This window comes from Caldimonas manganoxidans ATCC BAA-369 (assembly GCF_000381125.1).
GTDB classification, from domain to species: domain Bacteria; phylum Pseudomonadota; class Gammaproteobacteria; order Burkholderiales; family Burkholderiaceae_C; genus Caldimonas; species Caldimonas manganoxidans.
This window is the reverse complement of the sequence record NZ_KB905932.1, coordinates 57,089-169,147: the sequence shown is the minus strand read 5'-3', so window position 1 is coordinate 169,147 and position 112,059 is coordinate 57,089. Positions and strand designations below refer to the sequence as shown.

At 66.8% G+C, this 112,059-nt stretch carries 109 protein-coding genes and 2 tRNA genes (2 of these 111 only partly in view); 80 read left to right on the top strand and 31 right to left on the bottom strand.

The genetic code is table 11. From position 1 onward, the window contains the following. A protein-coding gene (locus F615_RS0103780) for a deoxyguanosinetriphosphate triphosphohydrolase (protein WP_019559842.1) crosses the window boundary here: on the top strand, nt 1-307 show its 3' end. 818 nt of this gene lie to the left of the window's left edge; 307 of the gene's 1,125 nt are visible here — the last part of the coding sequence; its start codon lies beyond the left edge, outside the window; its stop codon occupies nt 305-307. Here the strand turns inward: F615_RS0103780 and F615_RS0103775 are convergent, their stop codons facing one another. Further along, nucleotides 308-1,366 (bottom strand): MBL fold metallo-hydrolase, encoded by a 1,059-nt coding sequence (locus tag F615_RS0103775; RefSeq protein ID WP_019559841.1) that lies wholly within the window; start codon nt 1,364-1,366, stop codon nt 308-310. Between the two features lie 45 nt (nt 1,367-1,411). Here F615_RS0103775 and F615_RS0103770 point away from each other — a divergent pair, with 45 nt between their 5' ends. From F615_RS0103770 to F615_RS0103690, 17 genes are all read left to right on the top strand, one after another. Further along, nucleotides 1,412-1,837, top strand: a complete 426-nt coding sequence (locus F615_RS0103770; RefSeq protein ID WP_019559840.1) for a MerR family transcriptional regulator — start codon at nt 1,412-1,414, stop codon at nt 1,835-1,837. A 100-nt stretch (nt 1,838-1,937) separates the two neighbouring features. After that, nucleotides 1,938-2,402, top strand: coding sequence for a PaaI family thioesterase (locus tag F615_RS0103765; RefSeq protein ID WP_019559839.1), 465 nt, complete (start codon nt 1,938-1,940; stop codon nt 2,400-2,402). Between the two features lie 42 nt (nt 2,403-2,444). Then, nucleotides 2,445-3,623, top strand: a complete 1,179-nt coding sequence (locus F615_RS0103760; RefSeq protein WP_211211780.1) for an isovaleryl-CoA dehydrogenase — start codon at nt 2,445-2,447, stop codon at nt 3,621-3,623. 198 nt (nt 3,624-3,821) lie between these two features. Further along, complete coding sequence (aceK, locus tag F615_RS0103755; protein WP_019559837.1) at nt 3,822-5,627, top strand: bifunctional isocitrate dehydrogenase kinase/phosphatase; 1,806 nt, start codon at nt 3,822-3,824, stop codon at nt 5,625-5,627. Nucleotides 5,628-5,666: 39 nt separating this feature from the next. Beyond that, complete coding sequence (locus F615_RS0103750; RefSeq protein WP_019559836.1) at nt 5,667-6,845, top strand: acetyl-CoA C-acyltransferase; 1,179 nt, start codon at nt 5,667-5,669, stop codon at nt 6,843-6,845. Nucleotides 6,846-6,853: 8 nt separating this feature from the next. Further along, nucleotides 6,854-7,525 (top strand): SDR family oxidoreductase, encoded by a 672-nt coding sequence (locus F615_RS0103745; protein ID WP_019559835.1) that lies wholly within the window; start codon nt 6,854-6,856, stop codon nt 7,523-7,525. 24 nt (nt 7,526-7,549) lie between these two features. After that, complete coding sequence (locus F615_RS0103740) at nt 7,550-8,680, top strand: acyl-CoA dehydrogenase family protein (protein WP_019559834.1); 1,131 nt, start codon at nt 7,550-7,552, stop codon at nt 8,678-8,680. A 61-nt stretch (nt 8,681-8,741) separates the two neighbouring features. Beyond that, nucleotides 8,742-10,184: a Trk system potassium transporter TrkA gene (gene trkA / locus F615_RS0103735; RefSeq protein ID WP_019559833.1), complete on the top strand. Its 1,443-nt coding sequence runs from the start codon at nt 8,742-8,744 to the stop codon at nt 10,182-10,184. A gap of 9 nt (nt 10,185-10,193) precedes the next feature. Continuing rightward, complete coding sequence (locus tag F615_RS0103730) at nt 10,194-11,666, top strand: TrkH family potassium uptake protein (RefSeq protein WP_019559832.1); 1,473 nt, start codon at nt 10,194-10,196, stop codon at nt 11,664-11,666. 172 nt (nt 11,667-11,838) lie between these two features. Further along, nucleotides 11,839-12,969, top strand: a complete 1,131-nt coding sequence (locus F615_RS0103725) for a TRAP transporter substrate-binding protein (RefSeq protein WP_019559831.1) — start codon at nt 11,839-11,841, stop codon at nt 12,967-12,969. A gap of 137 nt (nt 12,970-13,106) precedes the next feature. Beyond that, complete coding sequence (locus F615_RS0103720; protein ID WP_019559830.1) at nt 13,107-13,703, top strand: TRAP transporter small permease subunit; 597 nt, start codon at nt 13,107-13,109, stop codon at nt 13,701-13,703. Next, the gene (locus F615_RS0103715; RefSeq protein ID WP_019559829.1) at nt 13,700-15,652 is read left to right on the top strand and encodes a TRAP transporter large permease; all 1,953 of its coding nucleotides are present in this window, start codon (nt 13,700-13,702) and stop codon (nt 15,650-15,652) included. Before F615_RS0103720 ends, F615_RS0103715 begins: the two co-directional genes overlap by 4 nt. Before the next feature lie 4 nt (nt 15,653-15,656). Further along, entirely contained in the window at nt 15,657-16,262 is a 606-nt protein-coding gene (locus F615_RS0103710; RefSeq protein WP_019559828.1) for a 2-hydroxychromene-2-carboxylate isomerase, read from the top strand. Between the two features lie 7 nt (nt 16,263-16,269). Then, on the top strand, nt 16,270-16,668 hold the full coding sequence (locus tag F615_RS0103705) for a rhodanese-like domain-containing protein (RefSeq protein WP_026329986.1): 399 nt from the start codon (nt 16,270-16,272) through the stop codon (nt 16,666-16,668). Between the two features lie 129 nt (nt 16,669-16,797). Continuing rightward, nucleotides 16,798-18,405 carry a carboxyl transferase domain-containing protein gene (locus tag F615_RS0103700; RefSeq protein WP_019559826.1) on the top strand — a complete coding sequence of 536 codons (1,608 nt, stop codon included), beginning with the start codon at nt 16,798-16,800 and terminating at the stop codon, nt 18,403-18,405. 16 nt (nt 18,406-18,421) lie between these two features. Beyond that, the gene (locus F615_RS0103695) at nt 18,422-19,207 is read left to right on the top strand and encodes an enoyl-CoA hydratase/isomerase family protein (protein ID WP_019559825.1); all 786 of its coding nucleotides are present in this window, start codon (nt 18,422-18,424) and stop codon (nt 19,205-19,207) included. Nucleotides 19,208-19,241: 34 nt separating this feature from the next. Continuing rightward, a complete protein-coding gene (locus F615_RS0103690; RefSeq protein WP_019559824.1) occupies nt 19,242-21,227 on the top strand; it encodes an acetyl/propionyl/methylcrotonyl-CoA carboxylase subunit alpha in 1,986 nt (661 codons plus the stop codon). Nucleotides 21,228-21,248: 21 nt separating this feature from the next. On the opposite strand, the gene F615_RS0103685 is transcribed toward F615_RS0103690, so the two are convergent. After that, nucleotides 21,249-21,560: a hypothetical protein gene (locus F615_RS0103685; RefSeq protein WP_019559823.1), complete on the bottom strand. Its 312-nt coding sequence runs from the start codon at nt 21,558-21,560 to the stop codon at nt 21,249-21,251. A 130-nt stretch (nt 21,561-21,690) separates the two neighbouring features. Between F615_RS0103685 and F615_RS0103680 the strand changes: the two genes are divergently transcribed. The 9 genes from F615_RS0103680 (at nt 21,691) to F615_RS0103640 (ending at nt 30,123) form a co-directional block, all read left to right on the top strand. Continuing rightward, nucleotides 21,691-22,611, top strand: a complete 921-nt coding sequence (locus tag F615_RS0103680) for a hydroxymethylglutaryl-CoA lyase (RefSeq protein WP_019559822.1) — start codon at nt 21,691-21,693, stop codon at nt 22,609-22,611. Beyond that, nucleotides 22,608-23,108: a YbaK/EbsC family protein gene (locus tag F615_RS0103675; protein ID WP_019559821.1), complete on the top strand. Its 501-nt coding sequence runs from the start codon at nt 22,608-22,610 to the stop codon at nt 23,106-23,108. Before F615_RS0103680 ends, F615_RS0103675 begins: the two co-directional genes overlap by 4 nt. Further along, on the top strand, nt 23,105-23,326 hold the full coding sequence (locus F615_RS17715) for a DUF1289 domain-containing protein (RefSeq protein WP_033370907.1): 222 nt from the start codon (nt 23,105-23,107) through the stop codon (nt 23,324-23,326). Before F615_RS0103675 ends, F615_RS17715 begins: the two co-directional genes overlap by 4 nt. Then, nucleotides 23,323-24,009, top strand: a complete 687-nt coding sequence (locus F615_RS0103665) for a 2-hydroxychromene-2-carboxylate isomerase (protein ID WP_019559819.1) — start codon at nt 23,323-23,325, stop codon at nt 24,007-24,009. Before F615_RS17715 ends, F615_RS0103665 begins: the two co-directional genes overlap by 4 nt. 207 nt (nt 24,010-24,216) lie before the next feature. Continuing rightward, nucleotides 24,217-25,194: a S1C family serine protease gene (locus tag F615_RS0103660; RefSeq protein ID WP_019559818.1), complete on the top strand. Its 978-nt coding sequence runs from the start codon at nt 24,217-24,219 to the stop codon at nt 25,192-25,194. A gap of 36 nt (nt 25,195-25,230) precedes the next feature. Continuing rightward, nucleotides 25,231-26,247 carry an AAA family ATPase gene (locus tag F615_RS0103655; RefSeq protein ID WP_019559817.1) on the top strand — a complete coding sequence of 339 codons (1,017 nt, stop codon included), beginning with the start codon at nt 25,231-25,233 and terminating at the stop codon, nt 26,245-26,247. Further along, nucleotides 26,222-27,289, top strand: coding sequence for a DUF58 domain-containing protein (locus F615_RS0103650; protein WP_019559816.1), 1,068 nt, complete (start codon nt 26,222-26,224; stop codon nt 27,287-27,289). Before F615_RS0103655 ends, F615_RS0103650 begins: the two co-directional genes overlap by 26 nt. Before the next feature lie 10 nt (nt 27,290-27,299). Next, nucleotides 27,300-28,349, top strand: a complete 1,050-nt coding sequence (locus F615_RS0103645) for a VWA domain-containing protein (RefSeq protein ID WP_019559815.1) — start codon at nt 27,300-27,302, stop codon at nt 28,347-28,349. A 103-nt stretch (nt 28,350-28,452) separates the two neighbouring features. Next, nucleotides 28,453-30,123 (top strand): MBL fold metallo-hydrolase, encoded by a 1,671-nt coding sequence (locus F615_RS0103640; protein ID WP_019559814.1) that lies wholly within the window; start codon nt 28,453-28,455, stop codon nt 30,121-30,123. A 3-nt stretch (nt 30,124-30,126) separates the two neighbouring features. Here F615_RS0103640 and F615_RS0103635 read toward each other — a convergent pair whose 3' ends face one another. Beyond that, nucleotides 30,127-31,134 carry a metal-dependent hydrolase gene (locus tag F615_RS0103635; protein ID WP_019559813.1) on the bottom strand — a complete coding sequence of 336 codons (1,008 nt, stop codon included), beginning with the start codon at nt 31,132-31,134 and terminating at the stop codon, nt 30,127-30,129. A 238-nt stretch (nt 31,135-31,372) separates the two neighbouring features. On the opposite strand from F615_RS0103635, the gene F615_RS17710 reads away from it, so the two are divergent. After that, a complete protein-coding gene (locus F615_RS17710; protein WP_211211777.1) occupies nt 31,373-32,206 on the top strand; it encodes a transporter substrate-binding domain-containing protein in 834 nt (277 codons plus the stop codon). Between the two features lie 29 nt (nt 32,207-32,235). After that, nucleotides 32,236-34,851, top strand: coding sequence for a PAS domain-containing hybrid sensor histidine kinase/response regulator (locus tag F615_RS17705; RefSeq protein WP_019559811.1), 2,616 nt, complete (start codon nt 32,236-32,238; stop codon nt 34,849-34,851). 38 nt (nt 34,852-34,889) lie between these two features. Here the strand turns inward: F615_RS17705 and F615_RS0103620 are convergent. Together F615_RS0103620 and hrcA are read right to left on the bottom strand one after the other, a co-directional pair. Continuing rightward, a tRNA-Ile gene (locus tag F615_RS0103620) sits at nt 34,890-34,966 on the bottom strand. A 29-nt stretch (nt 34,967-34,995) separates the two neighbouring features. Continuing rightward, nucleotides 34,996-36,024 carry a heat-inducible transcriptional repressor HrcA gene (gene hrcA, locus F615_RS0103615; RefSeq protein ID WP_019559810.1) on the bottom strand — a complete coding sequence of 343 codons (1,029 nt, stop codon included), beginning with the start codon at nt 36,022-36,024 and terminating at the stop codon, nt 34,996-34,998. A 120-nt stretch (nt 36,025-36,144) separates the two neighbouring features. Here hrcA and F615_RS0103610 point away from each other — a divergent pair, with 120 nt between their 5' ends. The 4 genes from F615_RS0103610 to F615_RS0103595 are packed head-to-tail and all read left to right on the top strand — an operon-like array spanning nt 36,145 to nt 40,241. Then, nucleotides 36,145-37,023, top strand: a complete 879-nt coding sequence (locus F615_RS0103610; protein WP_019559809.1) for an NAD kinase — start codon at nt 36,145-36,147, stop codon at nt 37,021-37,023. 4 nt (nt 37,024-37,027) lie between these two features. Continuing rightward, a complete protein-coding gene (gene recN, locus F615_RS0103605) occupies nt 37,028-38,719 on the top strand; it encodes a DNA repair protein RecN (protein ID WP_019559808.1) in 1,692 nt (563 codons plus the stop codon). Continuing rightward, complete coding sequence (gene rapZ, locus F615_RS0103600) at nt 38,716-39,618, top strand: RNase adapter RapZ (protein ID WP_019559807.1); 903 nt, start codon at nt 38,716-38,718, stop codon at nt 39,616-39,618. The genes recN and rapZ overlap by 4 nt, the downstream gene beginning before the upstream one ends. Beyond that, entirely contained in the window at nt 39,615-40,241 is a 627-nt protein-coding gene (locus tag F615_RS0103595; RefSeq protein WP_019559806.1) for an LON peptidase substrate-binding domain-containing protein, read from the top strand. The genes rapZ and F615_RS0103595 overlap by 4 nt, the downstream gene beginning before the upstream one ends. Here the strand turns inward: F615_RS0103595 and mutY are convergent. From mutY to mutM, 3 genes are all read right to left on the bottom strand, one after another. Continuing rightward, entirely contained in the window at nt 40,202-41,305 is a 1,104-nt protein-coding gene (mutY, locus tag F615_RS0103590) for an A/G-specific adenine glycosylase (RefSeq protein ID WP_019559805.1), read from the bottom strand. The genes F615_RS0103595 and mutY overlap by 40 nt on opposite strands. A 48-nt stretch (nt 41,306-41,353) precedes the next feature. Next, on the bottom strand, nt 41,354-43,360 hold the full coding sequence (locus tag F615_RS0103585; protein WP_156824526.1) for a dynamin family protein: 2,007 nt from the start codon (nt 43,358-43,360) through the stop codon (nt 41,354-41,356). Nucleotides 43,361-43,498: 138 nt separating this feature from the next. Then, complete coding sequence (gene mutM, locus F615_RS0103580; protein WP_019559803.1) at nt 43,499-44,317, bottom strand: bifunctional DNA-formamidopyrimidine glycosylase/DNA-(apurinic or apyrimidinic site) lyase; 819 nt, start codon at nt 44,315-44,317, stop codon at nt 43,499-43,501. Nucleotides 44,318-44,372: 55 nt separating this feature from the next. Between mutM and F615_RS0103575 the strand changes: the two genes are divergently transcribed. From F615_RS0103575 to F615_RS0103540, 8 genes are all read left to right on the top strand, one after another. Further along, nucleotides 44,373-46,154, top strand: coding sequence for a tetratricopeptide repeat protein (locus F615_RS0103575; RefSeq protein WP_019559802.1), 1,782 nt, complete (start codon nt 44,373-44,375; stop codon nt 46,152-46,154). Beyond that, the gene (locus F615_RS0103570; protein WP_245558311.1) at nt 46,151-46,690 is read left to right on the top strand and encodes a lipoprotein insertase outer membrane protein LolB; all 540 of its coding nucleotides are present in this window, start codon (nt 46,151-46,153) and stop codon (nt 46,688-46,690) included. Before F615_RS0103575 ends, F615_RS0103570 begins: the two co-directional genes overlap by 4 nt. Then, on the top strand, nt 46,687-47,550 hold the full coding sequence (gene ispE / locus F615_RS0103565; RefSeq protein WP_019559800.1) for a 4-(cytidine 5'-diphospho)-2-C-methyl-D-erythritol kinase: 864 nt from the start codon (nt 46,687-46,689) through the stop codon (nt 47,548-47,550). Before F615_RS0103570 ends, ispE begins: the two co-directional genes overlap by 4 nt. Before the next feature lie 56 nt (nt 47,551-47,606). After that, nucleotides 47,607-47,683: transfer RNA gene (locus tag F615_RS0103560), tRNA-Gln, on the top strand. A 140-nt stretch (nt 47,684-47,823) separates the two neighbouring features. After that, nucleotides 47,824-48,786 (top strand): ribose-phosphate pyrophosphokinase, encoded by a 963-nt coding sequence (locus F615_RS0103555; protein ID WP_019559799.1) that lies wholly within the window; start codon nt 47,824-47,826, stop codon nt 48,784-48,786. A 79-nt stretch (nt 48,787-48,865) separates the two neighbouring features. Further along, on the top strand, nt 48,866-49,495 hold the full coding sequence (locus tag F615_RS0103550) for a 50S ribosomal protein L25/general stress protein Ctc (RefSeq protein WP_019559798.1): 630 nt from the start codon (nt 48,866-48,868) through the stop codon (nt 49,493-49,495). A gap of 79 nt (nt 49,496-49,574) precedes the next feature. Then, a complete protein-coding gene (gene pth, locus F615_RS0103545) occupies nt 49,575-50,204 on the top strand; it encodes an aminoacyl-tRNA hydrolase (RefSeq protein WP_019559797.1) in 630 nt (209 codons plus the stop codon). Then, the gene (locus F615_RS0103540) at nt 50,201-50,599 is read left to right on the top strand and encodes a hypothetical protein (protein ID WP_019559796.1); all 399 of its coding nucleotides are present in this window, start codon (nt 50,201-50,203) and stop codon (nt 50,597-50,599) included. Before pth ends, F615_RS0103540 begins: the two co-directional genes overlap by 4 nt. On the opposite strand, the gene F615_RS0103535 is transcribed toward F615_RS0103540, so the two are convergent. From F615_RS0103535 to rsmD, 3 genes are read right to left on the bottom strand one after another with little or no spacing between them, the layout of a single operon-like run. Next, complete coding sequence (locus tag F615_RS0103535) at nt 50,591-50,893, bottom strand: YfhL family 4Fe-4S dicluster ferredoxin (protein WP_019559795.1); 303 nt, start codon at nt 50,891-50,893, stop codon at nt 50,591-50,593. The genes F615_RS0103540 and F615_RS0103535 overlap by 9 nt on opposite strands. A 17-nt stretch (nt 50,894-50,910) precedes the next feature. Continuing rightward, complete coding sequence (gene coaD / locus F615_RS0103530) at nt 50,911-51,411, bottom strand: pantetheine-phosphate adenylyltransferase (RefSeq protein WP_019559794.1); 501 nt, start codon at nt 51,409-51,411, stop codon at nt 50,911-50,913. Next, on the bottom strand, nt 51,408-52,049 hold the full coding sequence (rsmD, locus tag F615_RS0103525; protein ID WP_051090179.1) for a 16S rRNA (guanine(966)-N(2))-methyltransferase RsmD: 642 nt from the start codon (nt 52,047-52,049) through the stop codon (nt 51,408-51,410). Before rsmD ends, coaD begins: the two co-directional genes overlap by 4 nt. Before the next feature lie 42 nt (nt 52,050-52,091). On the opposite strand from rsmD, the gene ftsY reads away from it, so the two are divergent. Further along, entirely contained in the window at nt 52,092-53,141 is a 1,050-nt protein-coding gene (gene ftsY / locus F615_RS0103520) for a signal recognition particle-docking protein FtsY (protein WP_026329985.1), read from the top strand. On the opposite strand, the gene F615_RS0103515 is transcribed toward ftsY, so the two are convergent. Both F615_RS0103515 and ffh read right to left on the bottom strand, forming a co-directional pair. Then, entirely contained in the window at nt 53,142-53,837 is a 696-nt protein-coding gene (locus F615_RS0103515; RefSeq protein WP_019559791.1) for a DUF2726 domain-containing protein, read from the bottom strand. Between the two features lie 35 nt (nt 53,838-53,872). After that, complete coding sequence (gene ffh, locus F615_RS0103510) at nt 53,873-55,237, bottom strand: signal recognition particle protein (protein ID WP_019559790.1); 1,365 nt, start codon at nt 55,235-55,237, stop codon at nt 53,873-53,875. A gap of 73 nt (nt 55,238-55,310) precedes the next feature. Here ffh and F615_RS0103505 point away from each other — a divergent pair, with 73 nt between their 5' ends. From F615_RS0103505 to F615_RS0103470, 8 genes are all read left to right on the top strand, one after another. After that, nucleotides 55,311-56,135 (top strand): cytochrome C assembly family protein, encoded by an 825-nt coding sequence (locus F615_RS0103505; protein WP_019559789.1) that lies wholly within the window; start codon nt 55,311-55,313, stop codon nt 56,133-56,135. Continuing rightward, complete coding sequence (locus F615_RS0103500) at nt 56,132-56,365, top strand: PP0621 family protein (protein ID WP_019559788.1); 234 nt, start codon at nt 56,132-56,134, stop codon at nt 56,363-56,365. The genes F615_RS0103505 and F615_RS0103500 overlap by 4 nt, the downstream gene beginning before the upstream one ends. Continuing rightward, the gene (locus F615_RS0103495) at nt 56,362-58,236 is read left to right on the top strand and encodes a sensor histidine kinase (RefSeq protein ID WP_019559787.1); all 1,875 of its coding nucleotides are present in this window, start codon (nt 56,362-56,364) and stop codon (nt 58,234-58,236) included. The genes F615_RS0103500 and F615_RS0103495 overlap by 4 nt, the downstream gene beginning before the upstream one ends. Then, nucleotides 58,233-59,747 carry a sigma-54-dependent transcriptional regulator gene (locus F615_RS0103490; RefSeq protein WP_019559786.1) on the top strand — a complete coding sequence of 505 codons (1,515 nt, stop codon included), beginning with the start codon at nt 58,233-58,235 and terminating at the stop codon, nt 59,745-59,747. Before F615_RS0103495 ends, F615_RS0103490 begins: the two co-directional genes overlap by 4 nt. Beyond that, complete coding sequence (ampD, locus tag F615_RS0103485; RefSeq protein ID WP_019559785.1) at nt 59,734-60,342, top strand: 1,6-anhydro-N-acetylmuramyl-L-alanine amidase AmpD; 609 nt, start codon at nt 59,734-59,736, stop codon at nt 60,340-60,342. The genes F615_RS0103490 and ampD overlap by 14 nt, the downstream gene beginning before the upstream one ends. A gap of 444 nt (nt 60,343-60,786) precedes the next feature. Further along, nucleotides 60,787-63,699 carry a ribonucleoside-diphosphate reductase subunit alpha gene (locus F615_RS0103480; protein WP_019559784.1) on the top strand — a complete coding sequence of 971 codons (2,913 nt, stop codon included), beginning with the start codon at nt 60,787-60,789 and terminating at the stop codon, nt 63,697-63,699. Nucleotides 63,700-63,901: 202 nt separating this feature from the next. Then, nucleotides 63,902-65,053, top strand: coding sequence for a ribonucleotide-diphosphate reductase subunit beta (locus tag F615_RS0103475; protein WP_019559783.1), 1,152 nt, complete (start codon nt 63,902-63,904; stop codon nt 65,051-65,053). A gap of 210 nt (nt 65,054-65,263) precedes the next feature. Further along, complete coding sequence (locus F615_RS0103470; RefSeq protein ID WP_019559782.1) at nt 65,264-65,725, top strand: histone H1-like DNA-binding protein; 462 nt, start codon at nt 65,264-65,266, stop codon at nt 65,723-65,725. An 85-nt stretch (nt 65,726-65,810) separates the two neighbouring features. Here the strand turns inward: F615_RS0103470 and F615_RS0103465 are convergent, their stop codons facing one another. The 14 genes from F615_RS0103465 to F615_RS0103400 form a co-directional block, all read right to left on the bottom strand. Next, nucleotides 65,811-66,716: a carbohydrate kinase family protein gene (locus F615_RS0103465; protein WP_019559781.1), complete on the bottom strand. Its 906-nt coding sequence runs from the start codon at nt 66,714-66,716 to the stop codon at nt 65,811-65,813. Nucleotides 66,717-66,749: 33 nt separating this feature from the next. Beyond that, a complete protein-coding gene (locus F615_RS0103460) occupies nt 66,750-67,850 on the bottom strand; it encodes a zinc-ribbon and DUF3426 domain-containing protein (RefSeq protein WP_169452410.1) in 1,101 nt (366 codons plus the stop codon). A gap of 50 nt (nt 67,851-67,900) precedes the next feature. Further along, nucleotides 67,901-68,797, bottom strand: coding sequence for a 50S ribosomal protein L11 methyltransferase (gene prmA, locus F615_RS0103455; protein WP_019559779.1), 897 nt, complete (start codon nt 68,795-68,797; stop codon nt 67,901-67,903). A 4-nt stretch (nt 68,798-68,801) separates the two neighbouring features. After that, complete coding sequence (accC, locus tag F615_RS0103450) at nt 68,802-70,151, bottom strand: acetyl-CoA carboxylase biotin carboxylase subunit (RefSeq protein ID WP_019559778.1); 1,350 nt, start codon at nt 70,149-70,151, stop codon at nt 68,802-68,804. 10 nt (nt 70,152-70,161) lie between these two features. Continuing rightward, nucleotides 70,162-70,626: an acetyl-CoA carboxylase biotin carboxyl carrier protein gene (gene accB, locus F615_RS0103445; protein ID WP_019559777.1), complete on the bottom strand. Its 465-nt coding sequence runs from the start codon at nt 70,624-70,626 to the stop codon at nt 70,162-70,164. 81 nt (nt 70,627-70,707) lie between these two features. Further along, nucleotides 70,708-71,154 (bottom strand): type II 3-dehydroquinate dehydratase, encoded by a 447-nt coding sequence (gene aroQ / locus F615_RS0103440; RefSeq protein ID WP_019559776.1) that lies wholly within the window; start codon nt 71,152-71,154, stop codon nt 70,708-70,710. A gap of 143 nt (nt 71,155-71,297) precedes the next feature. Next, nucleotides 71,298-71,825, bottom strand: a complete 528-nt coding sequence (locus F615_RS17700; RefSeq protein WP_019559775.1) for a TlpA family protein disulfide reductase — start codon at nt 71,823-71,825, stop codon at nt 71,298-71,300. Next, complete coding sequence (locus tag F615_RS0103430) at nt 71,822-72,436, bottom strand: hypothetical protein (RefSeq protein ID WP_019559774.1); 615 nt, start codon at nt 72,434-72,436, stop codon at nt 71,822-71,824. The genes F615_RS17700 and F615_RS0103430 overlap by 4 nt, the downstream gene beginning before the upstream one ends. 31 nt (nt 72,437-72,467) lie before the next feature. Continuing rightward, nucleotides 72,468-73,214 carry a monofunctional biosynthetic peptidoglycan transglycosylase gene (gene mtgA / locus F615_RS0103425; protein WP_019559773.1) on the bottom strand — a complete coding sequence of 249 codons (747 nt, stop codon included), beginning with the start codon at nt 73,212-73,214 and terminating at the stop codon, nt 72,468-72,470. An 18-nt stretch (nt 73,215-73,232) separates the two neighbouring features. After that, nucleotides 73,233-74,081 carry a shikimate dehydrogenase gene (gene aroE, locus F615_RS0103420; protein ID WP_019559772.1) on the bottom strand — a complete coding sequence of 283 codons (849 nt, stop codon included), beginning with the start codon at nt 74,079-74,081 and terminating at the stop codon, nt 73,233-73,235. Then, nucleotides 74,081-74,932, bottom strand: coding sequence for an energy transducer TonB (locus tag F615_RS0103415; RefSeq protein ID WP_019559771.1), 852 nt, complete (start codon nt 74,930-74,932; stop codon nt 74,081-74,083). Before F615_RS0103415 ends, aroE begins: the two co-directional genes overlap by 1 nt. Before the next feature lie 17 nt (nt 74,933-74,949). Then, a complete protein-coding gene (locus F615_RS0103410; protein WP_019559770.1) occupies nt 74,950-76,989 on the bottom strand; it encodes a ribonuclease catalytic domain-containing protein in 2,040 nt (679 codons plus the stop codon). Between the two features lie 31 nt (nt 76,990-77,020). Continuing rightward, nucleotides 77,021-77,761, bottom strand: a complete 741-nt coding sequence (fabG, locus tag F615_RS0103405) for a 3-oxoacyl-ACP reductase FabG (protein WP_019559769.1) — start codon at nt 77,759-77,761, stop codon at nt 77,021-77,023. Next, nucleotides 77,758-78,348 (bottom strand): YqiA/YcfP family alpha/beta fold hydrolase, encoded by a 591-nt coding sequence (locus F615_RS0103400; RefSeq protein ID WP_019559768.1) that lies wholly within the window; start codon nt 78,346-78,348, stop codon nt 77,758-77,760. Before F615_RS0103400 ends, fabG (F615_RS0103405) begins: the two co-directional genes overlap by 4 nt. 139 nt (nt 78,349-78,487) lie before the next feature. Between F615_RS0103400 and F615_RS0103395 the strand changes: the two genes are divergently transcribed. Continuing rightward, nucleotides 78,488-81,157, top strand: a complete 2,670-nt coding sequence (locus F615_RS0103395) for a zinc-dependent metalloprotease (RefSeq protein WP_019559767.1) — start codon at nt 78,488-78,490, stop codon at nt 81,155-81,157. A 14-nt stretch (nt 81,158-81,171) separates the two neighbouring features. Here the strand turns inward: F615_RS0103395 and F615_RS0103390 are convergent, their stop codons facing one another. Continuing rightward, nucleotides 81,172-81,738, bottom strand: a complete 567-nt coding sequence (locus tag F615_RS0103390; RefSeq protein ID WP_019559766.1) for a pyridoxamine 5'-phosphate oxidase family protein — start codon at nt 81,736-81,738, stop codon at nt 81,172-81,174. Between the two features lie 10 nt (nt 81,739-81,748). Then, nucleotides 81,749-83,275, bottom strand: a complete 1,527-nt coding sequence (lysS, locus tag F615_RS0103385) for a lysine--tRNA ligase (protein ID WP_019559765.1) — start codon at nt 83,273-83,275, stop codon at nt 81,749-81,751. Nucleotides 83,276-83,381: 106 nt separating this feature from the next. Between lysS and F615_RS17695 the strand changes: the two genes are divergently transcribed. From F615_RS17695 to F615_RS0103340, 9 genes are read left to right on the top strand one after another with little or no spacing between them, the layout of a single operon-like run. Next, entirely contained in the window at nt 83,382-84,623 is a 1,242-nt protein-coding gene (locus tag F615_RS17695) for an MATE family efflux transporter (RefSeq protein WP_019559764.1), read from the top strand. Nucleotides 84,624-84,646: 23 nt separating this feature from the next. Further along, the gene (locus tag F615_RS0103375; protein ID WP_019559763.1) at nt 84,647-85,225 is read left to right on the top strand and encodes an acyltransferase; all 579 of its coding nucleotides are present in this window, start codon (nt 84,647-84,649) and stop codon (nt 85,223-85,225) included. Beyond that, nucleotides 85,222-86,289: a glycosyltransferase gene (locus tag F615_RS0103370; protein ID WP_019559762.1), complete on the top strand. Its 1,068-nt coding sequence runs from the start codon at nt 85,222-85,224 to the stop codon at nt 86,287-86,289. The genes F615_RS0103375 and F615_RS0103370 overlap by 4 nt, the downstream gene beginning before the upstream one ends. Next, nucleotides 86,289-87,296, top strand: a complete 1,008-nt coding sequence (locus tag F615_RS0103365) for a glycosyltransferase family 2 protein (RefSeq protein WP_019559761.1) — start codon at nt 86,289-86,291, stop codon at nt 87,294-87,296. The genes F615_RS0103370 and F615_RS0103365 overlap by 1 nt, the downstream gene beginning before the upstream one ends. A gap of 7 nt (nt 87,297-87,303) precedes the next feature. Beyond that, nucleotides 87,304-88,002, top strand: coding sequence for a class I SAM-dependent methyltransferase (locus tag F615_RS0103360; RefSeq protein ID WP_019559760.1), 699 nt, complete (start codon nt 87,304-87,306; stop codon nt 88,000-88,002). Continuing rightward, nucleotides 87,999-89,168 (top strand): DegT/DnrJ/EryC1/StrS family aminotransferase, encoded by a 1,170-nt coding sequence (locus F615_RS0103355; protein WP_019559759.1) that lies wholly within the window; start codon nt 87,999-88,001, stop codon nt 89,166-89,168. The genes F615_RS0103360 and F615_RS0103355 overlap by 4 nt, the downstream gene beginning before the upstream one ends. Nucleotides 89,169-89,171: 3 nt before the next feature. Further along, nucleotides 89,172-89,771, top strand: coding sequence for a sugar transferase (locus F615_RS0103350; protein WP_019559758.1), 600 nt, complete (start codon nt 89,172-89,174; stop codon nt 89,769-89,771). Between the two features lie 2 nt (nt 89,772-89,773). Beyond that, nucleotides 89,774-91,714 carry a polysaccharide biosynthesis protein gene (locus tag F615_RS0103345; protein WP_033370916.1) on the top strand — a complete coding sequence of 647 codons (1,941 nt, stop codon included), beginning with the start codon at nt 89,774-89,776 and terminating at the stop codon, nt 91,712-91,714. Between the two features lie 8 nt (nt 91,715-91,722). Further along, a complete protein-coding gene (locus F615_RS0103340) occupies nt 91,723-93,183 on the top strand; it encodes a DEAD/DEAH box helicase (protein WP_019559756.1) in 1,461 nt (486 codons plus the stop codon). Nucleotides 93,184-93,189: 6 nt separating this feature from the next. Here F615_RS0103340 and F615_RS0103335 read toward each other — a convergent pair whose 3' ends face one another. Both F615_RS0103335 and F615_RS0103330 read right to left on the bottom strand, forming a co-directional pair. After that, complete coding sequence (locus F615_RS0103335) at nt 93,190-93,972, bottom strand: SAM-dependent methyltransferase (RefSeq protein ID WP_019559755.1); 783 nt, start codon at nt 93,970-93,972, stop codon at nt 93,190-93,192. Further along, the gene (locus F615_RS0103330) at nt 93,969-94,574 is read right to left on the bottom strand and encodes a Maf family nucleotide pyrophosphatase (RefSeq protein WP_026329982.1); all 606 of its coding nucleotides are present in this window, start codon (nt 94,572-94,574) and stop codon (nt 93,969-93,971) included. The genes F615_RS0103335 and F615_RS0103330 overlap by 4 nt, the downstream gene beginning before the upstream one ends. A gap of 44 nt (nt 94,575-94,618) precedes the next feature. Between F615_RS0103330 and F615_RS0103325 the strand changes: the two genes are divergently transcribed. The 20 genes from F615_RS0103325 to F615_RS0103230 all read left to right on the top strand — a co-directional run. Continuing rightward, complete coding sequence (locus tag F615_RS0103325) at nt 94,619-95,182, top strand: YceD family protein (protein WP_019559753.1); 564 nt, start codon at nt 94,619-94,621, stop codon at nt 95,180-95,182. A gap of 80 nt (nt 95,183-95,262) precedes the next feature. Next, a complete protein-coding gene (gene rpmF, locus F615_RS0103320; protein WP_019559752.1) occupies nt 95,263-95,445 on the top strand; it encodes a 50S ribosomal protein L32 in 183 nt (60 codons plus the stop codon). Between the two features lie 176 nt (nt 95,446-95,621). After that, entirely contained in the window at nt 95,622-96,749 is a 1,128-nt protein-coding gene (gene plsX, locus F615_RS0103315) for a phosphate acyltransferase PlsX (RefSeq protein ID WP_051090178.1), read from the top strand. Beyond that, nucleotides 96,746-97,735, top strand: coding sequence for a beta-ketoacyl-ACP synthase III (locus F615_RS0103310; RefSeq protein WP_019559750.1), 990 nt, complete (start codon nt 96,746-96,748; stop codon nt 97,733-97,735). Before plsX ends, F615_RS0103310 begins: the two co-directional genes overlap by 4 nt. A gap of 66 nt (nt 97,736-97,801) precedes the next feature. Further along, nucleotides 97,802-98,740, top strand: a complete 939-nt coding sequence (gene fabD, locus F615_RS0103305) for an ACP S-malonyltransferase (protein WP_019559749.1) — start codon at nt 97,802-97,804, stop codon at nt 98,738-98,740. Next, nucleotides 98,737-99,486, top strand: a complete 750-nt coding sequence (gene fabG / locus F615_RS0103300; protein WP_019559748.1) for a 3-oxoacyl-ACP reductase FabG — start codon at nt 98,737-98,739, stop codon at nt 99,484-99,486. Before fabD ends, fabG (F615_RS0103300) begins: the two co-directional genes overlap by 4 nt. Before the next feature lie 155 nt (nt 99,487-99,641). Continuing rightward, nucleotides 99,642-99,881 (top strand): acyl carrier protein, encoded by a 240-nt coding sequence (gene acpP / locus F615_RS0103295; protein ID WP_019559747.1) that lies wholly within the window; start codon nt 99,642-99,644, stop codon nt 99,879-99,881. A gap of 43 nt (nt 99,882-99,924) precedes the next feature. Then, nucleotides 99,925-101,169, top strand: a complete 1,245-nt coding sequence (gene fabF / locus F615_RS0103290; RefSeq protein ID WP_019559746.1) for a beta-ketoacyl-ACP synthase II — start codon at nt 99,925-99,927, stop codon at nt 101,167-101,169. A gap of 36 nt (nt 101,170-101,205) precedes the next feature. Next, entirely contained in the window at nt 101,206-101,676 is a 471-nt protein-coding gene (locus F615_RS0103285; RefSeq protein WP_019559745.1) for a hypothetical protein, read from the top strand. Continuing rightward, on the top strand, nt 101,673-102,278 hold the full coding sequence (gene rpoE / locus F615_RS0103280; protein WP_019559744.1) for an RNA polymerase sigma factor RpoE: 606 nt from the start codon (nt 101,673-101,675) through the stop codon (nt 102,276-102,278). Before F615_RS0103285 ends, rpoE begins: the two co-directional genes overlap by 4 nt. Nucleotides 102,279-102,293: 15 nt before the next feature. Further along, entirely contained in the window at nt 102,294-102,989 is a 696-nt protein-coding gene (locus F615_RS17690; protein ID WP_083932379.1) for a sigma-E factor negative regulatory protein, read from the top strand. Nucleotides 102,990-103,003: 14 nt separating this feature from the next. Next, nucleotides 103,004-104,050 carry a MucB/RseB family sigma factor regulatory protein gene (locus F615_RS0103270; RefSeq protein WP_156824524.1) on the top strand — a complete coding sequence of 349 codons (1,047 nt, stop codon included), beginning with the start codon at nt 103,004-103,006 and terminating at the stop codon, nt 104,048-104,050. A gap of 54 nt (nt 104,051-104,104) precedes the next feature. Then, on the top strand, nt 104,105-105,577 hold the full coding sequence (locus tag F615_RS0103265) for a DegQ family serine endoprotease (protein WP_156824523.1): 1,473 nt from the start codon (nt 104,105-104,107) through the stop codon (nt 105,575-105,577). A gap of 530 nt (nt 105,578-106,107) precedes the next feature. After that, complete coding sequence (gene lepA / locus F615_RS0103260; RefSeq protein ID WP_026329980.1) at nt 106,108-107,916, top strand: translation elongation factor 4; 1,809 nt, start codon at nt 106,108-106,110, stop codon at nt 107,914-107,916. Between the two features lie 22 nt (nt 107,917-107,938). Continuing rightward, on the top strand, nt 107,939-108,907 hold the full coding sequence (gene lepB / locus F615_RS0103255; RefSeq protein ID WP_026329979.1) for a signal peptidase I: 969 nt from the start codon (nt 107,939-107,941) through the stop codon (nt 108,905-108,907). A 47-nt stretch (nt 108,908-108,954) separates the two neighbouring features. Then, nucleotides 108,955-109,317, top strand: coding sequence for a DUF4845 domain-containing protein (locus F615_RS0103250; protein ID WP_019559738.1), 363 nt, complete (start codon nt 108,955-108,957; stop codon nt 109,315-109,317). A 28-nt stretch (nt 109,318-109,345) separates the two neighbouring features. Then, nucleotides 109,346-110,029 carry a ribonuclease III gene (gene rnc / locus F615_RS0103245; RefSeq protein WP_019559737.1) on the top strand — a complete coding sequence of 228 codons (684 nt, stop codon included), beginning with the start codon at nt 109,346-109,348 and terminating at the stop codon, nt 110,027-110,029. A gap of 39 nt (nt 110,030-110,068) precedes the next feature. Further along, nucleotides 110,069-110,992: a GTPase Era gene (era, locus tag F615_RS0103240; protein WP_019559736.1), complete on the top strand. Its 924-nt coding sequence runs from the start codon at nt 110,069-110,071 to the stop codon at nt 110,990-110,992. 17 nt (nt 110,993-111,009) lie between these two features. After that, nucleotides 111,010-111,804 carry a DNA repair protein RecO gene (recO, locus tag F615_RS0103235; protein WP_019559735.1) on the top strand — a complete coding sequence of 265 codons (795 nt, stop codon included), beginning with the start codon at nt 111,010-111,012 and terminating at the stop codon, nt 111,802-111,804. Then, nucleotides 111,801-112,059, top strand: partial view of a pyridoxine 5'-phosphate synthase gene (locus tag F615_RS0103230; protein ID WP_019559734.1) — the 5' portion only. It continues 536 nt past the right edge of the window; the window shows 259 of its 795 coding nt (coding positions 1-259); the start codon lies at nt 111,801-111,803; its stop codon lies beyond the right edge, outside the window. The genes recO and F615_RS0103230 overlap by 4 nt, the downstream gene beginning before the upstream one ends.

Genomic DNA, 112,059 nt, shown 5'->3' with positions numbered 1-112,059 from the left:
CGAAGTGCGTGCCTTGCCGGTGTTGGTGAGCTTCAGCGCGGCCATGCGCGCCCAAAGCGATGAACTGAAGCGTTTCTTGCGCGCCAATCTCTATCGCCATCCGCAGGTGGTGGAGACCACCGAACGCGGCAAGCAAGTGGTGCGGGAGTTGTTCGCCGCCTATGAGCAAGATCCGCGGGAGATGCCGGCCGATCACTGGCGCGATGGGCGCAAGGGGCGCCGGGCGATTGCCGACTATATCGCGGGCATGACCGATCGTTTTGCCATCCGCGAGCACGAGCGCTTGACGGGGCGGCGACTGTTTTGATCAGGGGGTGGCGAAACGCCACACCCCGTCGTCTGCGCGTTGGCGCTGCAGGCGGCCCTCGAACCACAAGGCGTGCAAATGGGCCAGGGCCTCGCCCATGGCAAACGTGGTTTGGTGCAGATCGAGCGGGCGCTTGAACATGACGCCCAGCAGGTCGGCCGCGCTGCGCGGAGACTGACGACAGGCCTGCATCACTTCGTGCAGGCGTTCGGCATGGTGCGCCTGCAACTGCCGCACCCGCTCGTGCAGTCCGAGGAAGGGGCGCCCGTGCGAGGGCAGGACCAAGGTGTGTTCGTGCAAGCTGCACAGGCTTTGGATCGAGGCAAGGTACAGCGGCAGGGGGTTGCCTTCCGGTTCGAGGTCGAAGACGCTGACATTGGTGGAGATGCGCGGCAGCAGCATGTCTCCGGCAATCAGCATCGGGCCGCCGTCTTCGGTGTACAGCGAGATGTGCTCCGGGGCATGGCCATGGCCGGCAATGCATCGCCAAGCGCGATCGCCGATGCGCAGGACTTGGCCGTCCATCAGGCGGCGGAACTGCTCGGGGACCTGCGGCACCATCGAGGCGTAGTAATTGCCACGTTGGCGCACCTGTTCGATCGATGCCGGTTCGGTGAGGCCGTGGCTGGCAAAAAAAGCGGCGGCGGCCTCTCCGCCGTGCCCCTCGGCGCGCAGGCTTGCCGCGCGTGCGGCATGGTAGTCCGTCGCGCTGATCCACATTCGGCACTGAAAACGCGCGGTCAGCCAGTGGGCCAGGCCGATGTGGTCGGGGTGCATGTGCGTGACGATCACACGCAGCACGGGCAGCCCGTCGAGCTCCTGGGCGAAGATCCGTTCCCAGGCCTGGCGTGTCGTTTCGTTGGCGATGCCGCAGTCCACCAGCGTCCAGCCTTCTCGGCCGTCGAGCCGGTCGCGCAGCAGCCACAGATTGATGTGGTCCAGCGCAAAGGGCAGGCCCATGCGCACCCAGCGCAAGCCTGGGGCCACCTCCAGGCTGCCAGCCGGCGGCGGCAGGCGTTCCCCCAGCGGGTAGTGCAGACGCTGTTCCTGCGGGTTCATTCGCTACACTTTACGTAAACGTCATTCGTTCCAGTATAGGCAGGCATGGCCAATTCTGCTGTCACCCCCGCGTCGCCCACCTACACCATCAGTGAGTTGGCGCGTGAATTCGATCTGACCACGCGCGCCATCCGCTTTTACGAAGACTGCGGGCTGCTCAGTCCGCAGCGCAGCGGCCCGAACGGGCGCAACCGCATCTACACCGCGCGCGACCGTACGCGGCTGAAGCTGACCTTGCGCGGCAAGCGGCTGGGCTTGAGCCTGGCCGAAATCAAGGAACTGGTGGACATGTACGAGTCGCCCCGCGACACCGTGCCCCAGTTGAAGAAGTTTCTGGTCGTGCTGGCGGCCCATCGGGAGCAGCTCGAACAGCAGCTGGCCGATTTGCAGGTGACACTGGAGGAAGTGAGCAGCCACGAACGCGAGGCGCGGCGTTTGTTGAACGAATTCGAGCGCAAGAAACGCGCCTGACACCCCTGGGCCGGGCGGCGGCGGTGGAGGCCATAATTGACGTTTACGTCAACGTCAATTAGGCTGTGGGTTTTCGCCGTCGAGGCCGAAGGAGTGTGCCATGTCCCGTGCGCATGAGTGGGTGCCGGCCGACCCGGACTTCGCTGCCCGGGTGCGGGCTTCGTTCGCGCGCCAAGCGGTGATGGCTACGCTGGGCATCGGGCTGGAAGAAGTGCAAGCCGGGCGGGTGGTGTTGACGATGCGTCACCGGCAAGACTTGACTCAGCAGCATGGTTTTTTGCATGCCGGTGTGGTGTCCACCGCACTGGACTCGGCCTGCGGCTATGCCGCGTTTTCCCTGATGCCGGCGCAGGCCGGGGTGCTGACCATCGAATTCAAGGTGAACCTGCTGGCGCCTGCGCGCGGGCCGGACTTTCGCATCGAGGCCGAGGTCACCAAGGCCGGCCGCAGCATTTCGGTGGTCGATGGCCGGGCCTTGGAAGTCGGTGCGGCCGGCTCGCGCCTGGTGGCCACGATGACCGCCACGCTGATGACCGTGCTCGGACGCCCCGACGTGCAGCATTGAGCGGCCAGCAGCGAAGTTTTCGTAGACGAAGGAACCATGACCATGCAAGTGCCCGGACTCAACTTTCAGCTTGGCGAAGACATCGACGCGCTGCGCGAGGCGGTGCACACCTTCGCGCAGGCCGAGATCGCCCCGCGCGCGGCCGAGATCGACCGCACGGACCAGTTCCCGATGGACCTGTGGCGCAAGATGGGCGAGCTGGGCGTGCTGGGCATCACGGTGGAAGAAGCCTATGGCGGGGCGGCCATGGGCTATTTGGCCCACATGGTCGCGATGGAGGAGATCAGCCGCGCCAGCGCTTCGGTGGGTCTGTCGTACGGGGCGCACTCCAACCTGTGCGTCAACCAGATCCGGCGCAATGGCACCGAGGCCCAAAAGCGCAAGTACCTGCCCAAGCTGATCAGCGGTGAGCATGTGGGCGCGCTGGCCATGAGCGAGCCCGGCGCCGGCTCGGATGTGGTGAGCATGAAGCTGCGCGCCGAGGACAAGGGCGGCTACTACCTGCTCAATGGCAGCAAGATGTGGATCACCAATGGGCCCGATGCCGATACCTTGGTGGTCTATGCCAAAACCGAGCCCGAGCTGGGCGCCCGCGGCATCACGGCGTTCATCGTCGAGAAGGGCATGAAGGGCTTTTCGGTGGCGCAAAAGCTCGACAAGCTGGGCATGCGTGGCAGCCACACCGGTGAGCTGGTGTTCGACAACGTCGAGGTGCCGGCGGACAATGTCTTGGGCGCGGTCAACGGTGGTGCCAAGGTGCTGATGAGCGGCCTGGACTATGAGCGCGCGGTGCTGGCCGCTGGGCCGGTGGGCATCATGCACGCGGTGATGGACAACGTCATCCCGTACATCCACGATCGCAAGCAGTTTGGCCAGAGCATTGGTGAGTTCCAACTCATCCAAGGCAAGCTGGCCGACATGTACACCACGCTGCAGGCGGCGCGCGCCTTCTTGTACACCGTGGGCAAGAACTTGGATCGATTGGGCAGCGAGCATGTGCGCCAGGTGCGCAAGGACTGCGCCAGCGTGATCCTGTGGTGCGCCGAGAAGGCCACCTGGATGGCCGGAGAAGGCATCCAGATCTTCGGCGGCAATGGGTACATCAATGAGTATCCCTTGGGCCGGCTGTGGCGCGATGCCAAGCTGTACGAAATCGGCGCGGGCACCAGCGAGATCCGGCGCATGCTGATCGGGCGGGAGTTGTTCGCCGAGACGATGTGAGGGCGGCCGCAGACGCTGCGGCTTGCACACGGTCGGGCCGATCCTTTGCACAATACGTTGGCGTCGATCGGGAAGGCGGGCGCCAGCGCAGGCCTTCTGCGTCGAACGTCGATGGCGCGTCGGCCGTGGCGCGGCTGGGCCGTCAGGGAGGGCTCAGCGCGGCAGCCGTCGCAGGGCAGCCCTTTTTCGGAGATCAGGATGTTCCCTCAGAAGCTCACGGATCCGCGCGCGTTTCACATTGCCGCGGCCCTGCTGGAGGGTTTCAATCGGCACTACCGTCTGTTTCGCCAGACCAGCATCGAGGCCAAGCGCCGCTTCGAGTTGGCCGACTGGCATGGCCAGCAGCGCGCGCAGCGCGAGCGCATCGAGTTCTACGACAAGCGTGTGGCCGAGGCGGTGGAGCGCTTGCAGCGGGAGTTCAGCGCCCATGAGCTGCCGATGGACGTGTGGCACCAGGTCAAGCTGCACTACATCGGTTTGCTGACCAATCATTTGCAGCCCGAGCTGGCCGAGACCTTCTTCAACTCGGTGACGACCAAGATCTTGCACCGTAGTTACTTCCACAACGATTTCATCTTCGTGCGTCCGGCGATCTCGACCGAATACCTCGAGAACGACGAGCCGGGCTCGCAGCCGACCTACCGCGCCTATTACCCGACCCGCGAGACCCTGCGCGAGACGCTGCTGCGGGTGGTGACGAATTTTCAGCTGGCCGTGGAGTTCGAGGACCTGGGGCGCGATGTGGACTTCGTGTTGCAGGCCATGCGCAGGGAGTTTGGCGACGTGCGGCTGCGCACGAACTTCCAGCTGCAGGTGTTGTCGTCGCTGTTCTTCCGCAACAAGGGAGCCTATATCGTCGGCAAGATCGTCAACGGGTTTCGCGAGATTCCGTTTGCGCTGCCGATTTTGCACACCTCGCGGCGCCAGTTGGTCATCGATGCAGCCTTGTTCGGCGAGGACGACCTGCAGATGCTCTTCAGCTTCGCGCGGGCCTATTTCATGGTGGACATGGAAATCCCGGCCGCGTATGTGCAATTCTTGCGTTCGCTGATGCCTCGCAAGCCGCGGTCGGAGATCTACAACGCGCTGGGTCTGCACAAGCAGGGCAAGAACCTGTTCTATCGCGATTTTCTCTACCACTTGAGGCATTCCAGCGACCGCTTCCGTATCGCGCCGGGCATCAAGGGCATGGTCATGTTGGTGTTCGACCTGCCTTCGTTTCCTTATGTGTTCAAGGTCATCAAGGATTTCTATCCGCCGCAGAAAGACACCTCGCGCGAGCTGATCCAGCGCAAATACTTGCTGGTCAAGACACACGACCGCGTCGGGCGCATGGCCGACACGTTGGAGTATTCGAACGTGGCGTTTCCGCGTTCGCGTTTCGAAGACGAGCTGGTGGCTGAATTGAAGCATTTTTGCGGCAGCCAGATCGAAGAAGATGGCGACGATCTGGTCATTCGTCATTTGTACATCGAGCGGCGCATGATTCCGCTCAACATCTACTTGCAGGAAGCCTCGCCAGCACAAATCGAGCACGCGGTGATCGAGTATGGCAACGCCATCAAAGACCTGGTGGCGGCCAACATCTTCCCGGGCGACATGCTCTGGAAGAACTTCGGCGTCACGCGGCATGGCAAAGTGGTGTTTTACGACTACGACGAGATCGAATACCTCACCGACTGCAATTTCCGCAAGGTGCCCCAGCCGCGTACCGAGGAAGAAGAGTTGTCGGGCGAGGTGTGGTACAGCGTGGGGCCGAAAGATGTCTTCCCGGAAACCTTTGGGCCCTTTTTGCTGAGCAACCCGACCGTGCGCGAGGTGTTCATGCGTCACCACGCCGAATTGCTCGACCCGGCCTATTGGCAGGCGCACAAGGAGCGCATCCTGGCCGGCCATGTCCACGACGTGTTCCCTTACGAGGCGCACAAGCGCTTCGTCCGGCTGCGTCAGGCGCAGCCGCCCTCATCGCCCCAGGCGGCCGGCCATCCTGCTGCGGTGTCCTGAGGCTTGACCCATTCCCCGTGTTTCCCGAAGGAGAGCATCATGTCCGACCCCATCGTCATCGTTTCTGCGGCCCGCACCCCGATCGGGGGCTTGCTGGGTGATTTCGCTGGTCTGCAAGCCTGGGAACTGGGGGCCGTGGCCATTCGCGCGGCGGTCGAGCGCGCCGGCATCGAGCCGGCGGCCGTGGACGAGGTGCTCATGGGCAACTGCCTGATGGCCGGTCAGGGCCAGGCCCCGGCGCGTCAGGCTGCGCGTCGCGCCGGCCTGCCCGATACGGCCGGTGCGGTCACGCTGTCGAAGATGTGCGGCTCGGGCATGCGCGCGATGATGTTCGCGCACGACATGCTGGCCGCCGGCAGCGCCGATGTGATGGTGGCCGGCGGCATGGAAAGCATGACCAATGCGCCGCACTTGGCGTTCATCCGCAAAGGGCAGAAGTATGGCGCGACGGCGTTCTACGACCACATGGCGCTGGACGGCCTGGAGGACGCCTACGAGCGTGGCAAGGCCATGGGCGTGTTCGCCGAAAGCTGTGTGGCCAAGTACGGTTTCAGCCGGCAGGCGCAGGATCAATACGCCATCACCTCCACCGAGCGGGCTCGTCGCGCCAATGAGGACGGCAGCTTCGCCTGGGAGATCGTGCCGGTGTCGGTGCCGGGCAAGGGCGGCGAGGTGAGCATCACCCAGGACGAGCAGCCCGCCAAGGCCAAGCTGGACAAGATTCCGAGCCTCAAGCCGGCCTTCAAGAAAGACGGCAGCATCACGGCGGCCACTTCGTCGAGCATCTCCGATGGTGCGGCGGCGTTGGTGATGATGCGCCAGTCCACCGCGGCCAAGTTGGGCGTCAGGCCGCTGGCACGCATCGTGGCCCACAGTCTGCATGCCCAGGCGCCCGAATGGTTCACCACGGCTCCGGTGGGCGCCATCGACAAGGTGCTGAAGAAAGCCGGCTGGGTGGCCAAAGACGTGGATCTGTGGGAGATCAACGAAGCGTTTGCCGCGGTGACCATGGCGGCGATGACCGAGCACAAGCTGCCGCACGAGAAGGTCAATGTCAACGGCGGGGCCGTGGCGCTGGGCCATCCCATCGGCGCCAGCGGTGCGCGCATCGTCGTGACGCTGCTTGGGGCCTTGCGTCAACGTGGCTTGAAGAAGGGCGTGGCCTCGCTGTGCATCGGCGGCGGGGAAGCCACGGCCATCGCGGTGGAAATGCTTTGACGGGGTGAATGATGCGGGTCCTGGTCATTGGTGCGTCGCGCGGGCTGGGGCTGGAGTTCGCCCGCCAATATCGCCAAGCAGGCGACCATGTGGTGGCCACGGCGCGTAGCGACGATGCTTTGGCGCGGTTGCGGGGCCTGGGCTGCGAGGCTTGGCCGCTGGACTTGCTGGATGCGGCCAGCGTGGCCGCATTGGGCTGGCGGCTGGATGGACAGCGCTTCGATGCCGTGATCTTCAATGCTGGGGTTTATGGTCCGCGCACGCAGGGTCTCGAGACGCCCACGCAGGACGATTTCGATGCGGTGATGCGCACCAACGTGCTGGGGCCCATGCGTGTGCTGCCGCAGCTCGAGCCGGTCTTGGCTCAGGACGCCAAGCTCATGGTGCTGTCGTCGATGATGGGCTCGATCGGCCAGCGCAGCACGAGCACGGGCTGGCTGTATCGGGCGTCCAAAGCCGCGCTGAATTCGGTGCTGCGCGATGTCGCCCTCGCGCTTGGGCCGCGGGGCATCACCTGTGTGGCCGTGCATCCGGGCTGGGTACGCACCGACATGGGCGGGGCCCATGCCAGCCTGGCTCCCGAAGACAGTGTGGCCCGCTTGCGCCAGTTGCTCGCGCGTCTGCGACCCGAGGACAACGGGCATTTCCTTCACTACGACGGCACACCGATTGCCTGGTGAGCCGCGCATCCGAGCCAAGACATCATGCTGTTGAGCGAAGATCATCGTGCGGTGCAAGACGCCGTGCGCGCTTATGTGCAGGACCGCATCGCGCCGCATGCGGCCCGCTGGGACAAGGAGCACCATTTTCCGGCCGAGGAGCTCAAAGGCTTGGCCGCGCTGGGCTGCTTTGGCGTGGCCGTGCCGTCCGAGTACGACGGCGCGGGCCTGGACTACCTGGCCCTGGCCGTGATCTTGGAGGAGATCGCCGCTGGCGACGGCGGGACCAGCACCGTGGTGAGCGTGAACAACTGCCCGGTGTGTTCGATCTTGATGGCCTATGCCAACGAGGAGCAAAAACAGCGCTTCCTCAAGCCGCTGGCGCGAGGCGATATGTTGGGCGCGTTTTGTCTGACCGAACCGCATGTGGGCAGCGAAGCCGGGGGCCTGAAGACCACGGCGGTGCGTGATGGTGATCACTACGTGCTCGATGGCGTCAAGCAGTTCATCACCAGTGGACGGCACGCGGACGTGGCCATCGTGATGGCCGTCACCGACAAGGCCGCGGGCAAGAAGGGCATCAGCGCGTTCGTGGTGCCGACCGACACGCCCGGCTACACCGTGGCGCGCTTGGAAGACAAGCTGGGGCAGCACAGCAGCGATACTGCGCAGATCGTCTTCGAGAACTGCCGGGTGCCCGTCGAGAACCGTTTGGGCGAGGAGGGCATGGGCTTGAAAATCGCGCTGTCGGGTCTGGAAGGCGGGCGCATCGGGATTGCGGCGCAGAGTGTGGGCATGGCGCGCGCGGCCTTCGAGGCGGCGCTGGCCTACAGCAAAGAGCGCGTGGCCTTCGGGCAGCCCATCTTCAACCATCAGGCGGTGCAGTTCCGCCTGGCCGACATGGCCACGCAGATCGAGGTGGCGCGCCAGATGATCCATCATGCGGCCAGCCTGAAGGATGCAGGCGTGCCTTGTTTGAAAGAGGCAGCCATGGCCAAGCTGTTTGCCAGCGAGATGGCCGAGCGGGTCTGCTCCGACGCCATCCAGATCCATGGGGGCTATGGTTACGTCCGCGATTTTCCGGTCGAGCGAATTTATCGCGACGTGCGGGTTTGCCAAATCTATGAAGGCACATCCGACGTGCAGCGCATTCTGATCGGCCGGGCTTTGGGCTGAATCGGCGGCGCGCCTCGCCGCGATCTTGCGGTGCCTTGGTCTGGGCGCATAATCGCGGCCCATGAACATCATCATCCTCGGCGCCGGGCGGGTGGGTGAGAGCGTGGCCGAAAGCCTGGTGTCGGAGCGCAACGACATCACGGTGATCGACACCAACCCGCAGCGCCTGCGGGCCTTGCAGGACCGCCTGGATTTGCGCGGGGTGGTGGGCAATGGCATCCAACCTTCGGTGCTGCAAGAGGCCGGCGCCCAGGATGCGGACATGATGATTGCCTGTGCACCACTGGACGAGACCAACCTGGTGGCCTGCAAGATCGCCCACGATGTGTTCAACATCCCGACCACGATCGCGCGGCTGCGCTCGCCGGAGTTTCCCGACGGATCGCCGCTGATGGACAAGAGCGGTTTCGCGGTGGACCGGGTGATTTGTCCGGAGGCCTCGGTGACGCGCTATGTGCGCCAGCTCATCGCCTACCCCGAGGCCTTGCAAGTGCTGGAATTCGCGCAGGGGCTGGTCAGCCTGATCGCCGTGCGTGCCGTGGCCGGGGCACCGCTGGTGCGCCACACCATCTCCGAATTGCCCAGCCTGGTGCCCGAGGCGGACATGCGCATCGTCTCCATCTACCGGCCCGACCCCGAGGGGCCCGACCAGGCCATCGTCTGCGATGGCGTCACCCGCATCGAACCCGGCGACGAGGTGTTCGTGCTGGCCGCCACCAAGCACATCCGCACCGTGCTGGAGGCGCTGCGGCGGCGTGACCGCCCGGTCAAGCGCGTGATGATCGCCGGCGGAGGGCGTGTCGGCCTGCGCTTGGCGCGCGAGCTCAAGGGCGAGTACCGGGTCAAGATCATCGAGCACGATGCCAAGCGCTGCGAGTACTTGGCCTCGCAATTGCCGGCCGATACCCTCATCCTCCATGGCGATTCCACCGACGAGGAGCTGCTCGAAGGCGAGAACGTCCACGACATGGACCTCTTCCTCGGGCTGACCAGTGATGACGAGGACAACATCATGGCCTGCTTGCTGGCCAAGCGCATGGGCGCCAAGCGGGTGTTGGCCTTGATCAACCGCAAGGCCTATGCCGATTTGATGCAGGGCTCGCAGATCGACATCGCACTGTCGCCGGCCCAGACGGTCATCGGTGAGCTGCTGGCCTATGTGCGGCGTGGCGACGTGGAAGCGGTGCATTCGCTGCGGCGCGGCGCGGCCGAGGCCTTGGAAGCCGTGGTGCGCGGCGATGCCAAGACCTCGAAGGTGGTGGGGCGGCCCATTGGCGAGCTCAAGCTGCCGCCGGGGGCGCAGATCGGCGCCATCGTGCGCGGATTGCCCGAAGGCGAGATGGACGATGAAGCGCGCGAGCGCGCCTTGCGTCAGGCGCAGGTCATCATCGCCCATCACGACACGGTGATCCAGGCCAATGACCACGTGATCGTGTTCTTGCCGCGCAAGCGCATGGTGCGCGAAGTGGAAAAGCTCTTGCAGGTCAGCGCGACGTTTTTCTGAGCCAGGCCCATGCCGTCTTCGTTTTTGCCGGCTTTGTCGATCCTGGGCACCATCGTGATGGCCTTTGCCCTGACCATGGGCGTGCCGCTGGCCGTGGCCTGGTTCGGCCACGATGAGGCGCTGGCCTCATGGCATGTGGGCATGGCGCTGACCTTCGGGGCAGGGGTGGTGATGCGCTTGCTGGCCCGCCGACATCGGCGCGAGTTGCAGCCGCGCGATGGGGTGATGCTGGTGTCGCTGGTGTGGACGGTGCTGCCGCTGTTTGCCAGCGTGCCGCTGATGGTCTATTTCCGGCAGGCGGGCACGCCCTTGTCGTTCACCGACGCCTATTTCGAGGCCATGTCGGGTCTGACGACCACCGGCGCCACGGTGCTCAGCGGCTTGGATGCGCTGCCGCGGTCGATCAATCTGTGGCGCTGCTTCATGCAATGGATGGGCGGCATGGGCATTCTGGTGCTGGCGGTGGCCATCCTGCCGATGCTGGGCGTCGGTGGCAGTCAGCTCTTTCGGGCCGAGGTGGCCGGCCCGATGAAGGACACCAAGCTGACGCCGCGCATCACCGAGACGGCCAAGGGTTTGTGGAGCATTTACTGCGTCTTGTCGCTGTTGTGTGTGCTGGCGTATCGGGCCGCCGGCATGAGTTGGTATGACGCTTGGGTGCACATGTTCACCACCGTGAGCTTGGGGGGCTTGTCGTCCTACGATGCCAGCTTCGGGCATTTCGACTCGCCCCTGATCGAGGCCGTCTGCGTGGTCTTCATGCTGGTGGCTTCGTGCAACTTCGCGATGTATTTCGTGGCGGTGCGCAAGCGCAGCCTGCAGCGGCTGTGGGCCGACCCGGAGACCCGAGGCACGCTGGGCTTGCTGCTGGGGTCCTCGGTGATCGTCGCCGGGCTGTTGTGGAGCAAAGGGGTGTATGACGAGCCGTGGCAGGCGGTGCGCATGGCCTTTTTCAATGTGATCTCGATTGCCACCACCACCGGCTATGCCAACACCGACTATGCCCAGTGGCCGATCTTTGCGCCGGTGCTGATGTTGATGCTCTCCGGACTGAGCACCAGTGCGGGCTCCACGGGAGCTGGCATCAAGATGGTGCGGGTATTGATTCTGCTGAAGCAGGCGGCCCGAGAGATGACGCGCATCGTGCATCCCCGGGCGGTCCAGCCGGTGACCTTGGGCAGCAGCACCGTGGACAACCACACCATCTTCGCGGTGCTGGGCTTCATGCTCGTTTACGGCGCCACGATCATCGGCCTGACCATGCTGCTGCTGCTGACGGACTTGGACGTGATCACCGCCTTTACGGCCGTGGTGGCCAGCGTCAACAACATGGGGCCGGGCCTGGGCAGCGTCGGTCCGGCGGGCAACTTCTCGGTGCTGAGCGATTTCCAGACGTGGGTGTGCACGTTGGCCATGCTGCTGGGGCGCTTGGAGATGCTGTCTTTCATGGTGCTGCTGACCCCGTCGTTTTGGCGCAAGTGAGCGCCGATGCCTCGGTTGGGGCGAGTTGCGCACACATCGGCTCGACTGCCGCCTGGAACGCGGGTTTGTGCTATCCCACCGGCGGGGAGGGCTGCCTAGCATGCCTTTACCCGAAAACCCGCGTCGAGACGGGCGAGGGGGTGTATCGATGTCAGCACATCAGGAGACGAACGTGAGCAAGCCCCAAACTCCCAAGCCGGCCCAGCGCCGCCGCTTCTTGAAGTCGGCAGCAGCGGGGGCCGTGGGCGCCGGCGCAGCGGCATTCCCGATGGTATCGACCGCGCAAACCGTGTCGATGCGCTTTCAAAGCACTTGGCCGGCCAAGGACATCTTCCACGAATACGCCAACGACTTTGCCAAGAAGGTCAACGACATGGCGGGCAACCGCCTGAAGATCGAGGTGCTGCCGGCCGGCTCGGTCGTGCCGGCCTTCCAGCTGCTCGATGCAGTGTCCAAGGGCACCTTGGACGGCGGCCACGGCGTGGTGGCTTACTGGTACGGCAAGAACCAGGCCGTCGCGCTGTGGGGCTCGGGCCCCGCTTTCGGGATGGATGCCAACATGGTGCTGGCTTGGCACTACTACGGCGGCGGTAAGGAGTTGCTCGACGAGATCTACAAGAGCCTGAACCTGGACGTGCAGTCCTTCCTGTACGGCCCCATGCCCACCCAGCCGCTGGGCTGGTTCAAGAAGCCGGTGGCCAAGGCGCAGGATCTCCAGGGCCTGAAATTCCGCACCGTGGGCCTGGCGGTGGATGTGTTCACCGAGCTGGGGGCGGCGGTCAACCCGCTGCCCGGCGGCGAAATCGTGCCGGCCTTGGACCGCGGCCTGCTGGACGCCGCCGAGTTCAACAATGCCTCCAGCGACCGCGTGCTGGGCTTTCCGGACGTGACCAAGGTCTGCATGCTGCAAAGCTTCCACCAAAGCAGTGAGCAGTTCGAGATCTTGTTCAACAAGACCAAATACAACGCGCTGCCGGCCGAGCTCAAGTCGGTGATCGACTATGCGGTGCAGGCGGCCTCGGCCGACATGAGCTGGAAGGCTGCGCACCGCTATTCCACTGACTACCTGGAGATGCAAAGCAAGCAGGGCGTGAAGTTCTACAAGACGCCCGATGCCATCTTGCGAGCCCAGTTGCAAGCCTGGGACAAGGTCACGGCCAAGAAAGCGGCTGAAAACCCGATGTTCAAGAAGGTCATGGATTCCATGCGGGCCTTCGCGCAGCGGGCCGCCCGATGGCAGTTCGACACCATGGTCGACTACCGTATGGCTTACAACCACTACTTCGGGCCCAAGAAGAGCTGATCTGGCTCATTCCTTTTGCGTCCTTTACGCGTGCACCGCGGTGTGGTCGTGGCGCCCGCATCGCGGTGCACGGTCTGGACTCTGGTTTCAAGACTCTGGCTTCGAGGCGGCTGCACGAGGCCGCAGGCGACCTGTTCATGCAAAAGCTGTTGTTGGCCATCGATGCGGTGTCCACCTGGATCGGCAAGACGGCGGCCTGGGCGGCCGTGGGCCTGACCCTGCTGATCAGTTGGGAGGTCTTTTCACGCTACGTGCTCAACGAGCCCCATGCCTGGGTGCTGGATGCCCAAATCATGCTTTACGGCACCATGTTCATGTTGGCCGGTGCCTACACGCTGTCGAAGAACGGCCATGTGCGCGGCGACGTGCTCTACGGCTTTTTCAGCCCGAGGGCGCAGGCGGCAGTGGACCTGGTGCTGTACTTCCTGTTCTTCCTGCCCGGGGTGGTGGCGCTGACCTGGGCGGGCTGGGCCTATGCCCGGGAGTCGCTGGCCATTCGGGAGCAGACCTTCTCGGCCACGCCGCTGCCGCTGTATCCCTTCAAATTCGTCATTCCGCTGGCCGGGGCGGCGCTGTTGCTGCAAGGCCTGGCCGAGATCGCGCGCTGCGTGCTGTGTTTGCGCGATGGTCAGTGGCCTTCGCGCGAGCATGATGTCGAGGAGGTCGACGTCGAGAAACTCAAGGAGATGGTGCACGTGAACGATGGCGATGCGGCCGCGGGAGGCCGCCCGTGAAGATTCGTCCCGAATTGCGTTTCGGCCTTGGCATCATGGCCCTGGTGGTCGGGGTCATCGTCTGGCTGATGCTGGGCGTGGAGACCCTCACCAAAGGCCACCTGGGCCTGCTGATGCTCTCACTCGTGGTGGTGGCCATCATGTTGGGCTTTCCCACGGCTTTTACGCTGATGGGCATGGGCATGATCTTCACCTGGCTGGCCTACGACCGCGACATCACGCGCACGCTCGATCTGATGGTGCAAGCCGCCTACAAGAGCATGACCAACGACGTGCTCATCGCCGTGCCGCTGTTCGTCTTCATGGGCTATCTGGTCGAGCGTGCCAACCTGATCGAAAAACTCTTCAAGAGCCTGCACTTGGCGATGGCGCGCGTGCCCGGCTCGCTGGCCGTGGCCACGTTGGTCACCTGCGCCGTGTTTGCCACGGCCACGGGCATCGTCGGGGCCGTGGTCACGCTGATGGGGTTGTTGGCGCTGCCGGCGATGTTGCGCGCAGGCTATAGCACGCCCATGGCTGCAGGGTCCATCACGGCCGGCGGCTGCTTGGGCATCCTGATCCCGCCGTCGGTGCTGCTCATCCTGTACGGTGCCACGGCGGGTGTGTCGGTCGTGCAGCTGTATGCCGGGGCTTTCTTCCCCGGGCTGATGTTGGCCGGGCTGTATGTGGTCTACGTGATCATCATGGCCAAGCTCAAGCCGCAGTGGGCGCCGCCGCTGTCCGAGGCCGACCGGCGCGTGGACCTGGCGCCGGCCAACCAGCGCCTGGCCGACACGGGCAGCCATCATGCGTTGCTGCGTCTGCTGTCGGCCCTGAAGGGCCGGCGCAATGCGGACGTGCCGCTGTCGCACGTGCTCAAGCAACTGGGCATCGTGCTGCTGCCGGGGCTGCTGTTCGTGCTGCTGGCCACGAGCAGCCATCGCGCGGTCACCGCTGTGTCGGCCGAGCCGGAGTACGACATCGAGCCCATCAGCTTCTCGTCCGATGGTCCGTCGTCCAAACAAGGCTTGCAGGAACCCCCGGTGGCCGGCGGTCTGGCCGAGCCTGCCGCGGACGAGGAGGAGGCGGCCGGCGAACCCGAGGCCCTGGGCGAGCCCCCGGGGGCGCAGGCGCAGGAGGCCGCCGAGCCGGTCCCGCCTGCCCTGGCCGAGCCCGGTGCGCAGGCCCAGGAGCCCATCGCCGACGATGGCCGCCGGCCGGCACCCACTTGGTGGTGGGTGGTGTTCTCGATCCTTGGGGCCATCGTCGCTGCGTTTTATCTGTTTTTGAGCTTTGCGCGGCTGGAGATCTTCAAGATGCTCCTGGCCTCCTTCTTCCCGTTGGTGATCCTGATCCTGGCCGTGCTGGGGTCGATCGTGTTTGGTTTGGCCACACCGACGGAGGCCGCAGCCATGGGGGCGCTGGGAGGCTTTTTGTTGGCAGCGGCCTATCGGCAGCTCAACTTCACGGTGCTCAAGGAGTCGGTCTTTCTGACGGCCAAGACTTCGGCGATGGTGTGCTGGCTGTTCGTCGGCTCGGCGATCTTTTCGGCAGCCTTTGCGTTGTTGGGCGGACAAGAACTGGTCGAGCAATGGGTGCTGGGGCTGGATCTGACGCCCACGCAGTTCCTCATCTTGTCCCAAGTGTTGATCTTCCTGTTGGGCTGGCCACTGGAGTGGACGGAGATCATCGTCATCTTCATGCCGATCTTCATCCCCTTGCTGGACAACTTCGGCATCGACCCGCTGTTCTTCGGCCTGCTGGTGGCGCTGAACCTGCAAACCGCTTTCCTGAGCCCCCCGGTGGCGATGTCGGCCTTCTACCTCAAGGGGGTGGCTCCGCCGCACGTGACGCTCAATCAGATCTTCCTGGGCATGTTGCCCTTCATGGGCATCCAGATCATCGCGATCGTGCTGCTCTACGTGTTCCCGGGCATTGGCCTGTGGTTGCCGCAACTGTTGTACCGTTGAGGCCATGAACAAGCCGCCGATCGACTTCTATTTCGACTTCTCGTCGCCGTATTCCTACATCGCCTCCGAATGGATCGAGGCGCTGGCCGCGCGGCATGGGCGCACCGTGCGCTGGCATGCGGTGCTGCTGGGGGTGACCTTCCAGGCCGCCGAATTGAAGCCGCCAGTGGCCCATCCGCTCAAGCGCGAGTATGTGCTGCGCGACTTCGCGCGCTCGGCCCGCTTCGAGGGGGTGCCCTACACCCAGCCGGAGGTTTTCCCCATCCCCACGCAGAACGCCGCGCGCGTGTTCTGGTGGCTGCACGATGGCGATGCCGCGCGCGCCGTGGCTTGGGCACGGGCGTGTCTGCGGGCTTATTTCGCGCGCGGAGTCAATTTGTCGGAGGTGCAGGCGCTCAAGGGCTTGGCCCGCGAGTTTGGGCTCGATGCGGACCAGGCCGAGGCGGTCTGGAACGACCCGGTGTGGAAAGAACGCCTCAAACAGGCCAACGAAGCCGCGGTGGCCGCCGGCATGTTCGGTGCGCCCTACATCGTGATCGATGGGGAACCCTTCTGGGGCAATGACCGCAAGGCGCAGATCGAACGCTGGCTCGCGCAAGGGCCGTTCTGATCCGGAGGTGCGCATGAAGAAGGGCTACAAGGCCTTGGTGGACGAGGCCATGGCGCAAATCAAAACCTATAGCGTCGAGCAGGCGCGCGCCAGACTCGGCGACCCCGGCGTGTGCTTCGTGGACGTGCGCGATGTGCGCGAGCTCGAGCGCGATGGCGTCATCCCCGGCGCCATCCATGCGCCGCGCGGCATGTTGGAGTTCTGGGTCGATCCCGAGTCGCCCTACCATCGGCCGGTATTCGCCGAGGACAAGGAGTTCATCCTGTTTTGTGCCGCTGGCTGGCGCTCGGCCTTGGCCACCAAGACCTTGCAAGACATGGGCTTGCCGCGCGTGGCGCACATCGAAGGGGGCTTCACGGCTTGGAAGCAAGCCGGTGCGCCCGTGGCCGACAAGCCCAAGAAATAGGGTTGGACAATCGGGCTGGACCGCTGGTCAAGCGGGCGTTTGTCGCCCTAGAATTGACGTTTACGTAAACGTCAAAATGTGCGTCAATGATTTGCCGACCGCTTACCCTTTGGTTGGCTGGGAGCCTGCATGAGCGTCCTCGAGTCTCGACTCCATCCCCGTTCCGACGAATTCAAGCGCAATGCGGCTGCGATGCAAGCCCTGGTGGACGACCTGAACCGGCAGCTCGCCGCCGTGGCCGAGGGTGGGGGCGAGGCGGCGCGGGCCAAGCACGTGGCCCGAGGCAAGTTGCTGCCGCGTGAGCGGGTGGAGATGCTGCTCGATCCGGGCACGCCTTTTCTGGAGCTGGCCCCGCTGGCCGCACTGAACATGTATGGCAACGAGGCGCCGGGGGCGGGCATCATCACCGGCATTGGCCGGGTGTCGGGCGTGGAGTGCGTGATCGTCTGCAATGACGCCACCGTCAAAGGCGGCACGTACTATCCCATGACGGTGAAGAAGCACTTGCGCGCGCAGGAAGTGGCGCAGCAAAACCATCTGCCTTGCATCTATCTCGTCGACAGCGGTGGGGCCAATCTGCCCAATCAGGACGAGGTGTTTCCCGATCGTGACCACTTCGGGCGCATTTTCTACAACCAGGCCACGATGAGCGCTGCCGGCATTCCGCAGTTGGCAGTGGTCATGGGCTCGTGCACGGCCGGTGGCGCCTATGTGCCGGCCATGAGCGACGAGGCCATCATCGTGAAGAACCAGGGCACCATTTTTTTGGGCGGGCCGCCGTTGGTGAAGGCCGCCACTGGCGAGGTGGTCAGCGCCGAGGACCTGGGTGGTGGCGACGTGCACACGCGCCTGTCGGGCGTGGCCGACCACCTGGCCGACAATGACCTGCATGCCTTGGCGCTGGCGCGTGCCGCCGTGGCCCGCTTCAACCGGCGCAAACCCCAGCCGCTGGCCTGCGTGCGGCCGCGGCCTCCGAAGTACGCGCCCGAAGAGCTGCATGGCGTGATTCCGGTCGACGTGCGCAAGCCCTTCGACGTGCGCGAGGTCATCGCCCGCATCGTCGATGGCAGCGAGTTCGACGAGTTCAAGGCCCGCTACGGCAGCACCCTGGTGTGCGGCTTCGCCCACATCGAGGGCATGCCCGTGGGCATCGTGGCCAACAACGGCATTCTGTTCAGCGAAAGCGCCAACAAAGGGGCGCATTTCATCGAGCTGTGCTGCCAGCGCCAGGTGCCGCTGGTGTTCCTGCAGAACATCACCGGCTTCATGGTGGGCCGCAAATACGAGAACGAAGGCATTGCGCGTGCCGGCGCGAAGATGGTCACGGCCGTGGCCTGCGCCCAGGTGCCGAAGTTCACCGTGATCATTGGCGGCAGCTTCGGTGCCGGCAATTACGGCATGTGCGGCCGGGCCTACTCGCCCCGTTTCTTGTGGATGTGGCCGAATGCGCGCATCAGCGTGATGGGGGGTGAACAGGCCGCCAGTGTGCTGGCCACGGTCAAGCGCGATGGCATCGAGGCCCGGGGAGGCACCTGGAGCGCCGAGGACGAGGAAGCCTTCAAAGCGCCGATCCGCCGGCAGTACGAGGAGCAGGGACATCCATACTATGCCTCGGCCCGGCTGTGGGACGATGGCGTGATCGATCCGGCCGACACGCGCCGGGTGTTGGCCTTGGGGCTGAGCGCCAGTCTCAACGCCCCCATTGCGCAGACGCGCTTTGGCGTCTTCCGTATCTGAGCGCCGGAGGCTGCCCATGCCCACCACTCTCGACATCCGCATCGACGGCCCCGTGGCCCGGGTCTGGCTCAACCGGCCGCAGGTGCGCAATGCCTTCAACGATGCCACCATCGCCGAGCTGACCGACACCTTCGAAGCCCTGGGCCGCGACGCTTCGTTGCGCGCCGTGGTGCTGGGCGCGCATGGCCAGGCTTTCAGCGCCGGCGCCGACTTGCACTGGATGCGTGCGATGGCCGATTACACCTGGGAGCAAAACCGCGATGACGCGGCGCGCCTGGCGCAGATGCTGTGGACGCTGTACAGCTGCCCGCTGCCGGTGGTGGCTCGCATCCACGGTGATTGCTATGCCGGCGGGGTGGGCCTGGCGGCCGTGTGCGATGTGTTGGTGGCCGCCGAAGGCGTGCATTTTTGTCTGTCCGAGGCCAAGCTCGGGTTGCTGCCGGCCACCATCAGCCCCTACGTGATCCGTGCCATGGGCCCACAGGCGGCGCGGCGCTATTTCCTCACGGCCGAACGCTTCGATGCGGCCGAGGCCCATCGCCTGGGCTTCGTGCATGAGGTGTGTGCGGCCGAGGCGCTGGACGAGCGTGTCGAGGCGATCGTCGCGGCCCTGGTGGCCAATGGTCCGCAGGCGGTGAAGGCCTGCAAGCGCTTGGTGCAAGACGTTGCGGGCCAGCCGATCGATGCAGCGCTGCGTGAAGACACCGCGCGACGCATTGCCGACATCCGCGCCAGTGAAGAAGGCCGCGCCGGGGTGCGTGCTTTCCTGGACAAACGCAGCCCGCCGTGGGCGAAGGCCTGAACCACGAGCCGTTCAACGACAAGAAAGCCTGTGCATGTTCAAGAAGATCCTCATTGCCAACCGTGGCGAGATCGCTTGCCGTGTGGCAGCCACCGCGCGGCGCCTGGGCATCCGTACCGTGGCGGTGTATTCCGATGCCGACGCGACGGCCAAGCACGTGCAGGTGTGCGACGAGGCCGTGCACATCGGCGCTGCGGCGCCGCGCGACAGCTACCTGCGTCAGGAGCGCATCCTGGAGGCCGCGCGAGCCACCGGCGCGCAGGCCATCCATCCGGGCTATGGCTTTCTCAGCGAGAACGAGTCTTTCGCCGAGGCCTGTGCGCAGGCGGGCATCGTCTTCATCGGGCCGCCGCCTGCGGCGATTGCCGCGATGGGCAGCAAGGCCGCTGCCAAGGCTTTGATGGAGAAGGCCGGCGTGCCGCTGGTGCCGGGCTACCACGGCGATCGGCAGGACTGCGATTTCCTGCTCGCGCAGGCCCAGGCCATGGGCTTTCCGGTGTTGATCAAGGCCAGCGCCGGCGGCGGGGGCAAGGGCATGCGGGCGGTGCAGGTGGCCGAGGAGTTCGAAGCCGCGCTGGCGGCCTGCAAACGCGAGGCTCGTTCCAGCTTTGGCGATGACCATGTGTTGATCGAGCGTTACGTGAGCCGGCCGCGCCACATCGAGATCCAGGTGTTCTGCGACACCCATGGCAACGGCGTGTACCTGTTCGAGCGCGACTGCTCGGTGCAGCGGCGCCACCAGAAGGTGCTGGAAGAAGCCCCGGCGCCGGGCATGACCCCGCATCGTCGGCGTGAGATGGGTGAGGCGGCCGTGGCCGCGGCTCGCGCCGTGGGCTATGTGGGGGCGGGCACGGTGGAGTTCATTGCCGAGCAGGACGGCCGCTTCTACTTCATGGAGATGAACACCCGGCTGCAGGTGGAGCACCCGGTCACCGAAGCGATCACGGGGCACGACCTGGTGGAATGGCAGCTGCGTGTGGCCGCCGGCGAGCCCTTGCCGGTGCGGCAAGAGGATTTGCGCATCCAGGGCCATGCGATCGAGGCGCGCATCTGCGCCGAAAACCCCGAGGCCCATTTCCTGCCGGCCACCGGGCCCTTGCGGGTGTTTCGTTTGCCACCGCAGGCCAGTGAGTTCACGGTGGCGCCGGTGCGGGTGGACGCCGGGGTGCGCGAGGGCGACGAGATCTCGCCGTATTACGACTCGATGATCGCCAAGCTCATCGTGCATGCTCCCACGCGCGAGCAGGCCCTGGCGCAGCTCGATGCCGCGTTGGCGCAGACCCATATCGTGGGGCTGCACACCAATGTGAACTTTCTGCGCCGTGTGGTGACCAGTGCCTCGTTCGCTGGGGCCGACCTCGACACGGCCTTGATCGAGCGCGAGCGTGCCCATCTGTTCGGCCTGCCGGGTCTGCCCTTGGACTGTGCCGTGGCCGGTGTGGCCGCGCGGGTGCTGGCCGATGAAGCGGCCCTGCAGGATGCCGATCCTTGGAGCCGACGCGACGGCTGGCGCTTGCATGGCATGGCGCGTCGGCGCATGGAAATCGACGTCGGCGGGCAGCGCCATGTGGCTTTTCTCGAGTACCTGCACGACGGCCGACACCGCCTCGATCTGGGGGGGCAGCGGCAGCTCTTGCAGGTGCATGCCCATTCGGCCGAAGTGCACGACGTGATGCTGGGGGCCTCACGGTGGCGCCTGACGGTGTACCGCCAAGGCGAGCAGTTCCACGTGTTCGCCCCCGAGGGGGTGGCGGTGCTGCAGTGGATCGATCCCATCGCCCATGCGGGCGACAGCGGTCACGAGGCCGGCCGCTTGACCGCACCGATGCCGGGCAAGCTGCTGGCTGTGCATGTGAGCGTCGGACAGTCCGTGAAGAAAGGTCAGGCGCTGGCCGTGATGGAGGCGATGAAGATGGAGCACACGATCGCGGCGCCGACCGATGGCGTGATCGAGGCCTTGTTGTATGGCGTGGGCGATCAGGTGCCCGAGGGGGCCGAATTGCTGCGCCTGAAGGCGTGAGGCCGTCGTGTGCGGCCAGGCTCAGTGGGCGGCGGCGGTTGTGGGGCGCAACACCGAGCCCAGCGCGCGCCACCAAGGGCGGTGCCCGCGGCGGGTCGATGCCGTGCGAGCGGGATGGGCGGCCTGCGCGGCATGCTGGCGGCTGATCTGGGCGAATTCCTCGGCCAAGCGCTCGAGTTCTTCGTTCTCGCTGGCGCGACAGACATGGAGCACATCCAGCGCGTACCGCTCGCGGCTGAGCATCAGGCCCACGTCGATACCGCTGCCCAACTCGCGCAGCAAGGTGAAGTGGATGCGGGTGGCGATTTGTAGGCGACGGCTCTGAGCGTCCATGGCAATGATCCTCGTCTTGGACGGGAATTTTTCTTCCCCTGGCGCGGGTTGGCCATCCCCATTAAGGTGGAATCCCCCTCCCACTTTTTGGGGGGGGGCACAATCCGAGGGCATCGGTTGGAGAGGCAGAATGTTTCCTGAACGTGTCACCCTGGTCGACGTCGGCCCGCGCGATGGGCTGCAAAACGAAAAGCAGCCGGTGTCGGCGGCGCACAAGATCGAGTTGGTCCACCGCCTGCAGGCCGCGGGTCTGCGCGAGATCGAGGTCACCAGTTTCGTCTCCCCCAAATGGGTGCCGCAGATGGCCGACAACGCCGAGGTGATGGCCGGCATCCAGCGTCGGCCGGGCGTGCGCTATTCGGTGTTGGTGCCCAACATGAAGGGCTTGGAGGCCGCGTTGCCCACGCGGCCGGACGAGATCGTCGTCTTTGGCGCGGCCAGCGAGGCGTTCAGCCAGCGCAACATCAACTGCTCGATCGAGGAGTCGATCGAGCGTTTCCGCCCGGTGGTGCGCCTGGCGCGTGAACAGGGCTTGAAGGTGCGCGGGGCGATTTCCTGTGCCGTGGGCTGCCCCTACCAAGGCGAGGTCTCTGCCGACGAGGTCGAGCGGGTCGTGCGCCTGATGAAAGACATCGGCGTGCAACACGTGGGGGTGGCCGACACCATCGGCGTGGGCACGCCGCGTCAGGTGCGCGCCGCGATGGAGCGGGCCTTGCGTCACTATCCCTTGCACGAAGTGAGCGGTCATTTTCACGACACCTACGGCCAGGCCATCGGCAACATCTACGCCTGCCTGGAGATGGGCATCCACCATTTCGATGCCAGTGTGGCGGGCTTGGGGGGATGTCCCTATGCCCAAGGGGCCACGGGCAATGTGGCCACCGAGGATGTGGTCTTTTTGCTCCAGGGCCTGGGCATCGACTGCGGCATCGATTTGCAAGCGCTGGTCGATGCCGGCGAGTTCATCTCGCGCGTGCTGGGCCGCAAGCCCGTGTCGCGAGTGGCCAATGCGCTGCTGGCCCGACGTGCACGCATGGAGGCTGCGGCATGAATGCGGTGTGGCCTGCCGATCTGAGCCAACGCCCAGAGGGCTTCCAGCGCGTGGCCCGGGCGCTGGCCCAAGCCGGTCATCCGCAGCCGCCGGTGTTCCTGGAGGTGGCTGCACGCACGGCCCAGGAGGCGGCCGAGGCCCTGGGGGTGGCCGTCGGTCAGATCGCCAAGAGCATCGTGTTCCGGCGCCTGGCCGATGACGCCGCGGTGCTGGTCGTGACCTCGGGCGACAAGCGCGTGGACGAGCACAAAGTGGCCGCGCGGGTGGGGCCGCTTGCGCGGGCGGATGCGCAGTTCGTCAAGGAGCGCACGGGCTTTTCCATTGGCGGGGTGGCACCGGTGGCGCATCGGCAGGCGCCGGTGGTGCTGATCGACCGTGAACTCTTCCGCTTCGAGGTGGTCTGGGCCGCCGCCGGGCATCCCAACGGGGTCTTCCCGGTGACACCGTCGCAGCTGGTGGCGCTCACCGGCGCGCCGGTCGAGGACGTGGTGCTGTGAGCGCTCGCGCCCCATCGCTGCGGCCCGGGCAGGTGGCTAGCCCCTGCATCGGGGTGTGCCGCATGAATGCCTCGACCGGGTGGTGCGAGGGCTGCCACCGCACCCTGGAGGAGATCGCCGCCTGGTCGACGATGAGCGATGCCGACAAACGTGCGGTCTGGAAGCAATTGCCTGCGCGTCGTCAGGCCGCCGCGCACCGCAGCCCGGAGGGATCATGAAATCCTTGCAGTTCTGGTTCGACCCGGTGTCTCCCTATGCCTACCTGGCCTTCGAGCGGCTGCCCGAGGTGCTGGCCGGTTCGTCTTGTGCGGTGAGCTACCGGCCGGTGCTCTTGGCGGGTTTGTTGCAGCATTGGGGGCAACTGGGGCCGGCCGAGATCGCGCCCAAGCGGGACTGGACCTACCGCCAAGTGGCCTGGCTGGCGCAGCGTTTGGACATCCCTTTGGTGATGCCCGCGCAGCACCCCTTCAATCCCTTGGCCTTGTCGCGCCTGCTGCTGGCCCATGGCCGGACCACGGGCATGGCCGGCTCGGCCAATCGGTTTGCCTGTGAGACCGTCTTGCGCCGTGTGTGGCGCACGGGCGAGGCCGCCGGCGAAGCCGCGCAGCTGCAGGCCTTGGCCGAGGCGCTGGCCCCCGGGCAGGCCCAGAGCCTGCTGGCGGCCTTGCGGGAGCAGGAGGTCAAAGCCTTGCTGCGGGCCAACACGGAGCAGGCCGTGTCTGCGGGCATCTTCGGGGTGCCCACAGTGGTGGTCGAGGACAAAGCGTTCTGGGGCTTGGACGGGCTGGACATGCTCGTGGCCTACCTGCGGGGCGATGCGTGGTTCGACGGGCCGGCCTGGGAGGCGGCGGCCCGTGTGCCGCTGGGCCTGCCGCGCCGGGCAGGCGCGCTGCGGTCTTGAGCTCGGCCGGCGCCGCAGGGGTGCGCATCCCGGCTTGCGCTGGGGGGTTGTCGGCGGCAAGATGCAAGTCGGCCTTTGACGTGTTAGCGTCAGAGTGAAGGCGGGCACGGGCGCCCGCCAGCGATGCCATGCAGTCGGCGCCACCACTGCATGCAGCGTCTCTGCGCAGGCATTCGCGCACGAGGTGGCGGTCGGGGCGGCTCACCGATGGGCAAGCGCGCGCTGTACAGCAGTTCCAAGTCGGCGATTTCGGCGCAGCCGGTTCGCGCCGGGCCCCCACTCGGCGGGCCTTCGGCCGGCGGGGCCGCGGCGGGCCCGGTGGCCTCGCCGCAGGCGGCCGCAGCCCACCCCCCTGATGCGCCGGCCCCCGTGTCTCGTGCCGCCCGCTGGCGCGCTTGGGCGCGGCGGCACGAGCGTTGGGGATTGGTGCTGGCCGGTGGCCTGTTGGGGCTGGCGCTGACCGTGCTGCACGAGGCCTGGCGCGCTCCCCTGGGGCCCCTGACGCAGGACGACATCGACAAAGCGGTGCTGCACACCCTGGTGAACAAGCCCCTGCCGTCGATGGCGGCCAAGGCCTATGAAAAGATCCGCCCCTCGGTGGTGCGCGTGCGGGGGCTGAGCCCCCCCAATGCGCAAGGCCAGCAACGCGAAATCGGCACGGGCACTGGCGTGGTCATCGTCGATGAAGGCTTGATCCTGACCAACTTGCACGTGGTGATGGGCGCGCCGAGGTTGCAGGTGGTCTTTCACGATGGGCACGAGGCCGAGGCCGACGTGGTGGCGGTGCAGCCGGAAAACGACTTGGCGGTGATCAAGCCGCGCAGCCTGCCCGATGATCTGCAGCCGGCCACCCTGCGTTCCACCAGTGACCTGGCCGTGGGCGATGCGGTGGTGGCCGTGGGGTTCCCCTTCGGCATCGGCCCCACGGTCACCGCCGGCGTGGTCTCGGGCTTGGGGCGCGAGTTCCGCTCGCCCGAAGGCGAGCGCCTTCTGACCAACCTGATCCAGTTCGATGCGGCGGCCAACCCCGGCAGCTCGGGCGGCCCGTTGGTGACGGCCGACGGTGAGGTCGTGGGCATCGTCACGGCCATCCTCAACCCCACCGAGCACCGCGTCTTCGTCGGCATCGGATTCGCCGTCCCCATCGAAAACGCCGCCGCGGCGGTGGGCCTGTCGCCCTTCTGATGTTTGTCCCTCGACCCGTGATGAAAGGACGCCCGCATGAACAACACCGTCTCCTCTGCCCAAGCGGTGGCCGAGCAGATGCAGCGAGTGCTGTACGAGGTCAAGCGCGTGGTCGTCGGGCAAGACCACTTCCTCGAGCGCGTGCTGGTGGCCATGCTGGCCCAGGGGCATTTGTTGGTCGAGGGTGTGCCGGGGCTGGCCAAGACACTGACGGTCAAGACCCTGGCACGGGTGATGCGCGGCAGCTTCAAACGGGTGCAATTCACGCCCGATCTGGTGCCGGCCGACTTGGTGGGCACGCGCATCTACAACCAGAAGACCGGGGAGTTCCATACCTCATTGGGACCGGTGTTCACCCATTTGCTGCTGGCTGACGAGATCAACCGGGCCCCGGCCAAGGTGCAAAGCGCTTTGCTCGAGGTGATGCAGGAATACCAAGTCACCATTGCCGGGCAGACGCACCCGGTGCCGCGACCCTTCCTGGTGATGGCCACGCAAAACCCCATCGAGACCGAAGGCACCTATCCGCTGCCCGAGGCCCAGGTGGACCGCTTCATGATGAAGGTGCTGGTGGGCTATCCGAGCGAGGAGGAAGAATTCGTCATCGTGCAGCGCGTCACTGGCAGCCCTGAGGACGTGGCCGCGGTGGTCAGCACCGAGGAGCTCGCGCGGCTGCAGCAGGAATGCCGCAAGTGCTATGTGGACCCCTCGCTCATTCAGTACGCGGTCAAGCTGGTGGCCGCCACGCGCGCGCCGGAGCGTGTCGGGCTGCCCGAGCTGTCGCGCTATCTGAGCTTTGGCGCCAGTCCACGGGCCACGATCCACCTGATCGAAGGCGCACGTGCGCTGGCGCTGCTGCGTGGGCGGTCTTATGTGCTGCCCGAGGATGTGACCGACCTCGTGCCCGACGTGCTGCGGCACCGGCTGGTGCTGTCTTACGAGGCGCTGGCCGAGGCATTGTCGGCGGACCATCTGGTGCGGCGCATCATGGACAAGCTGCCCGTGCCTGACAAACCCCTGGACCCCCATGCGCGCCCCGAAGCCGTCGCCTGAGGTCCGGCGCCGGGCCGATGCCCGAGCCGCGTCGGATGGCCAGACCGCACCTTTCGATGCCGAGCAAACGCATGCCGCCCTCGGCGAGGCCGATCGCCTGCTGCGCCGGTTGGAGTGGACGGTGCTGCGACGCCTGGACGGCTGGCTCGAAGGCGACTACCGCACGCTGTGGCGTGGCCAAGGGCTCGATCTGGCCGACCTGCGGGAATACCAGCTCCACGACGACGTGCGCTACATCGACTGGAACGTGACCGCCCGCATCCAGGTGCCTCATGTACGCGAGTTCCAGCAAGACCGCGACATCAACGTGTGGTTCTTGCTCGACCTCAGCGGCTCGGTTCATTTCGGGGCTGGCGAGTTCAGCAAGCGCGACGTCTTGGTCGCCTTCGTGGCTTTGATGGCCCGCCTGCTCACACGCCACGGCAACCGCGTGGGCGCCCTCGTCTGCGGCGAGACGGTCGATACCGTGATGGCGGCGCGCGGCGGACGCAGCCAGGTGTTGCAACTGGTGCACCGGCTGCTGATGCGGCCCGCCCCGGCGGCGTCTGCGGCCACGCAAGGCACCGATCTGGCGCGCCTGTTCCACCGCGCCGGCAGTTTGATGCGCCGGCGCTCGCTGGTGTTCGTCGTGTCCGACTTCATCGCAGCCCCCGGCTGGACCGAGGCGCTGGGCCACTTGGCGCAGCGCCACGAGGTCCTGGCCGTCCGTTTGACCGATCCTCTGGAGGTGGCGCTGCCCGACCTGGGCTTGGTGATGTTCGAAGATGCCGAGACCGGCGAGCAGCTGTGGGTGGACACCCATGATGCGGGATTTCGCCGGCGCTTCGAGCAGGCCGCGCAGGACCGCGAGGCCGGTTTGCGCCTGGCCTTCGCCGATGCCAGGGTGGATGTGCTGGAGCTGGCCACCGACGAAGACCTGGTGGCGGCGGTGCGCCGTTTCGTGGAGCTGCGCCGGCTGCGTGTGCGCTTGGCCGCCGGCGGCGGGGCCGCGTCGATGCGTCCGGCGGCGGCCCTGGCCACACCCCCCCCGCTGGGTCCTTAGGGAGACGGACATGTCATTCCTCTGGCCGGAGATGTTGTGGTTGCTGGGGCTCGTCCCTGCGAGCGTGGTGGCCTACCTGTGGCTGCTGCGCCGTCGCCGACGCCTGGCGCTGCGTTATTCCGGGCTGTCCCTGGTGCGCGAGGCGCTGGGTCGCGGTGCGGGTTGGCGTCGCCACCTGCCGCCGGCGCTGATGCTGCTGGCCTTGGCCGGCCTGCTCGTGGCCGTGGCCCGGCCCACGGCCCGCGTGATCCTGCCCTCGCAACAGCGCATGGTGATCTTGGCGATGGACGTCTCGGGCAGCATGCGCGCCACCGATGTGGAGCCCAACCGCATGGCTGCCGCGCAGGCCGCGGCGCGGGAGTTCGTGGCCTTGCAAGACAGCAGCACCCGCATCGGCGTGGTCACCTTTGCCGGCACGGCGTTGCTGACCCAGCCGCCCACCTACAACAAAGAAGACGTGTTGGCCGCCATCGACCGCTTCAACTTCCAGCGCGCCACGGCCGTGGGCAGCGGCATCCTGGTGTCGCTGCAGGCCATCTTTCCAGACATCGAGTTCGACCTGCGCGGCAGCAATCCGCGTCCGGGTGGCGAGGACAACCGCCTGGGCCGCTCGCTCGACCAGCGCAACTCGGCTCGCAAGCCCCCGCCGCCGGTGGAGCCGGGCTCTTATGGCTCGGCAGCCATCATCTTGCTCACCGATGGCCAAACCACCACCGGCCCCAACCCGTTGGAGGCGGCCCGCATGGCGGCCGAACGCGGCGTGAAGGTCTACACCGTCGGGGTGGGCACCGAGCATGGCGAAATCTTGGTCGGCGACGGCTGGTCGATGCGCGTGCGCCTGGACGAAGACGCCTTGCGCAGCATTGCCCAGATCACCGGCGGCGAATATTTCTACGCCGGCTCGGCCCCGGACCTGAAGAAAATCTACCAGGGCCTGCATTCCAAGCTGGCCCTGGAGACCCGCGAGATCGAGGTCACGGCCCTGTTTGCCGCTGCAGCGGCCGCGCTGATGCTGCTGGCCGCCGGCCTGTCGGTGTTCTGGTTCCACCGGGTGGTGTAGCGAGGGCGCCGTGCGCGGTTCGGGCCTCATCGGTCGCCCAGGTGACGGCCGGCGATCCTGCGGCCGTGCATGATCCAGCCCCATGGCTCACACCACATCCACGATGAATGACATTGCTGTCCATGCCGAGGCCCCGGCCTCCTCGTCCGAGCCTGCGCCCCGTGCGGCTGCCACCTTGGTCGTCGTGCGCGACGGACCTTGCGGACTGGAGGTGCTGCTGCTGCGCCGAGCCGAACGCGGCGACCACAACAGCGGCGCTTGGGTGTTCCCGGGGGGGTTGGTCGACCCCGGCGACCGGTTGGCCAGCGCTTGCGCCCGCGGGTTGGAGGCACGCACGGCCAACGAGCGGCTGGGCCTGGACGATGGCGCGCTCGACTACTACATGTGTGCGATCCGCGAATGCTTCGAGGAATGCGGTCTGCTCTTTGCCGACGGGCCGCGCCCGGACGCGCCCACGCTGCAGACCTGGCGAGGCCAGATCCACCGCGGCGAACTGGCCTGGGCCGACCTGTGCCGCCGGGCCGGCTGGGTGCTGCGTCCAGACCGGCTGGCCTATCTCAGCCACTGGCTCACGCCCAAAGGGCGGGCCAAGCGCTTCGACACCCGCTTCTTCGTGGCCGTGGCCCCGGCGGGGCAGGACACGGCCCATGACGATCTCGAAACCGTCGAACATGGCTGGTTCCGCCCCCAGGACGTCTTGGCCCGCGATCCCGCCCAGTTCAAGCTGATGACCCCCACGCGCGTCACGCTGGATGTGCTGTCGCGTTTTGCCCAAGCCCGCGCCCTCATGGCCTGGGCCCACGCGCCGCGCGAGGTGGCCTTGGTGATGCCACGCATTGGCCGCGGGCCGCAGGGCGAGCGCCCGGTGATGCCCGATGAACCCGCCTGGGCCGAGATCGGCCGCCTGGACCCGCAAGGCCATGGGCATGCGTCCTACGCACTCGAGCCCGGCGTGCCGGTGCGTTTGTCCGAGCGGGTGATCCGCATCACCGCGCCCAATGGCAGCGTGATGACCGGGCCGGGCACCAACACCTACCTCGTCGGTGGCGGCGCAGCCCAACGCTGGACCGTGATCGACCCCGGTCCGCCGGACGAGGCGCATGTCCAAGCCGTTCTGGCTGCCGCCCCGGGGCCGATCGAGGCCATCGTCCTCACCCATAGCCACAAAGACCATTCCCCGGCCGCGTGGCGATTGCGCGAGCTCACCGGTGCGCCGGTGGCCGGCCGCTGGCCGGCCCATCCGCAGGGGCACGATGCCCATTTGGCACTGGATGTCGAGCTCCAACACGGGCAGCGCCTGAGCTGCGCGGAACATGCCCATCTGCGCGTGTGGCACACCCCCGGGCATGCGTCCAACCATCTGTGCTTCCTGCTCGAAGAGGAAAAGCTGCTGTTCACCGGCGATCACGTGATGCAGTCGTCCACCGTGGTGATCAACCCCCCGGACGGCGACATGACGGCCTACCTCGACTCGCTGCGCGCCTTGCTCGACCTGGACCTGGACTGGCTGGCCCCTGGCCACGGCTTTTTGATGGCCGAGCCGCGGCGCGTGCTCGAAGGCCTCATCGCCCACCGCCTGCACCGTGAGGCCCTGGTGCTGCAGGCCGTCGCCCGCCTGGGGCCGGCGTCGGTGCCGGTGTTGCGCGAGCAGGTCTACGCCGACTTGAGGCCGGCCCTGCATGCCATGGCCGAACGCTCCTTGCTGGCCCACTTGCTCAAGCTGCAATCCGAAGGCCGGGTGCGCGAGAGCGAGGCTGGCTGGATCGTGGCCTGAGCCTCAGCGCGGCGGCCGCAGCGGCTCGCCCCAAGCGCGCCGCCACAACCAAGGCAGGGCCTCGGCCAGGTCGGGGCGCGAGCCGACCTGCTCGGGGCGTGCCAGCGGCACCGGGTCGCTGCGCAGCTGCGCCATGCGGAACGTGAAGACGTAAAACGGTTCCTGGCCCATGCGCAGGTCGCTCATCAGCACCTGCCCATCACGCACCTGCATCTTGAAATAACCCTTGCTGAACCAGGCGATGCGCTGCACGGGTCCGTGATCGCGCAGGGCTTCGTAAAGCGCCTGTCCGCGATCGAAGCGGTCGAACGGGATCTGGCGGCCCTCGTCCAGCAAGGAGTAGAAGCCCTCCCAGTGCGCCTCGGGCGAGACCGCCACGATGCGCCACAACACGGTGTTGAAGGCCGTGGGCGTGGCCATCAGCTGCTGCACCGCCACGCCCTGGGCCGCCAGCGACTCGCGCGCGACGGCCAGGGCTTGTTGCTGGGCCACGACACTCCAGCCAAGATAGACGGTGCTCAGCACGAGCCCGGCCGCATTCCAGTGCAGACGGTCGACCCGGCGCGACCCCAAAGCCGCCGCGATGCCCACCAGCAAAGGCAAGGTGTACAGCGGGTCGATGATGAAGATGCTGCCCATGCCGAAGGGGTGGTCGGTGAAGGGCAAGGCCAGCTGGGTGCCATACACCGTCATCGCATCCAGCAGCGGGTGGGTCACCAGCGCCAGCCACAGGGCCAGCCACCAACGCCGAAACAGGCCCGTCTCCCCATGCACCCGAGTTACGATCGCGGCCAGCAGCGGTGCAGCCAGGCTCAGATAGAGCAAGGCATGGCTGGCGCTGCGGTGATACGTCATGTTGCGCACCGCATCACCGAAGTCGATCAGCACATCCAAATCCGGCAGGGTGCCTGCGATGCCGCCCCACAGGGCGGCCTTCCACCGTGCCGTGCGCCGCCCCATCACCGCCAGGCCGACGGCCGCGCCCAACGCCAATTGAGAAACGGAGTCCATCCTCCGATTGTCGCGGCGCACACGATCGCGCCAGTTTGGAACACCCCATCCCGCCCGTGCGTTGATCGCGCAACACCCCCCATTTTGGGGGTATGGGACCTTGGGCCGAGCCCTTCTAGCATGAGGGTATGGACGCTCGGTGTGGAAGCGCGCATGCGGGCCGTGTTGGCCTCAGCGACGCAGCCGGGCACAGGAGGGCGCGGTGACGCGGCGGTGGATGTGGGCGGCGGCAGCCGTCATGGGTCTGATCACGATGTGGGGTGTCTTGCCAGGCAGGCACGCCACGCATGACCGGGCCGATACCTTGCAGCGCCTGCGTGCCGGTGAGCCTTTGCGCGTGGGGTATGCCGTGGAGCCGCCTTATGCCGTGGTGCGCGCCGACGGACGGGTCGAGGGGCTGGCTCCCGAAGTGGCGCGGATGGTGGGCGAGCGTCTGGGGGTTGCCCATTACGAGTGGATCCAGACCCGCTTCGATGCCTTGATCCCCGAGCTGCGGGCGCATCGCTTCGACGTGGTGGCCGCAGGCATGTTCATCACCGCGCAGCGGGAGGCTTGGGTGGCGCATTCTCGGCCGATGATGCAAGTGCGCAGCGGCGTGTTGTGGCGGCGTGCCGCCGAAGACACCTCACCTGCGGCCGCCTGGCACGGGTGGGAGACGGTGCAGCGCGTGGCCGTGATCGAAGGTTCGGTGGAGCACCAGCGCTGGTTGGCCGGTGGTGGCCTGCAAGACCGCTTGATGCTCGTGCCCGATGCGGCCAGCGGACAGGCGGCCGTGCTCGAAGGCTGGGCCGATGCGTTCGCTTTGTCATGGCCGTCGGTGCAGTGGATGGCCGCGCACAGCCAAGGCCGCTTGCAGGCGCAGCCCTTGGCCCCTGGGGAGCTCTTGGGCGCGGACCTGGACCACCCCGCTTTCCAGTTCCGACATGAAGACCAGGCCTTGCGCCAAGCTTGGGATGCAGCCTTGCGCGATGTGCTCGTCAGCCCGCAGTACGCGGCCTTGCTGGCACGCTGGCAGGTGGGAGAGGACGCGCGCCCCACGTTGGAACAACCGCCGAGGGAGGGCGGCCCATGACGAAGTACCGCAAAAGATATCGATCACGCATGCGGGGGGTTTGGGATTGGCCCGTGTGGGCTTGGGCTGCCATCGTGGGCTCGGGGCTGATCTGCCTGACCATCGTGTGGCTGCAGCGCAGCCATTTGAACCAGTTGGAGCAGACGGTCGAGACCCTGCGCTACATGCGGGTGGCCCGCAGCGACGTGGCCCAAGGGATGTTGCATCTGGCGTTCGGCTCGGACGATGCGCTCGGGCCTTGGAATGCGGCCCAGGGGCAGGCCTTGATCGACCAGGCCCTGGACCAGCTCCACAAGATGGCCACTGCCGCGGGCGATCTCGATGCGCCCGCGCAAGAGCTGGCCGCTGCGATCACGCAGCTGCGTCAGGAATGGGCGAGCGCCGGCCAAGAGCGGCAGGCCTGGTTGCGCTCCAGCGCGGCACGTTTGATGCTCAGCCGCATCGACGCGGCGGCCGCGCGCATGGTGCAGGCGCTGGCGCAGCGCTTGGACGACAGCATCGCGATGCAGCGTCGTCGCCATGGGCTGGCTTGGGGCGGCGCCATTGTCCTGTTGGCCATGCTGGCTTGGGCGGTGCGTCGCGCCCTGCGCCGACAGCAGCGCATCGAAGCCGCTTTGCAAGACAGCCAGCAGCGTTACCGGGCGCTGGCCGACCAGCGCAAAACCCATCTGGACCAGGCTTTGGCCGAGCAGCGACGGGCCGATGCCTTCTGGCGCACGGTGGTCGATCACCAACCGACCCTGGTGGCCTATTGGGACAAAGAGCTGAGATTGCGCTTTGCCAACAAAGCCTACCTCGAATGGCTGGGCAAGAGCGCCGAGGAGGCGATGGGTCGCACCATTCCCGAGGTCGTGGGCGAAGACCTCTTTCAGCGCGAATGGCCCAAGATCCGGCGCATCTTGGAAGGCGAAAGCTTCGAGGGCGAGTACACCTGGGCCGTGGGCGAGCACACTCCGCGGCAGTTCTGGGCCTATCGCATGCCGGACCGGCGAGACGGCCAAGTCCACGGTTACTACTTCTTCGCCACCGATGTGACCGACCTGAAAGTGGCGCAAGACCACCTGGAAGCGCTCAACGTCGAGCTCACCCGCGCGCGCGACCGCGCCGAGGCGGCCAACCGGGCCAAAAGCGCGTTCCTGGCCAACATGAGCCACGAAATCCGCACGCCGATGAATGCCATCATCGGATTGACCCATTTGCTGCGCCAACAGATCGGCACGGGTGAACATGCCGACAAGCTGGACAAGATCGATGCGGCAGCCCAGCATTTGTTGTCCATCATCAACGACGTGCTGGACCTGGCCAAGATCGAGGCCGGCAAGCTGCAGCTCGAGCCGGCAGACTTCCGCATCGACACGATGTTGTCGCGCGCCTGCGACCTGGTGGGCCCGAAGGTGCGCGACAAAGGCCTGGAGCTCGTGCTCGATGCCGACCATCTGCCCGTGTCGGTGCACGGAGACGCCACCCGACTGTCACAAGCCCTGCTCAATTTGCTGAGCAATGCCGTGAAATTCACGGACCAAGGCATCATCGTGCTCAGCGGAGAGGTGCTCGCCGAAGATGCCCAGTACATTGAGCTGCGGTTCGCGGTGCGGGACACCGGCCCGGGCCTCACCCCCGAGCAGATCGAACGCATCTTCCACCCTTTCGAGCAACTCGACGGCAGCCGCACCCGCCGCCACGGCGGCACAGGCCTGGGCTTGACCATCACGCGCCATTTGGTGCAACTGATGGGCGGCCACATCGGCGTGGACAGCCAGCCCGGCCGGGGCAGCACTTTCTGGTTCACCGTGACTTTGCGTCGTGCGGCCACCCAGGCGGCACGCTCGGACGTGCGTCTGCGGGGCTTGCGGGTCTTGCTCATCGACGACCTCATCGAGGCTCGCCAGGCGCTGGGCGAGATGCTCCACATCATGGGGCTGCAGGTGCAGTCTTGCGACAGCGGCGTGCAGGCCGTGCACGACATGAGTCGGGGCGACGCATACCGGCCCGATGTCATCGTGACCGACTGGCTCATGCCCGAGCTGGACGGCTTGCAAACCGTGCGACGCTTGCGCGAACTGTGGGGGCCGCAGGCCATGCCTCCTTGTCTGATGGTCACCGCGCGTGATGATGCGGCCTTGCGCCAAGCCGCGCGCGACGAAGGGGTGGGGGTCGTGCTGCTCAAACCGGTGACGCCTTCGGCGCTGCACGATGCCTTGATTGCCTTGTTGGGCCAGCGTGTGCTGCATGCGCCATTGCCCAGTCCGGCCCCAGCGCAGCCGCAAGTGCCCTCAACGCAAGGACGTTTGCTGCTGGTCGAAGACAACCCCGTCAATCAAGAGGTTGCGCGCGAACTGCTGCGTGCGGTGGGTTTGCAGGTGGACGTGGCCGGCACCGGGGTGGATGCCGTGCGCATGGCTTCGGCCTATCCGTACCGTCTGATCTTGATGGACATGCACATGCCCGAGATGGATGGTTTGCAAGCCACTCGGGCGATACGGGCCTTGCCCGGGTATGCGCAAACCCCCATCGTGGCGATGACGGCCAATGCCTTCGGCGAAGACCGCGAAGCCTGCCTGGCGGCCGGGATGAACGACCACATCGCCAAGCCGGTCGAGCCGGCCTTGTTGTATGCCCGGCTGCGGCACTGGCTGCAACAGTAGATGCATGCCGCAATGGCGGCGACGCACCGTGATAGGCGTGGTAGGCCGTGCAGGACTCGAACCTGCGACCCAAGGATTATGAGTCCTCTGCTCTAACCGACTGAGCTAACGGCCCGAAGGGCAAGCCCCCGATTGTAGGCCGTGCTACTTTTGACTCAGCGCGTTGGACACCAGGCGCGAGGTGATGTCCACGATCTGGATCATGCGATCGTAGGCCATGCGGGTCGGACCGATCACGCCCAGGGTGCCCACGACCTGACCGTCCACCTCGTAAGGGGCCGACACGACGGACAGCTCCTCATAGGGCACCACTTGACTTTCGCCACCGATGTAGATGCGCACGCCCTCGGCGCGGCTGGAGACATCGAGCAGGCGCATGAGCTGGGTTTTTTGTTCGAACAGATCGAAGAGCTTGCGCAGCGATTCCAGATCGCTGGAAAAGTCTTGCACCGTCAGCAAGTTGCGCTCGCCCGAGACGACCACCTGCTCCTGGCTGCTGGCCATGGCCTCCGAGCCGGCCTGCACGGCCGCCTGCATCAGACTGGCGATTTCGCTGCGCAGGGCCTCCACCTCGGTTTGCAAGCGATTGCGCACTTCCTCCAGGGTCAAGCCAGCAAAGTGAGTGTTGACATAGTTCGTGGCCTCGACGAGCTGCGCCTGGGTGTAGTTGTGATCGGTGAACAGCACGCGGTTTTGGACATCGCCGTCGGGGGCGACCAAGATCACCAGCACGCGCCGCTCGGACAGGCGCAGAAACTCGATGTGATGAAACACCGAGGGCTTGCGCGGCGCGGTGATCACGCCCACGAAGTGCGACAGATTCGACAGCAATTGCGCGGCCGTGGCGATCACCCGCTGCGGCTGGTCGGGCTGCAGCTGGTCCCGCACGCTGGCCACCTCGGGCGGCGGCTGGTTCAAATCCAGCGGCCGGGCGGTGAGCATCGTGTCGACGAACAGGCGATAGCCGCGCGCAGTGGGCACCCGCCCGGCCGAGGTGTGAGGGCTGGCGATCAGCCCCATGTCTTCCAAATCGGCCATCACGTTGCGGATGGTGGCCGGGGACAACTCGAGCCCCGAGGCTTTGGACAGGGTGCGAGAACCCACCGGCTGGCCGTCGGCAATGTAGCGCTCGACCAGGGTCTTCAGCAGGGTTTTGGCGCGGTCGTCCAGCATGCCATGGATTTTAGGGCGCGCCGCCGCGCTACAAGGGGGGGTGGGCTGGGCGTATTCCCGGGTCGGGCGGGGGGGGCGATCGATCCTGGGCGGCGCCGGCGCTGTGGTGTAATCGCGCCCATGAAATCCCGCTTCCGTCACGTGGCACTGATCGGCAAATACCAGGCCCAGGGCATGCGCGGGGTGCTGGAGGACATTGCCCAGTTCATCTGCCGCCAGGGGGCGGAGGTCTCGCTCGAGCATGACACCGCGATGAACACCGGCTTGAGCGGCTATCCGATGCTCGATGCAGACGGCATGGGCCGCGAATGCGACCTGGCCGTCGTGGTGGGCGGCGACGGCACCATGCTGCACATTGCACGCGAGGTCGCGCGCCATGGGTTGCCGCTGGTGGGCATCAACCAAGGCCGCCTGGGCTTCATCACCGACATTCCGGTGGGCGAGGTGCGCGAAGTGCTGGGGCCCGTGATGGGCGGCGACTTCGAGGAGGAGCGCCGCAGCATGCTCGAAGGCCAGGTCGTGCGCGATGGCCAAGTGATTTTCGAAGCTTTCGCCCTCAATGACGTGGTGGTCAACCGCGGGGCCACCGCCGGCATGGTGGAGCTGCGCATCGAGGTGGCCGGCGACTTCATGGCCAACATCCGTTGCGACGGCCTCATCGTGGCCTCGCCCACCGGCTCGACGGCCTATGCCCTGTCCGCCGGCGGACCCATCCTGCATCCGGACATCGCCGGCTGGGTGCTGGTGCCCATTGCGCCGCACACCCTGTCCAACCGCCCCATCGTGCTGCCCGACGACAGCGAGGTGGCCGTGGAGATCGTCGGCGGGCGCGACACGAGCGTGAATTTCGACATGCAAAGCCTGGCCAGCCTGTTGCACGGCGACGTCGTGCGCGTGCGACGTTCGGCGCACCGGGTACGCTTTCTCCATCCGCGTGGCTGGAGCTATTACGCCACGCTGCGCAAAAAACTCCATTGGAACGAAGGTTTGGGGGCTTGAGCCGATGCTGCGCCGCATCGCCCTGAAGGATTTCGTCATCGTTCAAGAACTCGAGGTCGAGTTCGGGCCTGGCTTTTCCGTGCTGACCGGTGAAACCGGGGCCGGCAAATCCATCCTGATCGATGCCTTGCAGCTGGCACTCGGCGCGCGCGGCGATGCCGGCGTGGTGCGCGAGGGCGCGTCGCGCACCGAGATCAGCGCCGAATTCGACAGCCCCGCCACTTTGGCTGCCTGGTTGGACGAAGCCGGGTTCCAGACCGATGAGCTGCTGTTGTTGCGGCGCAGCATCGATGCCCAGGGCAAGAGCCGTGCCTGGATCAATGGCAGTCCGGCCACCGTGGCCCAGCTCAAGGCCGTGGGCGAGCACCTGGTGGACATCCACGGCCAGCATGCCTGGCAAAGCCTGACGCGGCCCGACGCGGTGCGGGGGTTGCTCGACGCTTATGCGGGCTGCGACCTGGCGCCGCTGGCGCGCGCCTGGTCGGACTGGCGAGCGGCGGCCCAGGCGCTGCAAGACGCCCGCGCCGGCCAGGATCACTTGCAGCGTGAGCGCGAGCGCCTGGCCTGGCAGATCGGCGAGGTGGACAAGCTTGCGCCGGGCCCGGACGAATGGGCCGAGCTCGATGCCGAGCATCGGCGGCTGAGCCACGCCCAGGCCCTGCTCGATGCGGTGCAGGCCGCCTTGCAGGCGGTGTCGGAGTCCGAGGGCAGCGCCGACGAGTTGACCGCCCGTGCCATCGACGGCCTGGAGGCCGTGGTCGGCTACGACGGCTCGCTGGCCGACGTGATCGAGGTCTTGCGCAGCGCCCAGGCGCAGCTCGAGGATGCCGCCTACAGCCTGAATGCCTACTTGCGCCGTGGCGAGCTCGACCCAGCGCGCCTGCAAGAGCTGGACGAGCGTTTGTCGAGCTGGATGGGCCTGGCGCGTCGCTACCGCTGTGCCCCGCCGGATTTGCCGGGGCTGTGGGCCCGGTGGAAGGACGAACTGGCCCGGCTCGAGGCGGCCAGCGACCTGCAAGGGCTGGAGCGAGCCGAGGCTCAGGCCCGCAAAGCCTACGACCAGGCCGCACGCGAGGTGTCCTGGGCCCGCCGCGAGGCCGCGCCTCGCCTGGCGCAAGCCGTCACCGAGGCGATGCAACGGCTGGGCATGGCCGGGGGCCGCTTCGAGGTGGTGCTGGTGCCCAACGAGGCCCCTCAGGCTTATGGCCTGGAGACCGTGGAATTCCTCGTGGCCGGTCATGCCGGCAGCTCACCGCGGCCGCTGGCCAAAGTGGCCTCCGGAGGCGAGCTGTCTCGCATCGCGCTGGCCATTGCCGTGACGACCAGCCAGCTGGGCGAGGCCGGCACGCTGATCTTCGATGAGATCGACGCTGGCGTGGGCGGCGCGGTGGCCGACACGGTGGGGCGTTTGATGAAGCAGCTCGGGCGCGACCGCCAGGTCTTGGCCGTCACGCATCTGCCCCAGGTGGCCGCATGTGCCGATCATCACTGGGTGGTCAGCAAGACCACCCAGGAAGGCCACACCACCAGCGGCTTGCGCGCGGTCTTCGGTGAGGACCGGGTGGCCGAGATCGCCCGCATGCTGGGGGGGCAGCAGCGGTCGGGCACCAGCTTCGCGCATGCCCAGGAAATGCTGGCCACGGCGGCCACCTCGCTGGAGCCGGCCGAGCCGCCGCGGGCACGGAGGCGCGGATGAGCCCGGCGGCGACGAACGCGTGGCGCGAGCTGGTGCTCATCACCGGCATTTCCGGCTCGGGCAAGTCGGTGGCGCTGCACGCGCTGGAAGACGCCGGCTATTTTTGCGTGGACAACCTGCCGGCGGAGCTGCTGGAGCCCTGCGTGCGACTCGTGCATGAGAAAGGCTCGGCCCGTGTGGCGATTGCGGCCGATGTGCGGGCCGTGCAGTCGCTGCCCTTGCTCAAGCCTGCCCTGGCGCGGCTGCGTGAGCAGGGTGTGGCGGTGCGGCCGGTCTTTCTCGATGCCTCCACCGACACCTTGGTGCGGCGCTTTTCGGAAACCCGCCGCCGCCATCCGCTGTCGGACCCCTCGGCGGCCGACCCCACTGCCCAGCGCGCGCTGATCGAGGCCATCGAGCTGGAGCGCGAGCTGCTGGCCGAGTTGCGCGAGCTGTCCACCATCATCGACACCAGCGAGCTGCGCCCGACCCAACTGCGCCAGTGGATACGCCAGATCGTGCAGGCCCCGGCGGCTTCGCTGACGCTGGTGTTCGAATCCTTCGCCTTCAAACATGGCGTGCCGCTCGATGCGGACTACGTCTTCGACGTGCGCATGCTGCCCAACCCCTATTACGACCGCGACTTGCGCCCTTACACCGGGCGCGACGCGCCGGTGATCGCGTACTTTCAACAACAGCCGGAGGTGGCCGAGATGGTGGCCCAGATCGAGGCCTTCTTGCGCCGCTGGCTGCCCGCGTTCGAGCAGGACCAGCGCGCCTACCTCACCGTGGCGGTGGGCTGCACCGGCGGGCAGCACCGCTCTGTCTACCTCGTCGAACAACTGGCCCAGCGCTTCCGGGCGCGCGGCTCCACCCTCATTCGTCACCGCGAACTCGATGCGCGTGACGCTGCTTCATGACTGCTCTGCCTGACCCTTCCGCGCTGCCGCTGTTCCCTTTGCAAACCGTGCTGTTCCCCGAGGGCTTGCTGAGCCTGAAGGTGTTCGAGGCGCGCTATCTCGACCTCGTCAGCCGCAGCTTGCGCACCCAGCATCCCTTTGGCGTGGTGGCTTTGCGCCAAGGGCATGAGGTTCGCCGCCCGGGCGAGGCGGTGGCCTTCGAGGCCGTGGGCTGCCTGGCCGAGCTGATCGAGGTCGACAGCGAGCAGGCCGGCATCCTGCAGGTGCGCTGCCGAGGCTCGCAGCGTTTCCGCATCCTGTCCACGCGTCAAGGCGAGGACGGGCTGTGGTGGGCCGAGGTGCAATGGCTGGCGCCCGATGCGGCCGTGCTGCCGCAGAAAGAGCATCTGGCCAGCGCACAGGCCCTGGCCAATGCCATCCAGATGTTGCGCCAGCGCGGCCCTTTGCCCTTCCTGGAGCCCTTCCACTTCGACGATGCCGGCTGGATCGCCAACCGCTGGTGCGAGATCTTGCCGATCCCGCTGATTGCGCGCCAACGCCTGATGGAACTGGACGACCCGCAGGTGCGCCTGAAGTTGGTCGATCAATTCTTGCGCAGCAAGGGCATCATCGGCGGCCCCTGAGGGCGCGTCGCGCCCGACGGCGCGTTGCGCAAGGCCAGCAGCTTGCGCAGCGGCGCTGGCAGGCCCCAGTCCTCCAAGGCTTCATAGGCGACCCATTGCCCCGGACCGCGAGGCTGCGGCTGCGGACCGTGCAGCACGCACTGGCGGGGGTGCAGCAGCCAGTCGAAATGTGTCAGCGCATGCGAGATGCTGGGCCAGGCGATCAGCGGCCCCGGCCAGTCCGCTCGCAAGGCGGCCTCGCTGTCGTATTCCGGCAGGCTGTGCAGGCCGGCCCACACGCCGCCGGCGGGCCGTGGTTGCAGCCATACCCGGCCTTCGTGCTCCAACCACAACCACCAATGCTCACGACGCCCACGCCGCAGCCTGCGGCTGCGCACGGGGTAGGCCTCGGGGCGGCCTTGGGCATGTGCGGCACACCAAGTCCGCACCGGACATTGCGCGCAGCGCGGCGAGCGTGCCGTGCACACCGTCGCACCCAGATCCATCAGGCCTTGGGTATAGGTGGCCATGTCGTGGGCTGGCAGCAATGCGGTGGCCTCGTCCCACAAAGCGCGCTCGTGACGGGCCTGAGCCAGGTCCTCGCCGAAGCCCAGCACGCGCGTGAGCACCCGCTTGACATTGCCATCCAGAATGGCTGCACGCTCGCCGAAGCAGAAGGCCGCAATGGCCGCCGCCGTCGAGCGACCGATGCCCGGCAACTCGGCCAGCGCCTGGGCCGTGCGCGGGAACTGCCCGCCGTGTTCGGCCACCACCACTTGGGCGCAGCGATGCAGATGGCGCGCACGGCTGTAGTAGCCCAGCCCGCTCCAGGCGGCCATCACCTCGTCATGGCTGGCGCGGGCCAGCGCATGCACGTCGGGGAAGCGCTGCAAAAAGCGCTCGTAATAGGCCAGCACCGTGCTCACCTGCGTTTGCTGCAGCATGATTTCCGACAGCCAGACACGGTAGGGCTCTCGGCTGCGCTGCCAGGGCAGATCGTGGCGGCCGTGCTCGCGCTGCCAAGCGATCACGGCCGGCGCGAAAGCTCGACGCAGCAAGGCGATGGACGAAGCTGGGCGCGACATGTACCGAGGCTGCGGGCGGTGTACGGGAGCACGCTCGAGCGACCGAACTCAGGCCTGCAAGGGCGCCGACTGTGTGCTGAGATCCAGATCGAGCGTCAATGGCTCGAAGTCTGCCGCGGGCAAGGGGGCGGCAGCCAGCTGCTGCAGGCGGCTGACCAGGCGGTGCAGGCGCTCCTGAAGTTCGCGGATGCGCACTTCTTGGGCTTCCATCTCATGCACGCGGGCTTCCAATTCGGCGGCGGCACTGCGCACGCGCTCCAGGGTTTCGCGGCGGCGTTTGAAGTTGCGGCGGCGGTCGCGCAATTGCGTGTCGATCTGCGCCGAGGCGGTCTTGTTCCACAGCTCCAGCTCGGCGCTGGCGCCTTCGAACACCACGCGCAGCTTGGAGACGAGCATGCGGCGGAACTGCGACATGAAGCGCTCGTTGGACAAGCGCAGCGCATGCGACAGCCCCAAGTATTGCGTGTAGTTGCGCTCGATCAGTTCCAGGTCGCGCATGAAACGCGAGAGGTCGGGGGCGGCCGGCATGGCCAGGCCGAACCCGAACTCGGCATTCAGTTTCTGGAACGACGCGCCCAGCATGGCATGGATCTCGTGGCCCTTGGCCTGGGCCTCGTCGAGCTTGGCACGCAACGTGTGTGCCATCTCGGCGAAAGCTTTGCGCGCGCCGAAATTGAGAATGGCCGAACGCAGCCGCTCCTGCAGCACCTCGGTGTGCCGGCGCACCACATCGCTGGAGATGCCCACCAGCGCGTCCTTGAGCATGCGCGAGTGCACCGAGCGCATGGCCTGTACATGGGCGATGCACTGTTCGAACTCCCTGCTTTCGGCCTCCACGCGACGGATCATCACCTCGACCATGCTCGCGTTTTTGCCGCGCAGCCCGCGCAGTTCGAGCAACTGCTCGGCGCACTGCCGCCGACGGTCGGCCAGGCGGCGGCCGATCTGCGCCTCCAGCCGGCCGGCACTGTCGATCACCAGTTGCGCCAGCACCTCCTTGCGATGCGGCAGCAACTGCCGGCCCAGCGCGTCCTCCAGCTCCAGCAGGCGGCTGGCGCGCAGGTCGTCGGCGTCGCCGGTCACACGGCCGGCCAGCGCGAGCTTGGCCGAAATCGGAAACACCCGCTCCTCGGGGATGCCCAGCGTCTGCGCCGTTTGGGCGCGCTGTCGGCCAATGTGCGCCTCCACTTCGGCCGGCGAGCTCAGCGGATCGGTCAGCGCATCGATCTTGTTCAGCGCCACGTAGCGCTCCAGCGGCTGGCCGCAGAGATGATCCCGCCAAATCGCCAGGTCGGATTTCGTCACGCCGGTGTCGGCCGCCAGAATGAACACGGTGGCATGCGCCGAAGGCAACAGGCTGACGGTCAGCTCGGGCTCGGCACCGATGGCATTCAAGCCCGGCGTGTCCAGGATCACCAGGCCGCGCTTGAGGAGCGGATGCGGGTAGTTGATGATGGCATGTCGCCAGGCCGGCACCTCGACCAGCCCGTCTTCGCCCAGCGGCGGATTGTCCTGGGTTCGCTCCTCATCCCAGAAGCCCAGTGCACGGGCTTGTTCTGGCGAGACACGCTGCGTGGCCATCACGCGGGTCAGCGCCTCGGCCAGTTCGTCGGGCCGCTTCACGTCGAGTGGAACCTGGACCCAGGCGTCGTCTTGCAGGCGCAACTCGGCCAGCGACGCCGTCCCCAATCGCGTCTCGATGGGCAGCAGGCGCAGCGATGGCGCCTCGTCGGGGTCGTAGCTCAGCTCCACCGGACACATCGTGGTGCGCCCAGGCGTGGCCGGCAGGATCCGTCGGCCGGTGTCGGCAAAGAAGATCGCGTTGATCAGCTCGGACTTGCCGCGGGAAAACTCCGCGACGAAGGCCACCACCAGGCGATCGCGGGCCAGCCGGGCCTGCAAAGACTCCAGCAAGTCCGCTGCCGGCTCGTCCAGCAAATCATGGTCGAAGAGAAAGCGCGACAACTCCTGCAGCTGGATCTCGAGATCGGCGCGCCACAAACTCAAGGCATCGAACTTCAGCGCGAACGAGGGTGACGTAGCGGCAGAGGACATGGCGGCCATACCGGGCATGCGAGATGGAAGCAAGCATGGTAGCGCATGGCTTGCCAGCGGCGTTGCCTCGGGTCGCCACCGGACGGACCTTCGTCACGACCGCAGCGGCGACCACACCTTGTGAGGTGGGGCACCGGGTCAGCCGCGGGTTTGGCACTGCGGGCAGAAGTAGGTGGATCGCTGGCCTTGCACGATGCGACGGATCGGTGTGCCGCAGTTCAGACACGGCAGCCCTTGGCGGCCGTAGACGCGCGCTTGGTCCTGGTAGGCGCCGCCATGGCCTTGAGCATTGCGAAAGTCTCTCAGCGTGGAGCCGCCGGCCGCCAGTGCGCGCCTCAACGTCTCGCGGATGGCTTGCGCCAGGCGCTCGCAGCGCGGCCGACTCAGCCGAGCGGCCGGGGTGCGCGGGTCGATGCCCGCGGTGAACAGGGCCTCGCTGGCGTAGATGTTGCCGACGCCCACCACCACGTCCCCAGCCAGCAAGGCCTGTTTGATGGCCAAGCGGCGTCCGCGCAGGCCGGCGTGCAGCACGGCTCCATCGAAACCGGGCTCCAGCGGCTCCGCACCCAAGGCGGCCAACAGCTTGCGCGCCGGGTCGGTCTCCAGCGACTGCGACCACACCACGGCGCCGAAGCGTCGCGGATCATGCAGCCGCAGCAGGCCGTGGGTCGTCCACAGATCGAAATGGTCGTGCGGCCCCGGCGGCTGAGGCATGCGTTCGTAGCGCAGCGAGCCAGACATGCCCAAGTGCATCAGCAGTCCACCGCGGTCCAGCGGCAGCCACAGGTACTTGCCGCGGCGACAGGCTTCGCCCACCGTCTGGCCCTGCAAAGACTCGGGGGCGCATCCCAAGGGCCAGCGCAATGGCTTGCCCAGGCGCACGTCCAGCACGCGGGCGCCGAGCAGCTGAGCGGCAAAACTTTGCCGGGTGACTTCGACTTCGGGCAGTTCGGGCATGCAGGGAATTATCCGGGCGTCCTTAGAATCCAATCGACGTCGAGGAGAGTTGCTCATGCCCATGCGTGCCCTGAATGTGCGAGTGCTGGTCGCGGCCCTGGCCGCGCAGGCCATGCTTTGGGGCGCCCCGGCGCGGGCGCAGGCCGCCTCGGCCGCCCCGACGCCCAGCGCGGCCGAGTCGGCCGTCGTGAACTCGAGCCTGGACGCGGCCTTGTTCTACCAGCTCCTCGTTGCCGAGATGGAGCTGCGCGCTGGCGCGGCCGGTACGGCCTACGAACTGTTGCTCGATGCCGCACGCAAGACCGGCGACGAGCGCCTGTTTCAGCGGGCCACCGACATTGCGTTGCAAGCCCGTGCTGGCGAGCAAGCCCTGGCGGCGGCGCAGGCCTGGCGTGCTGTCGTGCCCCAGTCGCTCGATGCCTTGCGCTACCTGGCCCAAATCCAGGTGGGCCTGGGTCGAGTGGCGCAGGCGCAAGAACCCTTGCAGACCATGCTGGAGCGCACCGCGCCGGCCGAGCGGGCGCACGCGATCGCACTGCTGCCGCGTCAATTTGCCCGCGCGGCGCAATTGCCGCAGGTGGTGGCCATGCTCGATGCGGTGCTGCGGCCCTATCTGGCGCAGCCGGACACCCGTCTTGCGGCCTTGGTGGCCCAGGCGCGCATGCGCCTGCTGCTGCGGGAGCCGCTGCAGGCGCTGGAACTGGCCCGGCAGGCCCAGCAGATCGACCCGGCTGCCGAGGGGCCGGCGCTCATTGCGCTGGAGTTGGTGGGCCAACAGCCGCAAGCCGATGCCGTGGTGGCGGCCTATTTGCAGGCGCGACCGCAAGGGCATGCCCTGCGCCTGGGCTATGTGCGCCAACTCGTCAGCCAGCAGCGCTATGTCGAGGCCGCAGCCCAACTGGACGAAGCGCTGCGGCACGACCCCGCGTTGGCGCCGGCCTGGCTCAGCCTGGGCGCCTTGCGGCTGGAGCTCAAGGAGCTCGAGGCTGCCGAACAGGCGCTGCGTCGCTATGTCGAGCTTGGGGCTGCGGCGCCGAGTTCGGACGATGCGTCCACGGCCGTCACCACCGAGGGTCTGACGCAGGCCTATCTGATGCTGGCCCAGGCCGCCGAGTCGCGTGGCCTGATGCAGCAGGCCGAACAGTGGCTGGCACGGGTGGACGACCCGGCCGCGGCGCTGAGCGTGCAGCAGCGTCGCGCCTCCTTGCTGGCTCGGCAAGGCCGGCTCGACGAAGGCATTGCGCTGATCCGCCGCCTGCCCGAAGACGAGCCCCAGATGGCGCGCGCCAAGCTGCTGGCCGAGGCCCAGTTGTTGCGTGACCAGCAGCAGTGGCCGCGGGCCTATCAGGTGTTGGGGCAGGCCAATGAACGCTTTCCCGATGACGTGGACCTGCTGTACGAGCAGGCCATGATGGCCGAAAAGACCAACCGCATCGACCGCATGGAGGAACTGCTGCGGCGGGTCATCGAGCTCAAGCCCGACCACTACCACGCCTACAACGCCCTGGGCTACACGCTGGCCGACCGCAACCTGCGCTTGGACGAAGCGCGCGCCCTCATCGAAAAAGCGTTGTTCTTGGCGCCCGATGAGCCCTTCATCGTCGACAGCCTGGGCTGGGTGAAATACCGCCTGGGCCAGCGCGAAGAAGCGCTGCAACACCTTCAACGCGCCTATCGAGCGCGTCCGGACACCGAGATCGCGGCGCACTTGGGCGAAGTGCTGTGGGTGCTGGGGCGGCACGAGGAGGCGCGGCGCATCTGGCGCGAAGGGCAGGCGCGTGATGCGTCCAACGAGGTGCTGCGCGAGACCTTGCGCCGATTTGGGGTGGATCTGTGAGGCGCGGGGCCGCAGCGGTGCGGCGCGCCGGCTGGGCTGGCGTGGTGCTGGCCGTGTTGGCCGGCTGCGCCAGCCTGCCCAGCGCCGATGAGGCCTTGGCCTTGGCGGCCTCGGGGCGCCTGGCCGTGCGGGTGGATGCCCCCGAAGGTGTGCGCTCGACCACGGCCGTCTTCGAGCTGCTGGGCCACCCCGACCGGGGCGAATTGCGCCTGGCCAGTCCGTTGGGCACGGTGATGGCCGTGGCCGCCTGGCAACCCGGGGCGGCTTGGGTGCTGATGCGCGGGCAGCGCTACGACTATGCCGGCTTGGAGGACCTCACCCGCGAGCTCGTGGGGGCATCCTTGCCGGTGGCCGCCCTGTTCGATTGGTTGCGTGCCCGTCCCTGGCCGGGGGCCTCGAGCCGGCCGCGCGAAGGCGGCGCGGGCTTCGAGCAACTGGGCTGGACGGTGGAGCTCGACGGCGCCGACCAAGGGCTGATCGTGGCGCGGCGCGCTGCTCCGGTGCCGGTGATCGTGCGCGCCCGTTTGGACTCATGAAAGCCTGTTACGACCTGCCGGCGCCGGCCAAGCTGAATCTGTTTTTGCATCTGGTGGGCCGGCGGGCCGACGGGTATCACTTGCTGCAATCGGTCTTCGTGCCGATCGATTGGGGCGATGTCCTGCACATCGAGCGTCGCGACGACGGCCGGCTGCGGCGGCACGACCTGGGCGCACGCCTGCCCGACGACGATTTGTGCCTGCGCGCGGCCCGCGCCTTGCAAGGGGCCAGCGGCACCCGCTACGGCGCGGACATCCACCTCGACAAACGCGTGCCCTGGGGCGCCGGTCTGGGCGGCGGCAGCTCGGATGCGGCCACCACGTTGATCGCGCTGAACCGCCTGTGGGGCTTGCACTGGCCCCGTGCTCGGCTCATCGAGTTGGGCTCGACGGTCGGCGCGGATGTGCCCTTCTTCCTGGGGCCGGGACCGGCCTGGGTCGAGGGCATCGGCGAGCGCTTGACCCCGTTGGACCTGCCGGCGGCCGAGCTGGAAGTGCTCAAACCCCCGCAAGGCTTGGCCACCCGCGAGCTTTTTGCCAGCCCCCTCTTGGTACGCGACACAAAACCTGCTATAGTTGCGGACTTTCTTGCAGACCCCCGGGGATTTGGCAGGAACGACATGCAAGCGGCAGCGGTTGCGCTTTGTGCGTCGGTTGGTCAAGCCCTGGAATGCTTGAAGCAGCGGTGCGGCAATAGCCGCATGACGGGTTCGGGCAGTGCGGTGTTCGCATGGGTTGGCGAGAAAATTGGCGCCGCAACCGGTGTCAGCCTGCAGGGTCCTGATGTGCCCGAGGGGTGGCAGTGGCGCAGGTGCCGCAGTCTGGAGCGACATCCCCTTGCGGGTTGGGTTTCGGATTGAGCGCGACGAGTTGTCGGCCGGCGTCAGGGCTTGGAGGCCCAGGCGATGGCCGGTGTAGGGGAGTCGCCAAGTTGGTCAAGGCATCGGATTTTGATTCCGACATTCGAGGGTTCGAATCCTTCCTCCCCTGCCACCTTCTTCTAGAACCTCTGGACGAGCCCTGCGGGGATCATCCAGAGGTTCTGTGGTTTTTGCACGGGCCCCCGAGCCACGGACCGCGGGGGCCGCACTGAAGCGCCGGTTCTTGCCGGTGCCGGTCCGACGGAGCCCACGATGCTGTCCGACACCCTGCTGTTCACCGGCAACGCCAATCCGGCACTGTCCCTCGAGATCGCCAATCACCTGGGCCTGACGCTGGGTCGGGCCTCGGTCGGCCGTTTCTCCGACGGCGAGGTCGCGGTCGAGATCCAGCAAAACGTGCGTGGGCGCGACATCTTCGTCATCCAGCCCACCTGCGCGCCGACCAACGAGCACCTGATGGAGCTGTTCATCATGGTCGATGCGCTCAAGCGTGCCTCGGCCCGGCGCATCACCGCGGTGATTCCGTACTTCGGCTACGCCCGCCAGGACCGCCGCCCACGCTCCACCCGCGTGCCCATTTCCGCCAAGGTCGTGGCCAACATGCTCGAAGCCGTGGGCGTCAACCGCGTGCTGACCATGGACCTGCACGCCGACCAGATCCAGGGCTTCTTCGACATCCCGGTGGACAACATCTATGCCTCGCCGGTGCTGCTGTCGGACCTCAAGAGCAAGAACTACCACGACCTCGTGGTGGTGTCGCCCGACGTGGGCGGCGTGGTGCGCGCGCGTGCGCTGGCCAAGCAACTCGGTTGTGATCTGGCCATCATCGACAAGCGTCGGCCCAAGGCCAATGTGTCCGAGGTGATGCACGTCATCGGCGAGATCGAGAACCGCAATTGCGTCATCATGGACGACATGATCGACACCGCCGGCACGCTGGTGAAGGCTGCCGAGGTGCTCAAAGAGCGCAACGCCAAGTCGGTGTATGCCTATTGCACGCATCCGGTGTTCTCGGGCCCGGCGCTGGAGCGCATTCGCAATTCCGAACTCGACGAGGTGGTGATCACCAACACCATCCCGCTGGCCGAGGAGGCGCGCTCCATTCCCAAGATCCGCCAGCTCTCGGTGGCTTTCCTGTTTGCCGAGACCATTCGCCGCATTTCCGACGGCGAGTCGGTCACGTCGCTGTTCTCGGAGCAGAACAACAACTTCTGATCCGGTTCATGGGTGGGGCGGCCTTCGAGCCCCCCGTTTCTTGCGTCTGGTCGCGGACGCTGACTCATTGGAGAGTTGCATGAAATTCGTCGCTTACGAGCGCACTGTGCAGGGGACCGGAGCGAGCCGCCGCCTGCGTCGTGCCGGCAAGGTGCCCGGCATCGTCTATGGGGCCGGTTCGCCCCAGCCGATCGAGCTCGATCACAACGCGCTGTTCTTTGCGCTGAAGAAAGAAGCCTTCCATTCTTCGATTCTGGACATGGAGCTGGCCGGCAAGGTCGAGAAGGTCTTGCTGCGCGACTATCAGATGCACCCGTACAAGCCCCAGGTGCTGCATGTCGACTTCCAGCGCGTCGATCCCAAGACCAAGATCCAGAAGAAGGTGCCGCTGCATTTCGTCAACGAAGAAAACTCGCCAGCGGTCAAGACCGACAAGTGCCTGGTCAACAAAATCTTGAACGAACTCGAAATCCAGTGCCTGGCGCAAGCCTTGCCGGAGTTCCTGGAGGTCGATCTGGGTGAACTGGTCAAAGGCCAGACCCTGCATGTCAATGACCTGAAGCTGCCCAAGGGCATCAAGGTGGTCACCCATGGCAAGCCCAATCCGGCCGTGGTGTCGGTGGTCGAGCCCGTGGAGGAGGTCGTGGCCGCTCCCGCCCCCGCACCGGCGGCTCCGGCCAAAGGCAAAGACGCGAAAAAGAAGAAGTGAGCCACTCTCGGCGAGCGCTTGGCCACACCCCGCTTCGGCGGGGTTTTTCGTTGCTGCAGCCGCGGCAATAATGGCGTCCATGATTCGACTGCTGGTGGGCCTGGGCAACCCTGGGCCGCAATACGAGGCCACACGGCACAACGCCGGCTTTTGGTGGATCGACGAGCTGGCCCGTGAGCTGGGCGTGCGTCTGCTGCCCGAACGCGCCCATCAAGGGCTGGTGGCGCGGGTGAACCGTCCCCTGGCCGGGGTGGACACTGCGGTGTGGCTGCTGCAGCCCCAGACCTACATGAATTTGTCAGGCCGCTCGGTGGCCTCGTTGGCACGCTTTTTCAAGATCGAGCCGCAGGAAATCTTGGTCGTGCACGACGAGCTCGACCTGCTGCCGGGCCAGATGAAGCTCAAGCGCGGCGGAGGGCATGCGGGCCACAACGGCCTGAAAGACATCCAGGCCCAGCTGGGCAGCCCGGAGTTTTGGCGCCTGCGTCTGGGCATCGGCCACCCAGGGGTGAAGGCCGAGGTGGCCGACTACGTGCTGCGCAAGCCGCCGGCAGCCGAGCGCGAAGCCATCGAAGCCTGCATCGCGCGATCCAAGCAGGCCTTGGCGCCGATGCTGCGCGGTGAGATGGAGCTGGCCTCGCGTCTCATCCATGCCCGGCCGGCGGCCCCCCGTGCCCCGCAGGACAGCCCTGCGGCCCCCCACCCATGAGCCGCGCCGTGCCGGGGTGGGTCGGGGTCGTCTGGGCCTTGGTGGCCCCGTGGCTTGCGGCCCAGCCGGTGTATCAATGCGGCACGCAGTACAGCGACCGGCCGTGCGCCGACGCCAAGCTGCGCACGGACCTGGCCGACCCCCGCACCGACGAACAGCGATGGCAAGCGCGGGAGCACGGCTTGCGCCAGGGCTGGATGGCCGACGAGCTGGAGCAGCAGCGGCTGCGGCGCGAGGAGGCGTTGCGGGCGGCACAGCGCTTGCCCGAGGAGCCGCCGCAGGCGGCTGCGCCTGCGGCGCCGTCGGAGACGCGCCGCTCGCGCCGGCCCAAGGATTTCAAGGTGAGGCTGCCCAAGCCGCCCAAGCGCCCCAAGACCCGGCCCGCCTCAGGCTGAGCGCGGCGCCGATTCGCCCGGGGCGCTGGCTGGCGCCATGGCCCGTCCTTGGGCTTGCAGGCGCTGGTATTTGGCCCACAGGGTGTCTCGATCCTCTTGGTAGTCGGGATGGATCGGGATGCATTCCACCGGGCAGACTTGCACACACTGGGGCGCATCGAAATGCCCGACGCACTCGGTGCAGCGTTGCGGGTCGATCTGATAGTACTCCGGCCCCATCGAGATCGCCTGGTTCGGGCACTCGGGCTCGCAGACGTCGCAATTGATGCATTGATCGGTGATCATCAGGGCCATGGGCCACCCCGTCGTCGTCAGTGAGCCTGAGTCACCTTGTGGCGCAGGCGCTCCAGCACCGAGGGTGCCACGAATTTGGAAACATCACCACCGAGCATGGCAATTTCGCGCACGAACGTGCCCGAGACGAACTGGTACTGATCCGAGGGGGTGAGGAAGACCGTTTCCACCTCCGGCATCAGCTGACGGTTCATGCCGGCCATTTGGAACTCGTATTCGAAGTCACTGACGGCCCTCAGGCCCCGCACCACGACCTTGGCTTGCTGGGAGAGGACGAAGTCGCGCAGCAAGCCGGCGAAAGACATCACCTGCACGTTGGGATGGGCGGCCGCGGCCTCGCGGGCGATTTCCAGACGCTCGTCCAAGGAGAACAGCGTGCGCTTGTGGTGTCCGGCGGCCACGGCCACGATGAGGGCATCGAACAAGGTGCTGGCACGGCGCATCAGGTCTTCGTGTCCCAAGGTCATGGGGTCGAAGGTGCCTGGATAGACGGCCGTGATGCGGTCGGAGCGGGTCATGATGTCTTGGGCGCAGGGTCGCAGCTTGCCAGTGTAGGCGGGGCCAGGCGCAGCAGGTGATAGTGCACCGCGCCAGCGCGGCCTTGGCGCCACAGGCTCAAGCCCAGGGCGGCGGCCTGCGCCTCGCACCAGGCCCGATCGGCTTCGAGGTAGATGAGCCCGCCGCTGGCAAGCAAGGGCCGCGCCGCCATCAACGCGGTGGTGAACACCTCGGACTGGAAGGGCGGATCCAACAGGATCAAATCCCACTCGGGGCGGACATGCTGGCGCATCCAGGCCAGGGCGTCGGCGCATTGTATGTCGACGCCGCCGGCCCCCAGTCTTTGCACCGTCTCGCGCAGGCTGCGCACCAAGGTCGCATCGCGTTCGAGCAGCAACACGTGCGCAGCCCCCCGGGAGGCGGCCTCCAGTCCCAGGGCCCCGCTGCCGGCGAAGGCATCCAGGCAGCGCCAGCCGCTCAAGTCCTGTCCCAACCAATTGAACAGGGTTTCACGCACGCGGTCGGGGGTGGGGCGCAGCCCAGGGCGGTCGGCCACCGGCAGCTTGCTGCGCTTCCATCGGCCGCCAATGATGCGCACCTCGTGGGCCGCTGCGCGGCGGTCGGGCCGGGGGGGGACGGGAGGGCGGGAGGCAGGCACGGCCTGGATTCTAGAATCGAGCCCGAAAACCTCGATCTTTCCATGTTCAGCTTTTTCCGTAAGAAGACTCCTACGCCTCCTGCACCCACGCCTGCGGCGGCCGAGCCGGCACCGGCGACGGGTGCCACGGCGGTGGCGCCGCCAGTCTCGCCCGCGGACATGACGCCAACGCCGCCAGCGGCCGAACCCGGTGTGCGCCGCTCATGGATGGAGCGCCTGCGCAACGGCCTGCGCAAGACCGGCAGCAGCCTCTCGCAGGTCTTCACCGGCACGCGCATCGACGAGGCTCTCTACGAAGAGCTGGAGTCGGCCTTGCTGATGGCCGACGCAGGGGTGAAGGCCACCGAGTTCCTGTTGAGCGACTTGCGACGGCGCGTGAAGGAGCACAAGGCCACCGATCCGGCCGCGGTCAAAGCCCTGCTGGTCGATGCGCTGGCCGAACTGCTCGCGCCGCTGGAAAAGCCATTGATGCTGGGCGAACACCAGCCCACGGTGATCATGGTGGTCGGCGTCAACGGGGCCGGCAAAACCACGAGCATCGGCAAGCTCACGCACCATTTGGCCGCTGCCGGGCAAAAGGTGTTGCTGGCCGCCGCCGATACGTTTCGCGCCGCCGCGCGCGAGCAGCTGTCGGTGTGGGCCGATCGCAACCAGGTGGAAATCGTCAGCCAGGAAGGCGGCGATCCGGCGGCGGTCAGCTTCGATGCGGTCACCGCCGGCCGCTCACGTGCTTGCGATGTGGTGATTGCCGACACCGCTGGACGCTTGCCCACCCAATTGCACCTGATGGAGGAGCTCAAGAAGATCCGTCGCGTGATCGCCAAGGCCGATCCCAGCGCACCGCACGAGGTGCTGTTGGTGGTGGACGGCAATACCGGCCAAAACGCCTTGGCGCAGGTCAAGGCCTTTGACGACGCTCTGCAACTCACCGGGCTCATCGTCACCAAGCTGGATGGCACGGCCAAAGGCGGGGTGCTGGCCGCATTGGCTCGTGAGCGGCCCCTCCCGGTCTATTTCATCGGCGTGGGCGAGAAGCTGGAAGACTTGCAGACCTTCCAGGCGCGCGAGTTCGCACAGGCGCTGCTGAGCTGATCAGGGCCGCCGCGCCGAGTGGGGCGGCGACAGTGGCGTCGGCGCGGAATCCAGGTCGTCGAACCAGGTCGATGAAGGCGGCTCGGTCGTCTCGGGCGTGGCCATCGGTCGGCGCGCGCCGGCGGGATGTTCCGCCCCGCGCGTGCTCACGTGGGCGGCGCCTTCCTCGGTGGTGAGCAAGCCCAGGGACTGCAGGATCGAGGCGCGAGCTTGCTCGACATCGGGAATCTGCCCTTCATGCCAGACATGCAGCGGCAATCCGGCCGCGCGCACGACCCGCTCCATGCGGGCCTGTCGTTTGCGGGCGCGCGGGCTGTCCCGACCTTCGGGAGGGCGCACCTCGACCACGGCCACGGCCAAGGTGTTGGCTTCGCAGATCACGAAGTCGGCGCAGACCTGACCGACCCGCCGCAGCCATTCGGTGTAGGAATGCCGTGTGGGCACTTTGAGGAAGCGCGCCAGCGGCACCTGGGCGAACACCAGGTGCTCGGGCAGGGCGCGGCGCAGCACCGCATGGGCTTCGCGCTCGGGGCCGGTCAGTAGGCGCGTGGGGCTGGGCTGCCAGGCCATCAGGGTGTCCAGCGCTTCGACCGCACGCGGCCGTGTGCTGCTGGCCGAGGCGGGGCGGCGCGTGAGCCAGAACACCAGGCCCAGCAGCACGACGGCGGCCAGCCCCAGAAGCAGAATCATCTCCATGGCCAGTTCGATCTCGGCAAGGCAGGGCGGAGGACTCAGCGTCCCAGCCCGGGCAGGCCTTTCATCCCGCCCATGCGTTTCATCAGCTTCATCAGGCCGCCTCCTTTCATCTTCTTCATCATGCCCTGCATTTGCTCGAACTGCTTGAGCAGGCGATTGACCTCTTGCACCTGCACGCCCGCGCCGGCGGCGATGCGGCGCTTGCGGCTGGCCTTGATCAGCTCGGGCTTGCGGCGCTCCAAGGGCGTCATGGCGTTGATGATGCCTTCCATGCGGCGCACCTCGCGTTCGGCACGCGCCATATCGGCCTGGCCGGCCTTGGCGGCAATCTGCGTGGGCAGCTTGTCCAGCAGGCCAGCCAATCCGCCCATCTTCTTCATCTGACTGATCTGCGCCAGGAAGTCGTTGAGGTCGAAGCCGTCGCCGGACTTCACCTTTTCGGCCAGCTTGCGGGCGGCCTCCATGTCGACGCCTTTTTGCACCTCCTCGACCAGGGCGACGATGTCGCCCATGCCCAGCACCCGTCCGGCGTGGCGTTGAGCGTCGAAGATCTCCAAGCCGTCGATTTTTTCGGACACACCGGCGAACTTGATCGGCGCGCCGGTGACTGCGCGCACCGACAGCGCGGCCCCGCCGCGCGAGTCGCCGTCGAGCTTGGTGAGCACGATGCCCGTCAGTGGCAACGCCTCCTTGAACGCGCGCGCGGTGTTGATCGCGTCTTGGCCTTGCATCGCATCGACGACGAACAGCGTCTCCACCGGCTTGAGCGCTGCGTGCAGCTCACGGATTTCCGCCATCAGCACCTCGTCGATGGCCAGACGGCCGGCGGTATCGACGATCAGCACATCGAAATAATGGCGCCGGGCATGATCCAGCGCCGCGCGGGCGATGTCCAAGGGCTTGTCGCTCGGCTGCGAGGGGAACCACTCGGCGCCGGCGGCCCGGGTGACCGTCTTGAGCTGTTCGATGGCCGCGGGCCGGTAGACGTCGGCGGAGACCGTGAGCACCTTTTTCTTGCGCGACTGAATCAGGTGGCGGGCCAGTTTCGCGGCGGTGGTGGTCTTGCCGGCGCCTTGCAGGCCGGCCATCAGAATCACGGCCGGCGGCTGGGTGGCGAGATTGAGGTCGCTGACGCCTTCGCCCATCGTGGCGGCGAGCTCCTTGTGCACCACGCCGACCAGCGCTTGTCCGGGCGTCAGCGATCCAACCACCTCCTGCCCGAGCGCGCGCTCCTTCACGCGCGCAATGAAGTCGCGTACCACGGGCAACGCGACGTCGGCTTCGAGCAATGCCATGCGCACTTCGCGCAGCATGTCCTGGACGTTGCTTTCGGTGATGCGGGCTTGGCCGCGCATCTGCTTGACCAGCCGAGACAGGCGTTCGGAAAGTGTGGAGGCCATGGAAGAGGCGGCCGGGCCAGCGCAGCCGGCCGCGAAAGTACACTGTGCGGATGATTCTAGATCCTCGTCTCGCATGCTGAGCGCCGACCTTGGTCTGCCCTTCCTGACGCTGGCCGCCGGCGGCATCGCGCTGCTGGCCTATGCCCTGGCGGCCCTGCGCAGCCCACGGACGGTGCACGCTTTGCGCTGGGCCTTGGCAGTGGGCTGGGTGGCCCATGCACTGGCTCTGGTGCTGGACACCGCAGGCTCGGGCTTGCACGGGGCCCGCTTCGGCTTTGCACCGGCGCTGTCGGCCACGTTGTGGCTGGTGCTGGCGGTTTATGCGATCGAGAGCCGCTTCGTGCCGCTGCCGGGCGTGCAGCGGTGGCTGGCCGCACTGGGCGCCGCGGCGGTGTTGCTGATGCTGGCGTTTCCGGGCGAGGTGCGGGCGCATGCCGACTCGCCCTGGATGCCCCTGCATTGGGTGCTGGGCATTGCCTCCTATGGCTTGTTCGGCGCGGCCGTGCTGCATGCGGGCCTGCTGTCGCATGCAGAGCGTCAAATGCGCATCCGCCGCGGTGTGCTGCCGCCCGCGCCGCTGGGCATGCCCTTGCTGCGGGTGGAAAAGCTGACCTTTCGATTCGTTGCGGCGGGCTTCGTGGTGTTGTCGGCGGCGCTCGTGCTGGGCTGGTGGTTTGCCGACCCGTGGCGCTGGGATCACAAGACGGTGTTCTCCATCTTGGCCTGGGCGGTGTTCGCCGGTTTGCTGGCGGGGCGTCGTGCCTTCGGCTGGCGTGGGCGCATGGCCACGCGCTGGCTGTATACCGGTGCGGGCCTGTTGTTGCTGGCCTATGTCGGCTCCCGCTTCGTGATGGAAGTCTTGCTGCATCGGACTGTGTCCGTGGGGGCGGCATCGTGAAATATCTCGTCGTCTTGGTGGTGGTGATGGCGCTGGTGTGGGTGCTGCGCAGCGGACGCCGGCGCGATGCCGGGGCGGCGGCGTCCCGGGCGGCCGGCCCTCGAGCGCGGACGCAGACCATGGTCGACTGCGCGCACTGTGGGCTGCACCTGCCACGGGACGAGGCCATCACGGGCGACGACGGGCGCCACTATTGCAGCGCGGCCCACCGCCTGGCCGGTCCGCGATGAACCGCAGGCTCGCCCCACGACGCGCCACGCAGCGCCGCCCTGTGGCGGACGAACGTCCCGCGCCCGAGTCTTGGTTCGCGGCGATTGGCGTCGAGCAAGACACGCAGATCGACGAGGAATCGCGCTACAACGACGGCAACACCTTGCCCAGCGAAGACTCGCGCTTCCTGACCCGTCACGCGCGGCGCCTGCTGGGTTCGGGTATCCCCTCGTTCCAGCGCATCTTCCGGGCCTTCCTCGGCGCGCGGGTGGTGGTGGGGCTGTTGCTGCTGAGCACCCAGCTGGCCTCCGCAGGGTTGGGGACGGCCGGTGTGCCCTGGCCGGTGCTGGCCGGATGCGCGGCCTACGCGGTCTTGACCCTGGTCACTTGGTTTGCCTATCGCCGAGCTGGCGGCTTGGGACGCCTTCCGGTGCGTCTGAACCGCACCCAGTGGCTGGGCACCATCGTGGTGGACGTGGTGGCCTTTGGAAGTTTGCACCTGCTTGCGCCGCGCGGTGGGCTCAATTTCGTGCCGCTGCTGGTGCTGCCGGTGCTGATGGCCGGGGTGTTGACCCGGCGCCGAACCGCGCTGGCCGTGGCCGCCACCGTCACGCTCATGCTCTTGGGCGAAGCCTGGCGCGAAGCCGCTCGCGGGGCCGACCTGGGCGTGCTCATGACACAGGCCGGCTTGGTGGCCAGCGGCTTCTTCGTGATTGCGATCTTGGCCGGCGAGATGGCCGGCCGGCTGGCTCGCGAGGAGCTGGCCGCCCGCGGCAGCCTCGAACTGGCCCGGCAGCAAGCGCAGCTCAATCGGCTGGTGATCGACGAGTTGCACCATGGTGTTTTGGTGGTCGATCGCCGCGGCAAGGTGCGCGCGGCCAATCCGGCGGCGCGGCGCATCATTTCGGACTCAGGGCTGGCGCGGCCGGCGCCGTTTCCGCTGCAGTCTCATCCGGCGTGGGAGCCGTTGGCCCAGGCGGTGCGCCGCGCCTTCGCCGAAGGCCAATGGCCCGCGGCGGGGCGCGAAATCCATTTGAAGTTCGACTCCGGCGTGGAGCGTGTGCTGCGGGTGCGCATGCGTTTCACGCGTCGGCGCGATCCGGACAGCAGCGAGGAGCTGTGTGTGTTGTTTCTGGAAGACGAGCGCGACGTGCAGGCGCGCGTGCGCCAAGAAAAACTGGCCGCGATGGGACGCATCTCCGCCGGCATCGCGCACGAGATTCGCAATCCCTTGGCGGCCATTGCCCAGGCCAATGCGCTCTTGGCCGAGGATGCCGACACCCCGGCTCAACGCCGGCTCACGCAGATGGTCAGTGACAATGTCGAGCGGCTCAAGCGCATCGTTGATGACGTGATGGAGGTCGCCCCGGGGGGGCCGGCGGCGGCCGCCGCGGTGGTGGATCTGACCGCCTTGGTGGCCACCATTTGCCACGACTGGGCGCGCACGGCAGGCCTGCCCTCGGACGAGCACAGCGCATTGCGTCTGAACCTGCCCTCGCAGCCTGTGGGTTCGCGCTTCGATCCGGACCACCTGCGCCGTGTGCTCGTGAACCTGCTGGACAATGCCTACCGCCATGCCTCCGGCCGGCCCGGCAGCGTGGAGGTGCACTTGTACCCCGATGGCGAGCAGGTCGTCACCTTGAGCGTGGCCAGCGACGGGGCGCCGATTCCTCCCGAGGTCGAGCGTTATCTTTTCGAGCCCTTCTTCTCGACGCGCAGCCGTGGCACCGGTTTGGGCTTGTATATTTGCAAAGAGTTGTGTGAGCGCTATGGCGCGACCATCGACTACCGGCTGCGCGGTGCTCACCATGTCGCGCGCAATGAGTTCTACCTGGTCATGCGGCGCGAAGCCCTCGATGCCAGCGCGCCCACTCTGCACCTCGACACATGACGCTCGCCTCCCATTACAGCCTGTTGGTCGTCGATGACGAGCCCGACTTGCGTACCCTGTACGAGCTGACGCTGCTGCGCGAGGGCTACGACGTAGAGACCGCCTCCAGCGTCGAAGATGCCTGGGCGCGTCTGCGCGACCGCACCTACAGCGCCGTCATCACCGACATGCGCCTGCCCGATGGCACCGGCTTGGACTTGCTGCGCCGCCTCGAACAGGCCGGTCGGCGTGAGAAGATCATCGTGATCACCGCCTTCGGCTCGCCGGAGAACGCCGTCGAGGCGCTCAAAGCGGGGGCCTATGACTATCTCACCAAGCCTGTGGATTTGCGGCAATTCCGCTCGGTGATTGCCTCGGCGCTGGGGCGCCAAAGCGCGGCCAGCCCGTCGGCGCCCGCCACGGCGGCATCCACCCCCCCGCGGTCGACCGCGCGCGCAGGCGCTGCCGGCAGCGGCAGCACGGCACGTCGGGCCCTGGAGCGCATGGCCGGCCAATCCCCGGCCATGCAGCAAGTGCGCAGCCTCATCGACAAAGTGGCCCGCAGCATGGCACCGGTGTTGGTGGCCGGCGAATCGGGCACCGGCAAGGAGCTGGTCGCGCGCGCCGTGCACGAAGTCAGTCCACGCCAGGATCAGCCCTTCATCGCCGTCAACTGCGGAGCCATTCCCGAGCAATTGCTGGAGGCCGAGTTCTTCGGGTACCGCAAAGGGGCCTTCACCGGCGCCAACGAAGATCGTGAAGGCTTTTTCCAGGCAGCGCGTGGTGGCACGTTGTTCCTCGACGAGATTGGCGATCTGCCCTTGTCGATGCAGTCCAAGCTGCTGCGCGTCATCCAGGAGCGTGCCGTGCGCCCGGTGGGCGCGGTCAGCGAGACGCCAGTGGACGTGCGCATCATCAGCGCCACCCACAAAGATCTGGCTGCCGAAGTGCAGGCCGGGCGCTTCCGTCAGGATCTGTATTACCGCCTCAACGTCATTCAGATCCGTGTGCCGCCGCTGCGCGAGCGCCTGGAGGATTTGCCGGCCATTTGCGAGCGGGTGCTCGAACGCATCGCCCAGGACGCCGGCGTGTGGCCGCCGCCCCGCCTGGCGCCGCAGGCGCTGGAACAATTGCGCCGCTATACCTTCCCGGGCAATGTGCGCGAATTGGAGAACCTCTTGCACCGAGCCGTTGCTCTGTCTGGCGGCGATTGGGTCGACGAGGGGGCGCTGTTTTTGCCCGACGAGCCCGAGGGCGATACCCTGAGCCAAGATCTCGAGGCGCCCGCCCCGCAGGCGGGGGCCCCGAGCACGGTGGCTGGCGAGCCACCGCTGCCGTCCAACTTGGAAGCCTATCTCGATGCGGTCGAACGCGACATCCTCATCCGCGCGTTGGAGCGGCACCGCTACAACCGCACGGCCGCCGGTGCGAGCCTGGGCCTGTCTTTGCGACAGATGCGCTATCGCATGGCACGGCTGGGCGTGACCGTGGCCGAGCATGGCGTGACCACCGACGGCGATGCATCCGAATGATGTGGGGCCGACGCCGGCGCAGCGCTGGCGCGAGGGCTGGTGGGCCGGGGCACGCGCGGTGCCCAGTCCCAATGAGGGGCCGCGACCGCCGGGGGTCGTGCCGGAGTTGGTCGTGATCCACTCGATCAGCCTGCCGCCGGGCCGCTACGGCGGAGCCGAGATCGAGGACTTCTTCACCAACCGGCTCGACTGCTCGCAGCATCCCTATTTCGAGAGGCTGCGCGGGCTGGAGGTGTCGGCCCATTTCGTCGTGCGGCGCGATGGCGAGCTGTTGCAGTTCGTCTCCTGCGACCGGCGGGCTTGGCATGCGGGCCGCTCCGTGTTCCGCGGACGCGAGAACTGCAATGACTTCAGCGTGGGCATCGAGCTCGAGGGCTTGGAGGGCGAAGCCTTCGCTCCGGTGCAGTACCGTGCGCTGGTCCTCCTGCTGCGCGAATTGCGCGCGGTGTATCCGATTGCCCACGTCGCCGGCCACGAGCACGTGGCCCCGGGCCGCAAGGCCGACCCTGGAGCGGCCTTCGACTGGCAGGGCTTGCAGCGTGCCCTGGACTGGCCGGTGGCTTGCTTCGCTCCCTTGGCCGCTGCGTCGGCCTGATCGTCCTTGACCAAGCCTGGCGCGGTCTTGCGCCCGACCTTGGGCCGCCAGCCCGCATGGTGCTTGGCCATGCCGTGGCCCAGGCCGTCGTGAAGCGGCCGGGCGGCCGATCCGGGGTGTTTCGCGTGGTGTTGCGCGGGCCAGGCAAGCACCAAACGGGGCGTTCGTCAATCCTGCATTGCGTGCCCTCAGGACACTATCGGTAGCGCTTGAAAGGGGTTGGTACACTAGATATAGTGTTTTCGACTGCGATGCCCTGCGCGCGTTCCGAGACACGGTGACACACGTCAGCCAGGCCGGCCGCCGAGCCGCCGGAGCCGCAGGCAGCGCAGCGGTCCAGACGATGTGTGCATGGCCGCGGCCCGTCATGGTGAGGGCTCGCTCCGAGCTCGCGCCACCGGCACCGCTGGACATGCACCGCCACACGCAGATTTAGGGGAACCCATGCAAACCACCATTGCCAGCTCCGAGCCGCACACTGGCTCCGCCCTCAGTGCCTCTACCGCCCGTCCGGCCGGCGCCACGTCCTCGGCCTATGCCGGCTACCAGATCATCCGTCGCAACGGCGCGGTGGTGGCTTTCGAGCCGCACAAGATCGCAGTGGCCTTGATGAAGGCTTTTCTGGCGGTGCACGGGGCGCAAGGCGCGGCCTCGGCCAGCGTGCGCGAGACGGTGGACAACCTGACCGAGACGGTGGTGCGTGCCTTGCTGCGCTCACGTCCGGGCGGTGGCACCTTCCACATCGAGGACGTGCAGGACCAGGTCGAGCTGTGTCTGATGCGTGGCGGCCACCATGAAGTGGCGCGAGCCTATGTGCTCTATCGGGAACGCCGCGCCCAAGAGCGCGCCCGTCAAGCCGAGCAGGCGGCCGCCCAGCAGGCCGAGCCCACGCTGATGGTGGTCGATGGAGGCCACCGCGTGCCCCTGGACATGACGCGCCTGCAGGCCCTGATCCAGTCGGCCTGTGAGGGTTTGGGTGAGGACGTCAAACCCGAGCCCATCTTGGCCGAGACCCGCCGCAATCTCTACGACGGGGTGCCGATGGAGGAGGTGCACAAGGCTGCCATCCTGGCTGCGCGCACCCTGATCGAAAAAGACCCGGCTTACACCCGCGCCACGGCGCGGCTGCTGCTGCACACCATCCGCAAGGAAGTGCTCGGCGAGGAGGTCACCCATGCCGAGATGCACCAGCGCTATGCCGAGTATTTCCCCGGCTTCATCAAGAAGGGGGTGGAGGCCGAGCTGCTCGACGAGCGGCTGCTGCAGTTCGATCTGACCCGTTTGGGCCAAGCGCTCAAAGCCGATCGCGACCTGCAGTTCGACTATCTGGGCCTGCAAACCCTGTACGACCGCTACTTCCTGCACATCCGCAAGCAACGCATCGAGCTGCCTCAGGCCTTCTTCATGCGCGTGGCCATGGGTCTGGCGCTCAATGAAATCGACCGCGAAGCACGAGCCATCGAGTTTTACGAGGTGTTGTCCAGCTTCGACTTCATGTCGAGCACGCCCACGCTGTTCAATTCCGGCACGCGCCGCTCGCAGCTGTCGAGCTGCTATCTCACCACCGTGCCCGACGATCTGGAAGGCATCTACGAGGCCATCAAGGAAAACGCGCTGTTGTCCAAGTTCGCCGGCGGCTTGGGCAACGACTGGACCCGCGTGCGCGCCCTGGGCAGCCATATCAAAGGCACCAATGGCGAGAGCCAAGGGGTCGTGCCCTTCCTGAAGGTGGTCAACGACACGGCCGTGGCCGTCAACCAAGGCGGCAAGCGCAAGGGCGCCGTGTGCGCCTATCTGGAGACCTGGCACCTGGATGTCGAGGAGTTCCTGGAGCTGCGCAAGAACACCGGCGACGATCGCCGCCGCACCCACGACATGAACACGGCCAACTGGATTCCCGACCTGTTCATGAAGCGGGTGATGGAAAACGGGGAGTGGACGCTGTTTTCGCCGTCCACCTGCCCGGACCTGCATGACAAATTCGGCAAGGACTTCGAGGCGGCCTACACCCGCTACGAGGAGATGGTCGCCCGCGGCGAGATCAAGCTGTACAAGAAGGTGCGGGCCGTCGATCTGTGGCGCAAGATGCTGACCATGCTGTTCGAGACCGGGCATCCTTGGATCACCTTCAAGGACGCTTGCAACGTGCGCTCGCCCCAGCAGCACGTCGGCGTGGTGCACAGCAGCAACCTGTGCACCGAGATCACGCTGAACACCAACGACCAGGAAATCGCCGTGTGCAACCTGGGCTCGGTGAACCTGGCGCGGCACCTCAAGGACGGCGGCATCGACCACGAGAAGCTCAGGAAGACGGTGGCCACGGCCATGCGCATGCTGGACAACGTCATCGACATCAACTACTACGCCGTCAAGAAGGCCCGCGACTCCAACCTGCGTCACCGCCCGGTCGGCCTGGGCATCATGGCCTTCCAGGACGCGCTGTATCAGCTGCGCATCCCCTATGCCAGCCAGGCGGCCGTGGAGTTCGCCGATCGCTCGATGGAGGCGGTGTGCTACTACGCCTACTGGGCGTCCACCGAGTTGGCCGAGGAGCGTGGCCGCTACTCCAGCTATCGCGGCTCGCTGTGGGACCGCGGCATCCTGCCGTTGGACACGCTGAAGATGCTGGCCGAGGAGCGCGGCGGCTACGTCGAGGTCGACACGTCCTCGACGATGGACTGGGAGGCGCTGCGCGCTCGCATCGCCCAGTACGGCATGCGCAACTCCAACTGTGTGGCCATCGCGCCGACGGCCACCATCTCCAACATCGTTGGGGTGGATGCTTCGATCGAACCCTGCTTTGGCAACCTGTCGGTCAAGTCCAACCTCTCGGGCGAGTTCACCGTGGTCAATGAGTACCTGGTGCGCGACCTGAAAAAGCTGGGCTTGTGGGACGACGTGATGGTCATGGACCTCAAGCACTTCGACGGCTCGCTGCGTCGCATCGATCGGGTGCCCGAGGATCTCAAGCAGCTGTATGCCACGGCCTTCGAAATCGAGCCGGTGTGGCTGGTGGAGGCTGCCGCGCGCCGTCAGAAGTGGATCGACCAGGCGCAAAGTCTGAACATCTACATGGCCGGCGCATCGGGCAAGAAGCTCGACGAGACCTACAAGCTCGCCTGGCGGCGTGGTCTGAAGACCACCTACTACCTGCGCACCATCGGCGCGACCCATGCCGAGAAGTCCACGGTCCGGCCTGGTCAGCTCAATGCCGTGCCTGCGCAAGGCGGTGTGAGCAGCGGGTCTGCGGCGCTGGAGGCCGCGGCCGCGCAGGCGCGTGCGCAGATGGCCGCCGTGCCGGCCACCGACGTGAAGTTCTGCTCCATCGACGATCCGACCTGCGAGGCCTGTCAGTAAGCAGACCGGTGTGATGCGAGGCGCGGTGTTCGGCCGCGTGCTCGCATCGATGCCATCGTGTGTTCGCACCAGACGGTGATGAGGTGCTGCAACGAGCGCCGATTTCGATGCAGCACAGCAACAAGTTCATCGCGTCCTTGTCAAGAAGTGCTTGGTGTTTGGACACAACACTCTCATAATTCGCACCCATAGGAAGTCCACCATGTTGGCCTGGGAAGAAGACCTCCAAGCTTCGAACTCTCTTGCGTTGCAGACCGTGCCCACGACGCCTGGTGCCGCGCGGTCCGCGGCATCGTCACCCCAAGGGGCACCGTTGTCCGCCGCTGCGGTCTCCACGCGCCGCGTCAATGTCGCCGACAAGCGCATCATCAACGGGCAGACCGACGTCAACCAGCTCGTCCCGTTCAAGTACAAGTGGGCCTGGGAGAAGTACCTCGCCACATGCGCCAACCACTGGATGCCGCAGGAGATCAACATGTCCCGCGACATCGCGCTGTGGAAAGACCCCAACGGCCTGACCGAAGACGAGCGCCGCATCGTCAAGCGCAATCTCGGCTTCTTCGTCACGGCCGACTCGCTGGCGGCCAACAACATCGTGCTGGGCACCTACCGTCACATCACGGCGCCCGAGTGCCGCCAATTTCTGTTGCGCCAGGCCTTCGAGGAGGCGATCCATACCCATGCCTACCAGTACATCGTCGAGTCGCTGGGTTTGGATGAGGGCGAGATCTTCAATGCCTATCACGAGATTCCGTCGATCCGGGACAAGGACGAGTTCCTGATTCCGTTCATCGACGTGATCATGGATCCGGCCTTCAAGACGGGCACGCCCGAGAACGATCAGAAGCTGCTCAAGAGCCTGATCGTCTTCGCCTGCTTGATGGAAGGGCTGTTCTTCTATGTCGGCTTCACCCAGATCCTGGCGCTGGGCCGCCAGAACAAGATGACCGGGGCGGCCGAGCAATATCAGTACATCCTGCGCGACGAGTCGATGCACTGCAACTTCGGCATCGACCTGATCAACCAGATCAAGCTCGAGAACCCGCATCTGTGGACGCCGGAGTTCCGGGCCGAAATCAAGGCCCTGTTCCTCAAGGCCGTCGAGCTGGAATACCGCTATGCCGAAGACACCATGCCGCGCGGGGTGTTGGGGCTGAATGCTTCGATGTTCAAGGGCTATCTGCGCTACATCGCGAATCGGCGCGCCACGCAGATTGGCTTGGAGGAGCTCTTCCCGCATGAGGAGAACCCTTTCCCGTGGATGAGCGAAATGATCGACCTGAAGAAAGAGCGCAATTTCTTCGAGACCCGCGTCATCGAATACCAGTCCGGTGGCGCGCTGTCGTGGGATTGAAGCGCCGCGGCCGCAGGCCGGGCTTCGGGACATGAACGAAGAACAACAGACTTTGCAGGCCCAATGCAGCGGACGTAGAAGCCGCGCCGACGGCCTGCCAACGCATTCACCGTACCGGGGCGTCCCGCAAGGACAGAACCCCGGGCTGTGAATCCCCGTGCTGTATCGAGCAGCGCGGTGCTCTTTGCCACTTGATCAAGGAGATTCGTCATGGCAACTGCGAAGAAACCGGCCGCCAAGAAGGCGGCAGCGAAGAAGCCGGCCGCCAAGAAGGCCGCTGCGAAGAAGGCTCCGGCCAAGAAGGTCGCGGTGAAGAAGGTCGCCGCCAAGAAGGCCGCGCCGGCCAAGAAGGCGGCGGTGAAGAAGGCCCCGGCCAAGAAGGCCGCGGTGAAGAAGGTCGCCGCCAAGAAGGCCGCGCCGGCCAAGAAGGCGGCGGCGAAGAAGGCTCCGGCCAAGAAGGCCGCGGTGAAGAAGGCTCCGGCCAAGAAGGCGGCGGCCAAGAAGGCCCCAGCGAAGAAGGCTCCGGCCAAGAAGGCTGCAGCGAAGAAGCCTGCGGCCAAAGCGGCCCCTGCCGCCCCGGCTGCCCCTGCGGCGACTCCGGCGGCCCCCGCGGCCAAGACGGCGCTCAGCCCTCAAGCGGCCTGGCCCTTCCCGACGGGCAACAAGCCCTGAGCCTGCCCGCAAGGGCGCTGCGGCAAGTGCCTGCAGTGCCCTGCGGACCGAGAACCCGGCTGCGGCCGGGTTTTTTATTGGCGGGTCACAAACCGAGGGCGGCGCGGTCGATGCGGTGGTTTTGCGGACCGCTGCAGGCGATCTTCAAGGCGCCCAGCCGATTGCCCAGTTCGGCGCAGCGGGCCAAAGGCCAGCCCCGCTCCAGACCATAGAGCAGCGCGGCGCGGAAGGCGTCTCCGCAGCCGGTGGGATCGACCACGGCCTGGGCTTTCACGCCGGCAATGTGCTGGCGTTCGCCCTGGATCCAGACTTCACAGCCATGCTCCCCGAGCGTGACCACCACGCCGCGCAGGTGTGAACGCGACAGGGTGGCCAGATCTTGGCCAGTGCGTTCGCACAGCATGCGGGCTTCATAGTCGTTCAGCGCGACCCAGGTGGCCTGAGCGATGAAGTGCCGCAGTTCCTCGCCAGTGAACATCGGCAGCCCCTGACCCGGATCGAAGATGAAGGGGATACCGGCCGCGGCCAGCTGTTCGGCATGGCTGAGCATGGCCTCGCGCCCGTCCGGAGCGATGATGGCCAGTGCGATGTCCGGCCGCGCCTGGATGCGAATGCGGTGGGCCTGTGCCATCGCGCCAGGGTGGAAGGCGGTGATCTGGTTGTTGTCCAGGTCGGTCATGATGATGGCCTGGGCGGTGTAGTGATCTTCGAGCACCTGCACGAACTCGGTGGACACGCCCCAGTCACGCAAGCGCTGAAGATAGGTGTGTCCGTCGCTGCCCAGCGTGGCCATCACCAGCGGCGTGCCGCCCAGCTGGTGCAAGGAGTAGGCGATGTTGCCGGCACAGCCACCGAATTCCCGACGCAAGGTGGGCACGAGGAACGAGACGTTCAGGATGTGGATTTGCTCTGGCAGGATCTGATCGCGGAAGCGCCCGTGGAAGTTGGTGATGGTGTCGAAGGCGAGGGAACCGCAGATCAGCGCTGGCATGGACAAGCTCCGAGCAGAGAGAGGGGGGGATCGTCAAGGATAAAAGGCTTCGACCGTGTAGCCGGCCACACGGTGTCCGGGGGTGCGGAATTCGAGCCGCAGGCTGAGGTCGCCGTGCGGCGCGAGGGTGTCGCCCACACGAAAGTCCGAAGGCAGCAGGGCGCGGCGCGCCACGAGCTGACCTTGCGTATCGGTCAGCACCAATTCGATGGCGGGTATGGCCAGCGCCACCGGGGCCCGGTTGCGCAGTTGCACGGAGAGGCGATAACTCTCCGGTGTGCTGCCGGGGCTCAAGCTGCTGCTGTCCACGACCACATGGTCGATGGACTGCCAAGGACCGATGCGGCAGCCGGTCCAGGTGCACAGTCGTTCCAGCCAGGGGCGCGTGCTGGGGTGATGGGCGGCAAGCCATTGGCGTTCGTGGTAGGCCCACTGCAGGGCCAGTCCGCTCAGCAGACACAAGGCAAGCAAGCCCAGCGCGGCGCGCATCGCCGGGTGGCGCCAGCGGGCCTCGCGCTCGGCCCGGCGCAAAAAGCCCGGGGTGGCGGCGGACGCCTCTGGGCGTGTGTCACGGGCACGGGCGCTGCGGTGTCGAGCGCCGCGTGCGGCGCTGGAGGTCGCGCGAGGCGTCCAGGCCGAAGGACGCGGGGGCTGGCTGTCGTCGGGGCCGTGCAGGCGGCTGTCCAGGCGTGCATCGGGGAACCCATGTTCCCCGTCTGCATCGTGCTGTGCGCCGTAGGTGCTGCGGTCAAGAAAGCGCGAATCCAGCACTTCGGAAGTGGCGATGGCTTCGTGCTCTTGGGGATCGTTCGGCACGCTGGGCGGCTCGGGCGCGCGGGAGGGGGGCGAGACCGCAGGAGGGGCTGGCGGTGGGGCCATGTCGCTGGAGGCGCGGGACAACAAGGCGCCCAAGCCGGCCTGCACGGCCGCGCTGGGGCTGTCTTGCGGCAGCCCACTGGCCGAGGCCGTGCCACGGGTGGGGGCGGGCTCGCGTTCGAGGTCGAACAGCCCGTCCAAGGCATTGAAGACTTCGTTGCAACGGCCGCAGCGCACCCAGCCTTCAGAGACCTTGAGCTGGTCTTGCACCACGCGGAAGGCGGTATGACAGGCGGGGCAACGGGTAGCCAGGCTCATGGCGCGAATGATGCCACGATGCACCATCCGCCCCGAAGGGCGGCAGGGGTTCAGTCACGGCGGGCGGTCATCAGGATCCAGCCCTCTTCCTGGTCGCTCACGTGCAGAGCCAGCCAAGGGGCGTAGGCGGCGCGCAATTCCTCGGCCTGCCGCTCCAGGATGCCGGCCAGCACCAAGTGGCCACCGGGTTGCACATGAGCGCAAAGCAGCGGGGCGAGCAGCTTCAGGGGGGTGGCCAGGATGTTGGCCAGCACCAGGGGGTAGGCGCCCCGGGCCAGTTCGGGCGGCCCGGCTTGCAGCGTGATGCCATTGGCCTGGGCGTTGCGGCAGGTGGCTTCCACGGCGGCTGGGTCGATGTCGACGGCGTCGATCTGTCCGGCGCCATGCAGGGCCGCGCCGATGGCCAGGATGCCCGAGCCGCAGCCGTAGTCGAGCACGCGCGTCCAGGTGCTGCCCAGCGATGGCGCTTGTTGGGCGATCCAGCGCAGGCACATGCGCGTGGTCGGATGGGTGCCCGTGCCGAAGGCCAGGCCCGGGTCGAGACGGACCACGCGTTGGGCTTGCGCAGGGGGCTCATGCCAGCTGGGCACGATCCAGAACTCGGGCGTGATTTCCACCGGCGCGAACTGCGATTGCGTCAGGCGCACCCAGTCCTCGTCGGGCACGTCTTGAATCGCGACCACGTGCACGTTGCCGGCCCACGACTGCGCCAGCAGCAGTGTGGCAGCGTCCAGGGCGGCGGCTTCGTCTGGGTAGAGGGCCTTGACCGCGGAGCGCTGCCAGCCCGCGCGGGGCGGCGGCAGGCCCGGCTCGGCGAACAAGGCATGCTCGGAGGCGGTGTCGGCATCGGCATCTTCGACCGAGACCGACAGCGCATCGAGTTCCATCAAGGCATCGGACACCGTTTCGACGTCGTCCTCGGCGGCCAGCAGAATGAGTTCGACCATGACCTCAACGCTGGTGCTGCGCCATCCAGCTTTCCAGGTAATGGATGCTGGTGCCGCCTTCCATGAATTTGGAGTCGACCATCAATTCCCGGTGCAGCGGGATGTTGGTTTGGATGCCCTCGACCAGCGTCTCGGACAGCGCGATGCGCATGCGGGCCAGCGCTTGTTCGCGGGTGTCCCCGTGCACGATGATCTTGCCGATCATGGAGTCGTAGTGCGGGGGCACGAAGTAGTTGGTGTAGATGTGCGAGTCCACGCGCACGCCGGGGCCGCCAGGGGCATGCCACATGGTGATGCGCCCCGGCGACGGGGTGAACTTGTACGGGTCTTCGGCATTGATGCGGCACTCGATCGCATGGCCGCGCATCTGGATGTGACGCTGCGAGAACGGCAGCTTCTCGCCAGCGGCCACGCGGATTTGCATCTGCACGATGTCGATGCCGGTGACCAGCTCGGTGACCGGGTGCTCGACCTGCACCCGGGTGTTCATCTCGATGAAGTAGAACTCGCCGTTTTCGTAGAGGAACTCGAAGGTGCCCGCGCCGCGGTAGCCGATCTTTTTGCAGGCATCGGCGCAGCGCGCGCCGATGCGCTCGATGATGCGCCGCGGAATGCCTGGCGCGGGGGCTTCCTCGATGATCTTTTGGTGGCGGCGTTGCATCGAGCAGTCGCGCTCGCCCAGGTAGACGGCATTGCGGTGTTGGTCGGCCAGCACCTGGATCTCGATGTGGCGCGGGTTCTCGAGGAACTTCTCCATGTAGACCGCCGAGTTGCCAAAGGCGGCGCCTGCTTCGGCCCGGGTGGTCTGCACGGCATGGATCAGCGCGGCTTCGGTGTGCACCACACGCATGCCGCGCCCACCACCGCCGCCGGCAGCCTTGATGATGACCGGGTAGCCGATCGAGCGGGCGATGCGGATGATTTCCTTCGGGTCCTCGGGCAAGGCACCGTCGGAGCCGGGCACGCAAGGCACGCCAGCCTTGATCATCGCGGCTTTGGCCGAGACCTTGTCGCCCATGAGGCGGATCGATTCGGGCGTGGGGCCGATGAAGGTGAAGCCGCTTTGCTCGACGCGTTCGGCGAAGTCGGCGTTCTCGGACAGGAAGCCATAGCCGGGGTGGATGGCTTCGGCATCGGTCACTTCGGCGGCCGAGATGATGGCCGGCATGTGCAAATAGCTCTGCGAGGACGGCGCCGGGCCGATGCAGACGGCTTCGTCGGCCAGCTTGACGTATTTGGCATCGCGGTCGGCCTCGGAATAGACCACCACCGATTGGATGCCCATTTCACGGCAAGCGCGCTGGATCCGCAGGGCGATCTCCCCGCGGTTGGCGATCAGGATCTTCTTGAACATCGAGTGCGCCTCACTCGATGATCATCAGCGGCTGGCCGTATTCGACGGCTTGCCCGTTTTCGCACAGGATCTGGGTGATCGTGCCGGACTTGTCGGCTTCGATCTCGTTCATGATTTTCATCGCCTCGATGATGCAGATCGGATCGCCTTCCTTGACCTGCTGGCCCACTTCCACGAAGGGCTTGGCACCGGGGCTGGAGGCCCGGTAGAAGGTGCCGACCATCGGGGACTTGACCGCATGGCCGGTCGGGGCGGCCGGGGTCGGGGCCGGGGCGGCAGGCGCCGGGGCGGGCACGGCCGCCGCCGTCACGGGCGTGGGCGCCAGCATGGGCGCGGCCACCATGGCGGGCAGGGCTGCAGCCTGACCATCGGACTTCACGATGCGGACCTTGCCGTCAGCTTCGGTGATCTCCAGTTCCGAGATGTTCGACTCGGACACCAGGTCGATCAGGGTTTTGAGCTTGCGTAGATCCATGGTGGCTCTCCAACAGACTTCGAGGTGGATTGTTGAGATCGGCGCGCATTGTGCACCGATCATTTTTTGTGTTGTGAAATGTCAGGCTGGGGCCCGGCTCAGGCGCTCCAGCGCATAGGCCAGCGCAAGCCGATAGCCGCTGGCGCCCAGGCCGCAGATCACGCCTTCGGCCAGGTCCGACAGGTAGGAGTGGTGGCGGAAGGGTTCGCGGCGGTGGATGTTGGACAGGTGCACTTCCACGAAGGGCAGGGCCACGGCGGCCAAGGCATCGCGCAGGGCCACGCTGGTGTGGGTGTAGGCCGCCGGGTTGATCAGGATGAAGCGGGTGCCATCCAGCCGGGCGGCATGGATGCGGTCGACCAGGGCTCCTTCATGGTTGCTTTGAAAGGCCACCAGGGTCTGGCCGTGATCTTGCGCCATCTTGACGAGATCAGCGTTGATCTGCTCCAAAGTGGTCGACCCATAGACCTGCGGCTCACGGGTGCCAAGCAAATTGAGATTGGGGCCATGAAGGACGAGGATCGACATGGGGTGGAAAGCGCGAACGCGCAAGTTGTGAGACGAAGGCGCAACTTTAAGCGCAAATCACGCCAAAAGTCGAGAAATTGTTTCAATTGACCTCGTCATGGGCATGGGGCCGGACGATGGGGCCGCGACCTCCGGCCAGTGCCTCAGGCCAGCGGCTGCACCCAACCGAGCAATTCATCGTAACTGGTTTCGCCCAGCTTTCGGTGCGTGATTTCACCGGAGGCATTCAGCGCCACGGTGAAAGGGAGGGCCCCCGAAGTGTTCCCGAGGGCCTTGGCCAGTTCGGTGCCGGCGAAGCCGGCGATGGCGATCGGAAAGCTCACCGGCACCTTGAGCAAGAACTCGCGCACGGCTTGCGGCTGGTCGATGGCCACGCCGAGCACCTGCCAGCCCTGGGCCCGATGGCCGCGGTAGAAGCGGTCGAGCTCGGGCATTTCTCTCACACACGGCGGGCACCAGGTGGCCCAGAAATTGACCACCAGCGGCCGGCCGGCGAACTGGCGCAGCGCCAGGGGGCTGCCCTCGGGGCTGTCGAAGGTCTGGGAAAACAAGGTGGTTGCGGCATGGGCGGCCGCCTCGGTGGGGCGCCATCGCCACCAGGCCAGTCCGGCTCCGGCCAGGGCGGCGGCCAGGGCCGCGCCGGCATATGAAAGGGCGTGTCGTCGGTTCATTCGCGTGCAGGCGTGTCGGGGTCGATCAGGGCGCGCAGGGCTGCCAGCGAGCCGCGCTCGCTGCGCCCGCGAGCGTCCCGGCGCAGGGCGCCGCGCAGGTCGTCGCGGTCGTAGATCCCCAAGTGCACGAGCACCGGCTGCGCGAGCGCGGCATGCCGGTCGGTGACGGTCAGCACGTCCACCGGCTCGCCGCGCCAGCCCTGGGCCCGCCCGACATCGTAGGGGATGCCCAGGTTGAGCAGGCTGATTTCGGCGGACTTGGGGTCGTCGCAATAGAGCTGGATCCAGATGTCGCTGTGGCGCGTGGCCGTGCCATTCCAGACGGCGCCGCTCAGGTGCGGGTCGAATTGGACCAGGCGTTCCATCCAGCGCAATGCCACGCTGCGCAGTGCGGCCAGCTCGGCCGGCTGGGTGTCGGCGCAAAAGAGCTCGATGTAGGCACGCACTTCCTCTTCGACCAGGTCGTTGTCGGGCAGCTCGACCGGAGCACTGCAGCGCGCCGCGACGAGTTTGGCGGCACGGCGCTTGGCCGGCCCGTATTCCATGCCGTCTTCGACGATGAGTCGGGCGGCGGTGGCGGCGATTTCGGCGGTGAGGGCGGAGGGAGGCATGGCAGTCAGACCCGTGGGACGGTGTGGAGGTTCACGGCAGGGTCACGGCGCTCATGCGCGCCAGGATGGTTTGCGCACGGCGCTGCAAGTAGGCCGAGTGTGGGCGCTGCTCGTAGCGGCGCGGCGCTGGCAGCATGACGGCCAGGCGGGCGGCCTGCCAGGGGGTGAGTCGATCGGCAGGGACGCCGAAGTAGTGCTGCGCGGCGGCCTCGGCGCCGAAGACGCCTTCGCCCCATTCCACGCTGTTGAGGTAGATCTCCAGGATGCGGCGTTTGCCGAGGAGGTGTTCGAGCATGTAGGTGATGACGATTTCCTGGCCCTTGCGCAGCAAGCTGCGCTCGCCGGAGAGGAAAAGGTTCTTGGCCAATTGCTGCGTGATGGTGGAGCCCCCGACGATGCGCACCGGCGGCTTGGCCGCTTCGGGACGGCGCCGGGCCAGGCGCTCGGCCCGCTCCAGGGCTTGCTGGTTGCGTTCCCAGGCACGCTCGATGGCGTCCCAATCCACGCCGTCGTGTTCGGCGAAGCTGGCATCTTCGGCCGCGATGACAGCCCGTTTGAGGTGGTCGGAGATGTCGTCGTAGGCGCGCCAAGCCTGCCGCCAGGGCAGACGACCTGTCTCCAGGGTGATGCGCCAAGCCTGGCTGCGTTGGAAGGTGGTGGACTGCGGATCGATGACGCGCATGAGGGCCACCCGCGCCAAGAAATACAACTGGAGCGACAGGGTGCAGACGAGCAAGAGGGCGATCAGACGCCAAGCCCAGTCGAGCATGCGACGCATGGCATGGGCTCCTCGGGTTCAGGCGGTCAGCCCGGTGCGCAATTCGCGCAGGACCTCGGCCGTGGGAGGGCGCACGCCGCGCCACACCTGAAAGGCTTCGGCGGCTTGTTCGACCAGCATGCCCAGGCCGTCGCGGGCGGTGGCACCATGCTCGCGCGCCCATTGCAGGAAGGCTTGGGCGGCCGGGCCGTACATCAGGTCCACGGCGACGGCGCCTGGGCCCAGCACGGCGGCCGAGACTGGGCTGCCTGCGCCTTGCAGGCTGGCGGCCGTGGCATTGAGCACGAGGCCGTAGCCGCTGCCGCAGTCGTCCAAGCCGCAAGCCCACAGCTCCACCTCATGGGCCTGGGCCCACGGGGCATGGCGCTGGACCAGGGCGCGGGCCTTGTCCGGGCTGCGGTTGGCCACCACCACCCGGCGCGGTCGCGCCGCCAGCAGCGGGCCCAGCACGCCGGCAGCGGCGCCGCCGGCGCCCAGCAGGAGCAGGTCGCGGCCGGCCAAATCGATGCCGGCGTTGTGTTGCAGGTCGTGCACCAGGCCGGCGCCATCGGTGTTGTCGCCGAACCAGCCGTCGGCATCGAAGCGCAGGGTGTTGACCGCTTGGGCCAGCATGGCGCGTGGGCTGCACCGTTGCGCCAGGTCGTGGGCCTCGAACTTGAAGGGCACGGTGACGTTGCAGCCGCGGCCGCCGGCGGCGGCGAAGTCGCTCACGGTGGCGGCCAAGCCGTCCAGCGGAGCGAGCACGCGCTCGTAGACGAGGCTTTGCCCGGTCAAAGCGGCAAAGCGTGCATGGATGTCGGGCGATTTGCTGTGGGCCACGGGGTGGCCGATGACCGCATAGCGGTCGGGGCGTTCGGCGGTGTCCATCAGTTGCCGGTCAAGGTGGTTTCCAGGGACTGCTCGCGCGTGAAACGAAAGCGCGAGACGACGACGATTTGGTCGGCCTTGGCGCGCATTTCGCGGGTGAAGGGGCCAAACGGGCTGGCTGCGTGCACGATGGCCACGGCCTGTCGATCCAGCACGGGTTGGCCGGAGCCTTGCACGATTTCGGTGTCCACCACACGCCCCTGGGCGTCGACGGTGACGATCATGGTGAGCTCGCCGTAGAGCTTTTTGCCTTGATGCTCCGGGAAGTTGCGTGTGCCACGGTCTTCGATTTTGCGGCGCAGCTGGTCGTAGTACAGCGCGTAGGCTTCTTCGCGGGTGCTGGGGCTGACGTAGCGGCGCTTGGGGCGTGAGTTTTCTTCGTTGATGCGCTTTTCGATCTCGGCCAGCATGCGCAGCAACTGGCGACGCTTGTCTTCGAGCGATCGGGCCTCCGGGCTGCCTTGGGCGTGGCGCGGGTCGGGCGCTGGCAGCTGGGCCAGCTCGCGTCGCAGGCTGGCCAGCAGGCGCTCTTGTTGCTCCATCAAGGATTCGATCTGGCGTTGCGCATCCTCCAGGGCGTTGCCCGTCTCCAGCATGGCCGACGGCGGCAGGGGCGAGCTGGCACGGCCGCGTTCGGCTTGGCCGCCGCCGGCGAGGTTGGCCTGGGCGATGGCTTGGGCATGTTCCGGGCGTTCGGCAGAGCGCGCATTGACGAGGATGACCTCCAGCGGGGTGTCCTCGAAGACGCGGTTGAAGGCTTCGGGATCGACGAAGCGCACGGTCAGCAACGCGGCATGCACGGCCAAGGAGATGGCCAGAGCGATCTGCAGGGTGCTGAGCTTCTTGAGCATGGCGGCGCGGTGTCGGGTCAGGCGGCCGCGTCGGCAGGGCCCGGGGGCGCTGCCGCAGGGTCGCCATCGTCGAGCTCGATGGCCAAGGCGATCGGGCCGGCAGCGGCCGTGTCGTCCTCGCTGTCATCGTCCACGGCCTCGGGAGGGATTTCATCGAGGCGCTCGATGAGATTGGCATGCACGTCCAGCGTGAGTTCATCCACCCCGGTGATGCGTACCCGCACATGGGCCCCGCGCGGCAGGTTCTCGGTGCCGGTGGCGCGCAAGACCAGCGGCAGGCTGTCGGCACGCACCAGCGCGTCCTTCAGCACGGTGGCGGTGAGCTCCTGAACATCGTTTTGCACGAGGTAGCGCAGCGTCCAGTAGCGCTCGATGCTGTGCTGGAAGTCGTTGTAGGCGGTGTAGGCGGCATCGAAGCCGGAGATCACCGAGAACAGCTCGGCATCCTTGGGCTTGAAAGGTGCAGCCAGCGCGGCGGTGCGGCCATGGCGAGCGCAGGCGATGATTTGCCACTGGTTGACGAGATCGACATAGCGGCGCAGCGGGGAGGTGGCCCAGGTGTATTGCTTGACTCCCATGCCCGCGTGCGGCAGCGGCTTGGTGCTCATGCGCACTTTCACACCAGGCAGCAGGCTGGCCTGGCTGCGGTAGATGCCGGGCACGCCGAGTTCGGCCAGCCAGCCGCCCCAGGTGGCGTTGGCCAGGATCATGGCCTCGGCCACGATCAGATCGAGCGGTTCGCCACGCTTGCGTGGGGTGATCCGCACGGTTTCCTGGCCGGTGGGTTCGCCGCCGTCATGGCCTTCGAGCTTGAAGCTGTAGTCGGGCCGGGTGAAGGTCTCGGGTTTGCCGCGCAGCACTTCCCGCTGGGTCTTGAGGTGGCGGGCCAGGCGCCAGCAGAACGCCAATTCGTCCGGGAACGGGTAGGTCGCCGGGGCGGTGCCGCTGAGGGTGTCGGCGGTGATCATGCCGTCGAGCCGGTCGTGGCGCAGGTTGGCGGCCATGGGCACGCGCTCCAAGCGCGTTTCGTGGCCACGGACTTCGAGCGTGGCTTCGTCGATCGTGAAATAGATCGACACGGCCGGGCAGTCGCGCCCTTCTTGCAAGGTGTAGGCCTGCACCACTGCGTCGGGCAGCATGGTGATCTTGTAGCCTGGCATGTACACCGTGGAGTAGCGGCTGCGCGCGATTTGATCCAGCGCATCGCCGGGCGTGATGGCCAGGCCGGGCGCGGCAATGTGCACGCCGAACACCACGGTGCCACTGCCCAGGCCTTGCACCGACAGCGCATCGTCGATTTCGGTGGTGGTCGAGTCGTCGATGCTGAAGGCCCGCACCGCGGCCACGGGCAGCGTCTCGGTGATGGCTGGGGCGCTGACGGCCGGAAAGCCATAGCCCTTGGGAAAGTGCTCGAACAGAAAGCGCCGCCAGTGAAACTGGTAGGGGCTGTCGATGGCGCCGGCGGCTTTGAGCAAGTCCAGCGGGCTGCGGTGGGTGCGTTTGCTGGCTTCGACGACGGCTTTGTATTCCGGGGCGTTTTTGTCGGGCTTGAACAGGATTTTGTAGAGCTGCTCGCGCACCGGCGCGGGGCACTGGCCTGCGACCAGTTCGGTGGCCCAGGCCTCGATTTGCGCCTGTTGTTGCCGCTTGCGCTCGATGGCCAGCAAGGCGGCCTTGACGGTGTCTTGGGGGGCCTTTTTGAAGCGGCCTTTTCCGACACGGCGGAAGTAGTGCGGTGCCTCGAACAGGCGCAGCAGTGCGGCGGCTTGCTGGACCGCGTCGGCGTGGGGGTCGAAATAGTCCTTCGCCAAATCGGCGAAGCCGAATTCGTCTTCGGGGGCGAACTCCCAGGCCAGATCGAGGTCGATCTCCTGAGACAAGGCTTGCGCCTGGGCGAGCAATTGGGCCGGGGCGGGCTGGTCGAATTGCAGCAGCACGTGGGCCGATTTGACTTTCACGCGCTTGCCGGACTCGAGCTCGATCTGCACCGAGGCCTCGGTCTGGGACATCACACGGCCGGCCAGGAATTTGCCGGCTTCTTCAAACAGGGCGAACATGCCCCGATTGTCGCCTGTCCGGGCCCCGATCTCAGATCGTGAGGCCGCCGCTGACTTCCAGCACCGCCCCGTTGACGTAGGAGGCCTCGTCGCTGGCCAGGAAGGCGTAGACGTTGGCGACTTCTTCGGGGCGCCCCAGGCGTTTGAGCGGCACGTCCTCGCGCATGGCGCTGAGCACCTTGTCCGGGATGGTGGCGAGGATGGGGGTTTCGATGAAGCCCGGCGCGACCGCATTGACGCGGATGCCCTTGGGGCCGAGTTCGCGCGACCAGGTTTTGGTGAAGCCGATCACACCGAACTTGCTGGCCGCGTAGTTGGTCTGGCCGTAGTTGCCATACAGGCCGACCACCGAGGAGGCATTGAGGATCACGCCGGCGCCTTGCTCGAGCATGGCCGGCAGCACGGCCTGCGTGCAGTGGAAGACGCCACGCAGGTTCACATCGATGACGCGGTCGAATTGTTCCAGCGTCATCTTCTGCAGCCGTGCGTCCTGCGTGATGCCGGCATTGTTGACCAGCACGTCGATGCGCCCCAGCCGCGCCAGCGCGACTTGGGCCATCGCCTGCACTTGTTCGCGCGAGGTCACGTCCACGACCAGGCCTTCGGCCTGGGCGCCCAGGGCGCGGCACTGCGCCACAGCGGCATCCACGGCCTCGCGGCGCATGTCGCACACCATCACGCGCGCACCTTCGCGGGCGAACTTCAGCGCCGTGGCCAGGCCGATGCCTTGGGCCGCGCCGGTGACGATGGCCGCTTTGTCTTGCAGTCTCATGCGTGCTCCAAGAAAGAAAAGATGTCGTCGATGTGGTCGGGAAAGCTGCTGAGGGCGTGGTCGCCGCCCTCCAGCACGGTCAGCCGGGTGCCGGCATAGCGCGCGGCCATCTCGCGCCAGTCCAGCACCTCGTCGCCTTGGGCCACCAGCACGAAATAGCGCTCGCCCCGGGTGATCGCCCCGGGAGTGAGGGCGCGCAGCTCCTCGATGTACTCGGCGCGGAACCAGAAGCGTTCCTCGCTGTGCCAGGCGGTGATCTCGCCGATGTAGCGAGCCAGATCACGCGCCGGGTCGACCGCAGGGTTGATGAGCACGGCCGGGCAGCCGAAGCGTTCGGCCGCCACCGTCGCGTAAAAGCCGCCGAGCGAGGATCCGATCACGGCGCGTCGATCGTGGGGCAGCCGCAGCAGCACGGATTCGATCAAGGACCATGCTTGCGCCGGCGATGGGGGCAATTGCGGGCAGTGCCAGCTCCAGTCTTCCCCTTGGGCTTGTCGCCGTGCGACGCACGCACCCATGTGCTGCGCTTTGGTCGAGCGTGGGGAGGAACGGAAGCCGTGGAGGTACAACAGGTCGCGGCGGGGCATCGGGACGACAAGGCCGGCGGCAAAGCGTCGCAGTCTAAGCCGGCCCAGCCCGCCCGGAACCATTCCTGGGGTTTGTTCTAGGGCCGAGTGTGAAAGGTTTTGCACCTGCTGCGGCCCGCAGTCGCGGCATGATGGGCGCATGTCTGCGAATGTCTCGTCAGTGCGCTGGGCCGTGATGTGGCTTGCCGCCAGTGTGGCCGGCTGTGCCGGCATCGGTGTGACCTCGCCGCAGGCCCCCGCACCGCCACCTGCGGCGGCCGCTTCGTCCCCCAGGCCGCCGGCTGGCGCCCTGCCGGCCTTCGAGGAGGTGGTCCGCGGCGCCACGCGCGAGGACGGCCACCTGCCGGTGTGGCGGCGCGAGGACAAGGTGTGGTTCGAGCTGGCGCCTGCGCAGCTGGGCCAGCCCTTGATGTTCAGCATCAACGTGGCCGGCGCGGTGGGCCAACGCGGCCTGTATGCCAGCCAGATGGGCCGCAGCTGGCTGGTGCAGTGGCGCCGGCAGGGTGACCGCATGCAGCTGGTGGCCTTGAACACGGCGGTTCGGGCCCCCGGGGATCCCGCGTTGAGCCGGGCCGTGGGCGAGGGCTATTCCGAGAGCTTGCTGGCGGCCATGCCGTTGGCCAGCGCGCCACATCCGCAGCGCCAGTCGGTGTTGGTCGATGCGAGTTTCTTGTTGGGCGATATCGGGGCCTACGGCAGCGCGATCGAGTCGGCATTCCGTCTGAGCTATACCTTGGATCGCGCCAATTCGCAGATCGAGCGCGTGCACCAGTCCGCGCAGTTGACCGCGGTGCGCGTGCGTCAGCACCACATGGTGGCGCGCATCCCGGTGCTGCCGGCGCCAGCGGCGGGCGCTGCCGCGGCGGCCGTGCCGACGCCGCCGACCGTGCTGCCCGATGCGCGCAGTTTCTTCATCGACTTGGTCTACAACTTCCTGGCCTTGCCCGCCGAGCCGATGCGTCCGCGCCTGGCCGATCCTCGGCTGGGTCATTTCACCCATGCGCACACCGACCTCAGCCGCGACCTGCCGGTGCCGCCCCGCGTGCATTACATCGCGCGCTGGCGGCTGGACAAGGCCGATCCCCAGGCCGAGCGCTCAGCGCCGCGCCAGCCCATCGTCTTTTGGCTGGACCGCAACATCCCCGAGCGCTACCGCGAGGCGGTGCGTGCAGGCGTGTTGGAATGGAACCGGGCGTTCGAGCGCATCGGCTTCATCGGCGCCATCGAGGTGCGTCAGCAAAGCGATGAGGCCGACTGGGAGGCCCTGGATGCGCGTCATGCCTCGATTCGTTGGTATGTGGGGGCGGATGCGGCCACGGCGCGCGGGCCGCACCATGCCGACCCGCGCACCGGCGAGATCCTGGATGCGGACATTGCGATCGCCGACCTGTTCGCCCGTGGAGCGCGGCGTTTCATCGTCGAGACGCCGCGCGCCAGCAGCGACGATCGGCTGGCCGAACTCACGGCGGCCTGGCGCGGGGAAGCCGCCCAGGGGGCCTGCCACTATGCCCGCGAGGTGGCGGCCGAAGCGCAGTTCGTCTGGGACTTGCTGGCAGCCCGTGGCCAGCTCGCGCCCGATGGCCCGCAAGCCGAGGCCTTCGTGCAGGCGGTGCTCAAAGACGTGGTCATGCACGAGGTGGGGCATGCGCTGGGCCTGAAGCACAACTTCAAGGCGTCCACCACGGTGTCTTGGGCGCGGCTGGGGGATGCCGCCTACACGGCCGAGCGCGGCATCTCGGGCTCGGTGATGGATTACAACGCCTACAACCTGGCGCCGGCCGGCCAGCCTCAGGGGGCCATCGTCAACACCACGCTCGGCCCCTACGACTATTGGGCCATCGAGTACGCTTACCGGCCCTTCGCGCCCGAGGACGAGGCACAGGGCTTGGCCCGCATCGCTGCTCGCAGTGGCGAGCCCGAATTGGCCTATGCCGATGACTTCGACGCCGGAGGCGTGGGTGGCTTCGAGGGTTTCGATCCGCTGGCCAACCGCTTCGACCTCGGGAACGACCCGCTGCGCTATTACGAGCGCCGCCTGGTGTTGTCGCAGGAGTTGTGGCAGCGTCTGCAAACGCGCCAACCCCAGCCGGGCGAGGATCCGCTGCGGGCGCGTCGCGCGATGATCAGCGGCTTTGGGCCGCTGCGCGTGGTGGCCGAGCTGGCCGCCAAGTACGTGGGGGGCATGGTGCAGGTGCGCGACTTGCCGGGGCCGCAAGCGCGGGCCACCTACACGCCGGTGGCCGCGCATGAGCAGCGCCGCGCGCTCACTTTCCTGACGCGGCATTTGTTCAGTGCCGACAATTTTCGGTTTCGCCCCGAGTTTTTGCGCCGTCTGCCCACCGATTACCTCGACCGCCATGTGGCCGGTCCGGTGTCGGTGCCCGAGCTGGTGCGTGGTGTGCAGTCGGCGGTGCTCGACCGTTTGCTGGGCGCGGGCACGGCCACACGGGTGCTGGAGGCGCCGCTGTATGCCAAGCCGGGCGAGCCGGTGCTGGGCTTGGACGAGGTTTACCGCACCGTGCAGCAGGCGGTGTGGAGCGAGCTGCGCACCGGGGGCGAGATTTCCTTGCTGCGGCGGCAGTTGCAGCGTGAGCATTTGCGGCGTGTGTCGGGCCTGCTCACGCGCGGCGGCACAGGCTGGCCTGCCGATGCCTTGAGTCTGCAGCGCCGCCTGGCGCGGCAGTTGTTGGGGGAGCTCGACCGGGCGCTGCGCCGCCCGGGGGGCTCGGAGAGCCTGCGGGCCCATTTGGAGGACAGCCGAGCGTTGTTGGCGCGTTCGCTGCAGGCGTCTTTGCTGCGGCAGCCTTGAGGCCAGGGCGCTCCTCAGGGCTGCAACCAGCGTGCGCCTTGGGCATCGAAACGGGCGCGGCGATGCCCGTCGGGGCGCAGCTCCAGCCAGTCCAGGCTGTCGATGCCTGCATAGATCACGCCGAAGTGTCCACGCTCCTCGCGGGACCAGGTCGCCAGCGTCGGGGCGTCGATCACGCTGCCCGGCGGCAAGGGCGACAGATAGTCCTGCGCCGAGGGCGAGAGCTTCATGCGGGCCCAGCGCGAGGACACGCTCACCCCCTGGGTGTCCAGGCTGAGCTGGACGCGGCAGCGCAGCTGCCAGCCCAGCGCGGCCGACCACATCACCACCGTGCCGGTGGGCCGCTGGCGCAGCTGGTCCACCTTGCCTGAGCGGGTGTCGGTATAGAACACCAGGGTGCGGGTCGGCACATCGACTTCGCGTAACACCACGACTCGGGCATCGGCCCCGTCGGACAGCCCGGTGGCCAAGACCGGCGTGCGCCAGGGGTGTTGGCGGTCGCGGGCCGCCTGCGCCAGTTCCTGCCACACCGCGGCCTCGATGGCGCCCAGTGCGCCGTCAGCTTCCGCGTGCCGACTCATGGGCGGTGCCTCAATGCTCGCGCCGCAGGGCCGGGAAGAGGATCACGTCGCGGATGCTGGGGCTGTCGGTCAGCAACATGACCAGCCGGTCGATGCCGATGCCGCAGCCGCCGGTGGGCGGCATGCCGTATTCGAGCGCCCGGATGAAGTCCGCGTCGTAATACATGGCCTCCTCGTCGCCGGCGGCCTTCTGGGCGGCTTGCGCCTGGAACCGTGCGGCCTGGTCCTCCGCATCATTGAGCTCCGAAAAGCCGTTGGCGATTTCTCGGCCGGTGATGTAGAGCTCGAAGCGCTCGGTCTTGGACGGGTCGGTGTCGGAGGCGCGCGCCAACGGCGAGACCTCCACCGGGTGGTCGATGATGAAAGTGGGCTCCCACAGCTGGTCTTCCACCAGCGCCTCGAAGACGGCGAACTGCAGTTGCGCCAGTCCCCAATGAGACGGTGCGTCTTGGCCCAGCCGTTTGAGCTCTTCGCGCAAGAAGGCAGGGTCGTCCAATTGGGCGGGGCTCAGACGGGGCGCGTATTGGAGCAGGGCATCGCGAATGCTCAGGCGCGCAAAAGGCGGCTCCAGGTCCACCACGCGGCCCTGGTAGGTCAGAGTGGCCGAGCCGGTGGCGTCTCGCGCGGCCTGGCGGATCAGCGTCTCGGTGTAGTCCATCAGATCATGGTAGTTCCAATACGCGGCATAGAACTCCATCATCGTGAACTCGGGGTTGTGGCGCACCGAGATGCCTTCGTTGCGGAAGTTGCGGTTGATCTCGAACACCCGCTCGAAGCCGCCGACGATCAGCCGCTTGAGATACAGCTCTGGCGCGATGCGCAGGTACATGTCCTGGTCCAGCGCGTTGTGGTGCGTCACGAAGGGCTTGGCGTTGGCGCCTCCCGGAATGGGATGCAGCATGGGCGTCTCCACTTCCAGGAAGCCGTGGCCGGTCATGAAGTCGCGGATGGCGCTCACGGTCTTGCTGCGCGCGATGAAACGGCGTCGCGCCTGCTCATCGGTCATCAGGTCCACGTAGCGCTGCCGATACTTCTGTTCCTGATCGGTCATGCCGTGGAACTTGTCCGGCAGCGGACGCAGGCTCTTGGTGAGCAAGCGCAGCCGCCGCACGTGCACCGACAGCTCGCCCGTCTTGGTCTTGAAGAGCTGGCCTTCGGCGCCGAGGATGTCGCCCAGATCCCAGTGCTTGAAGGCGGTATAGACCTCCTCTCCCACGCCATCTCGGGTGACGTACAGCTGCAGGCGGCCGGTGGCATCTTGCAGCGTGCAAAAGCTCGCTTTGCCCATCACGCGCTTGAGCATCATGCGTCCGGCCACGCTCACGTTCAGCGCCAACGGCTCGAGCTCTTCGTTGGATTTGTCGCCATACTGCTGGAGCAGGCCGGCCGCCCGGTGCTGGGGCTTGAAGTCGTTCGGGAAGGCCACGCCCTGCCGGCGAATCGCAGCGAGCTTCTCGCGACGCTCGGCAATCAGCTGGTGGGTGTCGGTGGCCGGGGCGGCAGCCTCGGCGGCAGCAGGCGTCGCACGGTCGGTCATGGTGGGCAGCGTAACGGCGGGAAACCGGCGATTTTACCGGGCCAGCGCACGTATCATCCGGGCGGTTCCCGCCGCTCGTCGCCCCTGCACTGTGCCTGCTCGCCCAATGCCTGCTTCCCTGACCCGCTCGGCCCTCAGCCATTTCCTGTGCCGACTGGCGGCCGTGGGGCTGGGCTTGGTCTTGTTGGGCCTGGTGGCTCGCCAGGGTCCGCAAGAGCAAGGGGTGTTCTCGTTGCTGGTGGCCACCGAGGCCGTGTATGCGGCCATGTTTTCCGGCTTCGGTCTGGTGGTGGCCCGCCAGGTGTCGCACCACCGCGAAGCCGCCGCCCGCTGGCTGGGGGGGGCGCTGGGGCTGGCGGTGGTCGCCGGCGGCGTCGCGGCGCTGGTGTTCGCGGTGGCCGGCTGGGCATGGTCGCAGGCGCCCGCCTACCGCTATCTGCCGGCTTTGGCCTGGGCCGCGTCGGCACTGCTGCTGACGCCCACCGTCTCGGGGCTGTACCTGGGGCTGGGGCGCATGGGTCCGATCAACGTCCTCACGGTGGCGCCGCCGGCGCTGGCGCTGCTGGTGCTGGCGGTCTGGGCCTGGGCCGATCAAGCGCTCAGTCTGTGGGCGGTCATGATCGCCTGGTTGGGCGCGCGCGTGTTCGTGGGTCTGGTCGGTGCGGCCTGGGCCTGGCGCGAGCAGCGCGTCCAGGCGCTGCACTGGTCGGCATGGCGCACCCAGGCGGGTTTTTGTGCCGTGCTGGGCCTGACCAATCTGATCAGCTGGCTCAATTACCGTGTCGATCTGTTCATCGTCGAAGCCTACGGCGGCCTGTCTTCCACCGGCGTGTACGCGGTGGCCGTGACGGTGACGGAGTTGCTGTGGTTCATCTCCTCCTCGGTGAGCGCTGCGGCCTATGGTCGCATCGGGCAACCCGAGCCGGCGGCCGCCGCCGCGCTGACCCTGCGGCTGGTGCACCTCAATCTGGCGGTGCTGTCGATCGCTGCGCCCGTGCTGTTGGCCCTGGCGGCCTGGGTCTTGCCACGGGTGCTGGGCGCCCCCTACGCCGAGGCCGTGCCTCTGATGCTGTGGCTGCTGCCCGGCGTGTGGGCCTATGGGTGCGCCTCCACGCTGTCGGCCTACTACACCAATTTCCTGGGCAAGCCGCGCTTGTCGGCTGCGGTGGCGGGCTTGTCGTTGCTGATCAATCTGGCGGCCTGCCTGTGGCTGGTGCCGCGTTGGGGTGCCACGGGCGCGGCCGTGGCCACCTCGCTGTCCTATGGGCTGGCCATGGTCTGGGGGGTGGCGCTGTTTCGTCGGCATGCCGGCCTGCGCTGGCGCGATCTGCTGCGGCCGTGCCGGTAGACTGTTGCGCCTGTTGCTCGCCCATGATGCCGATCAAGTCCTGGATCCTGCGAACCCTGCGCGCGCTGCTGCGGCCGCGCATGCTCTACGGCCATCGCCACCCCAGCGGGGCGTGGTTGGCCCACACCCGCATTGGCAGCAGCACCGAACTGGAAAGCCCCGAACTCCTGGACCTGGGCGATCATGTGTTCATCGGACATCACAATTTCATCGATGCATCGGGCGGTCTGAAAATCGGCGAAGGCACCCAGATCACCAATCACGTCTCGGTGCTCACGCATTCGAGCCACCGCGCCTTGCGCTTGATGGGGCGGGATTACTTCGGTCATCCGCAGCCCCTGGGATTCGTGCGTCGATCGACGGAGATTGGTCCGTACTGCTTCATCGGGCCCCACAGCGTCATCATGCCCGGCACTCGCCTGGGCCGCGGGGTGCTGGTGCGCGCCTTCAGCTATGTGGACGGTGAGTTTCCGGACTACGCCATCGTGGCCGGTCAGCCGGCCCGCGTGGTGGGCGATGTGCGGCAGGGCGATGCGGCCTGGGTCGAGCCTCACCCGCAGATCCGGTCGACCTATTGCGGACAAGGCTGGCCAGGCCGATGAGCGCGCCCCACTTGTTGTTCGTCGCCGATGCCACCAGCGTGCACACCCGCCGCTGGGTGGGTGCGATCGCACAGCGCGGCTTTCGCTGCAGCGTGATTTCCCGCCTGGATGGCGAAGTGCCGGGGGCGCAGGTCCATGCCTTGAACACCCCGCCGGGGCGCTGGCCCTGGTTTGCCGCCTTGCCGAGGGTGCGTGCGCTGGCCGGCCAGCTGCAGCCCGACCTGGTGCATGGCCACTATCTCACTTCTTACGGATTCTGGGCGGCCAGCCTGGGGCGGCATCCCTTGGTCCTGTCGGCCTGGGGCTCGGACGTGTTGGTCAGTCCGCGCCACAGCCGCCTGGTGCGCGCGCTCACCGGCTGGACCCTGCGCCGTGCCGACCTCGTCACGGCCGACAGCCGCGACATGCTCGAGGCCATCGCCGCGTACCGCCCCCGTGCAGCCTTGCACCAGGTGCTATGGGGCGTGGACACGACCAAGTTCGTCGCCGTGCACAAGACCGCCACTCCTTTGCGTCTGGTGAGCCTGCGCAACTGGGAACCCAACTACCGCATCGATCTCGTCTTGCACGCAGCGGCTCAATTGCGCGAGCGCCGTCCGGGGCTGTCCTTCGAATTGCATTTGTGCGGTGGCGGCCCGCTGGAGGCCGAGCTGCGCGCCCAGGCCCAGGCCCTGGGTGTGGACGGTGTGGTGCGCTGGCATGGCCGTGTCGATGAAGACCGCCTGGCCGAGATCGTGCGCAACGCCCATTTGGCCGTGTCCGTGCCAGAAAGCGATGCCACCTCGGTGGCGTTGCTGGAAGCCATGGCCGCTGGGCTGGCCGTGATCGTCAGCGACTTGCCGGCCAACCGGCAGTGGGTCGATGGCCGGGGCGGCCGGCTGGTGCCGGCGGGCGATGGGCAGGCGCTGGCGCAGGCCCTGGTCGAGCTGGCCGCCGACGTCCAGACCCTGGAGGCCATGGGCCGCCACAACCGCCGTCGGGTCGTGCCCGAAGTGTCGCGCGACGAACAAATGGACCGCATGGCCGCGCTGTACCGTGAGCTGCTGACCCAGGGAGGCCGTTGATGCCCACCGTCTCGGTCATCGTGCCTTGCCGCAACGAGCGCGCCCACTTGGAGGCGTTCTGCACCTCGCTGCGGGCCCAGCAGTTGCCCGAGGGCTGGACGATGGAAGTGCTGGTGGCCGATGGCCACAGCGACGACGGCAGCCGGGCCTGGCTGGAAGACCATGCCCAACGCTTCGGGCTGCGCGTCATCGACAATCCCCAACGCATCGTCTCCAGCGGCTTGAACCGCGCGCTGGCGGTCAGTCGGGGGGAAGTGATCGTGCGCATGGACGTGCACACCACGTATGCCACAGACTACATCGCGCAATGCCTGGCGGCCTTGCAGGCCAGCGGCGCGGACAACGTCGGGGGCCCATGGCGGGCGCAGGGCGAAGGCGATCTGTCCTCGGCCATTGCGGCGGCCTTTCAGTCGCGTTGGCTGGCCGGCGGCGCCCGCTCACGCCAGCTGGATTACACCGGCTGGGTCGATACCGTCTATTTGGGGTGCTGGCCGCGAGCCACTTTCGAGCGCTTTGGCGACTTCGACGAGACCCTGGTGCGCAACCAAGATGACGAACACAATCTGCGCATCACCCGTGGCGGGGGGCGCATCTGGCAATCGGCAGCCATCCGCTGCGCCTACCGTCCGCGCAACAGCCTGGGGGCCTTGTGGCGGCAGTATCAGCAGTATGGCTATTGGAAGCCCTTCGTGATCCGCAAACATCGGGGGGCCGCGTCCTGGCGACATTGGGTGCCGGCGGCTCTGGTGTGGGGCCTGGTCGGCAGCCTGCCAGCGGCCTGGTTGGGGGCGGCATGGGTGGGCGCGCTGGTGCCCGGGCTGTACCTGGCCGCGGTGTGGGTCGCTGCGCTGTGCATTGCGGCGCGCAGTCGCTGGGCTCACCTGCCTTGGCTGTTGCTGGTGATACCGACATACCACCTGAGCTATGGCCTGGGCTTCCTGCTGGGCGCCTTCGATGCCTGGGGCCGAGGCCGGCCCCGCGCAAGCATGGGGCGGCTGAGCCGTTGAGGATGCGATGACTGCCCCTGCCGAACTGGAGGCCGTGCGCGTGCGCTATGCCCGCCGCATGCCTGACGATCCCCGCTACAGCCTGCTCGACCCGGCGGCCTTGGCGGCATGGCAGGAGCGCCAGCGTGCCATCGCGGCCTTGTTTCGGCGCCTGGGGTGGCACGACCTCTCACGGCGCTGCCTGGTCGAAGTCGGCTGTGGCACCGGCGGTCTGTTGCTCGACGCCTTGCTGCTGGGCTTCGACCCTGCGCATCTCATCGGCCTGGAATTGTTGGCCGAGCGGGCTGAACGCGCACGTCGGCGCCTGCCGGCGGCGCTGCGGGTGCTCATCGGCGATGCCAGCCAAGCCCCGGTGGCGCCAGCCAGCCAGGACGTGGTGATGCAATCCACCGTGTTTTCATCGTTGCTGGACGACGCCGCGCAGCAGGCCTTGGCCGAGGCCATGTGGCGCTGGGTGCGCCCCGGCGGCGGCGTGCTGTGGTATGACTTTACCGTGGACAACCCGCGCAACCCGGACGTGCGCGGGGTGCCCTTGCGGCGGGTGCGCGCGCTGTTTCCCTGCGGGCACGTCCACGCCCGCCGGCTCACCCTGGCCCCGCCGCTGGCCCGCGCCCTCGTGCGTCTTCATCCGTCTGCCTACACTGTGGCCAATGCGCTGCCCTGGCTGCGCACCCATGTCCTGGCCTGGATTGCCAAACCCGCATGAACACCGCTGCCCCGCCTTTTCTGCCCTTCGCGCTGCCGGAGATCGGCGAAGACGAGATTGCCGAGGTTGTTGATACCCTGCGCTCGGGTTGGATCACCACCGGTCCCAAGGCGCGCCGCTTCGAGGACGCTTTTGCCGCCTATCTGGGCGATGCCGGCTTGCACTGCATTGCGGTGAACTCCGCCACGGCCGGCTTGCATCTGGCCCTCGAAGCGCTGGGCATCGGTCCTGGCGATGAGGTCATCACCACCACGCACACCTTCACCGCCACGGCCGAGGTGGTGCGCTACCTCGGGGCCGACGTGGTCTTGGTGGACATCGACCCGGCCACGCTCAATCTCGATCCGGCGGCGGTGCAGGCGGCCATCACCCCCCGCACCAAGGCCATCATTCCGGTGCACTACGCGGGGCTGGCAGCGGACATGCCGGCGCTGACGGCCCTCGCGCGCCGGCATGGCTTGAGCATCGTCGAGGACGCCGCCCACGCGCTGCCGGCCACCTGTGGCGGCCGACTCGTGGGCACGCTCGACAGTGATGCGACGGTGTTCAGTTTTTACGCCAACAAAACCATCACCACGGGGGAGGGCGGCATGCTGGTCACGCGCCACGAAGCGCTGGCTCGCCGCGCCCGTGTGATGCGCTTGCATGGCATCGACCGCGATGCCTTCGACCGCTTCACGGCCCCGCGTCCGAGTTGGTATTACGAAATCGTCGCACCGGGCTTCAAGTACAACCTGAGCGACATCGCCGCTGCGCTGGGCCTGCACCAACTCAAGCGCGCCGATGCCTTTCAACGGCGCCGTCAGGCGCTGGCCGAGCGCTACGACGCCGCGTTGGCCGACCTGCCGGTGATGCTGCCGCCGCGGCCCGCGCAGGGCGAGCGCCATGCCTGGCATCTCTACGCGCTGCGCCTGCGCGAGGACGCCCCCCTGGGGCGCGATGCGCTGATCGACCGGCTCTACGCCAAGGGCATCGGTTGCAGCGTGCATTACATCCCCTTGCATCTGCATCCCTATTGGCGCGATCGCTACGGGCTGCGTCCCGAGCAGTTCCCGCACAGCCAGCGGGCCTTCGAGACCTTGCTGAGCCTGCCGCTGTATACCCGCATGCGCGAGTCCGACGTCGACCGTGTGACCGAGGCTGTGCGCGAAGCCTTGCGAGACTGAGCCATGCTCAAGCGTGCCTTCGACTTCAGCGCGGCCCTGGTGGGGCTGGTTTTGCTTGCGCCGCTGCTGCTGGCCCTGGCGCTGTGGATCAAGCTCGATTCGCCCGGGCCGGTCTTGTTCCGTCAAGAGCGTGTCGGGCGTGGGGGGCGGCTGTTTCGCATCCACAAGTTCCGCACCATGGTGCACGACCCGGCCGGCAGCGGCCTGTCCTTGACCGTCGGACAAGATGCGCGCATCACGCGCGCCGGTCGCTTCTTGCGCCGCTACCGTCTCGACGAGCTGCCGCAGTTGATCGATGTGCTGCGCGGCCAGATGAGCCTGGTGGGCCCACGGCCCGAGGTGCCGCGTTACGTGGCGCTGTATCCCGAGCATCTGCGTGACAAGCTCCTGTCGGTGCGTCCCGGCCTCACCGACCCGGCCTCGCTTGCGCATCTGGACGAAAGCGAGCGCCTGGGCCGCGCAAGCGATCCGGAGCGCACCTATGTCGAGGAGATCTTGCCCGCCAAGCTGCGGTTGTCGGCCCAGTACGTGGACCATGCCCGCTTGGCCACGGATGTGCGGGTGTTGTGGCGCACCTTGTGCCGCGTCTGGGCGGGGCGTTGAACATGGAGACGCGCTTCTGGCTGGCCATCGAACGGGTTCTGGCCCGGGTGCGTCCGCACCGGCAGGGCCTGTCCTTGTGCATCGATGCGGCCGTGATCGCTGCGGCCTGGAACCTGACCTACCTCTTTCGGCTGGGCTTCGAGCGCTGGATCAGCGCCCGTGCCGACTATGACCCGTGGGTGATGGCCGGTGTGATCGCTCTGTACCTGCTGGGCTTGGTGCTCTTGCGTGTGCCGCAGGCGATGTGGCGTTTTGCCGGTTTCTCCGAGGTGCGTCGCCTGGCCTGGGTTTGTGCGGGCGCAGGACTGGTGGCGGCGGTGGTCGTGCTGATGGCGGGCTGGAGCAAGATCCCGCGCTCGGTCCTGGCGCTGCATCCCCTGGTCACGCTGATGGGGTTGATCGCCGTGCGCATCGCCTACCGCATGTTCTACGAGCATTTGCGCGAGCGCTTGTCGCCGGGGGGGCATGCCCCACGCCGCGCCTTGGTGCTGGGCGCTGGCCAGGCTGCGCGCATGCTGCTGGCGGGCATCCAGCACCAGGGGTATGTGGTGCTGGGTCTGCTCGACGACGATCCGGCCAAGCAAGGCGCCCGTCTGGGCGGCGTGCCCGTGTTGGGGCCTTTGGCCAGCCTGAACGAGCAGGCCAAGCGCCTGGGCGCCACCCATCTCATCGTGGCCATGCCCTCGCTGCGCCTGCCGCAGCGTCGCCGGGTGATCGAGCTGGCCAGCCGCAGCGGACTGCCGGTGCTCACCGTGCCGACGATGCAAGAGCTCATCGAAGGCTCACAGGTCGGCCGGGTGCGACAGATCGAGCCCGAAGACCTGCTGGGCCGCGAGCCGGTGCAGCTCGACGAGGCAGGCATCGCCGAATGCCTGTCGGGGGCCACCGTGCTGGTCACAGGCGCCGGCGGCAGCATCGGCTCGGAGCTGTGCCGGCGTCTGGCCCAATACGGTCCGGCGCGCCTGGTGCTGTTCGAGCACAGCGAATACGCGCTTTACACCATCGAGCAGGAACTGGGTCGGCGTTTCCCGCACATCCCGCTGGTGCGCTTGCTGGGCGATGTGCGCGATGCCGCCCAGCTGCGCCGTTGCTGCCTGGCCTGGCGGCCGCACATCGTCTTCCATGCGGCAGCCTACAAGCACGTGCCGCTGACCGAGGAGCACAATGCCTGGGCGGCACTGCGCAACAACACCCTGGGCACGCTGTATGCCGCCCGTGCTGCTGCCGAAGCGGGTGCGGCGCGCTTCGTGCTCATTTCCACCGACAAGGCCGTCAACCCCACCAACGTGATGGGCGCCACCAAGCGCGCTGCCGAGATGGTGCTGTCCCACCTGGCCGCCCAGGGCCATGCCACGCGCTTCATGGCCGTGCGCTTCGGCAATGTGCTGGGCTCCAGCGGCTCGGTGGTGCCCAAGTTCCAGGCGCAAATCGCGCAGGGCGGTCCGGTCACCGTCACCCATCCCGACATCACCCGTTACTTCATGACCATTGCCGAAGCGGCGCGCCTGGTCATCCAAGCGGCGGTGATCGGCGAGTCGGGGCAAGTCTTCGTGCTGGACATGGGCGAGCCGGTGCGCATTGCCCAGCTCGCGCAGGACCTGATCCGTTTGTCGGGTCACAGCCTGGACGAGATTCCCATCGTCTACACCGGGCTGCGTCCCGGAGAAAAACTCTACGAAGAGCTGCTGGCCGATGCCGACACCACCCTGCCCACGCGGTTTGCGCGCCTGCGCATCGCTCGGCTGGGCGTGCAAGGTGACGAGACCTGGGTGGCCGAACTGGCCCGCTCGGTCGAACTGCTGGCCGACGGCGACGACCGCGAAGTGCGCGCCTGGTTGCGCCGTCACGTGCCGGAATACCGGCCCGCCGGCGAGGCGCTCGCCGCGGCCGATGCCGGAGGGCGGGCGGTCTGGGCCGATGATGCGCCGCCCGGTGGCGGATAATTGGGGGCATGACCGATCCTTCCATCGGAACCGCCGAGCCTGGCGAGTTCTCGCTCCTGCCCCTGGACCCCGTGCTCCAGAAGGCCATCGCGGACCAGGGCTACACCCGCATGACGCCCATCCAAGCCAAGGCGATCCCCATCGTCCTGGCTGGCCGCGATGTGATGGGCGCGGCCCAGACCGGCACGGGCAAGACGGCCGCGTTCTCGCTGCCGCTGTTGCAGAAAATGCTGCGCCACCAAAACGCCAGCATGTCGCCGGCGCGCCATCCGGTGCGCGCTTTGGTGCTGGCCCCCACGCGCGAGCTGGCCGACCAAGTGGCCCAGAACGTCAAGGCCTATGCCCGTTACACCCTCTTGCGGGTGGCCTGCGTGTTCGGTGGGGTCGACATGAAACCCCAAGAGGCCGAGCTCAAGGCGGGCGTCGAGGTGCTCATCGCCACTCCGGGCCGCTTGCTCGACCACATCCAGGCCAAGAACTGCCACCTCGGCCAGGTGGAATACGTGGTGCTCGACGAAGCCGATCGCATGCTCGACATCGGCTTCCTGCCCGATTTGCAGCGCATCCTGAGCTACTTGCCCCAGCAGCGCCAGACCCTGCTGTTCTCGGCCACCTTCTCGCCCGAGATCAAAAAGCTCGCGCAAAGTTACCTGCACGACCCGGTGCTCGTCGAGGTGGCACGGCCCAACACCACCGCTGCCACGGTGGAGCAACACTTCTACAGCGTCGAAGACGAGGACAAGCGTCGCGCCGTGCGCCAGTTGCTGCGCGAACGCGCCATCACCCAGGCCATCGTTTTCGTGAACTCCAAGCTGGGTGCGGCACGCCTGGCCCGAGCGCTGGAGCGCGATGGCTTGAAGACCACTGCGCTGCACGGCGACAAGTCGCAGGACGAGCGTCTCAAAGCACTGGACGCCTTCAAGCGTGGCGAGGTCGAACTGCTGGTGGCCACCGATGTGGCCGCCCGCGGCCTGGACATCGCCGACTTGCCGGCCGTCTTCAATTTCGACATTCCCTTCAACGCCGAAGACTACGTGCACCGCATCGGCCGCACCGGCCGCGCCGGGGCCTCGGGCTTGGCGATTTCCTTCGTGTCGCGCAACGATCAGCGCCTGGTGGCCGAGATCGAAAAGCTCTTGAAGAAGAAAATCGACATCGAGCCCCTGGAGCTGGACGACGAGCGCCCGCGCCGGCCGCGACGCCGCCCAGACGACGAGCTCCCGACGGCGGCCGGCCCGGTCGCAGACGGCGCGGCGCCCCGTGCGGCGCCGCCGCGCGCACAACCCAGCGATCCCATCTTCAGCCAGCCCTACGAGCCCCCCATCGAGCGCACCGAGCCTCCGGCCTGGGAGCGTGAACGCAGCGCCGTGCCCGTGCCGGGGCCGAAATCGCTGTCGGCCTACATCCGGCCCAAGCGCAAAGTGGCGGTCTTGCTGGGCGGCAGTGGTGGCAAGAAGCCGGCGGCGTGAAGGCGCTCAGCGCGCCCACAAGGCAAACACTGCGGGGCGGTCTGCCGGCACGTGCCGGGCGGCCGCGCCGCGGCCCTCGCGCCACTGCGCCACCGGCGCGCTGTGGTTCCAGCCGTCCTCCAAGGTCAGGCCGCAGGCCACCGCCAGCTGGGTGCTGGGATGCAAGTGCTGCAACAGCGCTCGAAAGAGCGCGGCGTTGCGGTACGGCGTTTCGATCATCAGCTGCGTTTGTCCCAGCCGCCGCGACACCCCTTCCAGTTCACGAATGCGTGTCGCGCGCGCCGTCTCGTCCACCGGCAGATAGCCCACGAAGGCGAAGCTTTGCCCATTCATGCCGCTGGCGGCCAGGGCCAGCAGCAAGGCCGACGGGCCGACCAGCGGAGTGACGGTCAGGCCCAGCGCCTGCGCGCGGCGCACCAGCTCGGCGCCCGGATCGGCCACCGCCGGCATGCCTGCTTCGGACATGAGTCCCATCTCCAGCCCCGACAGCGCCGGCTGCAGCAAGTGCTCGGGCACCGCGGGGGGCGTTCCGTGGGGGCCCTTCGACCCGCGCGGCAACTCCTGGATCTGCAAGGACTGCAGCGGTTGGGCCAGAGGCACCACCGCATGCACGCGCTTGAGGAACGCGCGCGCGGTCTTGGCGTTTTCCACCACCCAATGCGACAGACGGGCCGCCGTGCGCAGCGTGCCCATGGGCAAGACCTCGCGCAGGTCGGGCGCCTGCCCGCCGGCATCCAGCGTGCCGAAGTCCAACGGGGTGGGCACCAACCACAGCCTGCCGGTGCTCATCGAACCCCCGAACCCAGCAGCGGCACCCCGGCGGCACGCAGCAACTCGCAGGTGCGGATCAAGGGCAGGCCGATCAGCGCGGTCGGGTCGTCGCTTTCCACGGCGCGCAGCAAGGCAATGCCCAAGCCCTCGACCTTGGCGCTGCCGGCGCAGTCATAAGGCTGCTCGGCATCGAGATAGGCCTCGATCTCGGGCTGCGACAAGGCTCGGAACTTCACCGTCACCGGCACCAGCGCGGCCTGCTCGAAGCCGGTGGCCTGACAAACCACGGCCACGGCGGTCTGAAAGATCACCGTGCGCCCACTCATCTCTTGCAACTGCGCCAAGGCTCGAGCCCGATGACCTGGCTTGCCCACGGGCCGGCCGTCCAGGTCGGCCACCTGGTCCGAGCCGATCACCACCGCTTCGGGATGGCGGGAGGCGACCTCATGGGCCTTGGCCAAGGCCAGGCGCAGCGCCAACAACGCCGGCGTCTCATCCGGGCGAGGGGTTTCATCGACATGGGGCGGCTCCACGTCGAACGGCAGCCGCAAACGCTGCAGCAGCTCACGGCGATACGGGGACGTGGAGCCCAGGATCAGGGCTCGGGGCATGGATGGCATGGACATGCCGCCATTGTCGCTCGCCATCGGGCTACACTGCTGGCATGAAGTCCGCCAAGCCCTTCGACGCGCAACGCCTGGACATGGAACGCTTCGCCCGCGACGCCGGGCAACTGCAAGGCCGCTGGCTGCTTGCAGCGTTGCCGCGGCTGGCGGAAAGCCAGGTCGACGGGGTCGCCCCGGCAGGACGGGAGGTGCTCTGGGAGGCGCACGGGCAGCGTGTCGATCGCCTCGGCGCGCCGGCCGAGGTGTGGCTGCACCTGGGGGCGCGGGCGACCGTGCGGCTGCAGTGCCAGCGTTGTCTGAATCCGGTCGACGTGGTGCTCGAAGTCGACCGCAGTTTCCGCTTCGTGCGCGATGAGCGCGAGGCGGCCGAACTCGATGCCCAGGTCGAAGAGGACATCCTCGTGCTCGACCGCAGCCTGGACCTGCAGGCACTGGTCGAAGACGAACTCATTCTGGCGCTGCCCTTGGTGCCTCGGCATGCCGATTGCCGTTATCCCGCTGCGGTGGAGGGGGAGCCAGCCCCGACGGATGCGGATCCGGTCGTGGCCGAACGCCCCCATCCCTTTGCGGCCTTGGCCGCGCTCAAACGCAGGCTCACCTGAGGCCATGCGCAGGCGTGCGGGTCAGCCAGACCGGCCCATGACGGCCATGCTAAAATGACAGGTTTTCCAAGGAGCGAGCCATGGCCGTTCAACAGAACAAGAAGTCGCCTTCCAAGCGTGGGATGCACCGTTCGCACAATGCCTTGACCCCTCCGGGCACGGCGATCGAGCCCACCACCGGCGAAGTTCACCTGCGTCATCACATCAGCCCCAGCGGTTTCTACCGCGGCCGCAAGGTCCTCAAGACCAAGGCCGACGCCTGATCCTGCAGCGTCATGGGAGTGCAGTCGCATCGGTTGCCGATGCCCAAGCGGGGCGCCGGCGGCTTGTGCCTGCCCGGCTCTGTGGCCTGCTTGGTCTCTTGGGCGGCCCGGTGTGGGCTTGATCGTGCCGCAGCGGCCCGGGCGAGTGATCTGATGTCGGTCTGCCCACGCCTGCCATGAATTCCACGACCCAGAGGGTGGCGTCTGCGTCGGCGACGCCTGCTGCGACGCGCGTCGTGCGCTTGGCCGTCGACTGCATGGGCGGCGACCACGGCCCGTCCGTGACCTTGCCGGCCTGTCAAGCGTTTCTGGCTTCGCATCCCGAGGCCGAGCTCATTCTCGTTGGGCGTGCCGAAGCGCTGGCGCCGGCGCGCGCTTGGCCGCGTTGTACCGTGGTCGAGGCCAGCGAAGTGGTCGAGATGGACGATCCGGTGGAGGTGGCCTTGCGGCGCAAAAAGGATTCCTCCATGCGCGTGGCCATCAGCCAGGTCAAGCCCGGCGAGGACGGTCGCGCGGCGGCCGATGCCTGTGTCTCGGCTGGCAACACCGGGGCCTTGATGGCCGTCTCGCGCTACGTGCTCAAAACCCTGCAAGGCATCGATCGCCCTGCCATTGCCACCGTGATGCCCAACCAGAACGATGGCTTCACCACCGTTTTGGACCTGGGCGCCAATGTCGATTGCGAGCCCGAGCACCTGCTGCAGTTTGCGCTGATGGGCAGTGCGCTGGTCAGCGCGGTGGAGGGCAAGGCCCAGCCCAGCGTGGGTTTGCTCAACATCGGGGAAGAAGCGATCAAGGGCAGCGAAACCATCAAAAAGGCCGCCGAGCTGCTGCGATCGGCCGCCCAGGCTGGGCATCTGAACTTCTACGGCAATGTCGAGGGCAACGACATCTTCACCGGCCGCACCGACATCGTCGTGTGTGATGGCTTCGTGGGCAATGTCGCGCTCAAGACGGCCGAAGGCCTGGCCTCGATGCTCACCCGCTTCATCAAGCAAGAGTTCACACGCAACATCTTCACCAAACTTGCGGCGATCGTGGCACTTCCGGTGCTCAACCACTTCAAAAAGCGCGTCGATCACCGGCGCTACAACGGCGCGGCCTTGCTCGGGTTGCGCGGCCTGGTCTTCAAGAGCCATGGCTCGGCCGATGCTTTCGCATTCGAGCAGGCGCTGAATCGGGCGTATGATGCGGCCCGGAACCGGTTGCTCGACCGGGTGCACGATCGGATCGTCGAAACCCTGCAGGCCTTGCCGGCCAACGGTGAGGCAGCGGCGCCCGCGCCGGTCGCCCAGACGGCATGACCCTTTTTTCTGATCGCTATTCCCGCATCACCGGCACCGGCAGCTACCTGCCGCCGCGCCGTGTGACCAATGCCGAGTTCGCGGCCGAATTGGCGGCCCAGGGCATCGAAACTTCCGATGCCTGGATCGTCGAGCGCACGGGCATCCGGGCGCGTCATTTCGCCGCGCCCGACGTCGCCTCGAGCGACTTGGCCCTGCACGCGGCTCGGCATGCGTTGGAGGCCGCCGGACGCTCGGCGGCCGACATCGACCTCATCATCGTGGCCACCTCCACCCCGGACATGGTGTTCCCGTCCACGGCTTGCTTGTTGCAACACAAGCTGGGGGTGGCCGGTTGCCCGGCGTTCGATGTGCAGGCCGTGTGCTCGGGCTTCGTCTACGCGCTCAGCGTGGCCGATGCGATGATCAAGTCCGGCGCGGCGCATTGCGCCCTGGTGGTGGGCGCCGAGGTCTTTTCGCGCATCCTCGACTTCAAAGACCGCACCACCTGCGTCTTGTTCGGCGACGGTGCCGGCGCCGTCGTGCTCGAAGCCAGCGACCGCCCGGGCATCCTGGCCACCGAGCTGCATGCCGATGGCAGCCATTCCGGGGTGCTGTGTACCCCAGGCACGGTCAGCGGCGGCCAGGTGCTGGGCGAGCCCTTCCTCAAGATGGACGGTCAGGCGGTGTTCAAGCTGGCCGTCAAGGTGCTCGACGAAGTGGCCCGCGCCGTGCTCGACAAGGCCGGCCGTCAAGACAGCGACATCGACTGGCTGATCCCGCACCAAGCCAACATCCGCATCATGCAGGGGACGGCCAAGAAGCTGAAGCTGCCACAGGACAAGCTCATCGTCACCGTGGACGAGCATGGCAATACCTCGGCGGCCTCCATCCCGCTGGCGCTGGACCATGCCGTGCGGCAAGGCCGCATCCAGCGGGGAGACACCTTGCTGCTCGAAGGCGTCGGCGGCGGCTTCACCTGGGGTGCGGTGTTGCTCGATTACTGAACGAACGCGGCGGCATGGCCGCCGCCGCATGGGTGCATTCCTGAGTTTTCCTTGACTTCGAACGTCATGAGCACTTTCGCCTTCGTGTTTCCCGGCCAGGGCTCCCAGGCCGTGGGCATGCTCAACGCCTGGGGCGACCATGCCGCCGTGCGCCAAACGCTGGACGAAGCCAGCGCGGCCCTGGGCGAGGATGTCGCCCGCTTGATTGCGCAGGGCCCCAAGGAGGCTTTGGATCTCACCACCAACACCCAGCCCGTGATGTTGGTGGCCGGCATCGCCTGCTATCGCGCCTGGCGCGCCGAAGGCGGCCGCGAGCCTGCCGTGGTGGCGGGCCACTCGCTGGGGGAATACACCGCCTTGGTGGCCGCCGGTGCGTTGAGCTTGTCCGAGGCGCTGCCCCTGGTGCGCTTTCGTGCCCAGGCCATGCAAGAGGCCGTGCCGGTGGGCGCCGGCGGCATGGCCGCGATCCTGGGGATGGAGGCCGACGAGGTGCGTCGCCACTGCGCCGAGGTGGCCGCATCCAGCGGCGAGGTGGTCGAGGCGGTGAACTTCAATGATCCGAAGCAGACCGTGATCGCCGGCAGCAAAACCGGGGTCGAGAAAGCCTGCGAGGTGCTCAAGGCGGCCGGGGCCAAACGGGCGCTGCCCTTGCCGGTGTCGGCGCCTTTCCATTCCAGTCTGATGAAACCGGCGGCCGAACGCTTGCGCGAGCGCTTGGCCCAGGTGAGCATTGCCGTGCCGCGCATCCCGGTGGTCCACAACATCGACGTGACCGTTTACGACCAACCTCAGGCCATCCGCGACGCCTTGTACCGCCAGGCCTTTGGGCCGGTGCGCTGGGTCGAATGCGTCCAGGCGCTGCGCGCGCGTGGCGTCACCCACGTGGTGGAATGCGGGCCGGGCAAGGTGCTGTCCGGCATGGTCAAGCGCATCGATGCGGAGCTGGTCAGCGCCGCGTTGTACGATCCGGCCACCTTGGCCGAGGTGAAGGAGCTGCTCGCATGAACGAGGTCGTCTTCAAAGGTCAAGTCGCCCTGGTGACCGGGGCCACGCGCGGTATCGGCCGAGCCATCGCGCTGGAATTGGCCCGCCACGGACTCAAGGTCGTGGGCACGGCCACCACCGATGCCGGCGCGGCGACGATCACAGACACGCTGGCGGCCTATCCGGGCTGTCGCGGGCATCGGCTCGATGTCAACGATGCCGCTGGCGTCGAGGCCCTGGTCGAGGCGATCCTCAAAGAGCATGGCGCCTTGCATGTGCTGGTCAACAACGCCGGCATTACGCGCGACACGCTGTCCATGCGCATGAAGGACGAAGACTGGGATGCCGTGCTGGACACCAATCTCAAAGCGGTGTTTCGTCTCAGCCGAGCGGTGATCCGCCCGATGATGAAGCAGCGCTACGGCCGCATCGTCAATATCACCTCGGTGGTGGGCGTCAGCGGCAACGCCGGTCAGGCCAACTATGCGGCGGCCAAAGCCGGTGTGGCCGGCATGACCCGCTCGCTGGCCCGGGAATTGGGCAGCCGCGGCATCACGGTCAATTGCGTGGCCCCCGGCTTCATCGAAACCGACATGACTCGCGCACTGTCCGAACAGCAGACCCAGGCCCTGATGGCGCAGATCCCGCTGGGCCGTCTGGGCCGCCCGGAGGACATTGCCCATGCGGTGGCGTACTTGGCTTCGCCGCAGGCCGGCTACATCACGGGCGCGGAGCTCCACGTCAATGGCGGCATGTTCATGAATTGAAGGCATTGAAGGACTGAAAAGGCTTTTGGGAAGCCCTGCGTGGGGCGCCGACCGGTTGGAGCCCGTCCGGGACCCCGGCCGCCGAGGGGCTTAGAGTAGGCACCCTGACGGTCGTAGAATCACGGGCTGTTTTGGAAAACCCTCTTGGAGGAGTCATGAGCGATATCGAAGCACGCGTCAAGAAGATCATTGCCGAGCAACTCGGCGTGGCGGAATCGGAGGTCACCAATGAAAAGTCCTTCGTCGCCGATCTGGGCGCCGATTCGCTGGACACCGTGGAACTGGTGATGGCCTTGGAAGACGAGTTCGGCATCGAGATTCCGGACGAGGAAGCCGAGAAGATCACCACCGTGCAACTCGCCATCGACTACGCTCTGAAGCACCAGAAGGCCTGATCGGCCCGAAGGGTTCCTGGTTCCGCATTCCCCCCCTCCTCACATGACCCGTCGCCGCGTTGTCATCACCGGCCTGGGGCTCGTCACCCCCGTGGGCAACACGGTGGCCGAGTCCTGGAGCAACCTGGTTGCCGGCCAGTCCGGCATCGATACCATCACCCGGTTCGATGCCTCGAACTTCGCTTGTCGCTTTGCTGGCGAGGTCAAGGGCTTCAACATCGAGGACTACCTGCCGGCCAAGGAAGCTCGCCACATGGACACCTTCATCCATTACGGCTTGGCGGCTTCACTGCAGGCCGTGCGGGATGCGGGTTTGCCCACCGGCGATGCGCTGAGTGAGGAGATGGCCGAGCGCATCGGCTGCATGGTGGGTTCGGGCATTGGCGGCTTGCCCATGATCGAGGCCACTCAGCAAGAACTCAGCGAGCGTGGTCCGCGCCGCATCTCGCCGTTCTTCGTGCCGGCGTCGATCATCAACATGATCTCGGGCCATGTGTCGATCCAGTGCGGCTACAAAGGGCCGAACCTGGCCGTCGTCACCGCATGCACCACCGGTCTGCACTGCATCGGCCAAGCCGCTCGCCTCATCGAGTATGGCGATGCCGACGTGATGATTGCCGGCGGCGCCGAATCCACCGTCTCGCCCTTGGGCATCGGCGGCTTTGCCGCGGCACGCGCGCTGTCCACACGCAACGACGATCCCAAGACGGCCTCGCGTCCCTGGGACAAAGACCGCGACGGCTTCGTGCTGGGCGAGGGTGCCGGGGTGATGGTGCTCGAGGAATACGAGCACGCGAAAAAGCGTGGTGCAAAGATCTACGCCGAGCTGGCCGGCTTTGGCATGAGTGCCGACGCTTTCCACATGACCGCGCCCAACGTGGACGGCCCGCGCCGTTCGATGCAAGCGGCCATGCGCAATGCCGGCGTCAATCCCGATGAGGTGCACTACCTCAATGCGCACGGCACCTCCACGCCGCTGGGCGACGTGAACGAAACCAACGCCATCAAGCTGGCCTTTGGCGACCACGCCAAGGCTTTGGTGGTCAATTCCACCAAGTCGATGACCGGCCACTTGCTGGGCGGCGCCGGCGGGGTCGAATCGGTGTTCACGGCCCTGGCGGTGTACCACCAGGTGTCGCCGCCGACGATCAATATCTTCAACCAAGATCCCGAGTGCGATTTGGACTACTGCGCCAATACCGCCCGTGACATGAAGATCGAGGTGGCGCTGAAGAACAACTTCGGCTTCGGCGGCACCAATGGGACGCTGGTGTTCAAACGCGTCTGAACGCCGCGGCACAGGTTTGATGTCGGGCTCCATCGCATGCGCCAGCGTACCGCACCGCCGGTGACGGTGGTGGTCGTTCGTCACACCTGGTGGCGCGCCGCGGTGCTGGCGCTGGCGGGCGTCGGGTGGCTGGCCCTGGGGGCCTGGGCCGTCGCGCATCGGGGGGCATGGGCCGTGCCGGCGCTGGGGCCTGCGCTGCTGCTGAGTCTGTGGGGGGTGCTGGGTCGCCACTGGCGCCGTCCGGGCTTCGTGCTGCGCTGGGACGGACAGTGTTGGCACTGGCGTGAGCCTGAACGCAGGCATGAATGCCGCGGACGCGCGACGGTGCGCATCGACCTGGGGGCGTGGATGTTGCTGCAGCTCGTGCCGCACCAGGGCCGCGGCACGGTGTGGCTGCCGCTGCAGCGCGCTGGCTTGGAGGCGCGCTGGCATGCCTTGCGCTGTGCGGTATATTCGCCCACTTGCGCCATGGACCCCTTGGCAGGATCCTCCTCGTCCACCGCATGACCGCCGACGCCGATGCTGTGCTGATTGAGCGCGTCAAGCGCGGCGACCAGAAGGCGTTCGACCTGCTGGTGATCAAGTACCAGCGCAAGATCGAGCGCCTCATCGCCCGGATGGTGCGCGACGCCGACCTGATCCAGGACATTGCCCAAGAGACCTTCATCCGGGCCTACCGGGCGTTGCCTCAGTTTCGCGGGGACAGCGCCTTCTACACCTGGCTGTACCGGATCGCCGTCAACACGGCCAAGAAAAGCCTGGCCGAGCTCAAACGGGACCCGCTGGTCACTGAAACGGCGCGGATGTCCGCCGACGAGGAGGACGAAACTTCCCGGGTGGAAAACGAACTAACCGACGGCGAAACTCCCGATGCCGTGCTGGCCAGCAAAGAGGTGGCCGCCACCGTGAACGCGGCCATCGAGGCGTTGTCCGAGGATTTGCGCCAGGCCATCACCTTGCGTGAGATCGAAGGGCTGAGCTATGAGGAAATCGCCGAGGTCATGAACTGCCCGATCGGCACGGTGCGATCGCGCATCTTCAGAGCGCGTGAGGCCATCGCGCAGCGCTTGCGTCCGCTGTTGGACACGCCCGATGGCAAACGTTGGTGATCAGGAGAGTGAGTGATGTCTGCGCAACGGATGGATCTTGCGGGCGACCAGGCGGCTTCTCGTGAACGCCTGTCGGCCTTGCTCGATGGGGAGGCCACTGCCTCGCAGTTCGATGAATGGCTGGCCTCGCACCACAGCGATCCCGAGCGACACCGCCAAGACTGTGAAGACTGGCACCTGTACCACCTGATCGGTGATGTGCTGCGCTCCGACGATTTGGCCGGCGGTTCGCGTGGCGACCTGTTTTTGCAAGGGGTGCGCCAACGCCTGCAGCGTGAGCCGGTGATCCTGGCGCCGGCTGCGACGCCCGACGCGGCCGCACGTGCGCGCCGACGCTGGCGAACCCCCTTGGCCACGGCGGCGAGCGTGATGGCCGTCGCGGGGGCGCTGGTGGTGCTGTATGTGGGGGAGGTCGGCGGCGACGCGATGTGGCCCGCGCCCGGTATCGGCCTGCGGGCCCAATCCGCAGGCACCGAGGCGGCGGTGGCCGTCACGCCGGTGGCCGTCACGCCGGTGGCCGCGCCTGCGGCCGCACCGACGGCGGCGTCGGCCACGGAATTGCGGGTGGTGCATGGGGATCAGACCCTGATCCGTGACGCACGGCTGGACCAATACCTCGCGGCGCACAAGCAATTCGGTGCGGGCTCGGCGCTGGGGGCGGGGCCGTCTCTGTTCCTGCGCAATGCTGCCCACGAAGGACCCGGCCGTTGATTGTGAGGACGCGCATGCAGTTTTCCCGTTGGCTCGCCCCGTGGATGGGTGCGGGCTTGATGGCGCTGGCCGGCACGGGTCTGGCTCAAACGCCGCCGGTCGATCTCCCCTTGGACAAAGCCGAGGTGCGCGCTTGGCTGTTGCGCATCCACGAGGCGGCCCAGACCCGCAATTTCCAGGGCATCTTCGTGGTCAGCTCGGGCGGGCAGATGACCAGCGCACGCATTGCGCACTACTGGGAGGGCCACCAACAGTTCGAGCGCATCGACACCCTGGATGGCCAGCCGCGACGCATCTTGCGGCACGACACCCTGGTGGCCACTTTGTGGCCCCAACAACGCACCGCGCTCATCGAGCAGCGGGAGATGGTGAACAAATTCCCGCGGCTGGTGGATGCCGACAGCGATCACATCCTCGACTATTACGACGTGCGCAAGAAGGGGCTGGACCGCGTGGCCGGCCATGAGGCGCGGCAGTTGTTGCTCCTGCCGCGAGATGCGATGCGCTATGGCTACCGTCTGTGGGCGGAGAAAGAGACCGGCTTGCTGCTGCGCGCCGACGTGATCAACCCGGCCGGAGAAGTGATCGAGTCCTCGGCGTTTTCGGAAGTGTCCATTGGCGTGCGCCCTCAACCGGAGAGCGTGACCCAGCCGCTCAAGCGCCTCAAAGGCTACCGCGTCGAGCGTCCGGTGATGACTCCCACTTTTTATGAGGACGAAGGCTGGGTGTACCGACGCATCGTGCCGGGGTTTCGTCACATCAGCTGCGTCAAGCGCAGTGCCAATGCGGTGGATGGGGCGGTTGCGGCCAGCCCCGCGGCCGACGGCGGTGAGCACGGCAGCATGCTTCAGACCATCTTCTCCGATGGTTTGGCCCATGTATCGATTTTCGTGGAACCCTATGACGCCGGTCGGCATCGCAAGGAGGTGCTGATGAGCATGGGGGCCACCCATACGCTCATGAGACGTCACGGGGCCTGGTGGGTGACTGCCGTGGGCGAGGTGCCAGTGGCCACGCTTCACGAGTTCGTCCGGGGTCTCGAACGCAAGAAGCCGCAGTGAACGATGGCGCGACGCGCCGTCGTTCGGAATGCGGAACCCGTGTTGAGGTGAGAAATGAAAACAGCAATGCACCTGGGCACGATCGTGCCCTCGATGTCTCGACGTGCGCTGGCCGCTTTGATGGCCTTGGCAGTCGCTTGGATCCTGGCCGTGGCATCGCTGCCGGCACGAGCGCAGGCAGCGACGTTGCCGGACTTCGCCGATCTGGCCGAGCAGGTGGGGCCCTCGGTGGTCAACATCCGTACCACCGAGCGGGCGCGGATGGCCGGTCCGCAAATGGATGAGGAGATGCAGGAATTCTTCCGGCGTTTCTTCGGCGTGCCGCTGCCAGGCACCCCAGCGCCACGAGGCGGCCAGCGTCAGGGGCAGCCGGAGGAGGTGCCTCGTGGCGTGGGCTCCGGTTTCGTGATCAGCTCCGACGGCTACGTGATGACCAATGCCCATGTGGTCGAGGGCGCTGACGAGGTCTACGTGACCCTCACCGACAAGCGCGAGTTCAAGGCGCGCATCATCGGCAGCGACCGTCGCACCGACGTGGCCGTCGTCAAGATCGATGCCACTGGCTTGCCGGCCGTGCGCATCGGCGACGTCAACCGCTTGCGCGTGGGCGAGTGGGTGATGGCCATCGGCTCGCCCTTTGGTCTGGAGAACACGGTCACCGCCGGCATCGTCAGCGCCAAGGCGCGCGATACCGGCGACTACCTGCCCTTCATTCAGACCGATGTGGCCATCAACCCGGGCAATTCGGGGGGGCCGCTGATCAACCTGCGAGGCGAGGTGGTGGGCATCAACTCGCAGATCTACAGCCGCTCGGGCGGCTTCATGGGCATTTCGTTCGCGATCCCGATCGACGAGGCCATGCGCGTGGCCGATCAACTGCGCACCACGGGCCGCGTGATCCGGGGACGCATCGGCGTGCAGATCGATCAGATCACCAAGGACGTGGCCGAGTCCATCGGACTGGGCAAGCCCATGGGCGCGTTGGTGCGCAGCGTGGAGCCCAATGGTCCGGCGGCCAAGGCCGGCATCGAGGCAGGAGACATCATCACGCGCTTCGATGGCCGCGTGATCGACAAGGCCGGCGAGCTGCCGCGCATCGTGGGCAATACCAAGCCAGGCGCCAAGGTCACTGTCCAGGTCTTCCGTCGTGGCAGCTATCGGGATCTGAACGTGGTGGTCGGTGAATTCGAGCCCGACCCGCCGCGCCGTGTGGCCAGCAATGAACCTCGCAGCACGCCGGGCAGTGGGGTTGCATCCAGCGTGGGCCTGACCGTGGCCAATCTCACCGAGGCTCAGAAGTCGGCGCTGGGCGTCAAGGGCGGGGTGCGCGTGGAGTCGGTCGATGGACCCGCGGCCCGTGCCGGCCTGCGTGAAGGCGACATCATCCTGGCCATTGCCAACACCGAGATCGCCGACGTGCGCCAGTTCGAGGCGGTGCTGGCCAAGCTCGACAAAGGACGCCCGTTCAACGTGTTTTTCCGCCGCGGGGAATGGGCCCATTACACGATGATTCGACCCTCGCGCTGAGGTCCGGCACGGGATGAGCGCAGCCACCCGGCATCCGACTAGGGTGTCGGGTTTTTTCGCATCGCGAGAGTCAGGCGGGGGAAATCCCGCACGCCGGCCGGCCTTCGGGTGTTGATAAGTCACCGTTCAAGAATGTGAGCGTGGGCTCACGAGCTCCGATCCGGGCCGGATTGTCGCGCCGCTTCGGTAGAATCCGGGGTGGTTCGACGCGCTTTCGATGCAGCTGCGGAAGGATCCCCGGGACGGCCTGGACTATCCCCAAGTCATCCACAAGAGATTGTGGATATCTTGTTGATATCTTGCCTGTTGGTGGCGTGCAACGCGCGGCAAGCCACGGCTGGCGCGGTTTCCAAGGGGGTGGATTTGGCTACAATGAAAGCCCAACAAAGCAGTTGCCAAGCCTTTTGTTGGAAGGCGCGTCGCCGATTCGACGCGCCTTTTTTTTGTTGTCCCTCCCGCGGTCCCCTGAGGCATCGTGGCTCGTTGGCGGGCCGGTGGGCCGCGAGGTCGCAACGCACACCTTCGGTTTCATGAAGCACATCCGCAACTTCTCCATCATCGCCCACATCGACCACGGCAAGTCCACCCTGGCCGATCGCATCATCCAGCGCTGCGGAGGCTTGAGCGAGCGCGAGATGGAAGCGCAGGTGCTGGACTCGATGGACATCGAGAAAGAGCGGGGCATCACGATCAAGGCGCAGACGGCCGCCTTGCAGTACACCGCCCGAGACGGTCAGGTCTACACGCTCAACCTGATCGACACGCCCGGGCATGTCGATTTCTCATACGAGGTGAGTCGCTCGTTGTCGGCCTGCGAAGGGGCCTTGCTGGTGGTGGACGCCAGCCAGGGCGTGGAAGCGCAGACGGTGGCCAATTGCTACACCGCGCTGGATCTGGGCGTGGAGGTGATCCCGGTCCTCAACAAGATGGACCTGCCCCAGGCCGACCCCGAGCGTGCCAAGGCCGAAATCGAGGATGTCATCGGCATCGACGCTTCGCAGGCCATTCCCTGTTCGGCCAAGACCGGCATGGGGGTGGATGAGATTCTGGAGGCGGTGGTCACCCGCATGCCGCCGCCCAAGGGGCAGCCCGATGGTCCCTTGCGGGCCATGATCATCGACGCCTGGTTCGACAATTACGTCGGCGTGGTGATGCTGGTGCGGGTGGTCGATGGCAGCTTGAAGAAGGGCGAGCGCGTGCGCCTCATGGCCACGAATGCCGTCTACCCGGTCGAGCACTTGGGTGTGTTCACGCCCAAGTCGGTGGATCGCTCCGAGCTCAACGCTGGCGAGGTGGGGTTCGTCATTTGCGGGATCAAGGAGCTGGCCGCTGCCAAGGTGGGTGACACCCTCACGGTGGAGAAGAAGCTGCCCAACAATGCCGGCCCGGCCACCGAGCCGCTGCCTGGCTTCAAGGAGATCCAGCCGCAGGTCTTCGCGGGCCTGTACCCCAGCGAGTCCAGCGAGTACGACCAGTTGCGCGATGCGCTGGAGAAGCTCAAGCTCAACGACAGTTCGCTGCGTTTCGAGCCCGAGGTGTCGCAGGCCCTGGGTTTTGGCTTTCGCTGCGGCTTTCTGGGCTTGCTGCACATGGAGATCGTGCAGGAGCGGCTGGAGCGCGAATTCGACCAGGATCTGGTGACCACCGCGCCCAGCGTGGTCTACCAGGTCGAGCTCAACGATGGCTCGGTCATCGAGGTCGAGAACCCGTCGAAGATGCCCGATCCAGGCCGCATCCGCGAAATCCGCGAGCCCATCGTCACGGTGCATCTGTACATGCCCCAAGACTATGTGGGCCCGGTGATGACGCTGTGCAATCAAAAGCGCGGTGTGCAACTCAACATGGCCTATCACGGCCGTCAGGTCATGCTGACGTACGACATGCCGTTGGCCGAGATCGTGCTCGACTTCTTCGACAAACTCAAATCCATCTCTCGCGGCTATGCCTCGATGGACTATGAGTTCAAGGAGTACCGTGCCTCCGACGTGGTCAAGGTGGACTTGTTGATCAATGGCGACCGGGTGGATGCGCTGTCCATCATCGTGCACCGCTCGCAGGCCCAGGCGCGTGGCCGTGCGGTGGCGGCCAAGATGCGCGAGCAGATCCCGCGTCAGATGTACGACGTGGCCATCCAGGCGGCCATCGGCAGCACGATCATCGCGCGCGAGAACATCAAGGCGCTGCGCAAGAACGTGCTGGCAAAATGCTACGGGGGTGACATCACCCGCAAGCGCAAACTGCTGGAGAAGCAAAAGGCCGGCAAGAAGCGCATGAAGCAAATCGGCACGGTCGAGGTGCCGCAGCAAGCCTTCCTGGCCATCCTCCAGGTCGATGATTGAACACAAACGCTGGGAGAGTCCCTTGTCGCTGCTCACCGCAGTCCTGTACGCCTGTCTGGCCGTCTACCTCGGTGGTTGGTATGTCGGTCAATGGCACGGCAATTTCTCGCTCGTGCTTTTCCTGCTGACCGCCGTGACGCTGCTGTATTGGCTGGCCGAGCGCTTTCACTTCAAGCCGCAGCGCGAGCGTGCGGCCGCCCGCTTGGTCGAGCAGGCGGCCCAGCGCCGCAACGCGCTGGCCGAGCAGGGCATCGTGCAGGTCGACGGCGACGTCGAGCAGGCGCGCCAGAAGCTGCTGATGCAGCCTTGGTGGCTGGACTGGACGGCCGGGCTGTTTCCCGTGATCTGTGTGGTGTTCTTGGTGCGCTCTTTCTTGTTCGAGCCGTTCAAGATCCCCTCCGGCTCGATGGTGCCCACGCTGCTGGTGGGTGACCTCATCCTGGTCAACAAGTATCACTACGGCGTGCGCTTGCCGGTGATCAACACCAAGATCATCGACAACCACAAACCGCAGCGTGGGGATGTGATCGTCTTCCGCTATCCGATGGACACGCGCATCGACTACATCAAGCGTGTGGTGGGGGTGCCCGGCGACGAGGTGGCCTACCTGAACAAGCGACTGAGCATCAACGGTCAGCCCGTGCCAATGCAGCCGCTGGGCGAGTATTACGACGAAGACAGCCGCCGCTATGCCCAGCTCTACAGCGAGAAGCTCGGCGACGTGGAGCACCAGGTGCTGCTGCAAAAGGATGTGCCGCCGTTCATGCTGGCCGTGGACAGCTTTCCCTTCCGTGACCATTGCCGCTACAACGCCGAAGGCGTGGTCTGCAAGGTGCCCGAGGGCCACTATTTCATGATGGGCGACAACCGCGACAATTCGCAGGATTCGCGGTATTGGGGTTTCGTGCCCGAGGCCAACATCGTCGGCAAGGCCTTTTTGATCTGGATGAATTTCGGTAACCTCAGCCGCGTGGGCACCTTCTTCCAGTGAGCCGCCCGGTCTTTCGGAATACCGTCATCACCACGAGGAGCAGCTCGATGATCCCTATCCTGCGGTACCCGCAGCGCGGCGTGACCCTGATCGGTCTGTTGTTCTGGGCCGTTGTGATCGGCTTCGTCGCCCTGGTGGCCATGCGGGTGTTCCCGACGCTCAACGAGTACTGGACCATCCAGCGCACCGTCAACAAGGTGGCTCAGGAAGGGGGCACCACGGTGCCGGAAATCCGGGCCGCTTTCGATCGCCAGAAGCAAATCGAGTATTCCATCACCTCGATCTCCGGGGCAGATTTGGACATCACGAAGGTCAACGAGAAAATCGTTGTCAGCTTTGCCTACGACAAGGAGATCGAGCTGATCGAGCCGGTCTACCTGCTCATCAAATACCGCGGCCGCTCGCGATGAGGTGCGCCCGAGCCTTGTCCTTCAGCCTGTGAGCCAGACCCTGGAAGCTTTGCAGCGGCGCCTGGGGCACCGCTTTGCCAATCCGGCGCTGCTGCGCGCGGCACTGACGCACCGCAGCTTCGGAGCCGATCACAACGAGCGGCTGGAGTTTCTGGGCGATGCAGTGTTGGGGCTGGCCGTCTCCAGCCTGCTCTATGAGCGCCTGGGCCGCAGTGACGAAGGCGATTTGTCGCGGGTGCGTGCGCATTTGGTGCGTCAAGATTCCTTGTACCGCATGGCTTTGAGCCTGCAACTGCCCGACTGCCTGCGCTTGAGCGAGGGCGAAGCTCGCAGCGGGGGCGCCCGGCGGCCGTCCATCCTGGCCGATGCGCTGGAAGCCCTGGTCGGGGCGGTCTACCTGGATGCCGGCTTCGAGTCGGCCCAGGCCGTGGTGCGCCGACTGTTCGAGCCGGTGCTGTCCCAAGACGACCTGCAGGCCTCGGCCAAGGACCCCAAAACCGAATTGCAGGAATGGCTGCAGGCGCGGCGTCTGCCGGTGCCCACCTATGCCATCGTGGAAACCCGGGGGCAGGCGCATCGCCAGGAATTTGTCGTACGCTGCACGGTGGCGGCGCTGCAGGTGGAGCGTTTGGGCGAGGGCACCTCGCGGCGTGCCGCCGAACAGCAGGCCGCCGAGGCCGTGCTGGCCTATTTGAAGTCCTCGCATTCCTGAGGGGCCCTTTTTTCGGCGGTGCGTCCGCCCTGATGTGTCGTGAACCTCGAAGACCTCAACCAGCCTCCTGCCGAACCCAGCCGCGGTCAACGCTGCGGTCTGGTGGCCATCGTCGGCCGCCCCAATGTAGGCAAGTCCACGCTGCTCAATGCCCTGGTGGGCCAGAAGGTGAGCATCACCTCACGCAAGGCTCAGACCACGCGGCACCGCATCACGGGCATCCGCACGGTGGGCGATACCCAATACATCTTCGTCGATACGCCGGGCTTTCAGACGCGCCACAGCAATGCCCTGAACCGTACCCTCAATCGCACGGTGCTGTCGTCGGTGGCCGATGTCGATGTGGTGCTGTTCGTGGTCGAAGCCGGCCGCTATGGCATGGACGACGCCAAGGTGCTGGCCTTGTTGCCCGAGCGCAAGCCGGTCTTTCTGGTGGCCAATAAGCTGGACAAGGTGGTGCGTCGCTCGGAACTGGCCCCGTGGCTCAAAGGCATGCAGGAGCGCCATCCCTTTGCGGAGTTCGTGCCCTTGTCGGCCAAGCGGCCTGAGGACGCGCGGCGATTGCTCGACATCGTGCGGCCTTATCTGCCCGAACAGCCCTGGTGGTACGACGAGGATGCGCTCACCGATCGCAGCGAGCGTTTCCTGGCCGGTGAGATCATTCGCGAGAAGCTCTTTCGCCTCACCGGGGACGAGCTGCCGTATTCCTCGACCGTGGTGGTCGACAAGTTCGAAGAGGAAGGCCGTTTCCGGCGCATTGCGGCCACCATCATCGTCGAGCGCGAGGCTCACAAGGGCATGGTCATCGGCGAGGGCGGCGAGCGGCTCAAGCGCATTGGCACCGAAGCACGGCAGGAGCTGGAAAAGCTCATGGACGCCAAGGTCTTCCTCGAACTGTGGGTGAAGGTGCGCTCGGGTTGGGCCGACGACGAGGAGCGGCTGCGCTCTTACGGCTACGAATAGGCTGTCCGTCGCACACCATGGCCAGACGCAACTCGGGCGGCCGGCGGCATGCGCACCGCGTGGCGGGCGAGCCCGCCTATGTGCTGCATCACTACGATTGGAGTGAGTCCAGCCTGATCCTGGACCTGTTCACCCGCCATCATGGACGCGTGGTGGTGGTGGCCAAAGGGGCCAAGCGGCCTTATTCGCAACTGCGCCCGGTGTTGTTGCCGTTTCAGCGCTTGCTGGTGAGCTACAGCAGTCGGGATGAGGATGGGGCGGAGGTCCACACCTTGAAAGCCGCCGACTGGGCCGGGGGCTTGCCAATGCCCACTGGTGCGGCCTTGCTCACCGGCTTTTACCTCAATGAGCTGCTGATGAAGCTGCTGGCCCGCTCGGATGCCCACCCGCGTTTGTTCGATCACTATGCGGCCACCTTGCCGGCCCTGGCCGGGGCGGAGGATGTCGGTGTGCAGGCCGCTTTGCGGGCGTTCGAACTGGCGCTGCTGCGGGGGATTGGCGTGCTGCCCGAGCTGCATACCGAGACTTTGACTCAGCTGCCCGTGCAGGATGAGGTTCGCTACGGCTTGGATGCCGAGGCTGGGGTGCATGCGCTCGCCCCTGGCGAGGTGGGTTTGCGCGGGGCCTGGCTGCGCGAGGCTCAGCGGGCGTTGGCGCTGTCCGACGGGCCGCATGGGCTGGCCGCCGTGCAACAGGCGTGCCGCCTGGCCTTGCCCGAGCTCAAGTCGGCGCTGCGCGGCTTGCTTCACTATCATCTGGGCACGCCCATGCTGCGCACCCGCCAGCTCTTGATGGAACTCCAGCAACCATGATTTTTTCCGGCACCTCCTCTGCGCCTTTGCTCGGCGTGAACATCGACCACGTGGCCACCTTGCGCAATGCCCGTGGAGGGCGCTTTCCAGACCCCGTGGCTGCCGCCGAGCTGGCGGTGCACGCCGGAGCGGACATCATCACCTTCCATCTGCGTGAAGACCGGCGACACATCCGCGACGAGGACGTGCACCGACTCAAAGCGACCTTGCACGTGCCGCTCAATTTCGAGGCGGCCGTCACCGACGAGATGCTGG

Excerpts from the sequence above, each read along its gene's own strand:
- fabG (WP_019559769.1), bottom strand. The coding sequence starts at position 77,761 with ATGAGACTGCAAGACAAAGCGGCCATCGTCACCGGCGCGGCCCAAGGC.
- F615_RS0103650 (WP_019559816.1), top strand. The coding sequence starts at position 26,222 with ATGCGCGCCCCGAAGCCGTCGCCTGAGGTCCGGCGCCGGGCCGATGCC.
- F615_RS0103345 (WP_033370916.1), top strand. The coding sequence starts at position 89,774 with ATGGAGACGCGCTTCTGGCTGGCCATCGAACGGGTTCTGGCCCGGGTG.
- aroE (WP_019559772.1), bottom strand. The coding sequence starts at position 74,081 with ATGGACACCGCCGAACGCCCCGACCGCTATGCGGTCATCGGCCACCCC.
- F615_RS17695 (WP_019559764.1), top strand. The coding sequence starts at position 83,382 with ATGCCTGCTTCCCTGACCCGCTCGGCCCTCAGCCATTTCCTGTGCCGA.
- coaD (WP_019559794.1), bottom strand. The coding sequence starts at position 51,411 with ATGACCCGCTCCGACCGCATCACGGCCGTCTATCCAGGCACCTTCGAC.
- F615_RS0103310 (WP_019559750.1), top strand. The coding sequence starts at position 96,746 with ATGACCCTTTTTTCTGATCGCTATTCCCGCATCACCGGCACCGGCAGC.
- F615_RS0103540 (WP_019559796.1), top strand. The coding sequence starts at position 50,201 with ATGAGCCGCGCCGTGCCGGGGTGGGTCGGGGTCGTCTGGGCCTTGGTG.
- F615_RS0103695 (WP_019559825.1), top strand. The coding sequence starts at position 18,422 with ATGCCCACCACTCTCGACATCCGCATCGACGGCCCCGTGGCCCGGGTC.
- F615_RS0103250 (WP_019559738.1), top strand. The coding sequence starts at position 108,955 with ATGATCCCTATCCTGCGGTACCCGCAGCGCGGCGTGACCCTGATCGGT.
- F615_RS17690 (WP_083932379.1), top strand. The coding sequence starts at position 102,294 with ATGTCTGCGCAACGGATGGATCTTGCGGGCGACCAGGCGGCTTCTCGT.
- mtgA (WP_019559773.1), bottom strand. The coding sequence starts at position 73,214 with ATGCGTCGCATGCTCGACTGGGCTTGGCGTCTGATCGCCCTCTTGCTC.
- rpoE (WP_019559744.1), top strand. The coding sequence starts at position 101,673 with ATGACCGCCGACGCCGATGCTGTGCTGATTGAGCGCGTCAAGCGCGGC.
- prmA (WP_019559779.1), bottom strand. The coding sequence starts at position 68,797 with ATGGTCGAACTCATTCTGCTGGCCGCCGAGGACGACGTCGAAACGGTG.
- F615_RS17700 (WP_019559775.1), bottom strand. The coding sequence starts at position 71,825 with ATGAACCGACGACACGCCCTTTCATATGCCGGCGCGGCCCTGGCCGCC.
- rapZ (WP_019559807.1), top strand. The coding sequence starts at position 38,716 with ATGAGCCCGGCGGCGACGAACGCGTGGCGCGAGCTGGTGCTCATCACC.
- F615_RS0103460 (WP_169452410.1), bottom strand. The coding sequence starts at position 67,850 with ATGAGCCTGGCTACCCGTTGCCCCGCCTGTCATACCGCCTTCCGCGTG.
- mutM (WP_019559803.1), bottom strand. The coding sequence starts at position 44,317 with ATGCCCGAACTGCCCGAAGTCGAAGTCACCCGGCAAAGTTTTGCCGCT.
- F615_RS0103660 (WP_019559818.1), top strand. The coding sequence starts at position 24,217 with ATGGGCAAGCGCGCGCTGTACAGCAGTTCCAAGTCGGCGATTTCGGCG.
- F615_RS0103335 (WP_019559755.1), bottom strand. The coding sequence starts at position 93,972 with ATGAGCACCGGCAGGCTGTGGTTGGTGCCCACCCCGTTGGACTTCGGC.
- F615_RS0103645 (WP_019559815.1), top strand. The coding sequence starts at position 27,300 with ATGTCATTCCTCTGGCCGGAGATGTTGTGGTTGCTGGGGCTCGTCCCT.
- fabD (WP_019559749.1), top strand. The coding sequence starts at position 97,802 with ATGAGCACTTTCGCCTTCGTGTTTCCCGGCCAGGGCTCCCAGGCCGTG.
- F615_RS0103430 (WP_019559774.1), bottom strand. The coding sequence starts at position 72,436 with ATGCCTCCCTCCGCCCTCACCGCCGAAATCGCCGCCACCGCCGCCCGA.
- mutY (WP_019559805.1), bottom strand. The coding sequence starts at position 41,305 with ATGTCGCGCCCAGCTTCGTCCATCGCCTTGCTGCGTCGAGCTTTCGCG.
- lysS (WP_019559765.1), bottom strand. The coding sequence starts at position 83,275 with ATGACCGACCGTGCGACGCCTGCTGCCGCCGAGGCTGCCGCCCCGGCC.
- F615_RS17710 (WP_211211777.1), top strand. The coding sequence starts at position 31,373 with ATGGGTCTGATCACGATGTGGGGTGTCTTGCCAGGCAGGCACGCCACG.
- F615_RS17705 (WP_019559811.1), top strand. The coding sequence starts at position 32,236 with ATGCGGGGGGTTTGGGATTGGCCCGTGTGGGCTTGGGCTGCCATCGTG.
- F615_RS0103355 (WP_019559759.1), top strand. The coding sequence starts at position 87,999 with ATGAACACCGCTGCCCCGCCTTTTCTGCCCTTCGCGCTGCCGGAGATC.
- fabG (WP_019559748.1), top strand. The coding sequence starts at position 98,737 with ATGAACGAGGTCGTCTTCAAAGGTCAAGTCGCCCTGGTGACCGGGGCC.
- F615_RS0103535 (WP_019559795.1), bottom strand. The coding sequence starts at position 50,893 with ATGGCCCTGATGATCACCGATCAATGCATCAATTGCGACGTCTGCGAG.
- recO (WP_019559735.1), top strand. The coding sequence starts at position 111,010 with ATGGCCAGACGCAACTCGGGCGGCCGGCGGCATGCGCACCGCGTGGCG.
- F615_RS0103475 (WP_019559783.1), top strand. The coding sequence starts at position 63,902 with ATGTTGGCCTGGGAAGAAGACCTCCAAGCTTCGAACTCTCTTGCGTTG.
- F615_RS0103595 (WP_019559806.1), top strand. The coding sequence starts at position 39,615 with ATGACTGCTCTGCCTGACCCTTCCGCGCTGCCGCTGTTCCCTTTGCAA.
- F615_RS0103390 (WP_019559766.1), bottom strand. The coding sequence starts at position 81,738 with ATGAGTCGGCACGCGGAAGCTGACGGCGCACTGGGCGCCATCGAGGCC.
- F615_RS0103350 (WP_019559758.1), top strand. The coding sequence starts at position 89,172 with ATGCTCAAGCGTGCCTTCGACTTCAGCGCGGCCCTGGTGGGGCTGGTT.
- F615_RS0103585 (WP_156824526.1), bottom strand. The coding sequence starts at position 43,360 with ATGTCCTCTGCCGCTACGTCACCCTCGTTCGCGCTGAAGTTCGATGCC.
- F615_RS0103745 (WP_019559835.1), top strand. The coding sequence starts at position 6,854 with ATGATGCGGGTCCTGGTCATTGGTGCGTCGCGCGGGCTGGGGCTGGAG.
- rpmF (WP_019559752.1), top strand. The coding sequence starts at position 95,263 with ATGGCCGTTCAACAGAACAAGAAGTCGCCTTCCAAGCGTGGGATGCAC.
- ftsY (WP_026329985.1), top strand. The coding sequence starts at position 52,092 with ATGTTCAGCTTTTTCCGTAAGAAGACTCCTACGCCTCCTGCACCCACG.
- F615_RS0103555 (WP_019559799.1), top strand. The coding sequence starts at position 47,824 with ATGCTGTCCGACACCCTGCTGTTCACCGGCAACGCCAATCCGGCACTG.
- F615_RS0103490 (WP_019559786.1), top strand. The coding sequence starts at position 58,233 with ATGACGCTCGCCTCCCATTACAGCCTGTTGGTCGTCGATGACGAGCCC.
- F615_RS0103415 (WP_019559771.1), bottom strand. The coding sequence starts at position 74,932 with ATGCTCAAGAAGCTCAGCACCCTGCAGATCGCTCTGGCCATCTCCTTG.
- F615_RS0103365 (WP_019559761.1), top strand. The coding sequence starts at position 86,289 with ATGCCCACCGTCTCGGTCATCGTGCCTTGCCGCAACGAGCGCGCCCAC.
- F615_RS0103720 (WP_019559830.1), top strand. The coding sequence starts at position 13,107 with ATGCAAAAGCTGTTGTTGGCCATCGATGCGGTGTCCACCTGGATCGGC.
- F615_RS0103760 (WP_211211780.1), top strand. The coding sequence starts at position 2,445 with ATGCAAGTGCCCGGACTCAACTTTCAGCTTGGCGAAGACATCGACGCG.
- F615_RS0103730 (WP_019559832.1), top strand. The coding sequence starts at position 10,194 with ATGCCGTCTTCGTTTTTGCCGGCTTTGTCGATCCTGGGCACCATCGTG.
- F615_RS0103575 (WP_019559802.1), top strand. The coding sequence starts at position 44,373 with ATGCCCATGCGTGCCCTGAATGTGCGAGTGCTGGTCGCGGCCCTGGCC.
- F615_RS0103775 (WP_019559841.1), bottom strand. The coding sequence starts at position 1,366 with ATGAACCCGCAGGAACAGCGTCTGCACTACCCGCTGGGGGAACGCCTG.
- F615_RS0103765 (WP_019559839.1), top strand. The coding sequence starts at position 1,938 with ATGTCCCGTGCGCATGAGTGGGTGCCGGCCGACCCGGACTTCGCTGCC.
- F615_RS0103750 (WP_019559836.1), top strand. The coding sequence starts at position 5,667 with ATGTCCGACCCCATCGTCATCGTTTCTGCGGCCCGCACCCCGATCGGG.
- F615_RS0103655 (WP_019559817.1), top strand. The coding sequence starts at position 25,231 with ATGAACAACACCGTCTCCTCTGCCCAAGCGGTGGCCGAGCAGATGCAG.
- ffh (WP_019559790.1), bottom strand. The coding sequence starts at position 55,237 with ATGGCCTCCACACTTTCCGAACGCCTGTCTCGGCTGGTCAAGCAGATG.
- pth (WP_019559797.1), top strand. The coding sequence starts at position 49,575 with ATGATTCGACTGCTGGTGGGCCTGGGCAACCCTGGGCCGCAATACGAG.
- F615_RS0103685 (WP_019559823.1), bottom strand. The coding sequence starts at position 21,560 with ATGGACGCTCAGAGCCGTCGCCTACAAATCGCCACCCGCATCCACTTC.
- hrcA (WP_019559810.1), bottom strand. The coding sequence starts at position 36,024 with ATGCTGGACGACCGCGCCAAAACCCTGCTGAAGACCCTGGTCGAGCGC.
- F615_RS0103550 (WP_019559798.1), top strand. The coding sequence starts at position 48,866 with ATGAAATTCGTCGCTTACGAGCGCACTGTGCAGGGGACCGGAGCGAGC.
- F615_RS0103495 (WP_019559787.1), top strand. The coding sequence starts at position 56,362 with ATGAACCGCAGGCTCGCCCCACGACGCGCCACGCAGCGCCGCCCTGTG.
- fabF (WP_019559746.1), top strand. The coding sequence starts at position 99,925 with ATGACCCGTCGCCGCGTTGTCATCACCGGCCTGGGGCTCGTCACCCCC.
- F615_RS0103505 (WP_019559789.1), top strand. The coding sequence starts at position 55,311 with ATGCTGAGCGCCGACCTTGGTCTGCCCTTCCTGACGCTGGCCGCCGGC.
- F615_RS0103285 (WP_019559745.1), top strand. The coding sequence starts at position 101,206 with ATGCGCCAGCGTACCGCACCGCCGGTGACGGTGGTGGTCGTTCGTCAC.
- F615_RS0103465 (WP_019559781.1), bottom strand. The coding sequence starts at position 66,716 with ATGCCAGCGCTGATCTGCGGTTCCCTCGCCTTCGACACCATCACCAAC.
- F615_RS0103690 (WP_019559824.1), top strand. The coding sequence starts at position 19,242 with ATGTTCAAGAAGATCCTCATTGCCAACCGTGGCGAGATCGCTTGCCGT.
- accC (WP_019559778.1), bottom strand. The coding sequence starts at position 70,151 with ATGTTCAAGAAGATCCTGATCGCCAACCGCGGGGAGATCGCCCTGCGG.
- acpP (WP_019559747.1), top strand. The coding sequence starts at position 99,642 with ATGAGCGATATCGAAGCACGCGTCAAGAAGATCATTGCCGAGCAACTC.
- F615_RS0103340 (WP_019559756.1), top strand. The coding sequence starts at position 91,723 with ATGACCGATCCTTCCATCGGAACCGCCGAGCCTGGCGAGTTCTCGCTC.
- lepA (WP_026329980.1), top strand. The coding sequence starts at position 106,108 with ATGAAGCACATCCGCAACTTCTCCATCATCGCCCACATCGACCACGGC.
- F615_RS0103700 (WP_019559826.1), top strand. The coding sequence starts at position 16,798 with ATGAGCGTCCTCGAGTCTCGACTCCATCCCCGTTCCGACGAATTCAAG.
- aroQ (WP_019559776.1), bottom strand. The coding sequence starts at position 71,154 with ATGTCGATCCTCGTCCTTCATGGCCCCAATCTCAATTTGCTTGGCACC.
- F615_RS0103675 (WP_019559821.1), top strand. The coding sequence starts at position 22,608 with ATGAATGCGGTGTGGCCTGCCGATCTGAGCCAACGCCCAGAGGGCTTC.
- F615_RS0103375 (WP_019559763.1), top strand. The coding sequence starts at position 84,647 with ATGATGCCGATCAAGTCCTGGATCCTGCGAACCCTGCGCGCGCTGCTG.
- F615_RS0103665 (WP_019559819.1), top strand. The coding sequence starts at position 23,323 with ATGAAATCCTTGCAGTTCTGGTTCGACCCGGTGTCTCCCTATGCCTAC.
- F615_RS0103360 (WP_019559760.1), top strand. The coding sequence starts at position 87,304 with ATGACTGCCCCTGCCGAACTGGAGGCCGTGCGCGTGCGCTATGCCCGC.
- plsX (WP_051090178.1), top strand. The coding sequence starts at position 95,622 with ATGAATTCCACGACCCAGAGGGTGGCGTCTGCGTCGGCGACGCCTGCT.
- F615_RS0103515 (WP_019559791.1), bottom strand. The coding sequence starts at position 53,837 with ATGGAGATGATTCTGCTTCTGGGGCTGGCCGCCGTCGTGCTGCTGGGC.
- F615_RS0103400 (WP_019559768.1), bottom strand. The coding sequence starts at position 78,348 with ATGCCCCGCCGCGACCTGTTGTACCTCCACGGCTTCCGTTCCTCCCCA.
- F615_RS0103710 (WP_019559828.1), top strand. The coding sequence starts at position 15,657 with ATGAACAAGCCGCCGATCGACTTCTATTTCGACTTCTCGTCGCCGTAT.
- trkA (WP_019559833.1), top strand. The coding sequence starts at position 8,742 with ATGAACATCATCATCCTCGGCGCCGGGCGGGTGGGTGAGAGCGTGGCC.
- F615_RS0103370 (WP_019559762.1), top strand. The coding sequence starts at position 85,222 with ATGAGCGCGCCCCACTTGTTGTTCGTCGCCGATGCCACCAGCGTGCAC.
- F615_RS0103640 (WP_019559814.1), top strand. The coding sequence starts at position 28,453 with ATGAATGACATTGCTGTCCATGCCGAGGCCCCGGCCTCCTCGTCCGAG.
- F615_RS0103265 (WP_156824523.1), top strand. The coding sequence starts at position 104,105 with ATGAAAACAGCAATGCACCTGGGCACGATCGTGCCCTCGATGTCTCGA.
- F615_RS0103770 (WP_019559840.1), top strand. The coding sequence starts at position 1,412 with ATGGCCAATTCTGCTGTCACCCCCGCGTCGCCCACCTACACCATCAGT.
- F615_RS0103610 (WP_019559809.1), top strand. The coding sequence starts at position 36,145 with ATGAAATCCCGCTTCCGTCACGTGGCACTGATCGGCAAATACCAGGCC.
- ispE (WP_019559800.1), top strand. The coding sequence starts at position 46,687 with ATGAAAGCCTGTTACGACCTGCCGGCGCCGGCCAAGCTGAATCTGTTT.
- F615_RS0103680 (WP_019559822.1), top strand. The coding sequence starts at position 21,691 with ATGTTTCCTGAACGTGTCACCCTGGTCGACGTCGGCCCGCGCGATGGG.
- F615_RS0103480 (WP_019559784.1), top strand. The coding sequence starts at position 60,787 with ATGCAAACCACCATTGCCAGCTCCGAGCCGCACACTGGCTCCGCCCTC.
- F615_RS0103470 (WP_019559782.1), top strand. The coding sequence starts at position 65,264 with ATGGCAACTGCGAAGAAACCGGCCGCCAAGAAGGCGGCAGCGAAGAAG.
- F615_RS0103740 (WP_019559834.1), top strand. The coding sequence starts at position 7,550 with ATGCTGTTGAGCGAAGATCATCGTGCGGTGCAAGACGCCGTGCGCGCT.
- F615_RS0103395 (WP_019559767.1), top strand. The coding sequence starts at position 78,488 with ATGTCTGCGAATGTCTCGTCAGTGCGCTGGGCCGTGATGTGGCTTGCC.
- F615_RS0103410 (WP_019559770.1), bottom strand. The coding sequence starts at position 76,989 with ATGTTCGCCCTGTTTGAAGAAGCCGGCAAATTCCTGGCCGGCCGTGTG.
- ampD (WP_019559785.1), top strand. The coding sequence starts at position 59,734 with ATGCATCCGAATGATGTGGGGCCGACGCCGGCGCAGCGCTGGCGCGAG.
- F615_RS0103270 (WP_156824524.1), top strand. The coding sequence starts at position 103,004 with ATGCAGTTTTCCCGTTGGCTCGCCCCGTGGATGGGTGCGGGCTTGATG.
- aceK (WP_019559837.1), top strand. The coding sequence starts at position 3,822 with ATGTTCCCTCAGAAGCTCACGGATCCGCGCGCGTTTCACATTGCCGCG.
- recN (WP_019559808.1), top strand. The coding sequence starts at position 37,028 with ATGCTGCGCCGCATCGCCCTGAAGGATTTCGTCATCGTTCAAGAACTC.
- F615_RS0103325 (WP_019559753.1), top strand. The coding sequence starts at position 94,619 with ATGAAGTCCGCCAAGCCCTTCGACGCGCAACGCCTGGACATGGAACGC.
- accB (WP_019559777.1), bottom strand. The coding sequence starts at position 70,626 with ATGGATCTACGCAAGCTCAAAACCCTGATCGACCTGGTGTCCGAGTCG.
- F615_RS0103330 (WP_026329982.1), bottom strand. The coding sequence starts at position 94,574 with ATGCCATCCATGCCCCGAGCCCTGATCCTGGGCTCCACGTCCCCGTAT.
- F615_RS0103635 (WP_019559813.1), bottom strand. The coding sequence starts at position 31,134 with ATGGACTCCGTTTCTCAATTGGCGTTGGGCGCGGCCGTCGGCCTGGCG.